An 87,109-nucleotide genomic window follows, 5' to 3' on the forward strand; every position below is an offset into this window, starting at 1 on the left:
CGACCTCGGCCGGCGTCCCCGACGGGGCGCCGGCGGGGGTGACGGTGCCTCCCGTGCGAGCGGGCTTCGACTACCAGCTCCACACTCCGTACGAACCGCCGGCCGGGGTGTCCGTCGTTGCCCGGGACCACACCGCGCCGCCCGCCGCGGGAATCTACAACATCTGCTACATCAACGCCTTCCAGGCCCAGCCCGGCGCGGAGCACGAATGGGACGCCGATCTGCTGCTGCGCGACCGAACGGGAGCGGTGGTGATGGACAAGGAATGGGGGGAGGCGATGTTGGACGTCCACACCGACGCCAAGCGCCGGCGGATCGCGCAGAAGATCATCACCTGGATCGATGACTGCGCGGCCAAGGGCTACAAGGCTATCGATCCGGACAACTACGACAGCTACACCCGAGTGCCCGAGGGCCTGCTGACCGCGGATGACGCGAAGGCGTTCCTCGCCCTGCTCGCCGTCCGCGCGCACGAAAGAGGCCTGGCCATCGGCCAGAAGAACGCACCGCAGCTGGCTGCTGCGCGCAACGAGGTCGGCGTCGACTTTGCCGTTGTGGAGGAATGTGGGCAGTACAACGAATGCGGAGACTATGCCGCCGCGTTCGGCAGCCACATGATCGTGATCGAGTACACCGCCCAGGGCATGAACAGGGCGTGCCAGGGCTGGGCCGACAAAGCAAGCATCGTCCGCCGGGATCGGAATCTCGTGGCCCGCGGCGATCAGGGCTATTTCCACGGAACCTGCGGCACAACGTGATTGGAACTTCAGGCCACGACTTGTTCTGTCGCGGGCCGTCGGCCCCGGGCCGCGCCGAACTGGCTGCGGTACTCGCCGGGGGTGAGCTCGGTGAGTCTGGTGAAGTGGTAGCGCAGTGCGGATTCGGAGCCGAATCCGCTGGCTTCGGCGATGCGTTGCACGGTCCAGGTGGTGCGTTGCAGCAGTTCTTGGGCGCGTCGGACGCGGGCTCGTTGTAGCCATTCCATCGGGGGGATGCCGAGTGCGTCGCGGCATTGCCGGGAGAAGGTGCGCACGCTCATTCCGGCGTGCTGGGCGAGCATGGCGACGGTGAGGGTTTCGGCGAGATGGTTTTCGGCCCAGTACAAGGTGTCGACCAGTGAGCGGGGTTGTTCGGGAACGTCCCAGCCTGCGCGTTGGGCTTGGTCGCCGTCGCGGCGGATGGGGGCGACCAGGAATCGGGCGACTTCGGTGGCGAGTGCTGAGCCGTGGTCGCGTTCGATCAGGTGCAGGATCAGGTCCATGGCGGCGGTGCCGCCGCCGGAGGTGAAGAATTCTCCGTCGGCGACGAATAGTCGCTCGGGGTGGACATGGATTTTCGGGTAGTCGGTGGCGAGTTGCTCGGCCCAATGCCAATGGGTGGTCGCTTGACAGCCGTCGAGCAGACCGGTCGCGGCGACGAGGAACGTGCCCAGGCACAGCGTGACGATGCGGGCACCGTTGGCGTGTGCGCGCAGGATGGTCGCGGCGATGTCCGGTGGTGGTTGGTAGATCGTCGGGGCGGCAGGCACGACGATGGTGTGGGCTGATTCGGCCCACGCCAGCGACCGGTCCGGGAGCAGGGCATAGCTGGTGCCGCGCCCGGTCCGGGTGGTCGTCGGCCCGGCTGGTCCGGCCACGGCGACCTCGTAGAGTTCGGTGCCCGCGTGATCGTTGGCCGCGGCGAAGACCTGCACGGCCAACGCGACTTCGAACGTGCCGACTCCGTCGAAGCTCAGCACCGCGACTCGGTGCGCAGTCTCCGGTGGCAGCACAACCTCTTCCCGCACGAGTTCACACCCTTTTGGATCGTTGGAATTGGAGCTTCGCCGCCGCCCGAATGCCCTCGAGCCGGTAGCGAACACCGCCGCGGCGGCCTCGCAGTTGCAGGCGGGGCCGACATCGAATGGACACCGGCGTCAGAACAGCTTCGCAGTTGCAGGCCGGACGGACTTCGGTGAATGCCGGTGTCAGGACATTTTCGCAGTTGCAGGCCGGGCGGGCTTCGGTGGCCGCCGGTGTCAGGACAGCTTCGCCGTGGGGGCGAAGGCGGGCAGTTTGTCGAGGCTGCTCTGCACGGCTTCGGCGCCGTAGTCGAACATCTGCCGCTCGTACTCGTCGACCGCGCCGAGCAGGTCTTGGCGGCCTTGGTCGGCGTCGATCAAGCATCGGCGCAGCAGGTCGGCATCGCGCAGCGCGGTGTTCGCGCCGTTGCCGCCGGTCGGGGAGGTGGCGTGGATCGCGTCGCCGAGCAGCGTGACCGGGCCTGGCGCCCAACGCTTTCCGGGCTTGACCACGCGGATGGACAGCAGCGTGCTGTTGTCCGGGTCGGCTTGCTCGATCAGCGTGCGCAGCAGCGGATGCCAGCCTTGCATCCGCGACAGCACGGCGTCCTGTGCGCTCAGATCCTCGAGCGAGCCGTTCGGCGGCAGGATCATGGCCCAGCGCACGTAGTCGCCGATATCCGGGAGCACGACTTCGGGGTCCAGTTGTTCGGCGGCCTGCTTGGGCGGGGTCCGGAACTGCATCGCGCCCAGCAGCAGGCTGACGCCGTCGCCGGCGATCTTCGAACCGTAGGCCTTGGACAGGCCCGCGAACTCCTCGGTCAACGGTGTTCGGCCGATGACGAACCGGACACCGGTGTCGGTTGGGGTGGTCTGCGGCGACAGCACGTCGCGGACCGCGGAGGTGACGCCGTCCGCGCCGACGAGCAGGTCGGCGGTGGCCGGGTCGCGGCGGGCGAACTGGGCCTGGACCGTGCCGTCGGGCAGGACGTCGTAGCCGGTGAGTGCGGCGTCGGTGTGCACGGTGAGACCGGTCAACAGCAAGTGCCGCAACACTTGACGGTCGACGACGATGCCGGTCCGGCCCGCGCCGAGCTTGCCGATCTCGTTGAGCTGCGGGTCCAGGATCAACTGCTCAGCGGAAGCGTCCATGACGATCTCGTCCAGCAGTGCACGCCAGCGCTCCGGTAGGCAGTCGCGCACCGCCTGGAAACCGATCGGGTTCAGCACGAGCCGGTAGCCCTGGAATCGTGCGACGATCCCCGGGTCGCGCTCGTAGACCTGCGCTTCGATCCCGGCACCACGCAGCCCCTGCGCGAGAGCCAGACCTCCCAGACCGGCTCCGACGACGGAAACCCGCATCACACACCTCCACAACATCGAAACGAACTTAGTTCGTTGAATACGATCTAAGTTCTACTCGCTGGACTCGGATCGCGTCAAGCTACTGTGACCGGCGGGTCAGTCGATCTCTGCCGCTGCCACGCGCTACCTGCGGCGGGAGCGCTGTGTCGGGCCGGACACCCGGGGTCCGATGTGGCCATGCCCGGACTTGTGCGAACGTGACGAATCCCGTTCGCGCCGAGCACCTCCCATCCTAATGCAGCTTTTCTTGCAGATCTGGTCTAATCTTCGGGTATGGCCCAGACACAGACTGGTCAGGCTCGTCCTGGGGGACGCACCGCGAAGACCCGGCAGAAGGTGCACGACGCTGTGCGGTCGCTGTTCAGCGAAGGCCGCGACGCCCTGTCCATCCGCGAGGTATCCGAGCGATCCGGCGTCCACGAAGTCACCCTCTACCGTCGCTGGGGCACGATCGAGTCGCTTGTGCTGGATGTCGCGGTCACGCAGCTGATCGAGGAGTCGCCGTTTCCCGACTCGGGGGACCTGCGCCGCGATCTGCTGGACTGGGCCAACGCGGTCGCGAAACAGGTGCAGACGCGGGAGGGTTTCGCCTTCTATCGCGCGCTGGCCATGGCGCGATCTCCTTTGTTCATCAACGGCCAAGCTGATCCCGCGGTCGATGCGGCCGCCTATCTCGGTCGGCGGATGGCGCAGATCCAGCAGGCGATCGACCATCACCGAGCCGAGAAAGGCGGAAATCCGCCGACGGTGGAGCGGATCTTCGACATCGTCCTCGCGCCGATCTACCTCCGCGCGATCTTCGGATATTCCGCCGCCGACGTCGAACTCGAAGTCCTGGTCGACCGCGCATTCAACGAAGGCATCTGACCGCACCGAATACCTTTGTCGCCGTGGGGAACTACGGTTCCGGATCGCGTCGAAAACGTGCGGGTCGACCGACGTCGAGGCTTCCCAGCAGGTCCGATCGTCTACCGGCGGCCGGGAACTTCCAGATCGGAAGTCCATCGCCAAGGTCCTTCCGATCGGGGCCTTACGGCCCGTGTTTTGTCGAACATCGCGGTGATTCGATTGAGTCGGAATCAATCAGCGATGCGTTGTCGCAGCTCAACTGATTCTGGTCGGAGTTATCGCGCACGATGCCACGCAAAGTCGGCTTTGCATTTCACGGTGGCAGATCGGCTGAATTCAGTACCAGGAGGAGACGATATGCGTGCACGGCGAGGTTTGGCGAAGGTGGGAATTGTAGGCGTCGTAGCAACGGCTGGGATTGCTTCGAGTCAGTGCTTCGCCGCGGCGGAGACAGTCCCGCAGGGCGCGGGTACGGTATCGAAATCCATTGCGGCAGCTGGGTTTATCCATGATGCGGCGGCAGTTGCGCCGTGGGACAACGTCGGTCAGGGTCGGGGGACGGATTTCGAGCCGGGTACGAATGGCACTCTGAGCGCCAACGTCATCGACCCCGACTATTTTGCGCTGGTGGACCAGCGGCGACGTGAGCTACTGGCTGCGGCCACGATCGACGGCGCGGTGGACGGTGCGGCGATCGGCGGGATCGGCGGTGCGGCCACCGGCGCGGCGGTCGGTGCCATCACCGGTGTCGGCACCGGCCTGGCCACAGTGCCGATCGGCGCGGGCATCGGCGCGGCGGTCGGTGCCGGCGTCGGCTTGGTTGCCGGGCCGCTGATCGGCGCTGTCGTCGGAATGGCGGGCGGATGCCTGGTCGGCGCTCCGGCGCTGCTGGTCGGCTGCATTCCCGGGGCGATCATCGGCGGGACCATCGTCGGTTTCGTGGGGACCATCGCCGGTCCGATCGTCGGCAGCCTGGCGGGTGCGGCGATCGGCGGCGGGATCGGTGCCGGAGTCGCAACCGCTGCCGGCCTGGGCACTGCCGCGGTGGGCGCACCGCTCGGTGCGGCGATCGGCGCGGGGTTAGGGGCGGCGATCGGCGCAGGTACTGCGGCGTCGGAGGCCAATCAGGCTCTTGCACAACAGAATTTGAACGACCTGGAAGGATTCGCCTACGATCAGCGGCACGAAACCAACGCCCCCGCCCCGGTCGACCCGATTACCAGCTCTGTGCAGGATGGGCTGAACAACATCAACGCGTTCGTCACGACCCTCAACGATCAGTTCCAGCTGGTGAAGTGACCTGATCGCATTTGTGGCGCGGTGCTCATCCATCGAGTGGACGAGCACCGCGCGACGTCATTTGGCTGCTTCCACTTCCCAGACACCGCTTCGAAAGCAATTCCGGTTCTCGGATATCACTCGCACCTTGTCGTCACCGAAGATGATGTCTTTGCAGGCATATCTGCTGTCCCTGCTGATCAGGCGGGTGCCCTGTGCGGTGAAGTTGTAGTAGAAGCGCTGGTTACTGTTGTCGGCATTGCAGGAAAATCCGTATAAGACGCTGTCCTTGCCGCCGCCGTCAAGACATAAACCAGTAGCGACGTTCTTCAACTGCACGACTCCGGCGGCAACGACTCGCCACTCCCACCGCTGGCGTGGACTGCCGGAGTTCGGCTGACACAGAGGTGCCGAAACGGTGGTGTCCGAATCGAGATTCATACACCGCAGTTCCCCCTCCTCGACCTGGGGGATTCCGTCGTCGAAATACAGCCGGACCACGTCGCCGCTGCCAGGTTCGGCTGCGGCGGTCGGCGTATCCATGGCGACACCTGTCATCACTACAGCTATGGCTATAAGAACTCCAGACCGGGCTTTCATCGTGGAACGTTCCTCCCGCGCTCGGACACAGTGACTTCGAGACTCGATGGCGACAGATCGCACCACCACGAAAACGGACCTGCCGGAACCTATTCGGAGCGACACCCACCGCGGATGGAACACACCGTGCACCACCGCTCTTTCGTCGCTTGCGCGACAATCAGGTCATTTGCCCGAGCCTGGCAGGGGAGCGGGGCCGCACGCCGAATCGCTCGAGCTACCTGGTCCGGCCGTACCGGTTTCGAGTAGCGTCGACGAACTGTATCTGCCTCGGACGGTTGGCGGCCGGGGCGGAGCGTGTGCAGAGATGTCTGGGAGGTAATTGCCAACTATGGGTGACTATTTCGAGCGGATCGTGGACGTGGAGGTGTCCGCTTCCGACGCGGCGGCGCTGGCCGAACGCGTGGTGGATTGGCTGGTTTCGCGCCGGTTGCTGTCGCGGGAGACGTCGGCCGAGGGGATGTACAGCCTCGACGTGGCGGAGGGCTACCTGCCCGGAGCCGAGTGGCGGCAGATCACGCAGGAGTGGGGTGATTGGATTCCCGGGCCGGTGGCGGTGATCGTCGGGCGCGCCGACCATTTCGGCGGGCAGGGTGGGATCGAGCCGGATTCGGCCGGGTGCCCGCGCTGCGGGGCCAAAACCGTGATCATCGATTACCCGCAGCAGTGGGAGGCCGACCCCGAAGTGTGGCGGCCGTTCCGAGATGCGGTGGCGGCGTGGAAGAGCACCGGCGCCGGAGTTGTGCGGTGCGGTAGCTGTGGCATCGAGAGCCCGGTGACCGAGTGGCAGTGGCCCGCGGAATTCGCCCTGGGCGCCCTCGCCTTCGACTTCTGGGGCTGGCCGCCGCTCACCGAGGAATTCATCGCCGAGTTCGCAAAACAGTTGGGGCACAACATCGATCATCAAACGGGCAAGTTCTGACCCGAGATCGCCCACGCACTATCCCGTGGCGATGCCGGCCGCGCCGTGAAAGCCGTGCGACCCCCCACACGTCGCCGACACGGCTTCCGCTTGTGTCCGAAAGGAATTCAGACCACTGCCCGTCATGCGGACGCCATGATGCTGGAGGTGGGCCATGGCCGTCGGGACCGTAGCGCCGGCAACTCAGCCGCCGTCGCCCGCCACGATCACGCCACTATCTCGCTGAGGTCCTGGATTGCGCCTCAGCTTCCGCGATCGTGGGAGCGGTCGCCGGGGACGGTGATCCATTTCAGTGCCCATCCGTTCAGATGGAGCAGTACCGCGCCCAATGCTTCGCCGCCGGGGGTGAGGCGGTAGTCGATCCGCACCGGTGTGCTGGGCTGCACCTCGCGGCTGACGAGTTCGGCTGCCTCGAGGTCTTTGAGTCGTTGGGACAGAACACGATCGGTGATGCCGGGGATCGTGGCGGCGAAGTCGCCGAAGCGCATGGGGCCCACGACCAGCGCGCGCAGGATCTCGCCTGCCCATCGTTTGCTGAGCAAGCTCATCGCCGCGCCGTAGTAGGGGCAGAACGGTTTGATCTCCGGTCGGGCCGGTTGCCTGCCGTCGGTCATCGGTGCCCCTTCCACTTCACGGCCCATTGTGCCCGCACGGTGTCGCGAGCCGTCGATCGAGTTTACTTGTTGAAGTACAGCAACTTGTAATTGTATAGTCCGACGACCGGTGGTTGCGGCTTCGAAGGCGAAGGAATCGACATGGATGGTCAGGCGACGAGCCCGAACCGCCGGCTGAACGGCGGGCCACCCGATATCCCGGGCGTGCGCCGGTCGATCGTGCGGGCGCGTGATGTCGACTTCCATGTCACCGAGGCGGGGTCGGGCCGTCCGGTCCTGGTCCTGCACGGGTGGCCGCAGCACCACTACGAGTACCGCGATCTGCTCGCTGATCCGCCGGCCGGGTTGCGCATCATCGCTCCCGACCTGCCCGGCTACGGATGGTCGGGCCCGCCGCCGCACCGGTGGCGCAAGGAGGACATAGCCAGCGATCTACTCGCGCTGATGGACGCGCTGGAGTTATCCGAGCCGGTCCTGCTCGTCGGCCACGACTGGGGTGGCTGGGTCGGATACCTGCTGATCCTGCGCGCACCGGAGCGCTTCCGAGGCTACCTCTCGATCAACATCAGTCACCCCTGGCAGACCGTGCGCACGGCGGTGCCGCAGCTGGTGCGCACACTGTCGTATCAGCCGTTGCTGGCCGTGTTCGGCCAATTCATCCAGCGGAGAACACATTTCATCGAGAAGGTGATGTTCCGGGTGGGAATACCGCGGGACCGCCGGCTGCCCCCGAGCGTGGTCGACGAGTTCGCCAGCCGCTTCCGGGAACCGGAACGTGCACGGGCGGGAACCGACACCTACCGCACCTTCCTGCTGCGGGAAGTCCCCGCTGCCGTGCTGAAGCCGGAACGGCGTCGCGCCCAGGTGCCGATTCGTGTGCTGTTCGGCGCCGATGACCTGGCGATCCACCCCGCCTCGGCATCGCCCCGGACGGCTCTGGCGGATGACTACGAGTTCGAGGCGGTTCCCGGGTGCAGCCATTTCCTCGTCGACGAGCGACCCGATCTCGTGCGCGAGCGGCTGATCCGGCTCGCCCACGAGACCGATGTGAAGCCACCCGCTCTCAGCAGATCGAAGGGATAACTCATGGACACACTCATCGCGATATCAGTGGTGCTCACCCCCGTGCTGGTCGTGTGCATCACCGTATTCTCCGGCGGCGGCAGCGATCTCGATTTCCGGACCAGGGAGGTTCAGGACGCCTACGCCGTACGTGCACGGAAAGAGAAAGCAACGCAACGCAATTCGAGTCCACCGCAGGGATGCATGATCAGCAGGCTGCGCGCCTGACATCCGCTCGTCTCTTCGCTGACCACTACGAGACCGAACCGGTCGTCGGCTACGTCGAAATGCGCTTGAGATCGCTGATCAACCAGCGTCCGTCGGGTTGCTCCTCCGCGGTCACTATCGTTGCGATCAAGGAAATTCCCGGACCGGGAGTGAGGTCGCTGGTCAGGGATTGCTTGACATATCCGATGCCGAGCGCCGTGGTGCCGGTGATCGCTCGTAGTCCGCAATTGAATTCGACCACTTCGCTCCGGCTATTGGTTGCGAGAAGATAGTCGCGAGTCGCTCGCTGCGTATCGATCAGCTGCTGACGAAGTGTGCCCGTCGTGGAATCGATGGCACCCGCAAAATACTCGTCCAAGGACTGCGGGTGATAGGTCCAGTTATGGTTGATATAGGTATGAATGGTGTGCAAGGCGGCGATATGCCGACTTCCGATTCGCGATATTTCCGGGGCGAGGTCCGCCGCGGGCGCGCTCCTCGTCGCGATAGTGCTTGTGGTCGCCGCGCCGCTGTTGGCGGCCGTGGTGGTTGCGCTTGTCGTGTTCGCTGACTGGGCCGCGGCAGAATGGGCATCCCCGGGATTGCGGAACAAAGTTGTCGAGCCGACCGCGATGGCGCCCAGCGGTAGCACGCCCGCGATAGTGGCCAACTTGCGTCGTCCGATGCGCCGCCGGGCAGGCTGAACTTCGGGGAATGGCGGAGGCGTTGCCGGAGCGAAAGGGGGTGGCTCATTTTCAGATCTGGTCACAGGATGTTTCCTCACTGTTCGGTCAGCCGACCGCGCGATGCTACCCACAGCGGAAGGGCTCGGTGCACGAAATCCGCAGATTCTGCCGACCACTGCCGAATTCAGTCAGGAATAAGAATTACGTCGCAATTGTGGATTTGTTCCGTTTTGCGAGGTCTGCGTAAGCAGCGGTGTCATGGGAGCCCGAGCAGCTCGCGGCCAGCGCGGATCACGGTGTTGCGTACTTCCTGGGGATCGTCCAGTTCCGCGGCGGACAGGGCTCCGTCGTGCAGCAGGACGAGGACCCGCCCGGCATACGCCGGATTCGGGTGCCCGGCTCGCTCGGCCAGCAGGGTCACCGTGTCTTGGAACCAGGCGCGATGCTCGGCGACCGCGATCCGCACCGGGTCGTCCGGATCCGGGTATTCGGCCGAGGCATTGATGAAATGGCAGCCGCGGAAGCCCGCCGAACAGGTGACCTGACCGATCAGGTCCAGCAGCGCGGCGGCGCTCTGTTGCGGGCTTTCCTGGTCCAGCGCAGCACCGACCGCCGCGCGGAGATCCGCGTCGGTGGCGCGCAGGTATGCCTCGACCAGGCTCTCTTTGGTGGGGAAGTGCCGGTAGAAGGTCGCCCTGGTCACGCCGGCCTCGGTCACCAACCGGTCGACCGGCACGCTGTGGATTCCCTCGCCGTAGAACAGGCGGCGCGCGGTCTCCAGCAGCCGGTCGCGAGGCTTCGATTCGGTGGCAACCATGGACTTCACAATAGAGGCAGAACGTTCTGTTGACACTTGGGCGGGGGTGCGCCTACGGTTCTCGGCATGGAGAGAACGAACATTCTGTCTACTTCCAATCCAATGCTGATGCTCGTGCACGGCGCGCTCACCGACGCTTCGATCTGGCATCCGGTCATCGCTCGGCTGCACTCGTCCGGTCACACGGTTCTCGCGCCAGCCCTGCCCATGCGCAGCCTCGAACAGGACGCCGCCTACCTGGCCGCGGTGATCACCGCCGTCGGCCGACCGGTCGTGCTGGCCGGGCATTCATATGCGGGCGCGGTGATCTCGCACCCGGCCATCGCCGCGACCGGCGCCGTGCGCGCGCTCGTCTATATCGCTGCCTTCCAACCCGACACGGGCGAGAGCGTCGGTGAACTCAACGCCGAGTTCCCCGGTAGCCTGCTCACCCCCGACAATCTGGCGATCACCCCCAATCCCCTTGGCGGACAGGACCTCACACTGCGCCCCGACCGGTTCGCCGAGGTCTACGCCGGCGATCTCGACCCGGCACTCGCCGCCGTGCTCGCGGCCGCCCAGCGACCCATCGAACCCGCGGCCCTCGCCGAGACCCTGCCGGGCGAGCCCGCCTGGCGCTCGATTCCGTCCTGGGCGCTGATCACGACGCAGGACAACTCACTCCCACCGCAAACCATGCGGTTCATGGCCGGACGCGCCGAATCCCGCACCACCGCAGTCGATTCCGCACACGCCGTACCCGCCGCCCGGCCCGACGTGGTCGCCGAGGTCATCCTCGACGCCACCCGCACGGTCACCCCGGCCGACCACCCCCTGATCGGAGCCTGACCCATGACCTCCTCCCGCTTCTCCGTCCTGCTGGAACGCAACGAACAGTTCGCCGCCACCGAGGCCAAGCACGACATCCCCGCGATCCCGTTCATCCCCTTCCGCCAGCTCTACCTCATCACCTGCATAGACCCGCGAGTCGAGCCGGCCGCGTCCCTCGGGCTCCGGCTCGGCGAGGCCGTGGTCGCGCGCAATGTCGGTGGCCGGGTCACGCCCGCGGTGATCAAGGACCTGGCCTGGATCTGCCACTTGCACGAAACCAAGACCCCCGACGCAGACTGGTTCGAAGTCGCGATCATCCACCACACCGACTGCGGCTCAGCACTTCTCGCCGACGAAGACCTCCGCCACACCTTCGCGGCCCGCGGCGGCTACGACGAGCGCACCGCAGCAGACATGGCCGTCCTCGACCCCGCGGTCACCGTCCGCGCGGACGTCGCGCGACTGCGCGCAGCTCCCGAATTACTGCCCAGCAGTAAGCATTTCGCGATCGGCGGATACGCCTACGATCTGAAAACCGGCCTGCTGACCACGGTTGTTCCGCCATCGTGAGCAGCGTCCACAGCCGACAGCTCATTGTGCTGCGCGGTCGACCAGGGAGTTGAGCACCCTGTTCGGAGATGTACTCGACGGTCCGGCGGCCGACCGCAGATCGGCTGGCAGCGAACCTCCTCGCCGCGTGGGAATCACCGGCCGGGCTCTGCTACTTGGGACGGATCACCAGGCGGTCCCGGGTGAGCGAGACGCCAGCGCGAACCGGAAACAGTCCGACGTTCTGGCCACGATGGTGCCATCCCTAGGGGCACAGCTGGTACTGGAGGTTACGCAGGGCCGTGACGAGTGGGGCACTGGACTGGCCGGAGGGGTCGATCTGGTAGGCGATCATCAGGGCGGGGACGGCAATCAGGCTGCACTGTGGGGATACCGGCTGCGACGGTGGGCTGGCATCCGCGGTGCCGGCGGCCGCGCCCAGAGCGACAGCGCCGGTGACGGCCATAGCGGAAAGAAACCTGCGCATCATGATCCTCAACTTTCGTTTCTGATTCGATTGGCGCGCTGACGTGGAGTCGGTGGGCAAGCGGAACAAATTGCCGTCCGGCCCGCCTGCCCGGAAACATCGCAGCCGCAGAAGCACATCGACCTCATGGTGCACAATCGTCGCTTCGCAGCACAGGACAGATTCATTGCGATCCGCGCCATGGACGCCGGCCGATGTTCGCGAGAACTGGGATTACGTGGCGCGAATTGCCACCGACGCGTCCTGGACGTCGTGGCGTTTTCCTCGGACGATAGCTTTTATGAAGGAGAGGCCAATGGCGAAGACGCTCGAGCTGGCGGTCGGGCGGGGTCTGGATCCGTGGACGGCCGAGCTGGGTGCCGACCGGGCTGCCTACACCAATCATGTGCTGCGTGTGCTGTCGTTCTGCGACGCACTGTCGGGGCAGACGCCGGGTGACCCGGACGGGCCGAGCGGGCGTATTGAATTCCTGACCGCCGCGATCTTTCACGACCTGGGCGTGTGGACATCCAATACCTTCGACTATCTGGCGCCGTCGATCCAGCTCGCGCATCAATGGCTGACAGATCAGCGGCGCGAGGACCTGATTCCCTTGGTCAGCACCATGATCGACGACCACCACAAGATTCGCCACGCGACCGGGTCGCCGCCGGAGGTCGAGTTGTTCCGGCGAGCCGACACCGTCGACGTCACTGCCGGGCTGCGACGCTTCGGGATGACCCGAGGCGACTATCGCACCGTGACACGCCGCTACCCCGACAGCGGGTTTCGCCGCCGTCTCGCCCAGCTCGCCGTTCGTCGCATCCGCGGCCACCCGTTCTCGCCGTTGCCGATGGTCAAGTGGTAGCTCAACTGCCCTCTTGCCGCCAACCTCGTCAGCTTTGCCGAATCTGGTCGGCGAGGTATTCGGCTGCGGCGATGATTGTCAGGTGGGGCGGGACGGAGGGAATGTCGGGGAGTAGCGAGGCATCGATGACGCGCAGTCCTTCGGTGCCGCGTACTGCGCCGTGCTGGTCGGTCACCGCTGCGGGGTCGTGGTCGGCGCCCGTAGGTGCGGTCGACGTGGGGTGGTTATAGGTGCTGAGGGTGGTGAGCATCGAATGCTGCACTGCGGCACCGTGCGATGCCCTCGAGCATGCGGCGGCGGTCGTCGGGTTCGGCGAGGAGGTTGAGGTCGATCCTTGGTGCGGTAGCGGGATCGCGACTGGTGAGGGTCAGCGTCCCGAGAGAGGTGGGGCGCATCATGCCGACGGAGATCGTGATACCGGCACCGGTTCGGACGGTCGCCGGGTCGAAGTAATGCGTCGAAGCTTGCGCTGCTGGTCATGTGAGTGATCTCCGTTCTTCGAACCGAGGCGACTGAATGCCTGCCCGCGTGTCGCGAGATTCGCACTCTCGCGATGGGATTCACAAGTTCTGCCGGTTATCTGCCGGGGGCGATGTGGTAGGCGCACTGCTGGATTGCGACGTGGTCGGCGCCGGCATCGAAGTGTTCGTCGAGTTCGGTCAGGATGGTGTCGGCGGCACCGGTCGCGACCACGGCATCGATGAGCCGGTCGCTGCCACCGTCGGCTGATCCGGATCGGGCACGCGCCCAGGACCAGACACCGTAGCGGCCGAGTTCTACCATGCCGTGGAATCCTTTCGTCGATTTGCGCGCGTATATCTCATGACCGAAGTGCATGCTCAGAGCTGATGCGGCGGCTCGGCTTCGGTGGCCGCAAACTCTCATCCTGCAATAGGCCTGCTACCTGATCAACGACGGATCCATTGCATTTTCGGCCATCGAGTAGCGCTCGGGTAGGGGCAGACGCCGTCGTTTCCAGTCGATGGCTGGAAACGTCATAACTTCGTCATTGCGCCCCATGGTCGCGGGAACGGATGCTCGCACGGTAGCGCTGAGTCGTATGCAGCGCCAGCACACGTGCTCAACATCCGCAATGCCGAGCCGCCTTCAACAGGCCCAAGATTCGAAAGTGAGCGAATATGCTGAAATCCGAGGCGGGGCGAGCCGAGAAAAATAAGATCGCAAACGGCATGGCTGACGTGGTGGAAACGGTGACGACGCGCCGCGGGGCGCGGTTGTTTCACAATTTCACGCGTGCGACGTTCCGCAGGTTACTCGACTTGACGGTGTGGGAATACGATCATGATCTCATCTCGCAACGGCTCATTCTGAGAGCATGCGGACTGGTTACGCGGACTTTCTCGAAGGCTTTGCTCCAGCCGCCCCCTGGTACTCGACTACGGCGCGTCGATTTCGGGGATTTCGAAGCAGAGTGGGTGTGGGTCCCCGGAGTCGATGACCCAGATGTAGCGGCAGACCCTGCTGTGATTCTGTATTTTCACGGCGGAGGTCTGCTCGTCGGCGGGCTGGGCACCCATCGGGGGATCGCCGCCCGGATGGCGCGCGGTTCCGGCGCCGCCGTACTCGACGTCGCATACCGACAGATTCCGGACGGTGCGCGTATCGAGGACACGCTGGAAGACTGCTACAGCGCATACCGGTACTTGCTGGACCGGGGAATCCCCGCGGAACGGATCGTGCTGGCAGGCGATTCAGTGGGTGCGGGGCTGTGCTTCTATCTGGCGTTCATCGCGCGGGAGCGCGGCCTGGCGATGCCGCAGGCGATCGCGGCGATCTCCCCGTTCGCCGAATTCGATCTCGCCGAGAAGCTTGCGCACCCGAACAACAAGAGCGAGGGCTTCTGCTCCGCGAACTTCTACTCCTTGTGCGTGCGGTGGGCGGTGCAGGTAGACGGGAAGGTCGACCCGTTCTGGTCGTTGGCCGGCCGTGATTTCGCGGGTTTGCCGCCGGTCTTCATCCAGGTCGGCTCCGCGGAAGTGCTTCTGCTGGACTCCGAACTGATCGTCGAACGCTGCCTTGCGGCGGAGATCCCCGTAAGACTCCAGGTCTGGGACCGGGTGCTGCACGACTTCCATTTGGACGCAGCTCTGTTCCCGGACGGCTTCGATGCCATCGACGAGCTCAGCTCATTCATTCGTGATGCGTTCGGGCACGCGCCGGCCTCGCGCTAGTAACTGAAGGGACAGCATGCAAATCGCATTCGTCACTTATCCGGGAGTGACAGCATTGGACCTGATCGGGCCTTACGAGGTGCTGCGAGCGTTACCCGGTGCCGAAGTTCGTTTCGTCTGGCACGAGGTCGGGCCGGTCGCTACCGATTCCGGCGTCCTGTACTTGGGTGCCACACACACGTTTGCGGACACGCCGCGGCCTGACATCGTCCTGGTGCCGGGCTCGGGGACCTCGACACCGTCGACTGCGCGCGACGGAAGACTCCTCGCCTGGCTACGGTCTGTCCACGAAACCTCCCGGTGGACGCTGTCGGTATGCAGCGGTTCGGTGATCCTGGCGGCGGCTGGACTGCTGAACGGCCAAAACGCCACCACCCATTGGCGGGCGCTCGACCTGTTACGTCCGTTCGGTGTCCGGCCGTGCGGCGACCTACGGATTGTCGCGGCCGGGAAAATCGTCACCTCGGCCGGTGTCTCGGCGGGCATCGATCTAGCGCTGCACGTTGCGGGGGAAGAAGCCGGCGAGGGCTACGCCAAGGCAATTCAGCTGGCGTTGGAGTACGACCCGAGTCCACCATTCGATTCCGGGAGCACGAGCAAGGCGTCGGTGAAAACCAAGGCGCTCGCTCACAAGATCATGCTCGAGCACGGCATGTTCCGACCGGCCGAGCTGGCGTCGGCCACTCGCCTCGCGTGGGGCGCGGCATTGTCACGAGTGCGAGATCGGCGAATACACGCGTCGAGATAGGCGCTGTGGGTCGGTCATCAGCCGGTTGCCGTGTTGGCTGAGATTGCAATAAAGGTGGCATGGACGCCATCGCCGGGTGGATGCAGGATGAGTGCATGACTGTCGATACCCGACTCGTACAGATGGTGGTGTTCGATGGCTTGCAGCTACTGGATCTGGCCGGCCCCGCCGATGTCTTCAACGCCGCGACTGTGCTGAGCGGTAAACCTCTGTACCAGGTCGAAGTCGTCGCGGCGCGGGCCGGAGTGGTGCGCGCAATGAACGGAGTCGAACTCAGCGTGTCCCGTGCGCTCGAGGACCGCGGCGCCGGCGTGGACACTCTGCTGGTCACGGGAGGACTTGCCTACGGGCCGGCCACCCGCGACGCGGAACTCATCGACGGAATCCGACGCGCCGCCCCCTTGGCACGCCGCGTCGGCTCGATATGCGCGGGCACCTTCCTGCTGGCCGAAGCAGGTCTGCTGACGAATCGCACAGTCACAACCCACTGGGCCGGTAGCGACCTCTTGATGCGGCAGTATCCCGACATCAACGTCGACGCAGATCGAATCTACGTGGAGGACAACGGAATCTGGACGTCGGCCGGCGTGACCGCGGGTATCGATCTGGCGATCGCGTTGGTCACCGCGGACCACGGTTTCGAACTGGCCCGCGAGATATCGCGATGGCTGGTCGTGTATTTGCATCGGCCGGGCGGGCAAAGTCAGTTCAGTGTCCCCATCGCCGCGGCGCCGCCCCGCCTGGAACCGCTACGCGCCCTGCAGATTTGGATCGAGGAGAACCTCTCGGCCGACCTCACCCTCGACGCCCTCGCTCAACAGGCCGGAATGAGCACCCGGCACTTTTCCAGGGTCTTTGCCGCCGAACTCGGCGTCACTCCGGCCCGCTACGTCGAAAAAGCTCGAGTCGCCGCAGCACGTCGCTTGCTGGAGACCACCGACCATCCAGTGGACCGGATAGCTTTGGCAGTCGGCTTGCGGCGCCCTGAAACCCTCTACCGCACATTCCTCCGGCTGGTCGGTGTCGCCCCGGGCGCCTACCGCGAGCGATTCGCACGCCCGGCTCCGGCAAACTGCCGCAGGTAACCCGGCGATTGCGCCGGTTCGATCGTGTTGATCCCGGACCAGCCGGATCTGCACTCCAGATAGTTCAGTTATTCAGATGTCACTGCAACTTGGATTGCCATCATATTCGAAGTATGCAACTATCTGAGACAGTGACGCCGGCGTACCGGCCGCCACGCCACGCCGGAGAAATCGGCGGAGGAGCACATTCGATCGTCGATCGTCCGGCGATCCTCGAGTGAGGACTCGTTCCTTGAGTGAGAACAATGGAAACCCAACGGCGGCAAGGGTTCAGCCGCAGTTCGAGGTCGTGGTGATCGGCGCGGGCGTCAGTGGTATCGGCGCAGGCTGTCAGCTCCGGCGCGCCGGTATCGACGACTTCGTAATCCTGGATCGCAGAAGCGATTTCAGCGGCACGTGGATCGCCAACACCTACCCGGGCGTTGCCCTCGACGTGCCTTCGACCTCCTACGAGTTCACCTTCGCACCGAACAGCTGGTCACGAATGTTCGCGACCGGCGCCGAGGTGCGCGAATACTGCCGGCGGGTCGCGCGCGAACACGGCCTGTACGAGCGGGCCCGGTTCGGCGTCTCGGTCGAACGTGAAGTGTGGGACGACGAAACCGGCTTCTGGACAGTGTATTTGGACGATGGTTCGACACTGAAGGCGCGCTATCTGCTGAACGCCACCGGCTACTTCCTCGAGCCGCGGTCGAACTCGGGCATCCCCGATGTGGAGAAGTTCACCGGGAAGGTGATGCTCTCGGCCGGATGGGACCACGACTACGACTATCGCGGCAAGCGGGTGGCGGTGATCGGCACGGGGGCCAGCTCGATGCAGATCGTGCCGTCGATCGTTTCCGACGTGGCCCAGCTGGACGTGTACCAGCGCACCGCCACCTGGTGCGGCCCCAAGCCGGACTTCGCTTTCGGCCGCCTGGGCCGTGCGCTCATGCGATCACGACGTTTCCACGCCTTGGCGTACATGGCCAATTGGTATCTGTACCAGGCCGTGGTCGTCGCGGCCGAGCGTCTGCCGAAACGCGTCACGCTCGCCGTGATCGAGACGTTCGAGAATGCGCTGCGCGCGGCCTATCGGGCGTACCTGCGATTCCAGGTCAAAGATCCGGACGTCCGTGCGGCCCTGATTCCCCGGCACGGACTGATGGCCAACATGCCGACCTTCGGGCGCGGTTTCCTGCAGTCCTTCAACAGAGACAACGGAAATCTCTGCACCACGCCGATCGAGCGATTCACCGAGCGCGGGATCCGAACGACCGACGGCGTGGACCACGCCTACGACATGATCGTCCTGGCTACGGGCTTCAATGTCGCATCCGAACCGGAATCCTTCCCGGTCGGCGCGGTCAGCGGACGCGACGGCATGGACCTGGGTGAGTTCTACCGCGCCAACGGCATGCAGGCCTACGCCGGTGTCGCCATCCCCGGGTTGCCGAACCGATGGTCCATCTACGGACCGTACGGCTGGAACGGTGTGACCTTCGTGAGCATGAGCGAAACCGCCGGGCTGCACGTCGCGCGAGTCCTCACCGAAGCACGCAGGCAAGGCGCCGAGATCGTGGAGGTGACCCAGGCCGCGCATGACGCCTGGCATCAGATGATGGTCACCAGCCCGTTCACTCTGGTTGCGCAGGAGTATGTGGTCGAACGCCAGGTCAAGCGACACAACGTGCGCAGCTACTTCTCCAACGCTCGCGGCGAAGTTCCGATCTTGCGCCCGTCCCAGGGATTCCGGAACTCGCTGTGGAATCACAGCGAACGATTCGATCCGAAGCAGGACTACACCTTTCGCGCTCTGTCCCCGACGCGCGCGAGCGGCAATCGGCATTCGGCGAATTCGACATCAGCGCGGGTGGCCGTGGCGGATTGACCTGTCGGACAACGCAATAGATCGACAAGGGATTGGACTCGACGATGAGAATTCCGTTTACCGGGCCGGTAGCGAACAAGCGCGGCCGAGTGGTGCTGGTGACCGGCGCGGGCAGCGGCATCGGCCGTGCGATCGCGCTGCGACAGGCCGCGGCGGGCGACATAGTGATCGCCACCGATATCGACCTGCCCGCGGCCAAGGAGACGACCACTCTCGCCCAAGGTGACTGTCACGCATACGAACTCGATGTGCGTGACCCCGGGCGCTGGGAGACGCTCACCGACGAAATCATCGCCCGCTTCGGTGTCCCCGACATCCTGGTGAACAACGCGGGCATCGCGGTCGGGGGCGCATTCATGGATCAGACGCCGCAGGACTGGGACCGAGTCATGTCCATCAACGTCTACGGCGTCATTCACGGCAGCAAGATCGTCGGATCGAAGATGCTGGCGAGCGGGCAGCCCGGCCATATCGTCGTCATCGTCTCGGGAGCCGCGTGGACCCCCAACCGCGTCGCGGTCTCGTACTCCACCTCGAAAGCCGCCGCGCTGATGATCACCGAGTCGTTGCGAAGTGAACTCGGCCCCAAGGACATCGGCGTCAGCGCCATCTGCCCCGGCGCCACCCGGACCCAGTTGGCCACGCACGCGACCCTGGTCACCTCCGACGCGGAAACCACCGAATCGGTGCGGGCCGATTTCCAATCGATCCAGGATCGCTTCGGATTGGCCTCCCCGGATCTGGTGGCCCGCGCGGTGCAACTCGCGATCCGCTTCGACCTCGCCATCGTGCCGGTCAACTTCGACGCCACCGCGGCTTGGGTGCTGCACCGGATCGCACCCGGCCTGCTGCGACGAATCTGCGCGATTCCCACGATGGAACTTGCCGAAGGCACGGCCCGAAAGGCGGTCCAGTATCTGCCTCCATCCCCGGCCCGCCGTCACACCCGATAGCCCGCCACGGATCAAGGAACCTTCGATGTCTCACACTGCTGTCATCCCGTCTCACTCGTCGTCATCGTGGTTCGCCGCTTGGCTGAACCGATTCGCGTCGTGGCTTGCCAAACCTTCGGCCGCAAGGCTCGTCTACGCATTGATCGCCATAACGCTGATCATCGGCGGCATCGCCGCTGCCCTGGTCATCGCCTACGTCTTTCCCGAAAGCTGGGACCAGCAAGGCACTGTCGAGCTCTATCGCCGATATCAACTCGTCGGCAAGATCGGGATGATCGTCACCGGCACCGCTGCCATCCCGTTTCTGGCCATTGTCGGCGCGACCGCCTCGTACTTCTGGAGCATCGACACCAGCAAGCACCACGTACTCTCGTGGATCGCCATCGTGAGCGACATCGCCTTCGTCACAGCGATTCTCATGTACGTCAGCTTCGCGGCCGCGCCCATTGTGCTCTACGGGCACATTTCCGATGAACTGCTCCACGTCTTGCACGTCCAGGCCTTCGCGGCGGGCGGCATGCTGGGTCCGCTGTGGATTCCCAACATCGTCGCCGTAGCCGTCATCGGCCGTCGCGCTGGTCTGTTCCCCACGTGGCTGAGCTGGCTCGCCGTGCTCGGAGTACTGACTCAATTCCCGGCCATTCTCGGCGTCACGACGCTCTACGGGCCATTCAACGCCGCCAACGGCTTCATCTCGTTCTACATTCCGGGAATCGGTCCGGTGACATGGGCGACCTACATGATCGCCTGGTGCACGGTGCAGTGGGCCAAGGAACATACAGCCGACACGGCCCGAGACGACCCGAACGGTAGCTGGAAATGACTACTCGCTTCTTTGCGTTCGATGGCGACCGGATCGCGTATACCCGCCAGGGCGCCGGGGAAGCCGATCCATCGATCACCTGGCGGACTCCCCAACGCCGGACACTTGGCGATGGTCGAACAGCCCGATGACGTGACCGCTGTCATCGAGAAATTTATTGCGTCCGAATGAAATTGGTCGAGTTGGCGCCCGCGATCGAGGTGCGGGAGGTTTCGGCGGCGACCAAGACCGCGTCAGCATCATGACTACGTGAACTTCGAGCGGTGCTATTCCGCGGCGCCCGCGCGGGTACGCCACAACCGGCGGCCGGCCGTGGTGGCGTCCGCGCGGTCCAGGTCGATGTCGAGTGTGTCGTCGGCCAGGCGGTACGGGACGACGATGTCGATCGCCTGCCCTTCGCGGTGCTCGAGGGTGACCTTGATGGCGTCGCCCCGGACCGGCGCCACCGCGTCGACAGCGAAGACGGTCGCGCGCGCCCGCAGTTCGGCGCCGTCGCCGGGCAGTTCGAGCCGGGCGCGGATGGCGTCCTCGGTCGTGGCCGCGCCGGGCTCGCCCAACGCGCGCAACACGCGCTGGCCGCTCGCGTCGATCACCAGCATGAACGGTGCGAAACTTCCGTATTCGCCCAATGTGTCGGCGGCCGCACCTATACTGGCCTCGAACAGTGTGTCGAGGTCGTCGCGGGTTTGCGGGGAGGCCGAATCTCGCCAATCCAACTGTTCGCTCCAGGGGATTCATTGCTTATGCGGGGAGGCAGAGCATGGCACAACAGATCTTACAGGTCGGTCTTGCCCAGTTACGGCGTGGCGCAACCCGATTCACCGAACATCACGGGGACCTGTCCGGCGTGATGGCCGACATTCACCGCGGCCACGACCAGTTACAGGAATCGTGGTCCGGATCGGCGGCGGGCACGATCCACGAGGCGTGGGACGACCTGCATCCCCGGATCCGGGCCCATATCGACCGAATCGCCACGCATGCCCAGCACCTGAGTTCGGCCGCGACCACCTACCAGAGCACCGATTCCGGCAATGCGTCCGATATCGGCGGCCCCGCGGCGCAGCGGAAGGTGTAGCGACGATGGCGCACCGATACGACCTCACGGAAATGGATCGATTCGTCACCGACCTAGACGGGTACATCCAACGGCTGGAAGGGATGCGCGCGGACGTCGGGCAATCCGCCGCCGATGTCAAACCCCATTTCATCGGGGCAGGCGGCGACGGCTTCGACGCCGCCCATGCCGAGTGGCAAGCGGAGTGGGGCGGTCACCTCGACCAATTGCGCGCTTTGCGCAAGCAGGTGCATACCGCCCATGCCAATTACGCCGAGGCCGAACGGCTCAATCGCGAGATGTTCGGCTTCGCGGGTTAGCCGATGAGCGCCCGGCATATCGCGGCATTCACGCTACTGGTCGTCCTGACCGGGTGCGGGAGATCAATGGACAGCCCGCTTCCGGAGCAGCCGAGCCCGGTCGCGTATTCCTGCGATGCGGCAAAGCCGAGTGGGCAAGTGTTCGTCCTGGAGCCCGGGGTGCGTCAGCCGTTTCCGATTTCGCTGCCCCGCCTCGACGGCTGGGCCGTGAATCCGGTGTCCACCGGCGAACTGTCGGTGGTGCGCCGTGACGGCGGCGCGTTCGCTCTGGTGTCGGCGATCGCCGGGACGGCGCCGCACCACGACGACGAGGCGAACGCGACCTATCTGGCCGGCCTGGCCGGCGTGCCGAACACCAAGGGCTGGCAGCAGCGAAGCAGTGTGCGTGCCCAGGTGTGCGGTCATCGCGCCGTTGCCGTCGACGGCGAATTTCAGCAGCCGTATCTGTATGAATCGGAATCGTTTCTGGGACTTGTCGTTCCGTGCGCCGCGCGAACGGCCACGGTTCAGCTGTCCGGTCTGGTGCGCGGCGCGAGTTCGGCGTTCGACGACGAGATCGCGACGATCATGCGGAATCTGCAAATCGGGACCTGTGTGAAGGAATAGACATCATGACGACAGTGCATCCCGAATGGTATTGGGACGTCGCGCGCCAGTTGGGCGCGTTGAGCACGAAACTGGAACAGAAGTTCCGCGAGCTCGACGGAAATCTGGACGTGTCCCGCTCGGCCGGCGTGCACTCCACCGCCGGAACCGGTTGGGCCGCAGCCTATTCCCAGTCCGCCGCGGACGTCTTCGAACTCGGCTCGCTCAGCGCCATCGCGGCGGGCAACTTCGCGAAGATGGTGCATGCCGCCGGTGTCAACCACGCCGAGGCGGAGAACAAGAACGCACCGGGAAAATCGCAGATTCCGATCCCGCCTGCGCCGCAGGTGACCAGCTTGCAATATTCGCTGCATCCGACCCGGCTGTGCAACGGCGGCGTCGGCGACCTTCCGGACCGGTGGTATCTGATCGAAGGACGGCACCAAAAAGCTTGGGCCGATTGCGATACCGGCAAGATCGAGCACGCGAGCCAGATGTTCGGCAAGTTCAGCACCGAATTCAAGGACGTCCAGCTGAAATGCCCGAACAATCCGGACGAGCCGGAGGATGTGCCGATGATCCGGGCGGCGGCCGGCAGCTTGCTGACCGCGCTCGACGATGTCTCGGCGTTCTCCGACTATCTCAGCAAGGCGTGTCACGAGGTCGCGGACAAGTCGAATATCGAGCGGGAGACGATCAAAACGATCCTGTCCTACTGCGAGCTGGCCATCGATGCGTGGAAGGTCACCCGGTCGGCGCCGATTGTGAAGTGGTTCGTGAAGAAGTTGATCGACGACTACATCGAGGAGTTGCAGAACCGGGCGGGGCGCGATGTCGATACTTTGCTGAAGGAACTGGACGGATTAGTCGACGGCGCGATTCAGCAGACCGGCGGATCGATGGCCGGTGCGACCGGCGATGTGCAGTTGTTTCTGGCGCCGCTGCTGGGACGGTATGCGCGCCAAGGCTATCCGACCAGCGGACGCAACCTCTTCGACAACAGACGGGCCGGGCGCGACGGCGAATTGCGCGCCGGACTGGATCCGACGACACCCAAGCGCGCGGTATATATCAACGGGCGCCGCCGGATTCCCGACCGGATCGACGACGTGAACCGGCAGGTCACCGAGGTCAAGAACACCAACGACACGCAACGGTCGGCGCAGCAGATCCATGACGAAGCCGATTGGGCGGCGCAAAATGGATACACCATGACCCTGATCGTCGATCACCGCACGCAACTGATGCCCGACACCCAGCAGCTGGTCAACGAAGGCAAAGTCACCGTCATTCGCGAGGAACTCGACGACAACCTCGGCAAGGGGCAATCGCCGGCGCCGTTCATTCCCAAACGGGGTTGGGGTCCGCCGACAAGTAATACCGATCCGCGCGGCTCGACGGGGGTGCCGGTGCCATGAGTTACGAATACGCGCGAATGCCGAAGGGCGACAACTGGCTCGACGAGCTGCCCGCGGGCTATCACGACGGCCGGAACGGATTCGACCTGCGGATCGCCAGGGAACTCGCCGCGGTCGGCGTGCGCTGCTACACCCTCGACGATCTGGCGAATGGACCGCGGACGATCCCGCCGGCGATTCCGATCTTCGTCGATTGGCTCGAACATCTCGACGAGCGCATTCCCGGTCCCGAAACCCATCATAAATGGGCCATCCGCACCGGGTTGATTCGCAATCTCATCGACCCGGCGGCCAAGCGCAACCGGGGGGCGATCGAGGTGTTGTTCCGCGAGATCGAACGCACCGACCCGCCGCTGCAACCGCACGTCGAATTCTGGGCGGCGCAGGCCCTGGACACCATCGCCGAGCGCGGCGACTACGACCGCATGGTGCACCTGCTGCACACCCTGCCCAATACCGCGTCGAAGGTGCCGATCCTGCATTTCCTCGGGCGGTTCAATACCGAGCAGGCGCGCGAGCTGGTGCTGCCCTACGTCGCTGATCCGAACACCAGGGGACCGGCGATCAGGGCGCTGGCCCGATTCAAGAACCCGGCCGATCGCACACTGGTCGAGCAGTACGCGGGCGACCCGAACAGTCAGGTGCGCACGGCCGTCAAGGCGGCCCTGGGGAAGATCCCGGTCCGATGACCGGCGACTACTCCAGGTTCGGATCGCCGGGGGCCGAGCTGTTGAACCGGCTTGCGGAGCAGGCGCGCAACCTCTCGGAGATGGTCGAGGAGGTCGAGGCGCTCGAGGCCGAGGTCACCGACGACCAGCACGCGGTCACCGTGCGCTGCACCGCAGGTGGCGTCGTTCAGGCCGTGACGATTCATTCCGCCGCGCGCAAGCTGACCAATCAGGTCCTCGGCGAGTTGATCACCGCGACCACGAATTCCGCGTTCGCCCAAGCGCAAGCCGCCGCGGCCGCGCGCGCCGGCGAGTACCACGCCGCGCAACGGGAGATCAACGAGCACCTGCGTCGGCATGACCCGGCCGCGGCCGCCGCGCTCACCGAACTCACGGCCAAGATCAGTGGACCGCCGGCACCCGTGACCTCCGATGAGCAGGACGACGAGCCCCGGTACCGCAGGCCCGCTGTCTTCGACGACTAGTCCGGTCGCCGGTCCCCTCAGCGCCCCTCGTCCAACAGAGCCGCGGCCTCCACGAAGGCTGCGACCTCACTGCGCCGCCAAACCTCGCCAGGGCTGAAAACGACCGGCAAGTATTGATGCACCGTTTCTGCATCGCTATTATGCTCGGTTCTATGGAACTGGCCAAAGATGTCTCGACAGGGGCGATCGTTGGCTACTTCGTGCGTGGGCGACAGCGGGATTTCGACAGTTCGTCGAGAGCGGCGTCGCGTCGCCGAGGTCGTCCTCCGGCGCGGGTATTACCCGAATCGCCCGGCCGCGCGAGCATCGAGTGAACGACGATGCGGACTTCGATGAGGCGGAAGCCGAGTACACGGTAGGCGTGGTGGCACGCAAGCTCGGTATACCGGTGGCGACACTGCGTAGCTGGAATCGGCGGTACGGGCTCGGTCCGTCGGGGCACACGCCTGGCCGGCACCGCCACTACGCGCCGGACGATCTCGCGGTGATCAGGCGGATGGCGGAGCTGGTCCGCGCCGGCGCCAGTCCGGGGAGTGCCGCGCGGGCCGCTCGGGCGGCGGTTGCGCCGATGCTCGGTGATGTGGCGCCGGTGCTCACCGCCGGCCGTCGGCTCGACGGCACGGAATTGCTGGCCACGATTTCCGCCCATCTCGCCCGCTACGGTGTGGTCGAGACCTGGAATCGACTGTGCCGTCCGGCTTTCGCGGAGATCGTCGGGCGTCAAGCGCGCGACGGTGGGTTCATCGAGGTCGAGCATCTCCTGTCCTGGGCGGTCACTACGAGTCTGCATCGGACGGCCGCGGTGCCAGGGCCCAATGCTCAGCAAACGCCCATCGTGCTGGCCTGTACTGCGGACGAGAATCACGCACTGCCGTTGGAAGTGCTGCGGGCCGCGTTGGCGGAGCGCGGGTTTGCCGCGGTGTTCTTGGGGCAGTCGATGCCGGACGGCGCGTTGGCGGATGCGTTGTCCAGGCATGACCGCCGGCCGCTGGTGGTGCTGTGGTCGCAATCGGTGACGACGGCGCGTCCCGGTGCGATTCGTGCGGTTATGCCTGGTTCGAGTGGCGTATTGCTGGCTGGGCCCGGCTGGTACGGCGGTGATCTGCCGCCGGGGGTCCGGCACGTGAATTCGCTGGAGGACGCGATCGAGCGGATCGTGGGCGCGGTCGCCGCTCCCTGAGCGCATCCGGCGCTGTGGTTCGGGTGTCTGACGCCCCGCGCGCTTGTCGATTTGTTAAGTTTCTGAAATAGTCGAGAGGGTGCGCATCGTTTATGCATCATTTGACGTACGATGGATCCTGACCGGATTCGCGAGGGCCTGTCCCGGACGAGTCGATGCCGCGCGCGGTACGGATTCGAACCGCACCGCGTGATGTGGCCCGCCGATGTGCCGCAGACATCCGTCGACAGCGTCGAGATGCGTTGTGACGGAAGTGATCAGGTCGGGTGCTCGATGACGACCTGCGCCGAATCCCACTACCGGACGAGCGAAGGATTGTGAGGATGGCTCGGTACCTGCTGGCCGTGAGTGCGATACCAGGACACGTCGCGCCCATGGTCGTCGTCGCGGAGGAGTTGCGCCGCCGCGGGCACGACGTGCATGTGCTGACCGGCGCGGCCTTCCGGGCGGACCTGACCGCCCGCGGTCTCGCGATGTCGGCGCTTCCGGCGGACGCCGAAGTGGCGCCGGTCGCGCCGCGGCGCGGTCCGGGGGCGGTGCGGCGCTGGCGTACCGGCCGAGCCGAACTGCGGTCGGTGTTTCTCGGGCCGCTGACCGCGCAGCACGCGGCGCTGGTCTCCGCGTTGGCGCGCGCGGATTTCGATGCGGTGCTGGTGGATTCGATGTTCACCGGCGCGATTCCACTGCTGGTGTCGGAGCGGCCGCGGCCGCCGATCGTGGTGTGTGGCGTCGGGCCGTTGACGTTGTCCAGCGCCGACTGCGCACCGTTCGGCATCGGTCGGCCACCCTGGCGCGAGCGCGACCACACGCGGATGAATGGATTTGTCCGGCATGTGCTCTTCCGCGCCGACCAGGCGCGGCTGGACAACGTCCTGCGCGGCCTCGGCCTGCCGTCCGCGCCGGTCTTCCTGCTCGACTGGCCGCGACTGGCCGACCGCCTGCTCCAGTTCACCGTGCCCGGATTCGAGTACCCGCGGCGCGACCTGCCGCCGTCGGTGGTGTTCACCGGACCGATTCCGAGTTCGCTCGGCGCCGATCGGGAGTTGCCGGCGTGGTGGGGCGCGCTCGATGGCCGGCGGTTGGTTGTCCATGTGACGCAAGGGACTTGGGACAACGGTGATCTCGATCAGCTGCTGCGGCCCACACTGTCCGCGCTGGGGGATCGCTCCGACGTCCTGATCGTGGCAGGCACCGGTGGTTCCTCGGCGTCGCCGGGACCGCTACCCGCCAACGCCGTCGCCTGCGACTTCGTCCCGTACTCGCGATTGCTTCCGCACGTCGACATCATGATCACCAACGGTGGTTACGGCGGGGTGCAGCAGGCATTGCGGCACGGGGTTCCGCTGATCGTGGCCGGCGACACCGCGGACAAGCCGGAAGTGGCTGCGCGCGTGGCATATACGGGTGCGGGAATCAATCTGGGCGGGGCGTCGCCGAGGCCGACTGCGGTGGCGGCGGCCGTCGATCGAATAGTGCGCGACCACAGCTTTCGCGCGGCGGCCGGTCGGCTCGCCGCCGAAATGGCGCGGCACGCGCCCTTCGAGACCATTGCCGCGGTGCTGGACGAACTCGGCCCGTCGCGGCAGGCGGTGTCCGCGGAGAGCGGTATCGCGATCAGGCAGCGAGGGGAATCGCTATGAGTGCCAAGCTTTTCGATACGAGCCAGCCGTCCATGAGTGATGCGGCAGCGTCGGGACCCAGCGCGGGATTCGAGGCCTGGTACGCGGACAACCGTGCCCGAGTGCTGCACGAGCTCGACACCTTCTTGCGGAAGGTGGACATCGAGGATCTGCGCGACACCGGCGTCGACGCGATTCTGCGCCAGTACGCCGTCGGCGGCAAATGCGTGCGGTCGACGTTCATGTACCTGGGTTGGCTGTGCGGTGCGCAGCCGGACCCGGCGGCCCTGCGCGCGGCCGCGTCCTTGGAACTGTTGCACGGCTTCGCGCTACTGCAAGACGATGTGATGGACGACGGCGTGCTGCGGCGCGGATCGGCCGCCGCGCATGTGCGGCTCACCGACGGCTATCGCGAGCGTGGGCTGCCCGGCTCTGCTTCCCGGTTCGGCAAATCGGCGGCCGTCTTGCTCGGTGACATGTGCCTGGTGTGGGCGGAGCAGATGCTGCGGGACAGCGGGATTCCGGACGCCGCGCTGCGCCGGGTCTGGGCGGGTTACGACGCGATGCGGATCGAGCTGGCGATCGGCCAGTTCGCTGATCTGGCCAACGACGCGCGCGCCACACCGACCATGGATTCCGTCCTGGCGATCGCGCGGGCGAAGTCCGGCAACTACACCGTGCTGCGACCGCTGGAGTTGGGCGCGATGATGGCCGGTTGTCCCGAACGGACCCTGATGATGCTGGCCCGCTACGGAACTCGGATCGGCGAGGCCTTCCAGCTGCGCGACGATCTGCTCGGGATCTTCGGATCTGCCGCGACCACCGGAAAACCGGAGGACAGCGACCTGGGACAGCACAAGGCGACCAGCGTCGTCGTCGCCGCGTTGGACACCGGAGGCGGCACGGTCCGGCAGGAGCTGACCGAATTGCTGAGCCGGCCCGAACTGGACGCGCCCGCGATCGCGCGATGCCGCGAATTGATCGCGGCCTCCGGCGCTCCCGAGCGGATCGAATCGATGATCACGGATCGAGTGGCCGAGGCGCGCGCCGCGCTCGCCGACGCCGGGCTCGACCAGGACCGATGTTCAGCGCTGGAACACATGGCGCTGCTGTGCACCGCACGGCAACAGTGACGAGGAGGATCGATGCGTACAGTGACCGGATCCAGCGACCACGTGGTCGTGGTGGGCGCGGGCCTGGCCGGCCTGTCCACGGCCGTCCATCTCGCCGGCCGGGGTCGTCGCGTCACGGTGGTGGAACGCGAGGCCACGCCCGGCGGTCGGATGGGCCGCCTCGACCTGGACGGCTATCGAATCGACACCGGACCGACGGTATTGACCATGCCCGAGCTGCTCGACGAAGTGTTCGACGCGGTAGGGGAACGCACCGGTGATCGCCTGAGCCTGTTCCCGGTCGATCCCGCCTACCACGCTGTCTACGCCGACGGACGCAGCCTCGACGTGCACCGCGACCCGGAGGCCATGGAGCAGGCCGTCGCCGATTTCGCGGGCGCCGAGCAGGCGTTGGGGTATCGACGGCTGCGCGACTGGCTGGGCCGGTTGTACGCCGCGGAGTTCGATCGGTTCATCGCGTCCAATTTCGAGTCTCCACTGTCGATGCTGACGCCGGCGTTGGCCCGGTTGACCGCGCTGGGCGGGTTTCGCCGCTGGGACGCCAAGGTCGCCGACTTCATCTCCGATCCGGACTTGCGCCGCGTCTTCACCTTTCAGTCGCTCTACGCCGGGGTCGCGCCGGACCGTGCCCTCGCCGCGTATGCGGTGATCGCTCACATGGACACGATGTCCGGGGTTTACTTTCCGCGGGGTGGGATGCGCGCGGTGCCGGACGCGCTGGCCGCCGCGGCGGTCGCCGCGGGTGTGCAGTTCCGCTACCAGAGCACGGTCACCGGATTGGTGCGCTCGGGCGGCCGCGTGACCGCCGTGCAGACCGATCAGGACGACCGGATTGATTGTGACGCAGTGGTTTTGACCACCGAATTGCATCGCACCTACGATTTGCTCGGGCATCGGCCGCGCCGTCCCGGTGGGGTCCGATCGGCACCGTCGGCGGTCGTGCTGCACCTCGCCTGTGACCGTCAAGCGGATCTGCCGCATCATTCGCTGCTGTTCGGCAGCGAGTGGGAAAGTTCGTTCCGGGAGATCATCGACGAGGGCCGGGTGATGTCCGATCCGTCGTTGCTGCTGACCCGTTCGACCGCGGGGGATCCGACCCTGGCCCCGCCCGGGCGCGACCTCTTGTTCTTGCTGGCTCCGGCACCGAATCTGCAACGCGGACAGATAGATTGGCCGAAACGGCAGGGTGCCTACGCCGAGCAGATCCTCGATATCGCGCAGCGCCGCATAGGTTCTCGCTGGCCTGAACTCGAGGTGTTGCGGGTTGTCACGCCGGCGGACTGGGCGGACCAGGACATGCGCGACGGCAGCCCGTTCGCGCTGGCGCACACCTTCGCGCAGACCGGGCCGTTCCGCCCGGCCAACATGATCCGCGGTCTCGACAATGTGGTGCTCGCCGGCGGCTCCACCGTGCCGGGAGTCGGGATCCCGCCGGTGCTGATCTCCGGTCGCCTCGCCGCCGACCGCGTCACCGGACGCACCGGTGTCCGGCGCCGTTCCGCTTCGACCATCCACCCTTCGTCCTGATCGGAAGACTATGACGCGCAGGGAACTAGCCGCGGCGGGCATCACCGATCCGTCGCTCCGAGAATCCTATCGATGCTGCCGCACGCTGAATGCCCAGCACGGCAAGACCTTCTTCCTCGCGACCAGACTGCTCGCCCCCGACCAGCGGCCGGGCGTGCACGCGCTGTACGGATTCGCGCGCCGCGCGGACGACATCCTCGACGAGTTCGATCCCGCCCGCACCGTCGGCGATCGGGCGGCCGACTTGGACACGCTCGCCGGGCATTTCGTCAGCGGGGACAGCGGCGGTGACCCGGTGCTCGCCGCGGTGCTGCACACAGCGGACCGCTACGGCATCGAAGCACAGCTGTTCGACGCGTTCCTCGCATCGATGCGGATGGACCTGACCGTCACCGACTACCCGGACCGCGCCGCACTGGACACCTACGTGTACGGCTCCGCCGAGGTGATCGGCCTGCAACTGCTGCCGATCCTCGGAGTCACCGAAACTATCTCCGCCGCAGCGCCGTACGCGGCCGCACTGGGTAAAGCCTTCCAGCTCACCAACTTCCTGCGCGACGTCGACGAGGACCTGGCGCGTAACCGGGTCTACTTACCCGCCGACGAACTCGCCGCGCACGGCGTCGATCGAGACCTGCTGGCCTGGTGCAGCCGTCGTCAGCGGGCCGAGCCGCAGGTCCGACGAGCATTGGCCGAGCAGCACGAAATCACCAGGGAAATATACGAGTTCGCGCGTGGCGGCCTGGAGCGACTGGCGCCACGCTCGCGTCCCTGCGTGGCGACCGCCTCGACGCTGTACTCGGAGATCCTGGCGCGCATCGAGGACGCCGATTTCGAGGTCTTCGGCCGGCGAGCCAGGGTGGGCACCGCCCGCAGAGCGCGCGTCGGCGTCGCGGGCTTGGCACGCGCCTGGTGGGCTCGGCACGCAACCTCGAATTCGCCCTTGTCACCGGATATTTCGCGACCGCGCGAGCGGACCTAGGAGCCGAGATGGCGCATTGGCAGTATCTACTGATATTGGTCCTCTGCCTGGTACTCACGGCACCGCTGGAATTCCTCGGTCCGGGCGTCTACCGGCGACCACGGCTGCTGCTGGCCGCGATCGCGCCCGCGCTCGTCGTTTTCGTGGTGTGGGATCTGCTCGCCATCGCCGGCGGGGTCTGGAGCTACGATCCGCGATTCGTCCTCGGTGTGCGGTTACCCGGATCCATGCCCGTCGAGGAATTCCTGTTCTTCCTGGTGATTCCGCTCTGCGGGCTGCTGACCTTCGGCGCCGTGGAGACGCTGCTCGCGCGCGGACGACCGGCGCGGGTACGGATTCGGGACCGCGAGGCCGGCCGATGATCGACGGGATCGGCTACACACTGCCCGCTGTGCTCGCTGTCGTGACCGTCTGCCTGCTCGAGGTCACGGTCTTGCGCACCGGGCTGTTGCGCAAGCGCGCGTATTGGCTGTCGATGCTCATCGTCCTCGGATTCCAGATCCCGGTGGACGGCTGGTTGACCCGCCTCGACGCGCCGACCGTCCGCTACAACCCGGATCACATTGTCGGCCTTCGGTTTCCGTGGGACATCCCGATCGAGGACTTCCTGTTCGGCTTCGCCCTCGTGACGGCGGTGCTGCTGAGCTGGGAACGTGCCCGACAGCATCAGGAAGGACAGCGGCGATGACGGCAACACAGCTCGGCCGGGACCCGCGCCGGGTGCGTTATCCGGCCCGGCCCGGCCGACGCGACGTCGGGCAGAACGGCCATCGCCCGGTGGCAGTCGTGGTCGGCGCCGGAATCGCCGGGCTGGCCGCCGCCACCGGACTCGCCGAACGCGGGTTCCGGGTCGAGGTGGTCGAGCGGGAGCGCTACCTCGGCGGCCGCGTCGGCGGCTGGACCGAGCGGCTCGCCGACGGCACACCGGTCGGCATGAACCGCGGCTTCCACGCCTTCTTCGCCCAGTACTACAACCTGCGGAAGTTGTTGTCCCGCAGCGATCCCGAGCTGTCGGCACTACAGCGCATCGGCGATTATCCGCTCATCGACGCGGCCGGCCGGCGCGACACATTCCGCAACCTGCCGCGCACGCCGCCGTGGAACGCGCTCGCCTTCGCGCTGCGCAGTCCCACCTTCCGGCTGCGCGACCTCGCCCGCATCGATGCGCGAGCGGCCGCCCCGCTGGCCGCGGTGTCGGTGCCGGACATCTACGACCGGCTGGACCACGTCGACGCCGAAACGTTTTTGCGGCGCATCAACTTTCCGGAGGCCGCCCGTCATCTGGCGTTCGAGGTCTTCTCCCGCAGCTTCTTCGTCGAGCCGCAGCACATGTCCGCGGCCGAACTGGCGACCATGTTCCACATCTATTTTCTCGGTTCCAGCGAAGGGCTGGTGTTCGATGTGGCGCGGGACAATTTCGATACCGCTCTGTGGAGGCCGCTCGCCGAGCATCTCGGCGGTGACCCGACGCCGCACCGACCGGGCCGGGTCGAGTTCCACACCGGAGTGGCCATCACCGAGATCGAATCGAGGGACGCCGGCTTCCGGCTCACCGCGGACACCGGCGTCACGCTGGAAGCGGACGCGGTGGTGCTCGCCGTCGACGCCGGCCCGCTGCGCGCGGTGGTGAACCGGTCACCAACCCTGGGTGATCCCGAATGGCGTTCCCGGATAGCGGAATTGGGTAGCGCTCCGGCGTTCGCCGTGCTGCGGCAGTGGCTGGATCGACCGTTGCGCGCCGATCGGCCGGGCTTTCTCGCCACCGGGAATCTGGATCCGCTGGACAACATCAGCGTCCTCGATCGGTACGAGCGCACGGCCACGGACTGGGCCCGCGACAACAGTGGCAGCGTGGTCGAATTGCATGCCTACGCCGCCGCCGAGCAAACACCCACGCCCGCAGCACAGCTGGCGATCCGGGACAAACTGGTGGCGCGTCTGCACGAGATCTATCCGGAATCGGCCGACGCTCAGGTCGTCGGTGAGCACATGCTGTGGCGTCAGGACTGTCCGCGGTTCGCGCCCGGTGACTTCACGCGACGTCCAGGGGTGCGCACACCGCATCCGCGGCTGATGCTCGCCGGTGACGGCATTCGGGTGGAGCTGCCGGTCGCGCTGATGGAGCGGGCCGCGACCACCGGCTGGCTCGCCGCCGACTTCCTGTCCGAAGAGTGGGGCGGCGCCGGGCATTCGTTGCAGACCGTGCCGGCCCGAGGGCGCTCGCCCCTGCTGCGCAGCTTCGCGGAAAGGCGATCATGATGGGTTACAAGTCACCACTGCAACGGTTTTCACCGGAAACCTGGTCGCGGCAACGACCTACCTACCAGGACGCGGATCCGCGGGTGATCGCCGGCGCGCTGCGGTGGTCGCAGCAGTTGCCGAGTGGCAATTGGTATGCCCTCGCCGGGAGTCGGAGCATCCGTGGCGACCGGCCGTTCGGCACGACGATCGCCGGGGTCGAGATCGTCGCGTGGCGGGATCGCGACGGTGTCCTGCATGTGGGCCCCGGCGCTTGTCCACACCTCGGCGCCCCGCTGGACGCGGCGCAGATCGACGACGCCACGCTGATCTGCCGCTGGCATGGGCTGCGCGTCGGGGCCGGCAACGACACCGCCCGCTGGTGTCCGTTCCCCAGCTATGACGACGGGGTGATCGCGTGGGTGCGCCTGGACGCGGTCGGCGGCGAGACGCCCACGGACACACCGATTCTCGGCGCGCGCCCGGCCGACTCGACGGTGCACGCCGTGACCCGGTTGACCGGCGCCTGCGAACCGCGCGACATCATGGCCAATCGCCTGGATCCGTGGCACGGCGCCTGGTTCCACCCCTACTCCTTCGCCCGCCTCGAGGTGACGCAGACGCCGCCGCGCGAGGGCATCACCGAGGAGAACCACCGTTTCCTGCTCACGGTGACGTTCCGGGTGACGCGCCGCCTCGGTGTCCCGGTCGAAGCGGAGTTCACCTGCCCGGACCCGCGCACCATCGTGATGCGCATTGTCGAGGGGGAGGGAAAGGGCAGTGTCGTCGAAACCCATGCCACGCCTTTGGGTTCCGGGCCGGACGGACGAGCCCGCACCGCGGTGGTCGAGGCGGTGATCGCCGATTCCGAGCGTCCCGGTTTCCGCTTCGCCCACCGTGCGCTTCCCCTGCTGCGTCCGCTGATGAACCACGCCGCCAACCGGTTGTGGCGCGACGACATGGCCTACGCCGAACGCCGGTATCAGTTGCGCCAGCAGCGTTCGTAGGCGCTTACCGGCCCCGGTAGGGGAGCGGGTTGCCGGCGACGACGCGGCCGCCGGCAACCTGTCTTCGAGCGTCAGCCCAGCGACAAACAACCCTGGAAGGTCTGGAAGTCGCCCGCGAACCCGACACCGCCGGTGCAGGTAGGACCGGTGACACCGTTGACGACCACACTGGCGCCCGGTCCGGCGATACCGATCGCCAGACCGGGTCGGACTCCGTTGGTGGTCACCGAAGCGCCCGGTCCCACCGCGATCGCGGCAGGCGCGGACAGCTGGGTCGAGGTCGAGGCCGCGGATCCACCGTTCTGGGCGATGGCCAGCGACAGACTGGTGGGCGCCGCGTCGGCGGACGCCGAGCCGTTGAGCCCGTATGCCGCGGCAGCTCCGCCGCCGGCACTGGTCGCCGAGCACTGTGCGCCCGCGGCCGTTACCGCCGTCGCGCTTGCTCCCGGTGCCGGGCACGCGGTATCGGCCGCCGCGGCCTCGGGAGCCGCCAGTGCCAGCGCGCACACTGCCGATCCCGCGCCGATCAGAGCTGCCGCGCCGCGACGAGTGAATGAAATGTTCATGGTGTTCTCCTGCGGTGTGGCCGCCGGGTCTCACAGGGCTGATACGGGCGTCCAGCCCGATGGCCACGCCGAAATCTGTTGTGCGGTTATGGATCACCGCGGCGGCGCATCCCGACGCGGTCTCTTCCCTACCGTAGCGAACAAACGATGCAAAATCGATGCAATCGACGAATTGGCGCGAGTTGTCCGAATCGTCAGAGGCCGAGGTCAACGAGGGTGGCGGCGTCGGCATCCATGCGATATCCTGAACGACTCTCTCAGAAACTTAATAGTTAAGCAATGGAGGCATCCGACCGGGTTAGGCTTACCGTTGTGACAGGACCTGACTGGGCGGTGCGTGGTTCCGCTTCCGCGCGGGACGAGCAGCGCGAATCGCTGGAGACCGAGATCGCGGTCGACATCCGCGCGCTGACCGCGATCTCCGATCAGCTCGGCCATGTCTTTGCCCGATCGAACAATTTGCGTCCCAATGACTTTCGGGCGCTGCTGCACATCGCCACCGCCGAATTCGCCGGTCGGCCACTCACGCCCGGGCAGTTGGGCCGTTTGATGGGCATGAGTTCCGCCGCGGTGACCTACCTCGTGGAGCGGATGATCCAGTCCGGCCATCTACGCCGCGAGATCGATGAGACGGATCGCCGCCGGGTCATGCTCTATCACGACGAACAAGGAATGGCCGCCGCCCGCGACTTCTTCCTGCCGGTGGGGGCCAGTACCCGCTCGGCGATGGCCGAACTCCCGGACCAGGATCTGGAAGCCGCCCACCGCGTGCTCACCGCGGTGATCGCCTCGCTTCGCACGCATTTCGACCAGGTGATCGCGTCGCCGGGAGTGACGGACAGCTGAATTTCGTGTGATGGCCGGCCCTGTGCCGCGCCTTGACGCGCATCGGGGCAGGTGGCGGAGCCGTCGTTGCCAATTGATTAAGTTTCTGAGAGAGTCGGTGATGTTGTATGCCGCTCTGGAAGGACGTTCATGCAGTTGGGTCAGCCGAGCCGGACCGCGTTGGGTGCCGCGCGGGCGCGCGCATTCCACCAAGACGCGGACGAACCGCGGATCTTCGACGATCCGCTCGCCGCGCTGATCGCCAAGGCCGTCGACGCGGCAGTCGAGGAAGGGCCGTCCGACGATGGAATCCCCATGGAGGCAAGGCTTTTCCTCGCTATTCGGCATCGGTTCGCCGAGGGCGAATTGTCGGCCCGGGCCGACACGATCCGCCAAGTGGTGGTGCTCGGCGCTGGATTGGATACTTTCGGCCTGCGCAACCCGTACCCCGGCATAACTGTTTTCGAGGTCGACCACCCCGACACCCAAGCGTGGAAACGGGCGCGCGTCGCCGACGCCGGCATCCCGGTACCGCCGTCATTGCGGTTCGTGCCGGTGAACTTCGAAACCGACAGTCTCGGTGAACGATTGGCTGCGGCAGGTTTCGACCGGTCCGCGCCGACGTTCTTCCTGTGGCTGGGTGTGGTGCAATATCTCACCGCGGCCGCCGTCGACGCCACGCTGCGATTCATCGCCGACCTGCCCGCGCCCGCACGAGTGATCCTCGACTACAGCGAACCCATCTCCGCTCTGCCGCCGCAGAACAAAGGCAATGCGGAAGCGTTGGCGCGCGTGATGGAGCGGCTCGGTGAGCCATGGTTGTCGCTGTTCACCGACGACGAAATCGCCGCGAAACTGACCGAATTCGGTTTCGACGAGATCGAAGACCTGAACTGGGGGCGGATGATCGCCCGCTTCGCACCGACGAGCGCCGCCGCCGATCGAGTCGGCGGCCACGTGCTCAGCGCCGCCCACCCGGGACATGCCGCCGCATCGCGCGAAGGGACGTAACCAATGATGTTGTCGAACAATGCTTCTCCGGCCAAGGCTAGGCCGTCTGCACGGTATCTCTTCCGCACCGGTGCAGGCGTCGCGGCTACAGCATTGGTCGGTTCGGCCGCGGCCGGATCACGATCTACTTGGTATGAGCGGGTGAACAAGCCTTCTTTCCAGCCACCGTCCGCGGCGTTTCCGATCGCTTGGACATTGCTCTACGCCGACATCGCTGTCACGAGCGCCTACGCGCTACAGAACGCGACCGAATCGCAAAAGCGGGGATTGACAAAGGCTTTGGCGCTCAATCTCACGCTCAACGCGGGGTGGAGTTGGGTGTTCTTCCGTGCCCACCGACTCGCCGCCGCGACCGCACTGTCTGCCGCACTGACTGCCAGTAGCGCCGATCTGACCCGGAGAGTATCGGCAGCCCACCCAGCCGGACGGGCGCTGGCAGCCTATCCAGCCTGGTGCGCTTTCGCCACGACGCTTTCGGCGAGCATTTGGCGGCGTAATCGCTGCCCCCTGCTATCGGGACACGTGCGGCATGTCGCACGACCTAGGCGAGCAGTCGTCAGCGATGCGAACCGATCGGGTCGAGGAACCGGGCAAACTGCTGGCACGCACTGACCGCACCCGGCAACGGCCACCGGAAACCCGATGGCCGCCACATATCTGGAGTGATCAAGGCAGAGTTTGCACGGTCCCGGCGGCACGCTGGGTTTCGTAATAGGTGCCGCCGGGGTAGTAGTCGGCGCTGGTTGTTCCGGAGACGAAGTCACCGGCCCAGGCGACCGACAGCGTTTGTAGTGCGGAGACATTCTTCGCCTGCGGGGTACCGCAGGCGATCTTGTCCGGGGCGGGTGCGCTCGATGCTTCGACATCGATGTGCGATCCGCTGGTGAGCCGGACGCCGTGGAACGGCCGGGAGATCTGTGCGATCAGTTCGTTGGTGCCGCTGGCATTGCGGTTGCAGGCGTAGGGCGGGGAAGAGATGGCCAGAATCGGCAGCGTGGTGTTGCTCAGGTGGTTGAGCGCGTTGCCGAGGTTGTTGCCGACGAAGCTCTTCACCGGATCGAACAGGATGAGGCCACGCACCGAGGCGAATGCCGCGGGGTAGTCGGCGCGCAGCGCCTGGGTGACGTAGGGAACGGCCTCGCCGCCGGCCGAATGTCCGGCGAAGACCATGGCTTTCGGGAGGGTGAGTTCCGGGCGTTTCGCCTTGTTCTTCGCATCGGTGAAGCTGCGGCCGAGTTTGTCGCCGGGGTCGGCGGCTTTGCCGAACAGATCGGCCACGTTGTGCAGGAAGTCGGTGTTGTTGCCGAGGTTCTCCAGCGTGCAGCCGAACGTGTTCGCTGTGGGAAGTGTGGGTGCGAATACCAGGAAGCCTTGTGCCGAGAACTTTTTCGCGGTGTCCTCGACCGAGTCGTTGGCGCCGGCGAAGCCGTGTTGCAGCCACAGCAGCGCCTTGGGTGTCCCCGCGGGGAAATACCAGTCGCTGCTCTGCCGCAATATCGTGAACGCACAGCGGATTTCAACGGTGTTCTCCACTTTGGTGACCGCGGCATCGGCGGTCGCGGTGGGAATGGTGAATGCGGCAGCGGCGGCGATCGAGCCGAGAGCGACCAGCAGGCGTCGGATGTTCAACGTAACTCCGTGTTTCACTATGAGAAACGGTGTTTCGTTTCTCGGGAAACAAATCTGCGGCTCGGCGACTTGCCCGGTCAAGGTTCGCGAGTGGGGAAGGTCGATGCGCCGTTTCTCGCAAGCCGGTCTCGCACTGGTGTGCCGCATGATGCCCGCACCGGCCATCCGCTGATTGCCGAACTGAACTACGCAGGGCCCCAATGGTATTGGATGCGGATACCACGTCCCGTCTCCGGCTGGTACGCCGCATTTGAAAGACCCCAACCGGCCGCGCGGTCCGGTCTCCCCAGTCGAGCGCTAACGGTGTGTGATGGCCGAGAGCTCGAACCGGTCCGTCGGCTGGCAGGCTCAGCAGTATCCGATCAATTACAAGGCGCGTGCGTTCGTTCCGGGCGAATGGGAGAACGGTGCGTGCTGACTTCGAAGGTCGAGCAGCTGAAAACTCAGAAGCAGTAGTTCGCGCCCGGCCGGTAGGGGTGGACCGGCAGACCGGCCACTGCCCTGCGTGTGAACCGGCTCACGTCAGGCGGAACGGGATGTCCGGCGGCGCGTCGGGCGGTTGGGCCGGCTCCGGCTGTGCGGTGCCTGGGTGCTCGCGGTTCGGTGGGAACGAGATGGTCTCGGGCGGTGGGGTTTCGGTGCTGCGCAGCAGCAGATCGCCACTCACCCAAAGGGTTCCCTTCGGTCCGCGTATCTCGAGCACACCCCGGGCACGAATGCGATGCCCGGTGGTGCCTCCATTGGCGGTTTCCATGGGGGTGCCGAAGCGCAGGAGTTCGCGGCGGTTGCTGGTGACGGTGCCGGATTGGCCGTGGCCGGCGTGCTCGCCGGTGAGCGGGGTATTGAAGGTGCCGCGCTGGCTGCCTTCGCCGGTGTAGCGGACGTTCACTCCGAACGCCGCGGTCGTGGACAGGGTGTTGTCGACCTGGGCGCCGAAGCCGTCGCCGGACCATTCGACGCGGTGGATAGCGGTGTCCTTACTGGTCTTTTCGATGCGGGGCGAATACAGGGTGAACTTGACCGATGTCGTTGTGTCGTGGTCGTTTCCGGTGTGCGGCGCGGGATCGGGTGGACGGTGCCCGCCCTCCGGCGCGACGGCAGTCAGGAAAGGCGCGGAGGCGGCGGGCCCGTGGACCGTGAGACGGCCGCTCTCGACGAGGGTGGTCAGGCGGATGAACATGCCCTCCGACGAGCGGTTGGCCAGGGCCTGTCCACTCGTGTCCAAGGAGGGGTCGACCAGCCGCAGGGCCTGGGCGAGCTGCCCGACGCCGTCGAAGTCGTAGATCTCGATCGGCCGGGACGGTATCCAGGGCGGACCGCCCAAACGGGAGCGTATGTCGTAGCTGATTGCCTCACCCTCGCCGGGAGCGGCAGGATCGAACCTGTAGATAGCGGGATCGGTGCGGGTCAGAACCGAATCGTCCGGCGGCGTCTCGGAGGTGTTGAACCGGATCAGGACCTGGGCGGTGCGGGCGCTGCGGCCGACGCTCAGCGTAGGCGTGGTCAGCTGTGAGACATCCAGGGGCGGTAGGACACCCAACGCCTGCCCGGTCGCGGCCAGGCTGTTGATGCCGCGGTGGACCAGGTACGTCAGCAGTGCTTCGTCGAGCGGGCGGGAGCTCACCTCGACGACGTATAGGTAGGGCATGCGGAATTCGCTGGTGTTGCCGAGAGTGCTTTGCCAGGCCCGGATTTCGCGGCTCGAGTGCTGAAACGCGGTGACACTGCTCTGCCGTTGCACCGCGAGGTCGACCTTCGGCCGGTGCCCGTTGATCTGCCCGCCGAGGATCCCATCGACCCGATGCCCGCGGGTCTGCGTGGTGGCGACCCGGGTCGCCCCGCCCAGGGCGGCGCCGTCGCCGGTGGCGTGACCGAAGATATTGTCCAGCCCGGACGTGACGGTGACTCGTTTACCGCGCACCTCGGACCATTTCTCGGCGGGGTCCGGGTGGGCGGAGAACTTGACCTCCACCAGCCGCGGCCCAAGCCAGCTCGAGCGATCGATGAAATGGAACACCGCCGCCTCGTCGCCGGCATTCGGCAGGGTGCGCAGGCCGAGGGTGGTGGTGTGCTCGTTGATCCGGGTCAGTACGCCGGGCTGGTAGTTCGCCGTTCCGGGTGTGGTGGCCCCGGGTGCGTGCTCCTCTACCAACTGCTGCGCCAGATCCCGCAGGTCGTTGCGGCCGCCCTCGAGATGCACGTCGGTGACCGTGCCGAAGCCCAGCTTGCCGCTCTCCACGAACGAGGTCGGCAGTCCGCGATCGGGCTCGTTCGCCTCCGTGACCGCGTAATCGGTGCCGGTCATGAGGCTGTGCGCGGAGACGAGCGCGAGCAGATCAGGGTGGTTCTGCAGGTCGTTGTCCATCAGCAGGAACTCGACGGCGTCGGGGATATCGATCGTCCGGGTGCGCTCCGCGCGCAGGCCTCCTGCGAGCACACCGGTGGCGAAGTTACGGTTGCCGACCCGCACCGTCACGACGTAGTGCGCGGCCGCGGAGAACCGGTGCACCGCAGTGGTGTCCTCGGTGGTGACTCGGAAGACGGCGGAATTGTCGTTGGTGGTAGCGCTTTTCGTGTTGCTGGTCTGGTAGTGGTAGGCGCCGCCACCGACGGCGCTGCTGGTGTAGTTTCCCTCGGAACCGGTGTATGTGGCGCCGGTCTGATGACCGCGCTGCGTGGACTCGGTGTGCGCGGAGCCGTTGACCGACTGCAACCAGCGTTCACCGTCCATCTTCGGCGGCTGCGACAGCAACTGGACGTCGGTCAGGTACCCCGTCACCTCGATGGTGATGTCGGTCCCTGCCAACGCTCCAGGCGTGTTCGCGCCCTCGATCACATACGAGTCCCGGAACATCCGCAGCGCGTTGGCATTCACGTGATGGGGTGACAGTGCGGTGTGTGTGAGCTCGTGCGCCATCGACTCCGGGTTCGTCGCCGGCTCGCCGAGCGCGGTGCGCCACACCCACCGGACCGTTCCGGCGGCGTTGTCCACCGCCCAGTGCGCTCCGTCGAGCACCATCTCGCTGAGCGCCGACCACATCGAATCCGTATGAGTCTGCCGCTCAGTGTTATTCGCGTCCGGTCGAGCCTCGATGCTGGGATGAGCCTCGCGTGCCGCCTGGGCAGGCAGGGTTCCGCTTTCGAGGTCGCGCAGAAATCGGATCGCCGGATCGGTGTCGGTGTTCCAGAGCGGCAGTGCGAATTCCGCGGGACCGTCGGGGAATTCGCCGGGTATCCGTCGGCGGGGCCGGGTGTCCACGGCGGATTCGGACATTTCTCCGGCCGCGTCATCCGCACCCGAGATTGCCGGATCGGTGGCGAATCCATGGGGCGCGGGTGCGACATCGGCCGGGTAGGAGCCGGGTAGGGCCGGATCGGTCCGGGCGTTCTCGGCTGCCTCGAGCGCGAGGCCGTCGATCAGGTCCAGGACGGTCTTACGGAGCACCAAGCTGCCGCCGACGCGATCGAGCAGGGCGGTCTCCGGGATTCGCAGTACCCCCTGCTCGAGAGTGCGGCCCCGGGACGGCAACGAGAGGTTCGTGGTGTCCTCGCCGGTCAGATCGCGCACGATCGGATCTGCGGGTTCGGCTGCGCTACTGGGCCTTTCGGTCGTCGTCCGGTACGTCGGCACGGCCAGCCTCACGGTGCCGTCGGCGGACGACGGCGCGAGTCCGGCGCCGCGGCTGTGGCTATGGTCGTGGCGGTCGGCGTGGCTGTGACTGATCCGCATCCGGTAGGTGACCGGCACGGTGAACACCTGGGTGCCGTCCTCGGTGGGCGACAGCGTGTAGTACTCGTGGCCGGTGCCCGCCGTGGATTCCTGGGTGTTCGAGGACTGATCGGAAAAGGTGTAGTCGGGCGTGAGGTTCTGGAACCACAGGTGCTCGGTGTTGTCGAGCGGGTTCGTGATCGAACCGCTGGCGCCGACTTTCCACGCGCGCGGAGTCTCGGTGAACTGCTCGTCTCCGGCAATGGTGGATCCGGTGTAGTTCAGCGTCTGCACCTTCGGCAACGTCCAGGTGTGCTCGACGCCGTCGTAGCGGTCACCCGGTGTGGGATAGCGACGTTCGGCCGCGAGATTCATCGAGACCCGCTCGGTGCCTGTCGGAGTGGGCAACTCGAACCAGACGGCGGTACCGCCCTCGATCATCTCGTCCAGCGCCGACCGCCGGCCCAGCGCGTTGCTCAGCTGATTGAACTTCCGGAGATTGTTCAATCGCTGTGCGTGCGTGGCGTTCAGGGTCGCGGCGTCCAGCCGGCTCGCGGTCGCGCGGTCCGTCGGGAAGAAGCCGTGATCGGACAGCCATTGCCCGGCCTCGAGCAGCAGCGGCTCGACGCCGTCCACCCGCAGCGGCGTCGTCGAGACGCCCAGCTGCTCGAGATGCACGATTTCCGCAGGCGCATAACGGGTTTCAGTCGGCGCCGCACCGAGCGTCGCCCGCGACGGCACCAGCAGGTGGATCGGATAGTCGCGACCACCGTCCATCGGGGATTCCGGCTTCGGTTCGATCGGGGGACCGTCCGGGCGCACGAGCCGCACGCGCACGGTCATGGTCGGGGTCACGTGCAGCAGCGGCTCGCCGGTGCGCAGCGAATGTGCCGTCCGCGCGCTGCCGCCGTAGTTCAGGGTGTGGCTGAAGTGCTGGGATAGCCCGCCCTTCAGCGCGATCTGTCCGCCGCGGGACGGAGTGCCGGTGGCGGGATCTGTCTGTGTTCCACCGAAGCCCAGCGACAGCGATGCGCCTGCGCCGAGCGAGTTGGCGATGGTGGAGCTGCCCTGCGACCGCAGCGACCGCAGCACATATGATTCCAGCACGGACTTTTCCGTGGTCGGCCCGGTGGGCTCGGTACCGCCACGCAGGTCGGTGGTGATTTCCAGATAGCCGATCGGTGTGCCGGAGGCGGTGTAGAAGATCGGGGACTCCACCGAGCCGTCTTTCACCTTCCACCCCGAATCATCCGTCTCGGAATCCGCCGAGGAATCCGTCATGTCCGTCTCGGCCTCGCCATCCGTCCCGGAAGCGGCCGGGCGATCCCACGACATCGGGATCATGCTTCGAACATTGCCCTCGGAGAAGAACTCCCGTAACTGCTCGGCCGAATTGTCGGAGAGGCCGTCGAAATGCTCGTCGAACGAGGCCATCACGTCGGCCAGGAGCTTGTCGTGGTCCGGGAAGGTGGTTACTCCGTGGAGCGGGACATCGTCACGGAGCCGATCCATCGGAGCGGGAATGGTGGTGTCGTCTCCCGGATCGATCCTGGGCGTCTCGCCGGACTTGGACATGTAGCCCGGGAACCAGACCAGCAGCTTGTTCGGTGCGTCTGCGGTGGCGGTCCGCCACTGCCCGGCAGGGGGTTTCGGTGACGCCGGGCCACTCGGGCCGTCGTTCGCACGCAGCTCCCAGACCATGTCGTAGTCGAAAGGCCACGAACGCCCCTTGCTCCGGATGATGGTCATCGGCTGTACCGTCGCGCCCACCGACACACCGGTGCTCAACTGGTTGTGCACGATGTCGACCTCCGGCGTCAGCGTGACGGAGCTCAACTTCTCGTTGCCGGTGCCCCACCGGATGGCGTGTGCATAGGAGAACGCCCGCAGGTCGCTGCTGCCGCCACTGTCACCGGTGTCGGAAATCCAGAACGCCCACCGCTGAATACCGACCGGTGGCCCATCCCGCAGCGGCTCGATCTGTTCCTCCGACGGCCCGAGCGCCCGCAGCGACACCCGCAATGACACCGGATGGCTGCGGCCCCGATACTTCACCCGCAGCGGCATGCCCGACTCGCTCAGCAGGCGGGCCCACTCGCTCGACAGCAACCGCCCGCTCAGCACCCGCCGCACCTCGGCCCGGAAGCCCTCGTCCGCGCCGCGGTCGCCCTCCACCGTGCGGAAAACCTGCTCGTGCAGCCATTCCACCGTCTCCTGCGGCACCGCGGTGATGTGATTCAGGTCCTGGGAGCCGTCGCGGCGGGTACCGAAATCCCGGATCGGATCGCTCATACCGTCCGGCGGGGTGATCTCGATAGTGGGAATCTCCCGCTTCGGCTCCTCCGGCGTAGTTCGTGCTGATTCGTCGTCGATATCGGGTACGTCGTGCGGGTCCTGCGGGTCCCCGACCCGTCGCTTGCCTCGCACCCACGCCGCCCGGCGTGCCCGGTAGGCGGAATCCTCCGAGTCGGAGGCGTCGTCGCGGGTTTCGTCATATCCAGTGGTCAGGTACGAATGGATGGAGTCCCCGTCGGATACCGTTTCCCAGTCCGACTCGTGTTCGGACCGCGTGGTTGAGGTACCGGCAGCAGTCGTGGTCGTCCACACCTGCGGGGCAGCAGTGCTGGTGGCGGGCAACAGCGCGATGCGCGCAGTGGGAGTGCCACCCCCGGTGTCCTTTTCGTCGAGGAACAGGGTCGCGGGCGTGCTCACGGCGATCAGTTCGGCGCCGTCCAGGTCCTGTGCGATCTGCTGGCGAGCTGTGGCCGGCACCGCGTCGAAGTCGGTCAGCAGCAGCACCCGCGCGGGCATCGGTGCACCGCCGGCGGTCAGGTCCTTGCGCAGGCGCTGCCCGAAGGTCGTCGGCGTCTCCCAATAGGTCACGTCTTGTCGCGCGTCGTAGACCGCGAACCGGCCGTCGGCGAAGTAGCCGACCACGATGGCTGTGTCGTGCAGGCCGAACGGCAGCCCGCCCAGTTCCCGGCTGTGCCAGGGGCGCGCTGTGGCGGGCAGCGTCCCGGTGAGCGGGTCGGTGCGTGCCCGGGTCCCGGGCTGGTAGGCGTGGTTCGGTGTCCAGGCCACATGCGAAGACCCCAGTCGGGCGTTCAGGGCGGCGAATCGGGAGCGGTAGTCACGCCGGTCGAAGTAGCACAGGCCGTAGGTGCGCTGTTCACCGAAACGGTACGGGCGCAATCCCGCGGGGGCAGCGGTGCCGGGAGGGGCGGACCGTTCGACCAGCCAGCCGGCGGGGTCGGTGGTGAACAGAGAACGGTATGCCCACCGCACCCGATCACCGGCCGGGCCCTGGGGATAGACCGATCCGAACCGCCCGCCGTGGCCGCTCGGGGCGCTGTGCAGGCTCACCCGCACCCCGGTCGCGGCATGTCCGGAGCCGACGGACATCAGCCCGTGGGGAAACCAGACCAGGCGCCCGAGCAGGTCGGCGAGTTCCTGGCGCACGCGGCCCCCGCTGCAGGTCAAGACCACCACCGGGTCCTCCAGCCGCCGCGTCGTGGTACTCAACTCCGGCAGCCCCCGCAGCCACGAGCCCAGCGCCTGATCGGTGACCGGCTGCGCCACCTCGTCCACCACCAGGCACACCTCATCCCGTGCAGACGAGTGCACCATCAGTAGGAACGGGTCGAGCCCCGGCGGCCACGGCCAAGCCTTCCCGGTGACCTGCACCCGCTGCCCGGAGACCCGGTGATGCCCGGTAGCCCGCGGGAAGGGGTCCGGCGAGGCTGGCCGAACACGGTAGTAGCCGCTGAAACCGGCCAACGCCGAACCGGGCGCGGGTGTCCGCGTGGTGCCTGGTTCGCGGGAGGACGCGATCCCCTGGACGGGCTCCGGCAGGGACGTGTGCACGACGAACCCGCCCATTTCCCCGACCGCGAGAGTGACAGTCCTGCCATCCAGCGTTGTCAAAGCCGCGGAATCGGTCAGAAGCACCGGCGGCCCGCCTAAGTCCATAGAAGTCGGAGCCCACCCCGCAGGCAAAGAGCGTCCTCTTGCCGCGCTGTGAGATGGTCAGAACCTGCCTACCGTAAATCCCGTTGGAGTGTCAGCAATACAGATCACCGTGATCGAATCCCGCGGACAGTAACTATCTCATCGCAGCGGTCACCGCCCTCGCGATCTGTCTCGGCGTCGTTATCGCGGTCTGTCGACGTCGATCCCAAACAGCCAGCAACGCAACAGATTCCGCGCATCAGCAACGGCATCTGCGAAAGTGTCCGGCACGATGCCCCGCCGCGGCCGGACCGGTGTGTCACCCCGCACCGGCGTCCTCGAGCATTCCACCCGCCCCGCGATCTCGAAGCCGAGCTGAATCAGCTCATCGAGCTCTCGCGGATCTGGCGACGAGTCCACGGCCGATCCGGAATTGCGACTGCGTTCGCCGCGGCAGTTCCGGGGCTGTCAATGACACCGAAACCCCTGGCACGGCAGTGTTTCACGCCGTCCAGTGCCGCAGCTTCTCCGGATTCCGGATCGCCCAGATGCGGGTGATCCGGCCGTCGGCGATATCGAACGCATAGACCGACACGACGGTGCCGTCGATCTCGCCGACCAAACCGGGCTGGCCGTTGACGGTCCGCTCCAGCAGGGTGACGGGCGTGCCGCGGGAGGCGATCTCCGTCCAGGCATGCGCGATCGCCTCGCCGCCCTGCATCGGTTCGAGGAAAGCCAGGGCCAGCCCGCCGCCATCGGCCGTCGCGGTCGCCTCCGGATCGAGCAGTCCGATAAGAGCCTCGATATCCTTTGTCTCCCAAGCCTGTTTGAAATCGTGAACCACCTTGGCGCGCTCGCCGGACGGCGCGCTGCGGGAGGTGTCGATGCGGCGGCGAGCGCTCGAGGCCAGCTGGCGGCAGGCGGCGGGGGTGCGGCCGACCACCTCGGCGATCTCGGCGAACGAATACCGGAACACATCGTGCAGGACGAACGCGACACGTTCGGCCGGTGTCATGGAGTCCAGAACGACCAGGAACGCCATGCTGATCGACTCGTCGAGGGTGACCCGGTCGGCGGGGTCGACCGGATCGCGACCGTCGCGCCACTCCGACCGTCCGGGAATCGGCTCCGGAAGCCATTCGCCCACATAGCTTTCCCTGCGGGCGCGCGCCGAGCCGAGCAGATCCAGGCAGATGCGGCCCGCGACCGTGGTGAACCACGCCCCGGGCGTGGCGACCTCCTGTCGCTGCGCCTCCGAGAGCGCGTACCAGCGCGCGTAGGTCTCCTGCGCCACATCCTCGGCCTCGGCCAGCGAGCCGAGTAGCCGGTAGGCGAGATTGATCAGCTGGCGGCGTTCGGCCATCAACGCGGGGAGCTGCGGATCGGTCATTGTCGTCTCCTTCGGATCGTGTGTGCCTCACCGAATCGACGAATCACCCACCTGTTTTGTGAGACGGCCTGACATTCCGGGAGGCTGTCTCGTCGGAAGGGTATGACCAGAATCGCTATCATCCTCGGCAGTACCCGTCCCCACCGCAAAGGCGAGCCGATCGCCCAGTGGGTGCTCGACACCGCGTCCCCTCGCGACGACGCCGACTTCGAACTCATCGACCTGCGCGATCACCCGCTCCCGCATTTCGACGAGGCCGTGCCGCCGATGTTCGGCCCGTCGGTCAACGCCCACACCCGCGCCTGGGCCGAACGGCTCGCGCTCTTCGACGGGTTCATCATCGTGACCCCCGAATACAACGGCTCGGCTCCCGGCGTGCTGAAGAACGCCCTCGACCACGCGTTCGCGGAATGGGTGAACAAGGCAGTCGGATTCGTCTCCTACGGCGTGGACGGCGGCGTGCGTTCCGTGCAGCAACTGCGCCTCGTGTGCAGCACCCTCGGCATGGCCGACGTCGGCTACCAGGTGTCGATCTCGGTGCTCACCGACTTCGAGAACACAGCCACATTCGTCCCCACCGACCGCCAGCGTGGGGCGCTGAGCAAGACCCTCGACCAGACCATCGCGTGGAGCAATGCCCTGGCCCCACTGCGCACCGCCCTCGTCAACTCCTGAAGGAGCCGATCATGAACGCATCCAACGACTTCCAGTCCCACGACGACCGCATCAAGGCCGAGGAGGCCCAGCTGCGCCGCACGATCGGCACCGTGATCGACGGACTGCACGACAAAGACCTCGATGCCGTGCGGCAGGCCTACACCGACGATGTGGTGTCCTTCGATATCGAGCCGCCCCTGCAGCACGTCGGCATCGCCGCGAAAATCGCGAACTGGGCCAACGTGTTTCGCGTCTTCGAGACGGTGACCTACGACGTACGCGACCTGACCTTCACCATCGGGGACGAGGTCGCCTTCGGCCACGCCTTCGCCCGTCTGCGCGGCACGCTGAACAACGGTGCCAGCTCGAACGGCATGTGGGTGCGGGTCACCTACGGCCTGCGAAAGGTCGACGGCGACTGGCGAATTGCCCACGATCAAGTCTCGGTGCCGTTCGACATCGCCACCGGAGCGGGCGTCGCCGATCTCGAACCCTGACCATCGATCGGCGGGCTCTCTGCTCGTGGCGGGCCGCACTGCGCAAGGGGAGCGCGTAGCTGGCGAGCACCGGCGGACCCGAGGTCGCCGATCGCTTCTACGACTGCGGTAGGTCGAGGCCGCGGGCCGGTGTGTGACGCCTCCTGGCGGTGTGGTGCCTGCGGCCAGCGGGGTGTCGACGATCGGGCCACGGCTGCGCGTGCGCATGCTGTCCGCCGGGCTGACGGTCGCGGAACGTTCGTGCCCGGGCGGTGACTTGACGAATCACCAACCAACCGTGCACACTGCTCCCATAAGAGAGCGATGCTCACGTAGGCCTGAGGGAGAGTCAGACATGCACGAAGTCTGGAAATGGGCCAATCTCACGCTGGCATTCGTGCTGGAGTTGGCCGCGCTCGTGGCGCTGGCGCTGTGGGGCTGGAAGACCGCCGATGCGATGCCGGTCAAGCTCGTCTCGGCGGTGGGCGCGCCTGCTCTCGCGGCGCTGGCCTGGGGCATGTTCGCGGCGCCGAATGCGACATTCGACCACCCGCTGCTGGCGGTCGTCACCAAAGTCGTAGTCTTCGGCGGGGCTGCGGTCGGATTGTGGGCCGTGAGCTACCGGGCGGCCGCGGTCGTTTTCGTCGCTGTCCTGGTCGGGAACCTGCTGGCGATCCGGCTCGGGCACATGACCTCGTGAGTATGGCGCGGACGGTTATCGCTTCTGCGATCGGCTGAGGTGGAATCCCATGCGGTACAGCGCTTTCGATTGCTCGAGATCGGTGTGAAACGCTCGTGAAAGGTGCGGCTTCGATGCTGGGCCGATGATTCTCACACGTGTTCGCCGGGCGCTGCTTCTGGGTCTGATGGGTGTATCGCTGATCGCCGTCGCGGCTGCGCCTGCTGCCGCGTACGAGGGGAACTTCACCGATACCGACCCGAAGCGGGAGACCGTCCGCTGCAACATGGATGCCGAGCGGGTGCTCTGTGTCATTGTCGGCCAGGTTCCCTGGACCATCCCCGGCGACCCGCCACCACCCAGTCGCTGCCCCAGCGGCTATAAATTCCCCACCTTCATCGTGCGCAACACCGGAGAGGTCCAGCTCAGCAACGATTGCCAGCTGGTGATCGAGGACGGAAAAGTCCTCCCATTCCACAAGATTCTCGGCAACGGCTCTATTGTCTGCTCGGGGCTGGCCCGGGAAATCGGTATCCAGTGCGTCAATGACCAACATCGCTTCGAGATCGCACGAAGTCACTACACGGTGAGCTGATTGTCAGCGGCTGCTGTCGACCGCGCGAGTACCCCGCTCTCGGCGCCGGTGCACCGAAGGTCAGCACTGTGCAGCGCGGTCTGCGGAAGATGCCGAAAAGCCTTTCACCCGAGAGTGATACGCAGTCGGCCGCCGGCAGAACTCTGGAAATGGGTGAGGCCCAACAGGTGTCAGGTGTTGCCCGCCCTTGGTGTGTAGTCCTCGAATTCCCAATGGCCGTATCGGCTGAGTTTCGTGGCGACTTCGCGCCAGTCTGTTCCGGAGCATCTGGTGGCCAGTCGTTGGAAAAACCTTTGCAATGAGGGCCAATCGAAGGTGTCGACGATGACCTGGTGACGGCCGGTGACAGGTCCTTCGCGTCGTGCTCGCTCGTGCAGCCAGGCGGGTGTGCAGACTTCGAACTGGAAGGATTCTTCTCCAGGGCCGTCAGCCGGTCCGGCCAGCATTTGGACCAGGAACATGAATTTGCCGGGATCGGCGGGGGAGAAGGTGGCGGGGTCGATGTCTGGTGTGAGCAGGTAGCGGATCGCAGCGTGCATGGCGTCCTCCCGTGGATACCTAGTGGCGATGGGTTTGGCGCGCAACGGGAACGAGTTAGTACGCGTGTGAACGAATCACTCCGTCCGCGTCCGGCAATGTCACGGTGATGGCGTCCGTGCCGTCATTGTCCCGCGCCGGGGACGCGCCGTAGTAGACCTCGTCGTCGCTTTCGGCGTCGAGGACTTCCTCGTCGATGTCTACGGCGCCGAAGACGACGGCCATGGAGATGTGCACGCCGTCCGGTTCGAGCCACCCGATAAGCGCGTCCCCGTCTCGCTCGATGAAGTCGATCAGTTCGTTGCGAACACGTCCGGTGTACGGTGCCCGGGCAATCCTGCTGTCGAAGTAGAAGCTGACAAGACTCCCCGGGCGCAGGTCGTGCGCGATCTTTTCCAGGTCCTCACGGTTGTGGGCGGTGTACCAGTTCGTGGCGCCGGCAGCGTAGGCCACCCTCTCCAACGCCACGAGCGAGCCGACCTGATTCAGCCGCTCAACGACACCGCAGCGTGCAATGGTGTTGCCTTGCCAGCCAATGCTCTCCGATGCGGTCATCTGCCCTCACCCTTTCGCTGACCCGTAGGTGTCATTGTCCCCCGGAGGCATCGGCGATAGCTGAAAATCCTCGAACGGCAGCCTCCGTGATCCGCGCCGCTACCATGACACGTGATCATTTCGGTGGTCGGTGGATGTGATTACCCAACTCGCCATTTCAACAGCTTTCTACTTCGATAGCGCAGCCCGGAGAAGCCTGCGCGCAAATCAGCACGGGTCGACGTGCTGCGGGTGCTGACAGAGATCGGAAGATGCCGGGGCCACGATCGGGTACGCGGGGAAGGTCTGCTCAGCAGCCGTGGGCTACGCGACTCGGAATCCAAGCGGTCCGGGGAGCGAGGCGACGCAGGTCAGAGGCGGTCGACATCCGACTTCGTTCCCTTCCGGCGGCTCAAGATTCGATAGGCTCAAAATTACGTCGCGGAAAGCCATCGGTCAAGCGGATTCGCGGAGACCGGTGTATTCCAGGCAGTCAGCAGGTTGTCCCGCTCGATGTGCATCCATGCCAACGCCCGTTTCTGCTCGCCGAACTCCTGAATCGGGATATCGCTCCGCTCTGCGGGGTGCAACGTATCAACGGGCCTGGCTGTAATGCAGCGGCCATTGATCGGCGTGAGCGGCGGTGTGCTGGCAATAGTTCAGCAGCCGGTCGATGGCTGGTCGATGTGTTTGAAGACGCCACCGACCTATCGCGCGTGGCGATCGCTGCTTGATTTTAAACTATAGGCGCGCCTCGTATCTCCTCCTCTCGCTCAATGGACGATCGGTCGATTCCGGATCGTCCTAATTCAGGAACGGGCACCCCTATCCTTCCCTCCGTGGGGCCCGGGGTGCTCGGTCGATTGACGGAGATCTTCGGAGGGTTCCTGTTTTCCAGTTGTCCTTACGTTTGGGAGCTTTGCAGAATTGCCGTGGGACCGGTCCCCCGGCAATTTCTTGCAAGAGAATAATTCGGATGATCCGCCCATTCGGATGATGTGCCCATTCAAAATTGCAAGGAGGTTGTAAAAGCAAAATCATGGGACCTCGACCCCCTTAAGCCCCGCATCCTCCTGCTCGCTCTCCTGGCGTCAGGCTATGACCACACCACCATCGCAACCGCAATTCGGCGCAACAGGTAGGTTCACCGACCCCAGCACGCGACGCTGGACAACCGATTCCAGTAAGGACATTTGATGCGACGCCACGAACTCACCCTCAACTGCAGCATCAGTCGTTGAGCCGCTATCGCGAGCTCGACAACCGCCGCAGGGAGGCCAATGCCCCCATCGATCTCGGCGTCGTGCGCAGGCTGGCTGGGGATTACGAGCAGGCCGACGAGCTGCACCAACAGACCCTCACCCTGCATCGCGAGCTCGGCGACCGTCTCGGAGAAGCCGAGGCGCTCAACTGCTGACAGCCGGTGAACGACGCCGAGCGCTGACTGTACTGACAGACGCTCTCAGACGGGCTCGTGGGATCGGTAGTCACCTCGAACAAGCTCACGCCTCGGAAAGCATCGCGTGCTGTCGCGTGGGCTCGGGCGATAGTTCCGCCGCCGTTACCGAACTTCGCTCAGCCGTCGAGATCTACCGGTGCCTCGGCGTCCCGGAAGCCGATACCGGCGGCCTTACTCGCCGCTGATCGCCCGGAGCGCGGTGTCGGGGTGGACTATCACTACGACTACGACCTGAATGCGGCCTTGGACCGCTTCGACTTACCGGCGCTCTCCTGACATGTGCGAATGCCCAAGCTGCTTTCCAGGTGAGCGGAGTGAGCAGCAGGATCTCGGCAAGACCCGCGGAGCTCAATGAGCGCCTGATGCGCGATGAGGTTGGCCCGGTCTTCTGGACACCGATCGTGAGGCGGGATACTCGCCTCCGGAAGGAGTCCAAAAACGATCGCGGGCGGCATGCCACGCTGAGCCACACCATTGCCCTTGATCTGCAACGGAAGGGCTCATCGAAGCGAATACCGAGTATGGCGCGAACACGCAAACCCGCCACGACCGGCGAGCTACGAGCCGGGCGGGTTGTTGTTGTGGTGCTCTTTCTCCCGTGGGTTTTGCTGTTTCTGGTCGTGAAGTGGTGCGTAACGCATCCCGAACAGGTCGCCCGAGCTGTGAACTGGGTGGTCGGAGCCATGCGGGGGCATCCGAAAGTGTTCGCGTTCGCCAGCATTGCGTCCGGTGCCGCCGCGGCGGTGAACAACATCGCTCTCGGTAATCCGTGGGGAGTTGTCATCGGTTCAGCTTGGATGGTTGCATCTGTTGCTTGGCTGGCGTGGCTGCGGTCGAGGGACCGCGCTGCAGCGACTCGCGAGATCGCAGCGAGGGCAGACGCCCAGCACGCCGCATACCTGGCCGGCGATGATTGGGGTGTCTACGGTTACCGGGATCGACCGGACGGTTGATTGCTTTCATATCGCCAGCGGGCATCTGGACCTTGAGCAGCACGAGAACCGCCCATCGACAAGTCTTGCGTCGCAACTCGAATAGTCGTTCAGGCCCAACTGCTGCGGGGAGCACCGACAAGCCGCAGGGCTGGGAGCGAACCATCGGTTGATTTGTACGACGTTCAGCGGATATACCTGCAAGCTATATCGCTCTAGCGTTGGTTTCAGGCGCGTAAACGTAGTGGGTACTTCATTTAGGGCAGCGGTGAGATAAGCACACCGCCACTCACCGCAGGACATTCCTGTTCTCCCACTTCTCTGTCGGGCGCTTCCGCGACCGGTCAGGACGCGTGCACTGAGCACTTCCCAGGGAGGGGCGATCTAGTTGCCAGCAGTCGTGGGCCTGATAGCAGTAGTGGTGATCCTGTTGATCATCGAGTGGGTAGCAGCGAACTGGCTACCGATCGCAGCGATCGGTACCGTCCTGCTCGGGGCGTGGGGTCTGGTGCTGTTGATCCGGCACATACGCATGAAGCGGTACTTCGCGAGCGACGAGTTTTTGGCCCACAAGGCCGCGATCGCCTCTTTCGTCACTGAGCACAACGAACTCGCACAGTACGTTGGTGAGATACGCAGTCGAGGCACGTTCGCGCTCGGTGGGTCGTCCAGCGGAGCGCAGGCGCACCTGGCAACTTTCCAGAACACCAGCCGGCACAGGTACCGGCGCGACCGCAACATCGCTACGTATCAGACGCCGTTCGTACACAACTGCTCATTGCAGGTCGCGCGTGCCGCGAGTGCTGACCCGATTAAGTACGTCATGAAGTACTTCAACATCAAGCCCACCGAGACCGACCTGGCTGACGTAGAGAACCTGGGTGATGGCATCACTCGCCTCGAAGATGCCGTTACCAACCTTGGGCAGCGCGAGGCCAGCATCACCCAGTCGATCAGCCCGCCTAAGTTCATCATGAAGCATTACGCAGGCGAGTTCATGAAGCATGTTGGGGTCGAATTGTCGCCGATCACGGTGCCTTACCCTGTGTACGTGTTCGAGTATGTCAGCGCTGGTGGGAATAGCTCGCAACGCACGACTGTCACGCTCAACCGAGAGACGATCGACGCGATGATCGAGTCGATGTCGGAGAAGATCAAGTTTCGTAGGAGCGTAGCGGGTCAGCGGGCGCTGATGACCTCGAAGCTGCGGACGATGATCAAGGAGCGTGACCGCTACACCTGTAGGTACTGCTCTGTCTCGCTCGCAGCTGAGCCTCACCTGCTGCTCGAAGTGGATCACGTCATGCCGGTGTCAAAGGGCGGGCTGACCGCGCCTGACAACCTTCAGACCTTGTGCTGGCGGTGCAACCGCACCAAGTCGAACAAGGTCATTGCCAGCTGATCATCTACCGACCTTGCGTTCGGGACAGTGTCAGTGACCAAATTGCGCTGCTGACTTTGACGAATAGAACCGCGTTGCGGCGATCAGGCGCGCTCCGGAATAGCCGAGGGTGGTGGGTTCGGTTAGTGCCGCCGTCGTAGAGCGATTCGCGTGCATGCTCGGTGCAGAGGTTTCGGTCCGGTGAGGGGGCGCTGCAAATCCGCGTGACCGTTGACGTCAGCGACGCAGGATTCCTTCGCGACCTGCCGGCGGTGAGCCGATCGATGACGGATCGATGACGGATCGGCCCAGCCGGGATCCGCGGTGCCGGAGTGGGCGGCTGGCTTACGAGGTCGCGGCGGTGCGGAAGCCGGCGTTGCCCATGGTGGAGTCGGGGGTGTTGGAGGATCGGGCGGCGGTGCGGTATCGGGTGCAGTAGCTGTCGTGGCAGAGGTATGAGCCGCCGCGCAGGACTCGCGAATGGCCGGTTGCGGGGCCTTGTGGATCGCGGACGTGGCCTGTTCTGGCGTCGTGGGTGTAGGTGCTGGGGGAGAAGTGGTCGGCGCACCATTCCCAGACGTTTCCGGCTGTCTGCCAGAGTCCGTATCCGTTGGGGCGGTAGGTGCGTACCGGTGCGGTGGTGTGGAATCCGTTCTCCTGCATGGTGGTTGGGGAGGTGGTCGGCCAGATGTTCGCGCGCCATCGGCCGCCGGCATCCGGCGGTTCGTCGCCCCACGGATAGCGGGCTCCGGGCAGGCCACCGCGCGCGGCGAATTCCCACTCCGCTTCGGTCGGGAGTCGGCGGCCTGCCCAGTCGCAGTAGGCGATGGCGTCGTGCCAGGAGACTTGCACGACCGGATGATCGCCGCGGTCGTCGATGCCGGAATGTCGTCCCTGCGGGTGTCGCCAGTTCGCGCCTTGCACCCTTATCCACCACGGAGTGTGGGTGGCCGGGCCGACGAGGTCTTCGTCGTCGGCGGCCAGCACGAGGTGGAACACGGCGGAGTAGCCGAACTTTTCCGCGTCGGTTTCGTACCCGGTCTGGTCGACGAATGTCGCGAAGGCGGCATTGGTGACGGTGGTCGTGTCGATCGTGAAGGGCGAGAGTTCCACGGTGTGCACGGGTGTCTCTCCGTCGGCGTGGAATCCGTCGCGGTGTGGGTCGCCCATCGCGAAGGTCCCGCCGGGCAGGTCTGCCTGTTCGATCAGGTGCCGGGCGGGGGTCATCCGGCCGCCGCGGGTCGGGCTTGCTCGGCCGAGCGGGTGCGTTGCCGCTCGACGTCGCGGGGATAGGTGCGATAGAGAAGGGTGCAGAAGGCGGCGTTGACGAGCATGAGAATGCCTGGGATCCAAAGCATTACGCCACGGAGGCCGATCACGTCGGTGAGCAGGCCGGCGGCGAGGTTGAACAGCGCGTAGGCGAGGGCTTCGAACACCGACAGCAGGAGCGCGAAGGCGGCGCCACGCATTTCCGGCGGTACGACGGCGGCCACGATGGGCCGGTTGACCCCTGGGTTGAGGCCCTGCATGAAGCCGAGGACCGCCCAGAATCCGGCGAAGACCTCGATGCCGCCCCAGTCGTGCTGGGTACCCACCACCGCGACGACACCGAAACCGAGCTGGGCGAACTGCAGGACGATGACGCGGCCGATCCTGGGCAGCCGGCTTTGCAGGAAGTCGGTGGCCAGACTGCCGCCGAAGGTGCCGAGCAGATAGCCGATGCCGAAGGGCAGGGTGACGATGGACGCGACCGCGGTGGTGAAGCCGTAGGTGTGGACCAGGAAGACGATGCCGAAGCTCATGATCAGCAGGTGGCCCGAGATGAGCCGCTGGATCAGCATCAGGACGAAGGTGGGGATCCGGAGCATCTGCCGGACCTTGGTCCAGGTGATCCGGCTGTCCTCGGCCTGCCGGGCGGTCGGCGCGGCGATCTCGCTGGCGCCGACGGCGGGGTCGGTGAAGAACACGGCCAGCAGCACGGCGGTGAGCACCGTGATGGTGCCCCAGGCGAAGAATCCGTAACGCCAGCCGTCGGGCACCCGGGACAACTGGCCGATCAGCGGTCCGAGCACCGAGCCGAGGAGGGAGATCGCGCCCCAGGTGTAACCGTTGGCGCGACCGCGCGCGGCATCGTCGAACAGGTCGGCGGTGATTTCGCTGGCGATCGGCAGTGCCGCGGCGATGAACACGGCCGACACTCCGTACAGGACGATGAGCTGGGTGTAGTTCTGCGCGAGACCGGTTGCGGCGGTGGCGATTCCGGCGAGGCCGGAGGCAACGGCGAAGGCGATCTTGCGGTTGGTCCTCCGCGCTACCCACGCCCACAGCGGGCCGCAGACGATGCTGATGAACTTCCCGATGGAGGTCAGGTAGCCGACCGCGGCCGCAGGCGCCGCGACTGCCGCGACGATGACCGGGGCGAGGGTGCTGAGCACACTTGATTCGTTGTTGTCGGCCCAGAGCGGAGCGACGACGAGGGCGAGTTTGCGCCAGCGGCCGGGAACGATCACCGGGGTGCCGGTGGTTGCCTGGGACGCCGGTATGACGGTGTCTGTCAACGGAATACCTAACTGAGGGTGGTGGGTGACCGGTCAGCTTCCGGCCAGTGCCCGATCGAGCTGGTGCAGGGTTCGCCTGGTCAGCACCGGGGTGAAATCGGCCAGGTCGAGGAGAGTGACCGACCCGGTTTGCGCGGCAATGCGGTCGATCGCGGGTCCGAGCGCGGCCTCGACGATCGCGCGGGTGCCCGCGGTGGCGAGGAGTTCGGTGATCGGCGTGTTCACTCCCGGCCGCCCGGTCGGGAAGTCCGCCGGAACCGGTAGTGGCGCAACGGCTTCCTGATAAGCGCGCAGTTGAGTCCGGGCCAGTAGGTGCCGGGAATCGGCGGGCCCTTCGAGGGGAAGGCCGAGGCGGGTGAACTGGGAATCCGGCGCGTCGCTCGCGCGCATGAGTTCCAGCAGGAGGTTGATCATCCGCAGTTCGAGGTCGTCGTCGATCATCGGATTCGCTTGGCGGGGATCGCTTTCCAGATCGAACAGGGCCGTGCCGAAATCGAACGGGTCGCCGACAGCGAATCCGGGTACCCGCAACACCGGGACGTTCTTGGTGAACGGGAGCGGGCCGACCAACTGCGCGTCTTCCAGTTCGGCCGGGTTGAAACGGGAGGCCATGTGCGTGGGCATCAGCGTGTGCTCGAACAGCGGCGCGTTGCCCGGCGCGGCCGGAGCCCGCAGGTACACGTACCGCCCATCGGTGACATTGACGTGCCCGCCGAAGATCCCGAACAACGCCCCCGCTCGGTGCCTGCCCGGCGCCGGGTCGCGCAGCAGCGAAAGCAGGGACCGGCCTTGCATATCCGCGGTCGGCTGGAGACCGAAGAAGTCCAGCAGGGTGGGGCCGAAGTCGATGGTCTGCACCAGTTCCCGGCAGGTGCCTGCTTTCGTCCGGGCCACCGGATCCCAGACGAACAGTGGCGTGTGGATGTTCTCGTCGTACCAGGGCTGTACGTTCTTGCCCCACCAGCCGTGCTCGCCGAGCAGGAAACCGTGGTCGGTGCACACGATCAGCAGCGTGTCGTCCCACAGGTCGAGCTCGTCGAAGACGTCGAGAACGCGACCCAGCGACGCGTCGCACATCGTCAGCAGCGCGGCGTACTCGGCTCGCGCACGGTCCACGGTTTCCGGATCTTCGGCCACTCGCTTGTAGTCGGGCCACGCCGGGGACTGCCCGGCCGCGTCCAGCGCGGGATAGTGGCGCTGGAATTCGCGGTCGGAGAAGTAGGGTTCGTGCGGGTCGAAGCATTCGATCTGCAGGAACCACGCGTCCTCGGCGTGATTGGTGCGGATGAACTCGAGCCCGGCGTGGACCGTCCGGATCTGCGGGTGATCGGCCGGTTCGGTCAGGTACTGCCGGTTCACGAGATCCTGGCGCCACAGCTGGTTTCGGACCCGGCGGGGGCTCGGCGGTTGCGGGGGATCGGCGACCTGGCCCTTCCACGCGTCGCCCTCTTGCCCGCGGAAGAACTCGAAGGTGCGGAATCGGCTGTGGTACGTCGCTCCGCCGTCCTCCCAGTAGTGCGGATGGTCGGTGACCAGATGCGAGTAGACGCCCGCCGCGGACAGCAGCTCCGGCACGGAGTCGTCGAAAGGTTCCAGCGGGCCCCAGGAACGGTGCAGGAAGTTGTGGCGGCCGGTGTGCATCTCGCGGCGGGCGGGCATACACGGCATCGAGCCGCCGTAGCAGTTGTCGAACCGCACGGAATGCGCGGCGAGCCGGGTGAAGTTCGGGGCGTGTACCCACTCGGCGCCGTAGGGCGGCAGGAACCGGCGGTTGAGACTGTCGAAAAGCACCAGGACCGTGCGCATCAGTTGCCCGCCTCGGATCGCGCAGAGGCCGCCACCGGGTCTCGCTCCGTGAATGTGGTTTCGGGTGTCCAGGAGAAGGTTTCGCGCAGCGAATTCAGGTACACCGAGCGCGGCGTCAGCCACACGAGGCTGTTCCGCAGCGCGACCTTCAGCGGATTGCGCCATTGCGCGACCCGCCCGGCCGCAGCCGACGCCCGCGCCAGTTGCTGGGTGCGGCCGCGCCGCGCCAGGTCGTAGCCGGCGATCACGGATTCCACGGTGGACTCGGTGGTGGCGAGCGCGTTCAGGGTCGCGGCGTCCTCCAGCGCCTGTGCCGCGCCCTGCCCGAGGTCCGGGGTGATCGCGTGTGCGGCATCGCCGAGCAGGATTACCCGGCCGGTGGCGTAGCTGGGCAGCGGTGTTTCGAGGGAGTAGATGTCATGTCGCAGTAGCGATTTCAGGGGAGTGGCGGCGATCAGGCGGGGGATCGGGTCGTGCCAGTCGCGGAAGAGTCGTGCGACCGTTTCCAGGTTCGCGTGGGCGTGGGAGTTCGGCGGGGACGACAGCGTGGCGTACCAGTAGACCCGGCCACCGGTGAGCGGCATGACGCCGAAGCGCCGGCCCCGGCCCCAGCTCTCGATCAACGAGCGGCCCACTTCGATGTCGGCAGCGGCCTCGGCCGGTACGACGCCGCGCCAGGTGAGGTACCCGGCGTAGCACGGTCCCGGATGGTCTGGAAACAGTTGGGCCCGTACCGGACTGGCGACGCCGTCCGCGGCGACGATGAGATCCGCACCGAGTGTTTCGGTTTCGCCGGTGGGCCGCCGGAACGTCACGGCGCCCGCGTCGGGATCCACCTCGGTGACCTGGTGGCCGGTGCGCAGGTTGGTATGCCGCAGCGCCGCGATCAGCACGGCGTGCGCGTCGGCCCGATGCAGCATGTAGCCGGGGACACCGAACCGGCGGATGACCTCGGTGACATCGCCGCGCAGCAGCCACCTGCCCGATGCGGTCCGAATTCCCGTGGTGCCCTGCGCGGTATCCAGCGACCGGAGTTCCTCGGCCAGTCCCAGCCAGTTCAGCGCTCGTACCGCGTTGGGTGCCAGCATCAACCCGGCGCCGACTGGTCGGAACTGCTCGGCTCGTTCCAGCACCGTCACCCGCCAGCCCGCACGCTCGAGGCCTAGTGCCGCGCTCAACCCGCCGATTCCGCCGCCGACCACGATTGCCGTGTTCATGCCTGCCTGCTCCCGGCTGCGTCCGATGAGTCAGTCATGTTGCTGGACAACAGGGTTGACGTATCGGGCTGCGGTGTGGACAGTCGTTGGGCGCGGTAGGCGAGGGCGATCATGACCGCGGGGAACAGTAGATCGCAGACCAGAACGCCACCGGTGTTGCCGGGAGCGTGGTCACCGTGGGCGAACCACTGGTAGACGTGACCGATCAGCGCGCCCCACAAGAACATTCCGGCTCCCAGCCCGATCGTGATCCGCTCACGAGCCGAGGCCGAGACCGCGCGGAAACCCATGACCGCGAGTCCGAGGTTGGCGAACGCGATCTCGAACTGGAATGGCGTGGAATCGAATCCGATCGCGGTCGCCATGACCTCCGGCACCGTCAAGAACGTGATCGTCATCCACAAACTGCCGAACCCGAGCGCGACCACCGCCCACCACCGCTGCCAGGTCTCCAAAGCGGCTGCGCGAGAGGGACTATGGCGGGTGGCGACGAGTGCGCCGATGGCCGCGACCAGCGGCCAGAACAACGGGACCGAGGTCTGGGCGAGGTATGCCATGCTGCTCATGCCCTAAGTCTTGCACGGTTAATATTAACCACGCAAGATTCGTGTGCGGCCTGCGGCCTGGATGGCATTCTCGCCTGAAAGATGTTCTCCGCCATCGGTATCCACTCCGCGTCGTTACTGGGTGGCTGCCGCCGCACGCCACCTGACTCCTGACAAAATAATCTTACTGATAGTAAGGCCAATATAATGATCGAGGTCCGGTGCGGCATTCGCCGAGCTCGTCGGCTGGGAAGGCATGCGCGCGCCGGGACGGGTCTATCCGCGAAATCGGCTCTCGCGCACTGGTTCAGCTGTCGGCGGCCGCGGTGTGCGAGATCGCCGCCCGCGCGCGGGCCAGGATGCTCACGACCGGGCGTTGGAGCAGCTCGCTGAGTCGCTCGCGATCCTGTGCGGCCAGGGTGTCGAGGATCAGGCGGAACTGGGCTGCCGACTCCTCCGGTGCGGCCAGTATGTCGTAGTTGTGTGCGCGATAGGAGACCGTGCGCGCCCAGAGCCGTTCGATTTCGGCGATGATGAGCGTGCGGCGGCACAGGCGGTAGATGGACAGGTAGAGGTCCGCCATCGCGCCTCTCGCGAGGTCGGGCCTGCCTGCCTTCGCCTCGGCTTCGATCCGCTCGACGTGCGCGGACAGCTCGGCCAGTTCCGCTGCGGTCGGCCACTCGAGCGTGCGGATCGCCTCGGACTCCAGTAGGTCCCGCATCGTATAGAGCTGCTCTATTTCGTCGTTGCTGAACTTCGCGACGAAGTAGCCCTGGTTCAGCCCGTGCGTGAGCAGTCCCTCGTTGCTCAGTATCTCGAGGGCTTCCCGGACCGGCGGGCGGCTGACGCCGCACCGGTCTGCCCAGATCTGTTGCCGGAGTTGTTCTCCCGGGGAGAGCTCGCCGTTGAGGATGGCGCCACGAATGGCATCCAAGACCTTCGCCGTGGTGCGGCTCGCGGGGCGCGCGGATGTGGCCGCTCGGCGCTCGGTGCCGGCCCGCTCGGCATCGCTGTTGACAGCGTCTTTGCCTACCTTCATGATTGAAAACATAATTGAAGACACTTTTGAAGACAAGCGTGAACATCGGCAGAGAAGGTCTTGCATAGTTAATATTAACTATGCAAGACTTGCGCTGTCGGCGTTGTGGCCCAATCGAATCGACGCCTCGTCGCAAGCCGGCTCGGTCGGCCGTCGGCGCTGATGCCGGCGGTCGGAACCACCTTGGAGTTGCGGTAAGAGAGAGATGACTCGAATGAGTGAAGGCATCGTGGAGGACGTTGGGGGACGGGGTTCGTGGGCAGTCGTCGCTGGTTCGACGGGTGGTGTGGGGCGGGAGACGGCGTTGCGGCTGGCCGAAGACGGGTATTCGATCGTGGTCTGTGGCCGCGACGGTGCCGGCGCGGAGGAGACGCGCAAATTGATCGAGTGGGCCGGTGGCCGGGCCGTGGACCTGCTCGCCGATCTCGGTGATGCCGCGGCGGTGCGTGGGCTGATCGCGGAAACGGTCGAGGTGGTGGCGGGTGCTCCGATAGATGTACTGGTCAACAATGCCGGTGAAGCGGATTACCGGTCGGCCGAGGACGTCTTCGACACCGTGTTCAACCGGAATGTGAAGGCGCCCTTGCTCTTCACGGGCGCGTTCGCGCCGCTCATGGTCGAGCGTGGCCGGGGCGCGATCGTCAATGTGGGCGGGTTCGGTGCCTTGGCGGGTGGTGGTCAGGTACAGGCCGCGAAGGCGGCATTGATGATGCTGACCAGGTTGTGGGCGGCGGAGTACGGGCCGAAGGGTGTGCGGGTCAATTTCGTGGATCTCGGCCATGCGTTCACGTCGGCTCAGGAGCGCCGAGCGGAGCTGGATCCGGGATGCGCGCACGGCGTGCCGGCCGGCGCTGATGGGCCGGCCGAGGTCGCGGAGACCATCCGGTTCCTCGTCTCGCCTCGGGCCGCCGCTGTCCAAGGCGCCATGCTGACCATGGCCGGAGCGGCAAGCGCGGCCGAAAGTCACGGCTTCTCGTCGGCGCCGGGCAAGTTTCACGGCGATTGACGTCGCCCGCGATATTCTGATTGACTTGCAGTCAAATCAATTTCTCTTGGTCGGCGTGGACAGGGCCGGCGCGGACGTGCCGGCCTCGCAGGGGGCACCGAACAGCCTCGATGTCGAATGTGAGGGACCAGTTGTCAGCATGGCGGAACCCGGGTAGTCGTCGGACGAGGCATACGGAACTTCGGTTGTCGGTGCTGGGTCCGGTAGAGGCGTGGCTGGACGACCAACCTCTGGAAATCGTTGCGCCGCAGATGCTGGCCGTGCTGGCGATACTCGCGACCGAACACGGGCGAACACTGACGACGACGCAACTGGCCGAGCGAATATGGTCCGACCCGCCGATGTCGGCGATCAGTGTGCTGCGCAACCATATATCCGCCCTGCGCAGAGAGTTCGATGCGTACGGCGGTGAGGGCGCCGGGTTCGAGTGGCTCGGTTCGACTCGGGGCGGGTATCGACTGTGTCTGCCGGTGAAGTTCGATGTCGTGGAGGTCGAGGCCCTCATCGCCGCCGCCGACGCCGACCGCCGATCGGGAGCGGCGGCCCAGGCGGAAACCAAGCTGGCAACGGCATGGAGCCTGTGGCGGGGCGACCCCTTGGTCGGTCTGCCCGGACCGTGGGCAGGTCAGGAGCGCAACCGCCTGGCCAGGCTGCGTTCGGATCTAGGTGAGGCGAGGATCTTGGTCGCACTGGATCTCGGCCGGTATCCGGCGGCCATCATGGAATCGCAGACGCTCGTCGCGGCCGAACCGCACAGCGAGCGTTGGCGCGAACTGCTCATGGTCGCGCTGCACCGCGGCGGGCGGCGGGTCGAAGCGCTCGACGCGTACCGCACTGCGCACCGCGTGCTCGCCGACGAATTCGGCCTCAGTCTCGGCCCGGAGATGGTCAGGCTGCAGCAGCAGTTGCTGTCGGCCGAGCCGCCGCGACTCGCCGCGACGAAACTGCCACCGGATCTCGCCGACTTCGTCGGTCGCGCGAATCTGGTGCACGAGCTTACCGAGGTGCTCGGCGCCGACGCCGAACATCGGCCGGCGATCGCGATCACCGGCATGGGCGGCGTCGGAAAGACCGCGTTCGCCCTGCATCTCGCCCATCACGTGCGGGCCGACTATCCGGACGGGTCGGTGTATCTCGATCTCGGTGGCTTGGACGAGCATCCACCATCAACCGAGATATTGGTGACTGCCGCGTTGCGCAAGATCGGTGTCGGGCCCGACGAGCTGCCGTCGGATGCGGCCGGGCGAACAGCGTTGTGGCGCAACACTGTAACGGATAGACGCATGCTGCTGATCCTGGACAACGCGCGCGACGTCGACCAGCTCGCCCCGCTGCTACCGGGCACCGGCGCGACGGCGGTGCTGATCACCAGCCGGTCGAGCATGGCGGAACTGTTCCGTGCGCGACTGGCCCCGCTCGGCGCCCTCACCACCGACGAGGCATGGACGCTGCTGCAGCGGCTGGTGACCCCGCGACGGATGTCGGATGAACCCGACGCGGCCCGCGCGATCCTGCGTGCGTGCGGAAACGTGCCCGTCGCATTGCGCATCCTCGGCGCCCGACTCGCGGCCCGGCCCGGCTGGCGACTCGCGACGGTCGCCGAGCGCCTGGCCGACGAGCATCAGCGACTGGCCGAACTCACCCTCGGCAACACCAGCGTGGAATCGGTGTTCTGGGCAAGCTACCGCCTGCTCGCGCCGGAGCTCGCGCGCGCCTTCGTCCTGCTCGCATTCGCCGACGCAGCTGAACTGTCGGCGGCGGCCGTCGCCGCGCTGCTCGACCGCGATCGGGCCGCAGCCGAGCAGCTGTGCGAGGCCCTCGTCGATCACGGCATGTTGCAGACGCCGGCGCCGGGTCAGTATGGGCAACACGACCTGATGCGGCTGTTCGCCCGCAAGGTGGCCGATCCCGCACAGCGTCGTGAATCGCCGCAGGCCCTGTGCCGGCTGCGCGATTTCTACGCCTCCGAATCGCGGTTCGACGCCGCCGCGGCGCGGGGCGCCCCTATTCTCCTGGCGGAAAGGCGTGCCCTGGGATGACCGAACATCCCAAACCCCCGAACACACTCAGTCCGCGCGTTGGAGGCCGGCCTGGTAGCGACCGGGAGTTTGGCCGAGGATGGCGGTGAATGCGCTGATGAGGCTGGCAGTGTTGGACCATCCACACAGACTTGCCGTCTGAGTGACCGTGCGCCCATCCATCAGGTGTACGAGAGCGTGCTGGACGCGGAGCTGCGCGCGCCACTGATGGAAGCTCATGCCGAGTTCGGTGTGGAAGAGCCGGCTCAGGGTCCGCTCGCCCGCGCCGACCGTCCGGCCCAGCTCGAGCAGTGAGGATCCGTCGGCGGGGTCGGCGTGCAGCAGGTCGGTGACGGCGCGGAGCCGATCGTCGCGTGGTCTCGGCAGATGGAGCGGTTGCTCGGGTGCCTCGAGCAGTTCGTCGACGATGACCTGACGTAGCCGGAACGCGGCGGCCTTGGCGGGCGGTCGTGGATCGGTCAGGCGCAGCACTGCCGCGCGCAGCAGCGGGGACGCTTCGGACACGGTCGGCCGGTCCGGCAGGGCCAGGGACAGCGCCCGCGGCAGCAGCAGGGTCCGCACGTCGGTTTCGCCGTATGCGCGGTGTTCGTGATCGAAGCCGGCCGGGGTCCAGCTGACCCGATTGGCCGGGGTGATCCAGACGCCGCTCTCCGTCGCGATCGACAGGAGCCCGCTCGACGGGTAGATCAGCTGCCCCTGGGGGTGCCGGTGCAGGTCCATGCGCTCGCCGTGCGGCCACAGCCGGGCGGACTCCGGTGCGGGGACGAATTGGCGGGTTTCTGGCACAGAAAGTCATTCTATCGGTGGTTGTCGTCGGGGCGATCGACAAAAGTTGAGTCGACAGCACATCGAACAGGGAGGAATTCCGCATGAGCGACCACCGAATCGACGACCGCCAGGCGATCAGCGAACTGATGACCGGCTGGATTCATCGGGACCGGGAGCAGTGGGACGAGCTGGCCGGACTGTTCCACGAGGACGCCACGCTCCGGATCCTCTGGTTCGCCGGCTCTGCCCACGACTTCATCGACGGCTCCCGCCGGATGGGGCACGGGCCGCTGCGCAGCAAGCACTTCATCGGCGCTCCCGCCATCCGCTTCGCGGGCGATCGCGCGTTCGTCGAGACCAACGCGATCCTGCTCGCGGAACTCACCGGTGCGGGGATCGGCGCGACCATCCACAACCGATTCCTCGACCGCGTGAGCCGGCGCGATGGCAGCTGGCGCATCGAGCAGCGCGACTCCGTCTACGACATGGGTGGATTCACCTACCCGTTCGGCGTCGCGGGCGCCCCGGACATCGACGCACAGGCGTTGGCCGACCGTCATCCTCGCGAGTACGCGGCGCTGGCCTATCTGCTCGAAACCGCCGGGCACCCGGTAACCGGCACTTACCCGACTCGCTTCGGCGAGCAGGAGGCGGCCATTCTCGAGGCAGGCAGCGCATGGCTGGCCGAGACACACCTCGCGCACCGCTGAGGCGCGGTCCGGACGGCGCGATCGCAGGCACTCGGTCGCCGATTCTGCGCATCGATCGCAGCGGCGCGGAAGCTCGCCGGACCCTGGAGTGGCACGCACACGACGAGGCGATGCTGCTGTGGTCCGCGACCGCGACCGTGGCGATGAGCACTCCCGCGCGCGACTGGCTCGTGCCGCCCGGCTACGGCCTCTGGGTTCCACCTCGGATCGTGCACTCGGAGAAGGCATTACGGGGCGGCGAGCTCTGCGTCGTGCGCTTCGCGCCGGACCTCTGCCCGGTCACCTGGCCCGAACCCGTCGGCATCGCGGTGGGACGCCTACTGCGCGAGCTCATTGCGCATCTGCACGAAGCCGAGCCCGACGACCCGAGCCGCACCCACGCCGAGCCGCTGGTCTTCGATCTCCTCGCGCCGCTCCCCGTCAACGCCATCGACGTGGCCATGCCGACGGATCCGCGGGTGCGGGCTATCGCCGAGCAGCTCATCGCCGACCCGAGCGACACCCGCGACCTCGCATTCTGGGCGCACCAGACGCATTCTGGGGTACGTACCCTGTCCCGCCTGTTCGTCGGCGAAACCGGCCTGACGTTCGCGCAATGGCGAACGCACGTCCGAATGCGCGCCGCCGCACAGCATCTGGCCGACGGCCGATCGGTGAACGCCACCGCGCGAGCCGTCGGCTACCGCAAGCCCAGCGCCTTCATCGCGGCCTTCCGCCGATCGACCGGTCAAACGCCAGGCACCTACCTTCGCGTCGAGGCGGCAACCGACCTCGGACGGTAACCGCCGGTCACCGCATCGGCCGCCACCGTGTCGAGGCGAGAGGGCACTCGGCCGAAACCGCATCGGCCGCAGGATCATCGCCCTGTCCATGGCCGATGCGAGGTATTTATCGGCCCCTGAACGGCATACCGGCCAACCTACGGTGAGGGCATCGGATCGGTCGCCGCGGCCTGCCGGCGCAACGGCGTCACGAATAGCATTGAAGGAGAACGGATGTCGACTCTGCAAGACACCATGGTTCGCACGTCCGAGCGCAAGGCGGGTACCGGTTGGACGGTCGCGGCGTTGATGCTCGGCGTCCTGGTCTACGGTGTCCTCGGAACGGTGGTGACTCCGGCACTCACGTTGCTACAGAACGACTTACACACCTCGGTCGGCGGCGTGACATGGCTGTTGACCGCCTACCTCCTGGCGGCGGCCGTGAGCACCGCGGTACTGGGCCGGCTGGGCGACATGTTCGGCAAGCGGCGGATGCTGCTCGTCGCTCTGACGTTGATGGCGGCGGGCGCGCTGGTCTCGGCCGCGTCCGGCGTGTTCGCCGTCGTTGTCCTCGGGCGCGTGCTGCAAGGCATGGCCGGTGGACTGCTGCCGCTCGCGTTCGGGATCATTCGCGACGAGTTGCCCCACGAACGTATCGGCCACGCGATCGGCGCCGTGTCCGCGATGATCGGCGTCGGAGCCGGCGTGGGCGTGATCCTGCCCGGCCTCGTCGCGAACAGTCTGGGCTGGCAGTGGCTGTTCTGGATTCCCTTCGCCCTCACTCTGCTCGCGATTCTCGGCACCTGGGTGTTCATCGCCGAATCACCGGTGCGCCCCGGCGGGCGCGTGAACTGGGTGAACGCGGCTCTGCTCACGATCGGCATCACCGCGGTGCTGATCGCCGTCAGTGAGGGCTCGTCCTGGGGCTGGACCTCCGGCCCGACGCTCGGCCTGCTGCTCGGCGGAGCCGCGGTCTGCGCGCTGTGGATTACTGCCGAGAGCAGCAGCAGCCGGCCGTTGATAAACGTGCACCTGATGCGCGTTCGCGCACTGTGGACGACCAACATCACCGCATTCCTGCTGGGAGCGGCGATGTTCTCCTCGACCGCCGTGTACCCGATCTTCGCGCAAGTGCCCAGCAGCAGCGGATTCGGTTACGGCGCATCACCACTCGTCTGTGGCCTCTACCTGCTTCCGTATTCTGTCGCGATCGCGGTGGCCGGATCGCTGGCCGGGCGCATCGCCCGCAGAGTCGGCTTCCTGTCCGCGCTCGTCGCAGGATGCCTGACCTGCGCCGTCGGCAGCGGATACATCGCCATCCGGTATCACCACCCCCTCGACCTGATGATCAGCCTGGCCATCTTCGGATTCGGTCTCGGCACCGCCACCTCGGCGCTGTCCGCCGTGGTGGTGCACGCCGCGCCCGCCGGACAGGTGGGCGAGACGACCGGGATGAATCAGGTGATCCGGATGATCGGCGGCGCGGTCGGAACGCAAGTGGTCTCGACCCTCATCGCGAGCAACCAGCACAACGGACTTCCCGCCCTCCGCGGTTTCACCCAGTCTTACCTGGCGGAAGTGGTGTTCCTGGTTGTGGCCGCCGGTGCGGCGATGCTCGCCGTGCCCGCGCGTCGGGCGAGTGCCGGCAGCTCTGCCGGCAGGTGAAAGTCCCTGGGCGGCAACAGTAGACCGAATATCAGAGGAGAGAAGGCACTATGGGGAACCGGCAGGATTCGTGGGCGTTGGTCGCTGGTTCGACGGGTGGTGTCGGCCGGGAGGTCGCGTTGCGGTTGGCGGACGACGGGTATTCCGTCGTGGTCTGTGGCTGTGATGGCGCCGGTGCGGCGGAGACTCGTCAGTTGATCGAGTGGGCCGGAGGGCGGGCGGTAGATTTCGTGGCTGATCTGGGTGACTCTGTGGCGCTGCGTCGGTTGATTGCCGAGACTGCCGGTGTGGTGGCGGGTGCCCCGGTGGAGGTGTTGGTCAACAATGCCGGTGAGTTGGACGGTGGGTTGACCAGCGACATGTTCGATGTGGTCTTCCGCCGGAATGTGAAGGCGCCGTTGGTCTTCACGGATGCGTTCGCGCCATTGATGGCCGAGCGCGGTCGGGGAGTGATCGTCAACGTGGGCGGCCCCAGCGCCTTCGCCGGTGTCGAGGATGGTGGCCAGTTGGAGGCCGCGAAGGCGGCGTTGATGATGTTGACCAGGTTGTGGGCGGTGGAATACGGGCCGAAGGGCGTGCGGGTCAATTCCGTCGACCCGCGCTGTGCGCTCACCCGGCACGGCAGTCGGCCCGCCGAGGTCGCCGAGGCGGTACGGTTCCTCGTCTCACCGCGGGCCGCCGCCATACAGGGCACCGTATTGCCCCTGGGGCCGGAGGCGGGCGCATTCGAAAGTGGTGGTTATTTGTCAGCGCCCGCGTAAAGCCGGCGAGGCGGATCCGGCCTTACGACGCGGGCACCGATCCGCGTTGCCGGAATCGTTGTTCGAATCCTTCGCGGTACACCGAGGGGGCGGTGGACGAGGAGGACTGTTCGATCACTCCGTCGTCGGCGATGTAGAAGATGGCGCGGCCGATGGCGATCTCACCGGGTTCGGTCGGGACGAACACCATCCAGCCGATCTCGAGGCGTTCGGCGACGAGTTCGTCGAGTGGGTAGCCGGTGGTGTCGACGCCGAGGCCGAGAATGTGCTGGCGTACCAGCGTGATCGCCTGGCCCTGGGACAGCGGCTCGACCACTGTCGCCGTAAGGCCGGCCAGTGACAGTTGATACATAGCGCCGTCGATGTTGTCGGTGGATTCCTCGAACACCGCGGTCAACGTGTTCCTGGTGACCACACCGGCTTCGGCGGCGGCGACCAGTGTGGCCGCGGCTTGCCGTTGGTGCTCGGTGGTTTCACCGCCGAGCAGGTTGCACACGATATCTGTGACCGTTTCAGCCGACCAGACACCAGGGACGGCGGCGCTGATCAGCTCGGCGCCCGGGGATTCGCCGCGGTACCAGTTGTCGTTGACCCACCAGTAGCAGAACGACAGCATGCCCTGCGCGGCACGGGGATTGAGTACCTGGTTGGCCACCCAGTCGGGGGCGCCGGCGTACAGGTCCGGCAGCTCGCCGTCGTCGTTGTAGGCGGCGTCGAGTTCGGGGGCGTTCCAGATGCCGCCCGAGAGCACGGCGCGGCCGCCGGGCAGTACGAACAGGGTGGAGCCGCTGCGCGCCGCGCCTTCGAAGATGCCGAGCGCGGGGCGGATTCGGGGTCCCAGCTCGGCGCCGATGGCGACGAAGGCCGCCGCGATCGTCGCCCAGCGTGCCCACAGCACGGGAAGTGGCGGGAAGTCGTCGCGCGAGAGCACCGAGGCGATGCCCGCGTCGCGATCGGCGCGCGCCCGGGCCGCGGCGTCCTGCGGGGAACGCCATTGCCGTTCGTCGTGAAAGATATACGCGCCCAACCACACCGGAATCCATTCGCGCGGAAACGCGTCCAGATCGGCCCGATAGGCGTCGGGCGGCAGCAGCTGATCGTCGGGGAACGGCTCGTCGCCATAGTCGTAGTCGACCTCGACGTCGCCGGTGACCTCGAGCTGGATCAGCAGGCGCCACCAGGGTCCGTCGCCGAGTTGCGCGGAGATATCGCGGTGCAGCAGAACGAGTTCGGTGACCGCGGGCGATGGCTCGGCCCGCGACACCTGAGCGTCGTCGTCGTAGTACAGCACGTAGGCCACGCCACCGGTGACCGTGAGCGCGAAGATCGCCTCCAGTGACTGCCAGCCGTCGGGGCCGGTCGCGCCGAGTTCGCGGGCGATCTGGTGGGCGAGTTCGGTCGCCTGCTGCTCGATGGCCGTCTCGTCGGTGGTGGGCGCCTCAGGCGTGGGCTCGTCGGTGGTCGGCGGTTCGGGTGTCTGCGCCTCGGACGTGGGCTCGTCGGCGGGGGCCGGATCGGCTGGGCGCACTTCGCCGGCCGGGGCTTGCGCATCGGGGGTCGGCGCGTCAGTGTGCTGCGGAGCAGGAGGGGCCTGCGCGCCGGCGGGCGGCTCGGTCGAGGAGGTTTCCGACTTGCCCAGGGTGAAGCCGACATCGAAAGTCGCACCGCCGGTGGAGTCTTGGGGTCCCATGTGGTTCAGCTCCTCGGTACTGCTGTGCCGGTCGGTTCAGGTGTGGGTGGCCCCCGACCCAAGTGTTTGACCAGGAGCAAAATCATTTGACTGGAAGTCAATCAGAACGCTAGGGTCGACGTCAATCGCTTGTGCCCGATGCGACGTGATCTTGTCGGTGGCAACACCTGGTGGCAGTACCAGGCCTAGTTTGCCGACCCGGTGAATCGGGCCGCCATGCGCCGCGTAGCGACGTTCATCGTTGCCTGACAGGAGGTTTCGCCGTGGTGGACAGTCGGAGACCCGATAATCATCGCGTCGAGGGTGATATCGCGGACCTCATGGAAACGGTCGGCACACACATCCGATCCATCGCGGACATGCAACGCAAGCGCAGCGAACTCGTCGCTGACGGCAGTGCCGGAGGCAGGCGGGTCACGGTCACCTGCAATGCGGACGGCGTGCCGATCGATGTCGTCTTCGCCGACGACATCGATGACCTCGATTACGACGACATCGCGGCAGCGGTGCTCGAGGCCGCGCAGGAGGCCGCGGTCAAGGTCGTCGCCATGGCCGAAGACCTGCTGGCTCCGGTTCGCGCGGCGCGCGCCGAGCTGCCCAGTTTGTCGTCGCTGGTCGAGGGAATGCCCGACGTGCGCACGAATGTGCCTGAGCTGCAACGGGCCTCGTTCGAATCGAAGGCCGTGCGCACCCGCTTCGCCACCGGCGACGACGCCGCTTCCCGGCCGCGGTCTGTCATCGACAGTGAGTGATTCGGCACCGCCGCACCCATGAGTATCGATCTGCCCGCCGGCGTCCAATGGCTGAGCTATTTGGCGGGTAGTGCATGGCCGAAGGGCGACGAGGACAAGATGTTCTCGATCGACGACGCTTTCCAGACTGCGGCGACGCAACTGGAAGGCTTGATCGATCAGTTGCGCGCGGCCTGCGATACCGCGTCGGCCAATTACTCGGGCCCGAACGCGGACAAGATGAAGCAACAGTTCGACCTGTTCTTTTCCGGCGACTCGTCGGTAGCGAGCATGGCGAGTTCGATGCGGCAGCTCGGATCCTCGGCCCATGAGATGGGCGTCTCGATCGAGCATACGAAGGTGCAGGTCATTGCCACGCTGGTAATGCTGGCCGCGGAGATCGCGTATCTGCTGACGACCTGGTTCGGGGCGGCGATGGTTCCGCCGCTGAAAGCGGCGGCCGAGAGCGTTCTCGCGAGCATCGGGCGGTCGCTGCTGACCAAGCTGCAGGCGCATGCCGCGTGGATGGCCGCGCGGCCGATGTGGCAGCTGGCCGCGATCAGCGGTGGCATACAGGGAGTCCTCGGCGTGGCCAGCGAGGCCGCTATACAGGGCTGGCAGAAGGGCCAGGGGCATATCGGCGGGATCAACCTGGGGCAGGTGTTCATCGCGGGCGCAACTGGTTTCGCGGGCGGCGCGGTAGGCGCACCGGTCGGCAGCATCGTCGGTAAGGGGCTGGGAAACTGGGTCGCCCAGAGATTCACGATGACGGTGCCGAAGGCCACCGGCGTCGCCTTCGTCGCCGGCGTCGCGGGCGGGTTGGCGGGTGCCGGCGCGGGTTTCGTCGTCGGCGGCGCACTGACCAGAGAATGGGATTTCGATCCGGCCATGCTCGCCGGCGGCGCGGCGGGCGGCATGCTCGGCGCGATGCACGGCGCGGTCGGTCACATGCGGACCGCGGCACTGGCGAAGTCGGCGGCGAACCTCAAAGCGATATCCATTTCCGACGGCAGCTCCACCAACTTGGTACCGGAGAAGGGCGGCGGTGCGGGCGGCAGCGGTGCCGCGCAGAACCGTGGGGCGCAGACCGCCGAGCCGCAGCGGCGAACTGGTTCAGGGTCCTCGCGGACAGCAGGCTCGACGGCCGGGAACAACCGGACCACCGTGCCGCCGAGATCGACGCCTGCCCGAAGCGTGGCACCCGGCGAAACCTCTGCGCGAGCGAAACCCGCTGCGACCGGCAGTATTTCGGTGAAGAGCGTGCTGCGTGGACGCTCTGGCTCATGGCACGCCGGCACGGACGACGGTTCGGTGTCGCGTACCTCCGGGTCGTCGACGCCGGACGGAAGGCAGCGGTCGAGCAGTGCGCCGCCGCCGGTCACCCGCGGGTTCGACGACGCTTCGGGATCACGGCCTTCGTCGCGTGCCTCGGCTGAGCCGGGTTCGGTGGGGTCCGAGCATTCCGCGGCGAACCCGGCGACTGCCAAGAGCCCAGACGGCGGATCCGCGGCGCTGGTTCAGCGTTCCGGTGAGTCCGTGGTGCGCGGCTCGAACGAATACACCCCGCCGCCCAGTGAGGGGCGGTCACAGTCGGTCTCGGACGCGTCATCCAGGGCTTCGGCGTCGGGCCCCGGTAGCGTGGCCGGCTCGTCGGACGGCCGGTCCGCGTCCGGCGGATCGGTGAGCGAGAGCCGCAGTGGATCTGTAATCCCTTCTCGCCCAGTTACTCCGGAGGCCGGGTCGGTAACCGCCCGATCCGGGAGCGCCCTCTCCTCGGCGGCGTCGGACCCGGGGCCGCAGCATCGCGTCACGGCCGCACCCGGCGACTCCGCCGCAGCGCGCACGACCGGGCCGCGGTCAGTTCGGGAGGAGCAGTCGTCGACGCAGTCGCGGGCCTTGCCCGCGGGGCCCGAACGTACGGCCGGTCCGGCGACCGGACGACCGAGCGACGGCAGCGATTCGGCCGCTCGCACGTCGCATTCGGAGCCATCGGTATTCGACCGCCTGAAAGATCAGCCCTCCAGTCAGAGCTCGGGTGAGTCATCGCACGCCAAGGCGAGGTTGCTCGAAAATGGTGATGCCCCAGCTCTTTCCGAACACACCACGTCCCGTCCCGACACCTCCGCCGGTCCGCACCGCACCGATCCGCCGCGCAGGACGCCAGTTGCCGACGGGCCGATGGACCCGCGTGAGCTGCAGCTGCGGAGCCGATTGCGAGAGTCGCCGGAGGTCCTGAACCATCCCGTCGTGGCCGAGGCGCAGAAGCGGCTGCGGACTGCGGGAACCGAAGCCAAGCACATCCCGACCGGACTGCCGGAGCACGTCGAGCCGGGATCGCGAGCTGCCAAGGCGTTGCGCGAGATGTCCACGGATGCCGCGAACGAAGTGGAACAGGCGCGGCAGGCGCATGAGGCAGCGGTAGCGCATGCGGTGCAGGAGCGTTACGAGGCTTTGCGGGCCGAGAGTGAGGCTCGGATCGCTGCCGATGAACAGGACAGGGTGTGGCTGCGTGAGTCCACCGAGGCGCAGAAGGACGTCGCGGTGGAACGTCTCCGTCAGGCGACGGAGGGGGTGAAGGAGGCCAAGGCCCGGTTCGAGACGGCACAGGCGGAGCTCGAGGCGGGTCTGCGGGGCAGGCTGGACGAGAATATCGAGGCGTCGGAGCGCGGGGTCACGACGGCGCAGGAAGCGTTGGCGCACAGTAGAACTGCGTATGCGGAGGCCAGGGCAGGCAACGAGCCGCGGCCGGAATACTTGCAGCGGTTGCGTGGGGAGGTCGACCAGCGTCGAAATGAGTTGCGGCAGGCCCTGATCGAACACGAGGCTTTGCTGACCGCGACGAAGGACCGTCCCGACGAGCTGGCCGCGGCGCGCAGGAGACGGACCGAGCTGGTGCCGGGTTGGCGGGGCCGGTGGCAGCTCGGTTGGCAGGTGAAGGAGCGAGCCGCTGCCTGGACGGAGGTGTTGAGCCGACGCGAGTCGGAGGCCGCGGCGCGGTCTCGGGTGGCGGAGCTCGGCGATGAGCTGGCGGCGAAGGAAGCGGCTTACCCGCAGGCCGTCGCCGGATTCAAGGTCGTGATGCGCGAGGTGATCGAACAACGCCTGGCGGCGTTGGAGAACGCCAAGACGCTGGATCGAGACGCCTACGAGGGGGGGTTGGCGGACCGGGGCGAGGCGATGAGGGCGGCGGCGCGCAAGGCCGAGGAGATGGTGTCGGCGGTGGTGAAGGCGGCGTTCGCGTTCCGGGACGAGGTGCTGCGGCAGACCGAGGAAACCAATCCGGTGATCGGGCGGGGCGCGAGTGACGCGGAGCTGGATGAGATGGTGCGGCGTGGTTCGCCCGCGGAGCAGTTGGCGGCGCTGCCGGAGTGGATGACGCGCCATGATCCGAATCCGGATCCGGCCAAGCGTCGCACGCCGCGGGAGACGCAGATGAAGGCGTACGTGCTGAGCGAGTTCGGGCCCGCCGATATGAAGGGCGGGGAGGGCAAAACACTGGTGATGGTCATGTCCGGGTATCGCGATGCCAGGGAAAATGGCGCGGCCACCCTGCTGACCAGCAGTGAGCCGCTGGTACTCGAGATGCTCGAGGATATGCACAAATATTGGGGGACGCGGGAGGAGCATCTGCGGGGGGCCAAGGACATGGGGGTGGATCTAGTGCAGTTGCGGGAGAATGAGCCGTTCCCGAAGTGGGCCTGGGAGGCCGAAAAATCGGGTCGGAACCTGCTGGTCGTGGGGACCAAGGAAGCGGTGATGTTCGCCGGGTTGCACGAAGCGCACACGATGGTCGACGACCTCGCGCGCGCGGGGGTACCTGCGCGGGCGGTGACGGAACTGCGGAACTGGCTGCGCACGGAACGGCACGCGGATGAGCTGGCTGATCAGTTGAACGCGGTGGCCGAGGAGCACGGCTCGGAGCGGCGGTTCCGGCCGGTGCCGGAGGCGACGGGCAATCTCGACGAGACCGACACCGCCTTCGACGGACTGGTGCGGGCGATCCTGGCGCCGGGGGATCGCGTGGACGCGTCACCAGCGCGGGTGGCCGAATTGGAGGATATGTACGAGAAATTCCGCCTCGCGATACTCGAAGACCCCGAACGTGCCTTGACTCCCGAGGATTTCAGCAGACCGCAAGGCACCACGGGGCTTTGGCACGCGCGGCTGAGTAAGGGCGCGGTCGAGAAGCTGGTCGCGGTGACCGGGGATCGAGACGCGGTGCTCGCCGCCGCGAAACATTATGAGCGGTTCGCGCTGGCGAAGTGGGGACTTATCGCTGGTAAGGATTACGTCATCTCGCGTCGGGAAGACAAGGTGATGTTGATCCTCGCCAAAACCACCGACCAGGTGCAGTGGGACAGTCAGAAGTCCAGTGAAACGCGGTTGCAGGAGCTGGGACAGTACCTCGACGTCGTCGAGAGAGTGACGGTGCGGGGCAACCATGCGGAGGATTCGCTGACCACGTCGTTGCACCAGTGGATCGGCAGCCGGTTCCTGCGGAATCCGCGGGGTCTGTCGGGCACGATCAAAGAAGTCCAAGACGCCGTGTACGCCAGCTGGGGCGGTGCGCATGACAAGCGGGGCCACTATTTCGCGGTGCCGGAAGTCGAGCGATGGTACGCCCCGCAAGCGATCGAGGAAAAGGGCCAGCACTTCGGGACTCGCGAGGCGAAACTGCAGGCCAAGGCCGCCGATGTGCTCGACGCCGCGAAGATATCCTTCGAGGTGCGCGACGGCACGATCACCGGCCTGCGGCAGCGGGGGCGGCCCCAGTGGGACATCTCGCTCGACAACTCCGAGATCCGAGGCACCGTAGAACGCGTGGACGAGCGGGTCGTCGACAAACCGGGCGGCGGGCGGATGGTCGAGGAGACCAGGACCCCACTGCACGGCTGGCAGGACAAGCAACCGCACGAGCGCGGCCTGATCGACTGGGTCGACGCGCTCGCCGATCAACGGATCCGGAAGTACGCCAGCGAGCACGGGCTCGAGGTGGCAGCGGGCGTCAAGCTCGAGTACAAGGTGCTCGACGCCCACTGGTATGTGCAGAACGGCGGCGGCGATACCGCCGAAAAGGCCGCCAAAGTTCTGGTCGACGACTTCGGGGACGTGGGCGACATCATGTTCATCAACAAGTCCGGTGCGCGCGGCAGCGATCCCACACCTAGCGCGGATGCGATCGAACTCGGCGGCGTCATCGTCAGAATCAGTGGCGGACCGGCCTTCTCACCGCGCGTGGTGTTGCAGGCGATCTGGCGGACCGCCCGCGGCGGGTTCGGCCCCGATCGAGAAAACGGCGGCACGCCCGGATCCTGGAAGATTTACACCTCCGACGGAGATCTGCTCACCGAGATCCCCGATGCGCAAGCCGCCCGCGAGATCACCTATTACCAGAACGCCGTGCGCGAACGCGACCAAGCCGCTCGCGAATACGAAGCACAGCCCTCGCCAAATAAACAGAAGACCCTCAGCAAAGCCAACGAACGCGTCGACGAGGCAGTACGGGTTCTACAGGAAGAAACCACGCCAAGGCTGCAACGTCGTGCCGAAGAACAACTCCTCGCCCCCCACCTCGGGCCCGAGGGCGCAGTAGGCCCACATCGTGGGGCGGTGGAGCACAACTTGACCGGCGGCCATTCCGGCGCTTACCGGGGCGGTATTCCGACAACCCAGACCCCCTCGGCGCCCGGCACGGTCGCGTCGCCGCCGCCTGCCATCCGTCCCGTGACCACCGCGCTCGACGGCAGCGGCGAGGCTCCGCCCGGTATGGGGCCGGCTCCTTCGCCGCCCCCGTCGCACTCCACCACACAGCCGCCGGGAAACACCCGGTCCGATAATCCGGCTCAGCAGGGCGACAGCCCGCCGAAGAACACTCCGGACGCACCGTCACTGCCGCCGCGATCGGACGGCTCGGCAGATACCTTGTCGCCCAAACGATCCGATGCGCCGGGACGTACCACGGCGAGGTTCGCTCCGCCGGTCGGCAAAACGAACTCCGGTCCGGGGTCGGACGAGATTTTCGATCCTGCGGATTCGTACTCGGCGGGGTCTGTTGACGATGAGTCGGTGCGCGGGTTCGCTGATGCGGTTGTCGATGTAGATGAGGAGTCGGATGCTGGGCTGCTGATCGGTATGGACCCCGATGGTGCTCAGGGGATGGAGTCGATAAGGGTTTTCGATCCACCCAGGTCGCTGATCGATGAACTCGTGCCTTCCTTGTCATACTCGGCCGGCACTCTCATATATCTGGGGAATGATATAGGTACGCACCGTTTTACGATGACCGAAAACGGTTTCCGTGTGCAGTATCGTTCCAACGATTTCCCGGAAGGTCTCGATGGGCCGGAGGTGACTACTGCTGAAGGTCTCGACCTGATCAAGGGGTATATCGGCGATCAAGAGCAGAATATCACTTCTGTTTTTGTCGAATTTCCGCCCGATGAGATCCCCACACCGAGCGGGCTTTCGCCGGAGGCGATCACTACAGAAGATTTGTTGCCGCAAGAGATGAGAGTGCTGACGTATTTCGCGGCGGCCGTCGATCTAGGCCGTTATATCGACCTACGTTTCCTGTTCAATCGTCTGGTGGAAGAGGGCGTTGTCGCTGGTGTCAGTTCGGGATTCGACTCCATGAGATACTGGAACCGCCGATTGTTCGAGGCGCTCGATGTTCCGGCCATGCCTGGTCTATATCCGCGTGAGCGGCGGCAGTTGGCTGTTTCGAAAGCTCGTGAATCGCATCCGGGTCTGATCGACGAGGCTGGTGTGGCGGATTTGGTCGAGGAGCTGCGGGGGTCCTCACTGTGGGTGGCGGGCGGTCGTTCTGGCGAAGCGCGAGATCAGAGGATACTACAGTACCTTGCGGCGGCTGTCGCTCTGAATCATGATTTCGACCTGGATTTCCTATTCAACCGACTCGTGGATGAGGACATCCTCGCTGATGGCCCCTCTGCATACGAGTCCTGGAAGAAGGCGATGGGTCGGTTCTTCGAAAAACTCGATGTTCCGGCCATCCAGGGTCCCTTCCGGGGCGAGCGGCGGCGGCGGTTGGCTGTTTCGAAGGCTCGTGAATCGCATTCGGGTCTGATCGATGAGACTGCTGTGGCGGTTTTGGTCGAGGAGTTGCGTGAGTCCTTGTCTGAGACGGATGCCGGTCGTTCTTACGAGGCGCTGGCGAAGAGGGTGCTGCACTATTTTGCGGCAGCTGCCGAGTTGAATCGTGATTTCGGCCAAGGTTTTATAACAAACCAACTCGTGGCCGAGGGCCGTGTTTCCGACGACTCTGGATACGCTGCTACTAAGAATGCGTTTGCCTACTTGTTCAAAAATTTCAATGTTCCGGCTGAGAATGTTCAATCTTCGGGTGAGCGGCGGAGGTTGACTGTTTCGGCGGCTCGTGAGTTTGCCGCGCGTGAATTTCCGGAACTGATCGACCAGGACGTTGTGGGGGATCTGGCCGCGAAGTTTCGCAAGACGGGCGCCGGTTTTTCGCTACCGTCGAGAGTTTTGCAGTATTTTGCGGCGGCTGTCGACATGAATCGTGATTTCGATATACGTTTCATATATGAACGTCTCGTAAGAGAACCTCATCCTTTCGCGAACCTTAAGTATAACGATGTAGGTGGTGCGGCCCAGAGTTTGTTCATGAAGTTCGAAATCGCGAGTGGTCGACCTCGGTCTGAGCGGCGACGGTTGACTGTTTTGAAGGCTCGTGCTTCATATCAGATTGATGAGGATGCTGTTGCGCTGCTCAAGCTCAAGCTTGGCAATATGCGGATTGATGGACGTGCCGGTGTCAGTGTTGCCCGGGGTGGTTCGGGAGATGGCTCGGCGGCCGTTAATGTCGGTTATGCCGTGTCTGGACCTGGATGGTACGTTCGTTCCAGGAATGATTGTGTTCGGGTCAATCTTGCTGGTCTGAAGGCTCGTAATAAAAGTCCGCACATCGAGGTGCCGGCCGAGCCGGCGCCGCTGTGGGGGCGCAGTCTTGAAGAGACCGAACGTTTGACCGGCGGGAAACTTCACAAATATGCCGATGAATACCAGCTCGCAACCTACCTGTTGTCCTTCGGGCCTGGTGCTTCGATGTTCGTGGTGTACAAGTACAAGTATGCCGCCAAGGTGGACAAGGAACACTATGTCGGAGCGCACGGTTTTTATATAATTGTCAATCCTGATGGTCGCACTATCAAACAGGTGGACCATACGCTTGGTCAGGAATCCCCTTTTCCGTCGAAGCGTCGCGCAAAAGTCGTTGGTATCTTCGCTACTGGTTATGATCCTGGCGGCGAGATCATCCCACCTCCGCCCGCTGTTGCGGGAAATCGAAACGTAATGACCCGAGGCGTCGGGCCGAAACCGATCGTTGCGAGCGTCCCGCTGCGGCACGATACGCAGGATTACGCGAAAATCTACGTCGGTGCGGACTTTGCCGGTTCTCTGGAGTCGGGGCATGTTGTGCGGCATACTCGCGAGTCGCGGGGTAGGCGGGTGCTGCAGTATTATGCGGCGGCTGTCGAACTGGGGCGCGATTTCGACCGAGGTTTCCTACTCAGACGTTTTGTTGAGGAGGGCCTTGTCGCAGATGACCGTTTTGGATCCAATGCTGTGAATCATGCGGTGGGTTGGGCTTTCCGGAAGCTCAGAATTCAGCCCGTGCATGGTCGATCTGCTAGTGAGCGGCGGCGGTTGGCTGTTTCGATGGCTCGTGAATCGCATCCGGGTCTAATCGATGAGGCTGCTGTAGCGGCTTTGGTCGCAAATTTGAATAATGCTGATGCCGGTCGTTCTGATGCGGAGTTGCGTGAGTCCCTAACGGAGGTGGGTGTCGGTCATTCTGTAAATTTGTCGTCAGCTCAGCTGAGGGTGCTGCATTACTACGCCGCGGCAGTCACACTGGAGCGTGATTTCGACCTAGCTTTCATACGTAACCGTCTTCAGGTCGAAGGTCTGGTTTCGGATGGTGCTCATGTTGCGAGAAATGTGGTCACAGGTTTGTTCGAAAAGCTCCGTGTTCCAGCCCGAGAACACTCTCCGCAGGAGCGGCGGCAGTTGGCTGTTTCGAAGGCTCGTGAATCGCATCCGGGTCTAATCGATGAGGCTGCTGTAGCGGCTTTGGTCGCAAATTTGAATAATGCTGATGCCGGTCGTTCTGATGCGGAGTTGCGTGAGTCCCTAACGGAGGTGGGTGTCGGTCATTCTGTAAATTTGTCGTCAGCTCAGCTGAGGGTGCTGCATTACTACGCCGCGGCAGTCACACTGGAGCGTGATTTCGACCTAGCTTTCATACGTAACCGTCTTCAGGTCGAAGGTCTGGTTTCGGATGGTGCTCATGTTGCGAGAAATGTGGTCACAGGTTTGTTCGAAAAGCTCCGTGTTCCAGCCCGAGAACACTCTCCGCAGGAGCGGCGGCAGTTGGCTGTTTCGAAGGCTCGTGAATCGCATCCGGGTCTGATCGATGAGGATGCTGTCGCAAGGCTTGTGCGGGCGTTTCGTGGTGCGGACCAGGCCGACACCGAGTCCAGATCGGGCACCGACCGGTCCGGTCACACCACCGTGCGGCGCGTCGGAGCGGCCGCGGCCGTCCAGAACGAACCGACGAGCCAGATCGAGGCGCATGGCGGGGAAGTGCGCTCTAACCGCGGTACCGCGGAGTTCGACAGGACAGAGAATGTGGTGCCGTTCGAGGATCCGGCGGGTTTTCCGGATGTTTTCACAGGGGACGACTTCGATGATGTCGGCGATTTCCAGGATTTTCCCGGGATATTCGAAGACAGCGGGGCGCGTTCGGCGCACGGGTCCGAGGTGGTTGGCGATGTCGGGTTTGATCCTGGTTCGCTGCTGCAGACCTTGATGGTAGAGAAGCGTCGGGAAGTAGACGTACAGGCTCGGGTTGATGTGTGGGGGTGGAGTACCTTTCGAGGCAAGTTCTCGGGGGTTGATTTCCCGGTGGGAGCACAGTTCGAGTTCATCGATGGCACCGGTGGGGTGAGCTACCTGGCCGCGGTGGAATATTCGGAGAACGGCGCGCAGGTGCGGCTGGTCGGCGCCGGAGATGGCGACGGTATCGGCGGCCACACTGTGGTGGATGTTGCGGTGTTCCGGGAGGGTTTGCGTGCGGGGTTGCCGCGGTTGGGTGCCGGCAGCATGGTGCGGGTTGTGCAACCCGGTCCGCAGCAGGGTAGTCATCAGGTGTGGGAGACGGCACGGTTCTTGTTCGCTTTGAACGAGGGTGTTTTTGGTGCCGGAACGCGGGTGTCGTGGTGGGTGTTCTCCGAGCATGGTGAACGCGTGGTGTCGGTCGATTGGCGTCCGGACGGGTTGTTCCTCATCGGTGATGGGGGCGGGTCGGAGTTGTCGAAGTCGCGGCTGCTGGACCGTTTGCGTGATGTGGGTGCGGTTGCCGTCATGGGTGTCGGGTCGCAATCGGGGATGTTGCATCCGGAGTTGTTATCCGACAGCACGGAATATTACGGTCGGAGCCCGTCGAGCGGCGTGCCGGTAGCGTTCGAACCCGGTGAAATAGATATCCTTCACCGGATTTCGCGGCTCGGCCCTGGCCTGGCACGCAAATGGGTTGAGGATATCTCCGAGGAGTTGCACGCGGCCGGTGACCCGCACACTGCTGTGAATATAATGTCAGGCCGGATTGTGACGTTGTTCAACAAGTTGGAGGTAACGGCCGATTCTCACCATCTGCTTGAGTTCGTGCAAAACGCCCGGACTTGGGGGCTGTTGGCTCGGCAGCCAGAGCCTGGCGATGTGGACTTCGACACCCACCACACCCGTATCTTCCATAACCCCGAATTCTATTCAGCTGCCCACGAGAGCGAGGAAGTACGACCCGATCTCGTTCATGACGATACGTATGCGATGGATGGTGTGGTGTTGTCCACAGATCCTCCGGGCGCCGAAATTGCCGTGACGGATGATTTCTCGGTGGGCGGCGTGCGGTCCATCGATAGTTTGGAGCGGTTGTTTTCCGAGATCGAAAACGCTGTGTGGCTTGGTGAGACGGCCGGTATACAGGCGTTTTCGGTGGGTAGTGTGATTCGTATTCATGGTGCAGCGGGGATGCTGGAGCTCGTTGTTACTGGTGGTCTCGAGTTCACTGCGTTTTATGTTGGCGAAAGTGGTGTTTCTGGTGTGGGTGCACCAGTTTCGGCGGGTGGTGCGCGAGGATACGTGGAGCGCTTTTTCGGTGTGCGGGCCGGTTTTTCGTCGATAAGGGTATGGCTGAGCCCGGGTTCGTCGCAGGGGCGTGGTGAGGATTATCGTCTGGTGGCCGCTTTGGATTCGCTGCTATCCGGGGTGCGTTCGGTCGGGACTGGGTTACCCGGTTTTCCAGGAGGTAGTGAGATTTCTTTGGTCGATAGTAGTGGTAGTGTTTTGCGACTGCTGGTTACGGATGCGGGTGGTTTGTTTCCGCAGTATTCCGCTATTGCTTCGAAGGACAGTCTGGACGGGGATATCTTCGAGGGTTTGCAGGCGCGGGATTTGGTTGTCGATCACATCTCTGATCCGGAGCGTGTGATTACTGAGGTATCGGTGGATCGCCCTGTTCCCGGTCGCCCATACGAGAGCGGAGGCGTTGCCGCGGTTGTGGATTCGCAGAGTGCTGGGCCCGTGAATCATTCACCCTTCCGCTGGCTGAGCGAGAAACGGCAGAAGTTGCTCACTTACCTCGCTGCCGACTACGACGCGGTCCGCGCACATGAGGTTCTAGGGAGAGGCGCCACAAATGCAAGCGCGACTGTTCTGCGGTTGTATACCGAGCTCGGAGTCGAAGCGCTTCCTCTTCGGGAGAGGTTACCTGCGGCGATGGCAATGGTGGATTCTGACCCTAAGTTTATAGAAATGATCTCAGAGGTTCCGCATCCGTCTAGCTTTTTGAGTGCTTCGGAGGTCCAGCTGCTTCAGTTGGCCGTCCGAGGCTATTCGCTTGCGCAGACAGCCAGAAGTATAGGTGTCGAATATGCGGCGCTTATTATGGAGTTCGATGCTCTCAAGAAACTGTTCGGCATCGAAGTCGCCGTCGGTGACCGGCGGTTCGGTTCGGAGTTGAAGAGGTATGCTATCGTGCGGGGTGCCCTGACCAATGCTGATCTGGAAGCGATACGGAAACTTGCGCCACCGCCCCTATTCACGGCGGAAGAGCGCGCAATTCTTCTGGCCTACCGGGCGAATCCCTCCATCACAATCGCAGCTATATCCGAAATGTACCGCGGAACTCCGCTGGATGTCGGAAATCGTTCCACTGTCACAAGGAAGGTGCGGGCGATCGCTCGCCGTTACGACGTCGTACTCGAAGCGAACGAGCGGATCGGTGTGGAAAGAGTCCGCCAGATTTTGGACGCTGTCGCGGATGATTTCGCGGCGAGTGAGTCTGAGGCGACGCGGGGGGATGATAGTGCTGCGCTTGCTGTGGGTGGTGTCAGGGCTGATACCAACAGTCGTAGCGGATCCGCGAACAGGCCACGCATCGGTCTCGCTCCTGCGGCGGCCAGCACCGCGGCGGGCGACCCTACCCAGGTCGATGCCGACCTGCCCGGCACCGGCACCGAAGTCGCCGCCGACAAGCAGCCCAACGGTCCACCCGCCGCGGCGTCGACCGATGGCAGCACCCCGCACACCGCCGCCGACAACGAATCGGGGCCGTCCGCCAGACCGTCCGCAGTGCCGGCAATGCAACCGCTGCAACGTGTTTCGGAGGAGAACAGCCCTTGTCTGGATCTCACACTCGCCGCGATCAAACGACTTACCGGAAGCCGGCACATCACCCTGCCCGCCGACGATGCACCACCCCTCCGTGGACGTACGTTCGGCGAAGCCGAAACCTATGGCGGCGCACCGCTGTTCGACTACGGCACCTACGCCCGGGTCATCGAGCACCTCAGAGCGCACGGCCCAGCCGTCGTCCACGTCCTCGACGAATACACCACCGCCGACGAGAAAGGCATCGGCGCCCACTCTCAACACTTCATCGCCTTTTCGGACGGTACCGTCACCTACATCGACAAAGCATTCGGCAAAAGCCAAGCCCAGCCGCCACTCCCGCACCGTGAACTGCACACCGTGCACGCCGTCTTCTACGACATGTCCGGCGAAATCATCCCCCCACCCGCCGGCATCCCCCCATCGGTCGTCCCGGAGCACCAGCTCATCGCCCTGGAGCCCGGCGAGACATCAAAGCCGCAACAGCAACTCGGCGCAGCGTTCACCGTCCCTGGCTATCCCGCCACCGCCCTAGGTGATATCCGTATCGACGCGGGCAGCCAAATGGAGGACCTTCGCGGACCCGACTCCGAGCAGCCCGAATCCGCCATGGACACGACCGCGGATGGGGTGTCGTTCGGGGATCCGGCAGGTGCGCAGGTTATTTCCGCATCGGAGGTGAATGAGGGCATTCGGGTTGATCCTGGTGCGCTGCTGTACGACCTGATGGTTGACAAGTCTTTGCAAGTGGAAGTGCAGGCTCGGGTCGATGTGTGGGGTTGGGGCGTGTTTAGAGACAAGTTCGCGGCGGTCGATTTCCCGACAGGAACACAGTTCGAATTCGTCGATGGCGCCGGCGGGGCCGGCTATCTGGCCGCGGTGGAGCCATCGGAGAACGGCCCACAGGTGCGGGTTGGCGACCTCAACGGCACCGGTGGTCACATTCTGGTGAATGTTGGGGTGTTCAAGGAAGGCTTGCGGGCGGGGTTGCCGCAGCTCGGTGCTGGCAGTGTGGTGCGGGTTGTGCAGCCTGGTCCGGATCTGGGCGGTCATCAGGTGTGGGAGACGGCTCGGTTCTTGTTCGCTTTGCATGAGGGTGGCTTCGGTGCGGGGACGCGGGTGTCGTGGCGGGAGTCCGCCGAGCTTGGCGAAGGCGTGGTGTCGGTGGTTTCGGGTTCCGATGGTGTGTTCATCGATGAGGCTGGGTCGGGGCTGCTGGATCGGTTGCGTGACGTAGGCGCTGTGGAGGTGGTAGCTGTCGGGCCGCCTTCGGGGACGTCGCGCTCGGAGCTGTTGTCCGGTGGCAGCGAATATTACGGTCGGCACCTGCGGACGGGTGCGCTGGTGGCGTTCGCACCTGGTGAGATGGATATCATTTACCGGGTTTCGCGGCTCGGCCCTGGTCTGATGCGTAAACGGCCTGCGGATATCGCCGAGGAGTTGCGCGCGGCGGGTGACCCGCACGCGGATGTGAATACGATGACAGCCCGGTTTATATCGTTGTCCAAAAAATTGGAGGTAAGGTTTGATCATCGTCGTCTGCTCGAGTTCGTGCAGCAGGCGCGGGCTTGGGGGTTGTTGGCTCGGCAGCCAGAACCTGGCGATGTGGATCATCAATACTTCTTCCGGAATCCGATATCTGGCGAGCTCGTGCCGTTGGGGGACAACGAGGTGGATTTGCTGCAGCGGTATTCGCGGCGCAATCCCAACATGGAGATAAAGAGTCGAAAAGATATCGTGGCCGAACTGAAATCGGCCGGAGACACATACGTCAACGACGATACAGTCAAACATCGGCTCACGCTCGTATGCGGGAAGCTAAAACTTGCCGACGAGGACCGTAACGTTCTCGGTGCGGTGCAGGCGGCTCACAGCTGGGGAATTTTGCCTCCCGCCAAACCAGGCGATGTAGCCTTCGAGTATTATGGGTCAGACCCGGTCTCGGGTGCCCGCATCGCATTCTTCGATGATCAGATGACTTTGCTCCTGCGGCTCAACCAGCAACCGT

The 87,109-nt window shown here is 65.5% G+C and carries 70 protein-coding genes and 2 pseudogenes (1 of these 72 only partly in view); 48 read left to right on the forward strand and 24 right to left on the reverse strand.

The features are described 5' to 3' along the window. Positions 1-758, forward strand: the 3' portion of a protein-coding gene (locus F3087_RS29080; RefSeq protein ID WP_150405243.1) for an endo alpha-1,4 polygalactosaminidase. 112 nt of this gene lie to the left of the window's left edge; only the last 758 of its 870 coding nucleotides appear in the window; its start codon lies beyond the left edge, outside the window; the stop codon is at positions 756-758. 8 nt (positions 759-766) lie between these two features. Here the strand turns inward: F3087_RS29080 and F3087_RS29085 are convergent, their stop codons facing one another. Then, positions 767-1,786: a GlxA family transcriptional regulator gene (locus F3087_RS29085; protein WP_191094187.1), complete on the reverse strand. Its 1,020-nt coding sequence runs from the start codon at positions 1,784-1,786 to the stop codon at positions 767-769. A 231-nt stretch (positions 1,787-2,017) separates the two neighbouring features. Further along, positions 2,018-3,142 (reverse strand): FAD-dependent oxidoreductase, encoded by a 1,125-nt coding sequence (locus F3087_RS29090; RefSeq protein WP_150405245.1) that lies wholly within the window; start codon positions 3,140-3,142, stop codon positions 2,018-2,020. Positions 3,143-3,418: 276 nt separating this feature from the next. Here F3087_RS29090 and F3087_RS29095 point away from each other — a divergent pair, with 276 nt between their 5' ends. Both F3087_RS29095 and F3087_RS29100 read left to right on the forward strand, forming a co-directional pair. After that, entirely contained in the window at positions 3,419-4,012 is a 594-nt protein-coding gene (locus tag F3087_RS29095) for a TetR-like C-terminal domain-containing protein (protein ID WP_150405246.1), read from the forward strand. Positions 4,013-4,189: 177 nt separating this feature from the next. Next, positions 4,190-5,293, forward strand: a complete 1,104-nt coding sequence (locus F3087_RS29100) for a hypothetical protein (protein WP_150405247.1) — start codon at positions 4,190-4,192, stop codon at positions 5,291-5,293. 57 nt (positions 5,294-5,350) lie between these two features. Here the strand turns inward: F3087_RS29100 and F3087_RS29105 are convergent, their stop codons facing one another. Then, a complete protein-coding gene (locus F3087_RS29105; RefSeq protein WP_191094188.1) occupies positions 5,351-5,815 on the reverse strand; it encodes an RICIN domain-containing protein in 465 nt (154 codons plus the stop codon). Between the two features lie 388 nt (positions 5,816-6,203). Between F3087_RS29105 and F3087_RS29110 the strand changes: the two genes are divergently transcribed. Beyond that, a complete protein-coding gene (locus tag F3087_RS29110) occupies positions 6,204-6,794 on the forward strand; it encodes a hypothetical protein (protein WP_150405249.1) in 591 nt (196 codons plus the stop codon). 242 nt (positions 6,795-7,036) lie between these two features. Here the strand turns inward: F3087_RS29110 and F3087_RS29115 are convergent, their stop codons facing one another. Then, complete coding sequence (locus tag F3087_RS29115; protein WP_150405250.1) at positions 7,037-7,408, reverse strand: winged helix-turn-helix transcriptional regulator; 372 nt, start codon at positions 7,406-7,408, stop codon at positions 7,037-7,039. A 141-nt stretch (positions 7,409-7,549) separates the two neighbouring features. On the opposite strand from F3087_RS29115, the gene F3087_RS29120 reads away from it, so the two are divergent. Further along, entirely contained in the window at positions 7,550-8,491 is a 942-nt protein-coding gene (locus F3087_RS29120; RefSeq protein WP_396897588.1) for an alpha/beta fold hydrolase, read from the forward strand. A 3-nt stretch (positions 8,492-8,494) separates the two neighbouring features. Then, complete coding sequence (locus F3087_RS29125) at positions 8,495-8,698, forward strand: hypothetical protein (protein ID WP_150405251.1); 204 nt, start codon at positions 8,495-8,497, stop codon at positions 8,696-8,698. A 49-nt stretch (positions 8,699-8,747) separates the two neighbouring features. Here the strand turns inward: F3087_RS29125 and F3087_RS29130 are convergent, their stop codons facing one another. Next, positions 8,748-9,446 carry a hypothetical protein gene (locus F3087_RS29130; RefSeq protein WP_191094189.1) on the reverse strand — a complete coding sequence of 233 codons (699 nt, stop codon included), beginning with the start codon at positions 9,444-9,446 and terminating at the stop codon, positions 8,748-8,750. 173 nt (positions 9,447-9,619) lie between these two features. Beyond that, on the reverse strand, positions 9,620-10,180 hold the full coding sequence (locus tag F3087_RS29135) for a TetR/AcrR family transcriptional regulator (RefSeq protein ID WP_150405253.1): 561 nt from the start codon (positions 10,178-10,180) through the stop codon (positions 9,620-9,622). A 66-nt stretch (positions 10,181-10,246) separates the two neighbouring features. On the opposite strand from F3087_RS29135, the gene F3087_RS29140 reads away from it, so the two are divergent. Further along, positions 10,247-11,008, forward strand: coding sequence for an alpha/beta fold hydrolase (locus F3087_RS29140; protein WP_150405254.1), 762 nt, complete (start codon positions 10,247-10,249; stop codon positions 11,006-11,008). 3 nt (positions 11,009-11,011) lie between these two features. Beyond that, the gene (locus tag F3087_RS29145; RefSeq protein ID WP_150405255.1) at positions 11,012-11,560 is read left to right on the forward strand and encodes a carbonic anhydrase; all 549 of its coding nucleotides are present in this window, start codon (positions 11,012-11,014) and stop codon (positions 11,558-11,560) included. Between the two features lie 244 nt (positions 11,561-11,804). On the opposite strand, the gene F3087_RS29150 is transcribed toward F3087_RS29145, so the two are convergent. Then, positions 11,805-12,026: a hypothetical protein gene (locus F3087_RS29150; protein WP_150405256.1), complete on the reverse strand. Its 222-nt coding sequence runs from the start codon at positions 12,024-12,026 to the stop codon at positions 11,805-11,807. Between the two features lie 295 nt (positions 12,027-12,321). Here F3087_RS29150 and F3087_RS29155 point away from each other — a divergent pair, with 295 nt between their 5' ends. Then, entirely contained in the window at positions 12,322-12,873 is a 552-nt protein-coding gene (locus F3087_RS29155; protein WP_150405257.1) for a phosphohydrolase, read from the forward strand. A gap of 28 nt (positions 12,874-12,901) precedes the next feature. Here F3087_RS29155 and F3087_RS47510 read toward each other — a convergent pair. Further along, positions 12,902-13,271: pseudogene (locus tag F3087_RS47510) on the reverse strand (GMC oxidoreductase). A 178-nt stretch (positions 13,272-13,449) separates the two neighbouring features. Further along, positions 13,450-13,656 (reverse strand): hypothetical protein, encoded by a 207-nt coding sequence (locus F3087_RS29165; RefSeq protein WP_150405259.1) that lies wholly within the window; start codon positions 13,654-13,656, stop codon positions 13,450-13,452. 356 nt (positions 13,657-14,012) lie between these two features. Here F3087_RS29165 and F3087_RS29170 point away from each other — a divergent pair, with 356 nt between their 5' ends. The 6 genes from F3087_RS29170 to F3087_RS29195 all read left to right on the forward strand — a co-directional run bounded on the left by F3087_RS29170 (position 14,013) and on the right by F3087_RS29195 (position 20,544). Continuing rightward, positions 14,013-15,065, forward strand: coding sequence for an alpha/beta hydrolase (locus tag F3087_RS29170; protein WP_150405260.1), 1,053 nt, complete (start codon positions 14,013-14,015; stop codon positions 15,063-15,065). Positions 15,066-15,081: 16 nt separating this feature from the next. Then, positions 15,082-15,813 carry a DJ-1/PfpI family protein gene (locus F3087_RS29175; RefSeq protein WP_150405261.1) on the forward strand — a complete coding sequence of 244 codons (732 nt, stop codon included), beginning with the start codon at positions 15,082-15,084 and terminating at the stop codon, positions 15,811-15,813. A gap of 95 nt (positions 15,814-15,908) precedes the next feature. Continuing rightward, positions 15,909-16,898 (forward strand): GlxA family transcriptional regulator, encoded by a 990-nt coding sequence (locus F3087_RS29180; RefSeq protein WP_150405262.1) that lies wholly within the window; start codon positions 15,909-15,911, stop codon positions 16,896-16,898. A gap of 232 nt (positions 16,899-17,130) precedes the next feature. Beyond that, positions 17,131-18,768, forward strand: a complete 1,638-nt coding sequence (locus F3087_RS29185; protein WP_191094190.1) for a flavin-containing monooxygenase — start codon at positions 17,131-17,133, stop codon at positions 18,766-18,768. Between the two features lie 44 nt (positions 18,769-18,812). Further along, positions 18,813-19,721 carry an SDR family NAD(P)-dependent oxidoreductase gene (locus F3087_RS29190; protein ID WP_150405264.1) on the forward strand — a complete coding sequence of 303 codons (909 nt, stop codon included), beginning with the start codon at positions 18,813-18,815 and terminating at the stop codon, positions 19,719-19,721. A gap of 25 nt (positions 19,722-19,746) precedes the next feature. After that, on the forward strand, positions 19,747-20,544 hold the full coding sequence (locus F3087_RS29195; RefSeq protein ID WP_150405265.1) for a hypothetical protein: 798 nt from the start codon (positions 19,747-19,749) through the stop codon (positions 20,542-20,544). Positions 20,545-20,810: 266 nt separating this feature from the next. On the opposite strand, the gene F3087_RS29200 is transcribed toward F3087_RS29195, so the two are convergent. Then, positions 20,811-21,260: a hypothetical protein gene (locus F3087_RS29200; RefSeq protein WP_191094191.1), complete on the reverse strand. Its 450-nt coding sequence runs from the start codon at positions 21,258-21,260 to the stop codon at positions 20,811-20,813. A gap of 44 nt (positions 21,261-21,304) precedes the next feature. Between F3087_RS29200 and F3087_RS29205 the strand changes: the two genes are divergently transcribed. The 15 genes from F3087_RS29205 to F3087_RS29275 all read left to right on the forward strand — a co-directional run bounded on the left by F3087_RS29205 (position 21,305) and on the right by F3087_RS29275 (position 34,763). Continuing rightward, positions 21,305-21,622 (forward strand): WXG100 family type VII secretion target, encoded by a 318-nt coding sequence (locus F3087_RS29205; protein ID WP_191094192.1) that lies wholly within the window; start codon positions 21,305-21,307, stop codon positions 21,620-21,622. A 5-nt stretch (positions 21,623-21,627) separates the two neighbouring features. Beyond that, entirely contained in the window at positions 21,628-21,921 is a 294-nt protein-coding gene (locus F3087_RS29210; protein ID WP_150405268.1) for a WXG100 family type VII secretion target, read from the forward strand. A 66-nt stretch (positions 21,922-21,987) separates the two neighbouring features. Beyond that, positions 21,988-22,527, forward strand: a complete 540-nt coding sequence (locus F3087_RS29215) for a hypothetical protein (RefSeq protein ID WP_150405269.1) — start codon at positions 21,988-21,990, stop codon at positions 22,525-22,527. Positions 22,528-22,532: 5 nt separating this feature from the next. Further along, complete coding sequence (locus F3087_RS29220; protein ID WP_150405270.1) at positions 22,533-23,924, forward strand: putative toxin; 1,392 nt, start codon at positions 22,533-22,535, stop codon at positions 23,922-23,924. Then, a complete protein-coding gene (locus tag F3087_RS29225; RefSeq protein ID WP_150405271.1) occupies positions 23,921-24,613 on the forward strand; it encodes a HEAT repeat domain-containing protein in 693 nt (230 codons plus the stop codon). Before F3087_RS29220 ends, F3087_RS29225 begins: the two co-directional genes overlap by 4 nt. Continuing rightward, positions 24,610-25,077 carry a YbaB/EbfC family nucleoid-associated protein gene (locus F3087_RS29230; protein WP_150405272.1) on the forward strand — a complete coding sequence of 156 codons (468 nt, stop codon included), beginning with the start codon at positions 24,610-24,612 and terminating at the stop codon, positions 25,075-25,077. The genes F3087_RS29225 and F3087_RS29230 overlap by 4 nt, the downstream gene beginning before the upstream one ends. Before the next feature lie 310 nt (positions 25,078-25,387). Then, on the forward strand, positions 25,388-26,257 hold the full coding sequence (locus F3087_RS29235; RefSeq protein WP_150405273.1) for a MerR family transcriptional regulator: 870 nt from the start codon (positions 25,388-25,390) through the stop codon (positions 26,255-26,257). Between the two features lie 323 nt (positions 26,258-26,580). Then, complete coding sequence (locus tag F3087_RS29240; RefSeq protein ID WP_150405274.1) at positions 26,581-27,897, forward strand: glycosyltransferase; 1,317 nt, start codon at positions 26,581-26,583, stop codon at positions 27,895-27,897. Next, positions 27,894-29,009: a polyprenyl synthetase family protein gene (locus F3087_RS29245; RefSeq protein WP_150405275.1), complete on the forward strand. Its 1,116-nt coding sequence runs from the start codon at positions 27,894-27,896 to the stop codon at positions 29,007-29,009. Before F3087_RS29240 ends, F3087_RS29245 begins: the two co-directional genes overlap by 4 nt. Positions 29,010-29,021: 12 nt before the next feature. After that, on the forward strand, positions 29,022-30,536 hold the full coding sequence (gene crtI, locus F3087_RS29250) for a phytoene desaturase family protein (protein ID WP_150405276.1): 1,515 nt from the start codon (positions 29,022-29,024) through the stop codon (positions 30,534-30,536). 10 nt (positions 30,537-30,546) lie between these two features. Beyond that, positions 30,547-31,518 (forward strand): phytoene/squalene synthase family protein, encoded by a 972-nt coding sequence (locus F3087_RS29255; RefSeq protein WP_150405277.1) that lies wholly within the window; start codon positions 30,547-30,549, stop codon positions 31,516-31,518. Positions 31,519-31,526: 8 nt separating this feature from the next. Next, positions 31,527-31,880: a lycopene cyclase domain-containing protein gene (locus F3087_RS29260; protein ID WP_150405278.1), complete on the forward strand. Its 354-nt coding sequence runs from the start codon at positions 31,527-31,529 to the stop codon at positions 31,878-31,880. Continuing rightward, complete coding sequence (locus tag F3087_RS29265; protein ID WP_150405343.1) at positions 31,880-32,206, forward strand: lycopene cyclase domain-containing protein; 327 nt, start codon at positions 31,880-31,882, stop codon at positions 32,204-32,206. The genes F3087_RS29260 and F3087_RS29265 overlap by 1 nt, the downstream gene beginning before the upstream one ends. Then, a complete protein-coding gene (locus F3087_RS29270; RefSeq protein WP_150405279.1) occupies positions 32,203-33,777 on the forward strand; it encodes an NAD(P)/FAD-dependent oxidoreductase in 1,575 nt (524 codons plus the stop codon). The genes F3087_RS29265 and F3087_RS29270 overlap by 4 nt, the downstream gene beginning before the upstream one ends. Beyond that, on the forward strand, positions 33,777-34,763 hold the full coding sequence (locus tag F3087_RS29275) for a DUF5914 domain-containing protein (RefSeq protein ID WP_223885422.1): 987 nt from the start codon (positions 33,777-33,779) through the stop codon (positions 34,761-34,763). Before F3087_RS29270 ends, F3087_RS29275 begins: the two co-directional genes overlap by 1 nt. Before the next feature lie 71 nt (positions 34,764-34,834). On the opposite strand, the gene F3087_RS29280 is transcribed toward F3087_RS29275, so the two are convergent. After that, positions 34,835-35,329, reverse strand: a complete 495-nt coding sequence (locus F3087_RS29280) for a DUF6764 family protein (protein ID WP_150405281.1) — start codon at positions 35,327-35,329, stop codon at positions 34,835-34,837. A 312-nt stretch (positions 35,330-35,641) separates the two neighbouring features. Between F3087_RS29280 and F3087_RS29285 the strand changes: the two genes are divergently transcribed. From F3087_RS29285 to F3087_RS29295, 3 genes and pseudogenes are all read left to right on the forward strand, one after another. Beyond that, entirely contained in the window at positions 35,642-36,175 is a 534-nt protein-coding gene (locus F3087_RS29285) for a MarR family winged helix-turn-helix transcriptional regulator (protein WP_223885423.1), read from the forward strand. 129 nt (positions 36,176-36,304) lie between these two features. Continuing rightward, positions 36,305-37,165 carry a class I SAM-dependent methyltransferase gene (locus tag F3087_RS29290; RefSeq protein WP_150405283.1) on the forward strand — a complete coding sequence of 287 codons (861 nt, stop codon included), beginning with the start codon at positions 36,305-36,307 and terminating at the stop codon, positions 37,163-37,165. 6 nt (positions 37,166-37,171) lie between these two features. Next, a pseudogene (locus F3087_RS29295) lies at positions 37,172-37,666 on the forward strand (TspO/MBR family protein); the annotation flags it as partial. A 165-nt stretch (positions 37,667-37,831) separates the two neighbouring features. Here F3087_RS29295 and F3087_RS29300 read toward each other — a convergent pair. From F3087_RS29300 to sigJ, 3 genes are all read right to left on the reverse strand, one after another. Then, entirely contained in the window at positions 37,832-38,794 is a 963-nt protein-coding gene (locus tag F3087_RS29300; protein ID WP_223885424.1) for an alpha/beta fold hydrolase, read from the reverse strand. 517 nt (positions 38,795-39,311) lie between these two features. Then, on the reverse strand, positions 39,312-46,382 hold the full coding sequence (locus F3087_RS29305; protein ID WP_150405285.1) for a hypothetical protein: 7,071 nt from the start codon (positions 46,380-46,382) through the stop codon (positions 39,312-39,314). A gap of 571 nt (positions 46,383-46,953) precedes the next feature. Further along, positions 46,954-47,841, reverse strand: a complete 888-nt coding sequence (gene sigJ, locus F3087_RS29310; RefSeq protein ID WP_150405286.1) for an RNA polymerase sigma factor SigJ — start codon at positions 47,839-47,841, stop codon at positions 46,954-46,956. A 102-nt stretch (positions 47,842-47,943) separates the two neighbouring features. Between sigJ and F3087_RS29315 the strand changes: the two genes are divergently transcribed. The 4 genes from F3087_RS29315 to F3087_RS29330 all read left to right on the forward strand — a co-directional run bounded on the left by F3087_RS29315 (position 47,944) and on the right by F3087_RS29330 (position 50,248). Then, positions 47,944-48,516: an NADPH-dependent FMN reductase gene (locus tag F3087_RS29315; protein WP_150405287.1), complete on the forward strand. Its 573-nt coding sequence runs from the start codon at positions 47,944-47,946 to the stop codon at positions 48,514-48,516. Positions 48,517-48,527: 11 nt separating this feature from the next. Next, positions 48,528-48,995, forward strand: a complete 468-nt coding sequence (locus F3087_RS29320) for a YybH family protein (RefSeq protein WP_150405288.1) — start codon at positions 48,528-48,530, stop codon at positions 48,993-48,995. 334 nt (positions 48,996-49,329) lie between these two features. Continuing rightward, positions 49,330-49,674, forward strand: a complete 345-nt coding sequence (locus F3087_RS29325; RefSeq protein WP_191094194.1) for a YrdB family protein — start codon at positions 49,330-49,332, stop codon at positions 49,672-49,674. Positions 49,675-49,798: 124 nt separating this feature from the next. Continuing rightward, positions 49,799-50,248 (forward strand): hypothetical protein, encoded by a 450-nt coding sequence (locus F3087_RS29330; protein WP_150405290.1) that lies wholly within the window; start codon positions 49,799-49,801, stop codon positions 50,246-50,248. 170 nt (positions 50,249-50,418) lie between these two features. Here F3087_RS29330 and F3087_RS29335 read toward each other — a convergent pair whose 3' ends face one another. Together F3087_RS29335 and F3087_RS29340 are read right to left on the reverse strand one after the other, a co-directional pair. Further along, positions 50,419-50,787: an immunity 8 family protein gene (locus F3087_RS29335; protein ID WP_150405291.1), complete on the reverse strand. Its 369-nt coding sequence runs from the start codon at positions 50,785-50,787 to the stop codon at positions 50,419-50,421. Positions 50,788-50,842: 55 nt separating this feature from the next. Further along, positions 50,843-51,340, reverse strand: a complete 498-nt coding sequence (locus tag F3087_RS29340) for a hypothetical protein (protein ID WP_150405292.1) — start codon at positions 51,338-51,340, stop codon at positions 50,843-50,845. Between the two features lie 1,216 nt (positions 51,341-52,556). On the opposite strand from F3087_RS29340, the gene F3087_RS29345 reads away from it, so the two are divergent. The 3 genes from F3087_RS29345 to F3087_RS29355 all read left to right on the forward strand — a co-directional run bounded on the left by F3087_RS29345 (position 52,557) and on the right by F3087_RS29355 (position 55,112). Then, positions 52,557-52,736 (forward strand): hypothetical protein, encoded by a 180-nt coding sequence (locus F3087_RS29345; RefSeq protein WP_150405293.1) that lies wholly within the window; start codon positions 52,557-52,559, stop codon positions 52,734-52,736. 356 nt (positions 52,737-53,092) lie between these two features. After that, on the forward strand, positions 53,093-53,731 hold the full coding sequence (locus F3087_RS29350) for a hypothetical protein (RefSeq protein ID WP_150405294.1): 639 nt from the start codon (positions 53,093-53,095) through the stop codon (positions 53,729-53,731). Between the two features lie 445 nt (positions 53,732-54,176). After that, positions 54,177-55,112: an HNH endonuclease gene (locus F3087_RS29355; protein WP_396897590.1), complete on the forward strand. Its 936-nt coding sequence runs from the start codon at positions 54,177-54,179 to the stop codon at positions 55,110-55,112. 324 nt (positions 55,113-55,436) lie between these two features. On the opposite strand, the gene F3087_RS29360 is transcribed toward F3087_RS29355, so the two are convergent. From F3087_RS29360 to F3087_RS29385, 6 genes are all read right to left on the reverse strand, one after another. After that, the gene (locus F3087_RS29360; RefSeq protein ID WP_150405295.1) at positions 55,437-56,318 is read right to left on the reverse strand and encodes a formylglycine-generating enzyme family protein; all 882 of its coding nucleotides are present in this window, start codon (positions 56,316-56,318) and stop codon (positions 55,437-55,439) included. Further along, complete coding sequence (locus F3087_RS29365; protein WP_191094195.1) at positions 56,315-57,649, reverse strand: MFS transporter; 1,335 nt, start codon at positions 57,647-57,649, stop codon at positions 56,315-56,317. Before F3087_RS29365 ends, F3087_RS29360 begins: the two co-directional genes overlap by 4 nt. Positions 57,650-57,682: 33 nt before the next feature. Then, entirely contained in the window at positions 57,683-59,455 is a 1,773-nt protein-coding gene (locus F3087_RS29370) for a sulfatase (protein WP_150405297.1), read from the reverse strand. Then, entirely contained in the window at positions 59,455-60,672 is a 1,218-nt protein-coding gene (locus F3087_RS29375; RefSeq protein WP_150405298.1) for an FAD-dependent monooxygenase, read from the reverse strand. Before F3087_RS29375 ends, F3087_RS29370 begins: the two co-directional genes overlap by 1 nt. Next, positions 60,669-61,238, reverse strand: coding sequence for a DUF6790 family protein (locus F3087_RS29380; protein ID WP_150405299.1), 570 nt, complete (start codon positions 61,236-61,238; stop codon positions 60,669-60,671). The genes F3087_RS29375 and F3087_RS29380 overlap by 4 nt, the downstream gene beginning before the upstream one ends. 286 nt (positions 61,239-61,524) lie before the next feature. Then, positions 61,525-62,256: a GntR family transcriptional regulator gene (locus tag F3087_RS29385; RefSeq protein ID WP_191094196.1), complete on the reverse strand. Its 732-nt coding sequence runs from the start codon at positions 62,254-62,256 to the stop codon at positions 61,525-61,527. A 214-nt stretch (positions 62,257-62,470) separates the two neighbouring features. On the opposite strand from F3087_RS29385, the gene F3087_RS29390 reads away from it, so the two are divergent. Both F3087_RS29390 and F3087_RS29395 read left to right on the forward strand, forming a co-directional pair. Then, the gene (locus F3087_RS29390; protein WP_150405301.1) at positions 62,471-63,262 is read left to right on the forward strand and encodes an SDR family NAD(P)-dependent oxidoreductase; all 792 of its coding nucleotides are present in this window, start codon (positions 62,471-62,473) and stop codon (positions 63,260-63,262) included. Positions 63,263-63,453: 191 nt separating this feature from the next. Then, positions 63,454-65,301 (forward strand): AfsR/SARP family transcriptional regulator, encoded by a 1,848-nt coding sequence (locus tag F3087_RS29395; protein ID WP_223885442.1) that lies wholly within the window; start codon positions 63,454-63,456, stop codon positions 65,299-65,301. A 27-nt stretch (positions 65,302-65,328) separates the two neighbouring features. On the opposite strand, the gene F3087_RS29400 is transcribed toward F3087_RS29395, so the two are convergent. Beyond that, a complete protein-coding gene (locus F3087_RS29400; RefSeq protein WP_223885426.1) occupies positions 65,329-66,087 on the reverse strand; it encodes an AraC family transcriptional regulator in 759 nt (252 codons plus the stop codon). Positions 66,088-66,170: 83 nt separating this feature from the next. Here F3087_RS29400 and F3087_RS29405 point away from each other — a divergent pair, with 83 nt between their 5' ends. The 4 genes from F3087_RS29405 to F3087_RS29420 all read left to right on the forward strand — a co-directional run bounded on the left by F3087_RS29405 (position 66,171) and on the right by F3087_RS29420 (position 69,966). Beyond that, positions 66,171-66,779, forward strand: coding sequence for a nuclear transport factor 2 family protein (locus tag F3087_RS29405; RefSeq protein WP_150405303.1), 609 nt, complete (start codon positions 66,171-66,173; stop codon positions 66,777-66,779). Beyond that, on the forward strand, positions 66,746-67,561 hold the full coding sequence (locus F3087_RS29410) for a helix-turn-helix domain-containing protein (RefSeq protein ID WP_150405304.1): 816 nt from the start codon (positions 66,746-66,748) through the stop codon (positions 67,559-67,561). The genes F3087_RS29405 and F3087_RS29410 overlap by 34 nt, the downstream gene beginning before the upstream one ends. A gap of 213 nt (positions 67,562-67,774) precedes the next feature. Next, on the forward strand, positions 67,775-69,205 hold the full coding sequence (locus F3087_RS29415; protein WP_150405305.1) for an MFS transporter: 1,431 nt from the start codon (positions 67,775-67,777) through the stop codon (positions 69,203-69,205). A gap of 77 nt (positions 69,206-69,282) precedes the next feature. Next, positions 69,283-69,966: an SDR family NAD(P)-dependent oxidoreductase gene (locus tag F3087_RS29420; protein ID WP_263407242.1), complete on the forward strand. Its 684-nt coding sequence runs from the start codon at positions 69,283-69,285 to the stop codon at positions 69,964-69,966. A gap of 22 nt (positions 69,967-69,988) precedes the next feature. Here the strand turns inward: F3087_RS29420 and F3087_RS29425 are convergent, their stop codons facing one another. Beyond that, complete coding sequence (locus tag F3087_RS29425; RefSeq protein ID WP_263407243.1) at positions 69,989-71,656, reverse strand: hypothetical protein; 1,668 nt, start codon at positions 71,654-71,656, stop codon at positions 69,989-69,991. 263 nt (positions 71,657-71,919) lie between these two features. On the opposite strand from F3087_RS29425, the gene F3087_RS29430 reads away from it, so the two are divergent. Together F3087_RS29430 and F3087_RS29435 are read left to right on the forward strand one after the other, a co-directional pair. Beyond that, complete coding sequence (locus tag F3087_RS29430) at positions 71,920-72,408, forward strand: YbaB/EbfC family nucleoid-associated protein (protein ID WP_223885427.1); 489 nt, start codon at positions 71,920-71,922, stop codon at positions 72,406-72,408. 18 nt (positions 72,409-72,426) lie between these two features. Continuing rightward, a partial coding sequence (locus F3087_RS29435) for a WXG100-like domain-containing protein (RefSeq protein WP_150405307.1) occupies positions 72,427-87,109 on the forward strand: 14,683 nt, incomplete at its 3' end.

Origin of the sequence: Nocardia colli (assembly GCF_008704205.1) — a bacterium.
Taxonomy (GTDB): Bacteria; Actinomycetota; Actinomycetes; order Mycobacteriales; family Mycobacteriaceae; genus Nocardia; species Nocardia colli.

Excerpts from the sequence above, each read along its gene's own strand:
- F3087_RS29305 (WP_150405285.1), bottom strand. The coding sequence starts at position 46,382 with ATGGGCGGGTTCGTCGTGCACACGTCCCTGCCGGAGCCCGTCCAGGGG.
- F3087_RS29280 (WP_150405281.1), bottom strand. The coding sequence starts at position 35,329 with ATGAACATTTCATTCACTCGTCGCGGCGCGGCAGCTCTGATCGGCGCG.
- F3087_RS29195 (WP_150405265.1), top strand. The coding sequence starts at position 19,747 with ATGTCTCACACTGCTGTCATCCCGTCTCACTCGTCGTCATCGTGGTTC.
- F3087_RS29290 (WP_150405283.1), top strand. The coding sequence starts at position 36,305 with ATGCAGTTGGGTCAGCCGAGCCGGACCGCGTTGGGTGCCGCGCGGGCG.
- F3087_RS29225 (WP_150405271.1), top strand. The coding sequence starts at position 23,921 with ATGAGTTACGAATACGCGCGAATGCCGAAGGGCGACAACTGGCTCGAC.
- F3087_RS29270 (WP_150405279.1), top strand. The coding sequence starts at position 32,203 with ATGACGGCAACACAGCTCGGCCGGGACCCGCGCCGGGTGCGTTATCCG.
- F3087_RS29330 (WP_150405290.1), top strand. The coding sequence starts at position 49,799 with ATGATTCTCACACGTGTTCGCCGGGCGCTGCTTCTGGGTCTGATGGGT.
- F3087_RS29260 (WP_150405278.1), top strand. The coding sequence starts at position 31,527 with ATGGCGCATTGGCAGTATCTACTGATATTGGTCCTCTGCCTGGTACTC.
- F3087_RS29120 (WP_396897588.1), top strand. The coding sequence starts at position 7,550 with ATGGATGGTCAGGCGACGAGCCCGAACCGCCGGCTGAACGGCGGGCCA.
- F3087_RS29240 (WP_150405274.1), top strand. The coding sequence starts at position 26,581 with ATGGCTCGGTACCTGCTGGCCGTGAGTGCGATACCAGGACACGTCGCG.
- F3087_RS29390 (WP_150405301.1), top strand. The coding sequence starts at position 62,471 with ATGAGTGAAGGCATCGTGGAGGACGTTGGGGGACGGGGTTCGTGGGCA.
- F3087_RS29145 (WP_150405255.1), top strand. The coding sequence starts at position 11,012 with ATGACCTCCTCCCGCTTCTCCGTCCTGCTGGAACGCAACGAACAGTTC.
- F3087_RS29245 (WP_150405275.1), top strand. The coding sequence starts at position 27,894 with ATGAGTGCCAAGCTTTTCGATACGAGCCAGCCGTCCATGAGTGATGCG.
- F3087_RS29335 (WP_150405291.1), bottom strand. The coding sequence starts at position 50,787 with ATGCACGCTGCGATCCGCTACCTGCTCACACCAGACATCGACCCCGCC.
- F3087_RS29360 (WP_150405295.1), bottom strand. The coding sequence starts at position 56,318 with ATGACCCCCGCCCGGCACCTGATCGAACAGGCAGACCTGCCCGGCGGG.
- F3087_RS29125 (WP_150405251.1), top strand. The coding sequence starts at position 8,495 with ATGGACACACTCATCGCGATATCAGTGGTGCTCACCCCCGTGCTGGTC.
- F3087_RS29215 (WP_150405269.1), top strand. The coding sequence starts at position 21,988 with ATGGACAGCCCGCTTCCGGAGCAGCCGAGCCCGGTCGCGTATTCCTGC.
- F3087_RS29220 (WP_150405270.1), top strand. The coding sequence starts at position 22,533 with ATGACGACAGTGCATCCCGAATGGTATTGGGACGTCGCGCGCCAGTTG.
- F3087_RS29275 (WP_223885422.1), top strand. The coding sequence starts at position 33,777 with ATGGGTTACAAGTCACCACTGCAACGGTTTTCACCGGAAACCTGGTCG.
- F3087_RS29190 (WP_150405264.1), top strand. The coding sequence starts at position 18,813 with ATGAGAATTCCGTTTACCGGGCCGGTAGCGAACAAGCGCGGCCGAGTG.
- F3087_RS29150 (WP_150405256.1), bottom strand. The coding sequence starts at position 12,026 with ATGCGCAGGTTTCTTTCCGCTATGGCCGTCACCGGCGCTGTCGCTCTG.
- F3087_RS29170 (WP_150405260.1), top strand. The coding sequence starts at position 14,013 with ATGCTGAAATCCGAGGCGGGGCGAGCCGAGAAAAATAAGATCGCAAAC.
- F3087_RS29180 (WP_150405262.1), top strand. The coding sequence starts at position 15,909 with ATGACTGTCGATACCCGACTCGTACAGATGGTGGTGTTCGATGGCTTG.
- F3087_RS29325 (WP_191094194.1), top strand. The coding sequence starts at position 49,330 with ATGCACGAAGTCTGGAAATGGGCCAATCTCACGCTGGCATTCGTGCTG.
- F3087_RS29205 (WP_191094192.1), top strand. The coding sequence starts at position 21,305 with ATGGCACAACAGATCTTACAGGTCGGTCTTGCCCAGTTACGGCGTGGC.
- F3087_RS29095 (WP_150405246.1), top strand. The coding sequence starts at position 3,419 with ATGGCCCAGACACAGACTGGTCAGGCTCGTCCTGGGGGACGCACCGCG.
- F3087_RS29425 (WP_263407243.1), bottom strand. The coding sequence starts at position 71,656 with ATGGGACCCCAAGACTCCACCGGCGGTGCGACTTTCGATGTCGGCTTC.
- F3087_RS29090 (WP_150405245.1), bottom strand. The coding sequence starts at position 3,142 with ATGCGGGTTTCCGTCGTCGGAGCCGGTCTGGGAGGTCTGGCTCTCGCG.
- F3087_RS29230 (WP_150405272.1), top strand. The coding sequence starts at position 24,610 with ATGACCGGCGACTACTCCAGGTTCGGATCGCCGGGGGCCGAGCTGTTG.
- F3087_RS29255 (WP_150405277.1), top strand. The coding sequence starts at position 30,547 with ATGACGCGCAGGGAACTAGCCGCGGCGGGCATCACCGATCCGTCGCTC.
- F3087_RS29380 (WP_150405299.1), bottom strand. The coding sequence starts at position 61,238 with ATGAGCAGCATGGCATACCTCGCCCAGACCTCGGTCCCGTTGTTCTGG.
- F3087_RS29385 (WP_191094196.1), bottom strand. The coding sequence starts at position 62,256 with ATGAAGGTAGGCAAAGACGCTGTCAACAGCGATGCCGAGCGGGCCGGC.
- F3087_RS29415 (WP_150405305.1), top strand. The coding sequence starts at position 67,775 with ATGTCGACTCTGCAAGACACCATGGTTCGCACGTCCGAGCGCAAGGCG.
- F3087_RS29320 (WP_150405288.1), top strand. The coding sequence starts at position 48,528 with ATGAACGCATCCAACGACTTCCAGTCCCACGACGACCGCATCAAGGCC.
- F3087_RS29210 (WP_150405268.1), top strand. The coding sequence starts at position 21,628 with ATGGCGCACCGATACGACCTCACGGAAATGGATCGATTCGTCACCGAC.
- F3087_RS29110 (WP_150405249.1), top strand. The coding sequence starts at position 6,204 with ATGGGTGACTATTTCGAGCGGATCGTGGACGTGGAGGTGTCCGCTTCC.
- F3087_RS29165 (WP_150405259.1), bottom strand. The coding sequence starts at position 13,656 with ATGGTAGAACTCGGCCGCTACGGTGTCTGGTCCTGGGCGCGTGCCCGA.
- F3087_RS29370 (WP_150405297.1), bottom strand. The coding sequence starts at position 59,455 with ATGCGCACGGTCCTGGTGCTTTTCGACAGTCTCAACCGCCGGTTCCTG.
- F3087_RS29315 (WP_150405287.1), top strand. The coding sequence starts at position 47,944 with ATGACCAGAATCGCTATCATCCTCGGCAGTACCCGTCCCCACCGCAAA.
- F3087_RS29135 (WP_150405253.1), bottom strand. The coding sequence starts at position 10,180 with ATGGTTGCCACCGAATCGAAGCCTCGCGACCGGCTGCTGGAGACCGCG.
- F3087_RS29375 (WP_150405298.1), bottom strand. The coding sequence starts at position 60,672 with ATGAACACGGCAATCGTGGTCGGCGGCGGAATCGGCGGGTTGAGCGCG.
- F3087_RS29155 (WP_150405257.1), top strand. The coding sequence starts at position 12,322 with ATGGCGAAGACGCTCGAGCTGGCGGTCGGGCGGGGTCTGGATCCGTGG.
- F3087_RS29340 (WP_150405292.1), bottom strand. The coding sequence starts at position 51,340 with ATGACCGCATCGGAGAGCATTGGCTGGCAAGGCAACACCATTGCACGC.
- F3087_RS29105 (WP_191094188.1), bottom strand. The coding sequence starts at position 5,815 with ATGGATACGCCGACCGCCGCAGCCGAACCTGGCAGCGGCGACGTGGTC.
- F3087_RS29115 (WP_150405250.1), bottom strand. The coding sequence starts at position 7,408 with ATGACCGACGGCAGGCAACCGGCCCGACCGGAGATCAAACCGTTCTGC.
- crtI (WP_150405276.1), top strand. The coding sequence starts at position 29,022 with ATGCGTACAGTGACCGGATCCAGCGACCACGTGGTCGTGGTGGGCGCG.
- F3087_RS29405 (WP_150405303.1), top strand. The coding sequence starts at position 66,171 with ATGAGCGACCACCGAATCGACGACCGCCAGGCGATCAGCGAACTGATG.
- sigJ (WP_150405286.1), bottom strand. The coding sequence starts at position 47,841 with ATGACCGATCCGCAGCTCCCCGCGTTGATGGCCGAACGCCGCCAGCTG.
- F3087_RS29175 (WP_150405261.1), top strand. The coding sequence starts at position 15,082 with ATGCAAATCGCATTCGTCACTTATCCGGGAGTGACAGCATTGGACCTG.
- F3087_RS29410 (WP_150405304.1), top strand. The coding sequence starts at position 66,746 with ATGGCTGGCCGAGACACACCTCGCGCACCGCTGAGGCGCGGTCCGGAC.
- F3087_RS29140 (WP_150405254.1), top strand. The coding sequence starts at position 10,247 with ATGGAGAGAACGAACATTCTGTCTACTTCCAATCCAATGCTGATGCTC.